Source organism: Drancourtella sp. An12 (assembly GCF_002160935.1).
Taxonomy (GTDB): Bacteria; Bacillota; Clostridia; order Lachnospirales; family Lachnospiraceae; genus Sellimonas; species Sellimonas catena.
On sequence record NZ_NFLO01000012.1, the window covers coordinates 1 to 94,402 of the forward strand.

Below are 94,402 nucleotides of genomic sequence, written 5' to 3' on the forward strand. Positions count from 1 at the left end.
CCACTCACTCCCTTTGTTTGGCTCTCTGTAAGGTTGTTTATAGTAGTTTGGTTAGGGGACGGTTTTCCGACCATCATAAGGTCGGTTTTCTGACCATCAGTAGGACGGTTTTCCGGCTCTATGAGGGTCGGATTTCCGGCCATCAGTTGGTCGGAAAACTGTACCTGTGACACTCGCGGCACTTTGACATAAAGCCGGTTCGGTGCGGAGAAGCCGCCCCGTTCCCGTTCCAGCAGCCCCGCCATGTCCAGTTCATTAAGCGCCCCCTTTATGGTGGTGCTGCCCTTATCCAGTATTTCGGCTATCTCCGCGATTGGATAGATAATATATATCCTGCCCTCGTCGTCCTGCCACTTGTTCTTCTGGGAGAGTGTGGAACGGTCTAACAGCAGCGAATACAGCAGCTTGGCGGTCTGGGAAATCTCCATTTTCAGCAGGAAACGGGGGTAGGGCAGATAGATAGGCAGCGGCGTGTCTGCCATGATATAATCAGCGATAGTATCACCTCCCTGTGTTCGGGTTGATTGTGGTGTTTTGTCACGCCTTAGAACGGCGTTTCCGGGGGAAAAGGATAAATGTATCGCGTACCCTTTGACACTCACGAAAAAAACCTTGATTCATGCGGGTTTGAAAGGCTCTAAAGCGTGACATTTCTGCCTTTGTTTCCGCTTTCTCTCGGCGGCTTTGAGTTTCTTCATGCGTCCGGCGCAGTCGGGGCAGTATTTTCCCCGGTTGGATTTGGGGACAAATGCCGCCCCGCAGACCTCACACCGTTTCCGGCTCCCCCGGTACAAGAGGGCTGCGGCCAGTTCCCCGTCAAGGGGCAGGACAGCCACACGGAACCAGCGGCACATGAGGGAAAGGGAAATGCTTTGGACGCACACGCAAGGCTCCCCGTCGTCTAACAGCAGGCAGTTTCCCTCGTCGTAGTTACAGCACTCATGTACCAGCCGCCGCGCCCGCCGGTGCTGGCGGTAGTCCATGCGGGGCAGGTTATCGCTCATGGCTCTGCTCCTTTCTGCGGTGGGGTTCCTCCCGGCGCAAAATCTGGTCGATGTTCCGCTTGACGGTCTGCAACTCCTTGAACCGCTGTTTCTGTTCGTGGTAGGTGTTATACAGGCCGTCTTTCTCGGAGATAAGCTGCTCGATCTCGGCCTGCAACGCTTTCCGGGCGGGCAGCTTGGTGATGCCATGCGCCTTGAAATACCGGGCGGCGGCTTCGGCTATGATAAAATCGCTCTCGTTTGCCTGCCGGTAGGCGGCGCGGGCTTTCTCGGATTTCTGCGCTTTCAGCCCGTCGCGGGTGGGCTTGGTCTTGGCATAGGCAAGTACCTGTTGCTGCAACTCCTTTTTCCCTTGTAGCTTCGTTTCCAGTGCTTTCAGTTCGCCGCTGGTCTGGCGCATTTCCTGATAGGCGGTATCAACGGCGGCTTCTAACTGCTCCGGGGAAGTAAAGCCGTATTCCTGATACACATTCAGCGTCGCGGCCATTTGTTTGAGGTTGTGCATGGTCGCCCAGCGTTCATAGCCCCGGCCTTTGCCCTCGGCCATTTTCTGCTCAATGTCCACAAGCCGCTGCACACCGTCCTGCTTCGGGGCGGTTTGTGGGGCTTTTGTGTTCCCATGCCGGGGGTATTCGAGTATGGCTGCGGCCTTTTCTGTGGCTCTGGCGGCGTTCTGCTCCAAAACGGAAAGGACAGCGGTGCGGTCAAAGTCGTCGCCCAGCTTCCGGGCGGTAATGGGCTTTGTCCTGTCCGGCGTGAGATAGGACAGCCGCCCCCGGCTCTCCTTGACGGTCACGCCCTCCCGCAGCAGCAGAGAGGAAAATTCGTCAAAGCTGGCGGCGGTGGCAAGGGCTTTCCGTATGGTCTGCCGCAGCTTCTCCTTGTTCGTTTCAAACTTGGTCTGCCGGGGCGTGATACCGCCTGCAATCATGGGGGCGTTCTGCTTGTCCAGCGCAGCCTGTCCCTTTTTCTGCGCCCAATACTCCCGGTCGGTCACGCGGTTCTTGCTGCCGTTCAAGAGGTCGATTTGGTAAAGCCCCTCCCGGTGGCACATCTCCATGACTTCGGATTTGAAGTAGCGCAAGGCAGCGTCGGTACAGCGGTGCTTGCAGCCGGCTTTCGTGTCGGCTGGCCTGTCCATGTAGGGCAGGAACGGTACTTCCTCTATCCGCAGGCTGTTAATGACGATATGCACATGGATATTGCCGCTGTGGTTGTGGCCGTCCGGGTGGGTGCATACAAGGGCTTGGTGGCCGGGGAAATGCTCGGCGCAAAACTTCTCGCCCAATGCCTGCGCCCGGTCTACGGTCAAGCCGTTGTCCGGCCCGTCCCGTGGGTCAAAGCTGATGATATAGTGGTGGCTTTTCACATCTTCCCGCCTCTGGTTCTTCCCATAGCGGAGATTTGCCCGCATACAGGCAACGGCAAAATCCTCCCCGCCGCAGTTCAGCGTTGACAGCCGGTAGTCCTCGCGGGGGATAAGCCTGCCGGTTTCATCAAGGACGGGCTTCATGGTAAACTCGTCATGCTCAAAGAGAAGATATTGTTCGGCGGCTCCGTAGTCGGCGTTTTTAGAGTTGATATGCTTGAGTGTTGCCAACTGCGTCACCTACTTTCTTGAGGACTTCATACTTGAGGGCGGCAAGGTCGGCTATGGCGGCGCGTACCTCGCCGGACAGCGCATTGTAGGGTGAGCCGTACTCGTTCAGATACCGGGCAATCTGATTGAGGTTGCCGCCGATCCTGCCGTACTCGGCGGCCAGCTTCCCGACAGCGGAGAGCAGTTCATCATTGACCGCCGATACATGGACAACGGGGCGTATGGTCGTGCGCCGTATCGCCTGCCGGAGAAATTCCGACTGGCTGATACCATAGGGCGCAAGCCGCGCTGTGAAGTCGGCGTATTCATCTTCGGACAGCCGGGTTTTCACAACGCGGCTGCGGTGGGGCGTGTTGTATTTCTTTCGCATAGGCTGAAAACCTCCTCTCACTATTCTTATTGCTGACTTTTTTCGGATTTTGGGCGGAGAAAATTTCCTCTCACTCCTCCCATTGCTTAACTTTTCGGGAAATTACAAAAACTTTTTTTTGCATTTCGGCAGAAAAATCCCTCTATACCTCCCATTGGGCAACTTTTTGGAAAATAACAAAAACTGTTTTCAGCTTTTTCGCCCGTAAGGGCGTATAGCAGGGTTTGGGGAAGGCACTCCCCAACAAGTTTCCCGCGAGGGGCAAAACCGCAGAATTGCGGATTTTGGCACCGTGGTAGAAACTTGCTCTTAGTAAGCCGCAGACTGCCCCTGTCCGGGCTTTTCCGTACATAGAGCGAACGGGGCGGGGCTTTCAGCCCGCTGTGCGCGGTCTTTTTTTTCTTTCGCCAAAGATACATTCAAAAGGCCGCCAGCTACCCGCTGTCCGGGGATTTTTCAAATTTTCTTTTGCCTTAGTAATCCGGGAAACAGGATTTTGGCAACCTACGGGGCAGAGAATTTTTCCTTTCACTCCCTACAACACTGCGTTTTGAAATTTGCCAAACGGAGCAGGCAGCTTTTTCTGGCTTCACCTACCTACTACGGGTGACTTTGCGATTTTGCCAAATGGACAACAAAAAAAGCAGCAAATCTTTTTCAGACTTACTGCTTTCACTGGCCGCTGGTGGGCGGCTGGTATTCAGTTTTGGGGCTTATCGGTCAAAGCGAAACTTGAATAGTGCGGAGATTAGCTGCTGCTTCACATATTCCTCAACCTCGGCGTTAACCTGACCGTGTACTTTGGAAAAGTAGCGGATATATCCGGCATAGTGGGAAAGGACGGTGTCGATTGCGTCCGGGTCGCCCTCATGGGCTTTGACGATTGTTTCATAGGGGAGAAGTTTACTCATGGTCTTTTCCCTCCATGAGCCGCCGTAGCCGCTGCAAGGCAAGCTGGATATGCCGCCCCGCTGTGCTGCGTGTCCGGCCAATATGTACGCCGATCACTCGCTGCGGCTGGCGCAGGAAATAGTAACGGAAAATCTCTTCCTGTGTCTGCTCCGGCAAGAGGGCAAGGGCGGCGGCAAGTTCCGCATGGTACAGAACGGCGGTCTGGCCGCAGGCGGTAAAAAGATATTCTTCAAGCTGCTCCGGTTCGGCAAGCTGGACAAACTTCTCATTCATCAGATAGTCAAGAGAAACTTCCCGTTCCCACCTCCGGCGCAGCTTTAAGATTATATCTATGGCTGCGTGACGAATGACAATCTTGCAAAAGGCATTGAATGTGTACTGGATATGCACTTTGTAGGCTTCATCTTCGGTCATGGAAATTCCCCCTCTCTGAATAATAGTGCGGGGCGGCAGCACTCCTTGCTGTCGCCCCTTGATTGCCTATCTGCAAAGGCGGGCGGGGCTGTCAACGGCGGCGCATATGCGCCGTTCATCTTGACTGTTGACTGGCTCGGCTGGCTTTGCCATTTGAGTGTAATTGCTTATTCTTTTTTTATTTGCAGACTTTTGAGGTAGAACGCCTGCTCCTCCCTTTTCTCTGGCTCACTCTCAAAAGGGTTATGCTGTCTAATTCATTCGTTGTCTTACTATTTCATACATCATTATAGATGCAGCACAACTGACATTGAAAGAACTGGCATAGGAATCTTCAGCCATAGGAATCGTACATAAAACATCACAATATTCCTTAAATGCCTTATTTAATCCCATGGTTTCATTTCCCATCATTAACATAACCGGGGTTTTCAAGTCCTCATGATAGATAGGCTTTTCGTGGTGGGCTGTTGTGCCTATGATCTTAAAGCCAGGGTATTTTATTCTAAGGCTTTCAACGAATTTATATAAATCCTCATTGTGAATGATTCGAATCACCGGAAGATTGAAAAAAGAACCCATCGCCGAAACAATTACATCAGGCTCATACAAATCAACCGCATGTCCAGTAATTATCAACATATCTACTCCCAACGCATCACATGAACGTATCATCGTACCTAAATTTCCTTTATTAGAGGGCCTGTCAAATAACACAATAAATGGATTGGAAGATAACGCAACATTTTCTAACCTGTCTTCCCTCATTTCAATAATAGCCAATAATTCAGAAGTTTCTTCTTTTCCACTTAATTCCTTTAGCAACTGTGCCGTAAGAGTATAATTGACTTCTGTTTTTACTGTTTCTATCATATGTTTTGCCCAGCCTGACAGATTATTCTTGTCATAAATAAAAGAAATAATCTTCCAGTTATTTTTAACCGCTTCATTTAAACTTCTTACGCCTTCAACAATAAATTGATTATATTTATATCTTTTATTTCGATTATGCTTCAATACTTCAAATCTCTGGTAATCATTATTTTTATTTAATATAGAAACAACTTTCATTTCAATACCTGCCTCATCATACTTTGGTTTTCGAATTTTTCACCCATTGTAAGCCCATTTTTGAAAAAATAAGGGAAAATGATTTCCCGGTTTTTCTGTGGCAGGGATAACAGGACGGCGGCAAGTTTTCCATTGGTGAGGATAACTGCCTGACCGCATATCGTTATAGGGTGTTCTTCATGGGGTGCTTCAAAATATTCGTCTGTTGTGCCTAAAGGGTAAAACTTTTCTTCTGTGAGGTATTCAAGGGATATTTCTTTTTGCCGCCGTCTGCTCCTGTCACGCCATGCGTTGATAGCCGCATAGTGTATGACGGTCTTGCAAAGCCATTGAACGTGTACATGATGTGTTCTTTGTATGCTTCTGTGCAAGGCATAGATGATTCCCCCTTTCTCCCACATAGGGCGTTGTATGGTTGACGGGTTTCATTTATAATATCAGAGGGCGGCAGCACCCCTTGCTGTCGCCCCTTGATTGCCTACCAGCAAAGGCGGGCGGGGCTGTCAACAGCGGCGCATATGCGCCGTTTATCTTGACTGCCCGCTGGCTCGGCTGGCTTTCCTATTTGAGTGTAATTGCTTATTCTTTTTTTGTTACTGGAATCCAAATTTCACTGTATGCGTAGTTGGGCTTTTTGTCGTCCATTTTTGTAAAAGAGAAAGAAAACGGCTCTGCCAGTTCATAATCTGCCGTCATAAACCATTCGGAGTAGATTCTTGCCATTGTATCCTGCAAAGTAAACGGGAAGATTCCTTCATTTGGAAAAACTGCCCACGTATGAGCTTTAACAGGAAATGTGTCCAGATTACTGCTAATGTCATTTTTAGTTGTTAAAACTCCAATTAAATGCGTTAATTCACCAGCTTCTTCAAGAAAGTTCGTATCTGATTCATAGGAAACATTTACAGTTTCATATGGCTCAATGTTTTGCAACCGGTGCATTTCTTCTTTCTGTTCCTGTGTTATGCTTTGTGCCAGTTCCAAAATAGCGTTGTTTACTCCCTCATATTGTAACGGCACTCGTTTACTTACACCTGCAAACGTAAAAGCAGGTTTTTCAACAATTTTATATTCCATTAAAGTTCCTCCCTTCATAGTTACAACAAATTGTAACTTTTGGCATGATTTACATTGTTTCAACTTTGCGACTTGTGACGGTAAGATACCGCTCCATTTTTTAAAGGCACGTGTAAATCCGTCTACGGATTGATACCCATATTGATAAGCGACATCTGTTACCTGCGCCCCCTGCAACAATTCTTTGTTAGCTTCTGAAAGTCGTCTGTTTTTTACATACTCATTCAGCGTCATATTGGTAAGCGCAAAAAATATTTTTCTAAAATGATAATCTGAAACATTTATATGCTCAGAAATCTTCTCAAGTAAAAACTCGTCCTCCAGGTGCGCTTCAATATAGTCCATCGCGTCATTCAATTTCTTTAACACATTGCCCCTCCTTCCGAATAAGAATATCACAATTTAGAAAGATATGCTCGACATTAGCATACAAAATTAGTCGGGTTATAAATAAAGGCCGTTTGCTCAATATAAGTTTACACAAAACCGACTTGAAAACAAAACTAACATAGACTCTCCTTATATTCAAAGATTTTTATCCGTGATAACGCACAAAATATTACGTTATTTTCTGAAACATATGCCGAACCTTATCTAAACGGCTGTTAGGACGGCGTGGCTGCAATACAGGCTCCCCGGAAATTTCTTGGTACCCTTTTAATTCGGTAAGGCAGACGCTTCTCCCATTTGTATAAAAATTTAAATCATTCCTATATTCGCCGATGCAGCGGGCGGGGATTTCTCCCGTAAAAATAACTTCATCATTTTTAAGCAAGGTTGATTCAATCACTGCACAATACTTCGGTGCGTCATTATAAGCCCGTGAAATATATTCCTGCGGTGCAAAAAGGGTAAAGGAAAGGTATGGTTCCAATAATTGTGTTCCTGCTCTTTTCAATGCCTGTTCTAACACGATAGGAGCAAGGGAACGAAAATCTGCGGGGGTACTAACTGGACTGTAATAAACTCCATAGTCAAAACAAATTTCACAATCTGTCACTTCCCAACCGTATAAGCCTTGCTCCATTCCATAACGCACCCCTTCCATAACGGCATTTTGAAAACTTTGGTTTAAATAGCCGAGAGATACTTTGCTTTTAAACCGGGTTCCACTTCCGGCAGGAAGTGGCGTTACAGTTAAGCCAATGGATGCCCAAAACGGATTCGGCGGCACTTCAATATGAATCGTGTAACTGGCTGTTTTTAATGGCCTTTCCAGATAAATGACCGTAGGTTCTTTCACATTTATGTTCACATGGTATCGCTCTACTAACAGAGAGCATACAACCTCTAACTGGACTTTTCCTAAAAAAGAAATGATGATTTCATGCGTTATCGTATCCACATAGTAATGCAACAGCGGATCTGTATCTGCAATTTCCGTCAGGGCATTCAGCAGGAGGTCTCTTTGTTCCTGATTTTGCGGCTCCACCGTCGTCCGAAGCAAAGGAATCGGATTTTTTTCCCATGCCTTGCGCGGCAAAAGTTCTACATTTCCGAGAGTATCATTCAGCTTCAGAGTGTCATTGGTCAAAATAACAATTTCTCCGCAACAGGCTGTGTCCGCCGGTATAATCTCTCCGTTTGACGGAATCCTCATTTCTGTGATTTTTAGTTTTTGATTTTGGGGCAGGAGAATCGTATCCCGTAAATGAAGTGTCCCGCTGTATAACCGCAAATAAACGAGCCGCTTTTTCTGGTCTGTGTACTCGATTTTAAAAACGCTTCCGCATAGCTCGGATTGATCGTTGTCCGCACCAGAAGTAAATGTTTCTGCAATCACTTCAATCAGCTTTTCAGTTCCGATATTGTTCTTTGCACTCCCATGATAAATAGGAAACAGGGAACCGTTTTGCATTCTTCTGCATTTCTCCCTCTGTAAATCTTGTATTTTCAAAGGTTCCCCCGCAATATATTTTTCCAAAAGTTCATCATTTCCAGCAATAATAGAATCCCATTTTTCTATATCCTCAATGTCTGTCAGAGACACTTCCGGAGTGAGCGAAACATCTTGCATAACCATGACATCATCAGAAAGTTTTTCTCTGATATTTTGATAAACGCTCTGTAAGTCAATGCCCTCCTGGTCTATCTTATTTACAAAAATAATCGTTGGGATTTTCATTTTCTGGAGCGCATGGAACAGTACCCGTGTTTGTGCCTGCACGCCGTCCTTTGCGGAAACTACTAAAATTGCTCCGTCAAGAACAGCAAGTGAGCGATATACTTCCGCCAAAAAGTCCATATGGCCGGGGGTATCGACAATATTGATCTTATAATTCTTCCAGCCGAAAGAAGTGACGGCCGTTTGAATGGTAATCCCACGCTGGCGTTCCAACAGCATGGTGTCTGTCCGCGTTGTTCCCTTATCTACACTCCCTAATTCCGGAACGGCTCCGCTGGTATAGAGCAGGCTTTCTGTCAAAGTCGTTTTTCCTGCGTCTACATGAGCAAGAATGCCGATATTGATTATTTTCATGTGTTTGTCCTCCATTCAGCCCCCAAAGGGCATAAAAATCCCCAGCAGCAAAATACTTTTACCGCTGGGGATATAGCGAATAGACATACACATACATACAACGCACTGCAAGCAGCGGTCGCTCTTTTGATATGTCAAATATATAAGGCAAAAGTATTCTTAAAAAGGGTACAAAAAACTAAGCCCCTTGCAAGGGACGGTTACAATTCTTTGTTCCCACTATTTGATTATAGTTAATTAAGAATACCTTGCCGCATATTTTTAACTCCTTACTTGGAATAGAAATATTATAGCATATCGGCATTGAAAAAGAAAGTCCTGAAACAAAATTTACGGAATAGTAGGCTGCTGTCTATCAATCTCTTGTGTGTTTCTTTATGACACATGAGCATTTACACTGGTAATGAAGTGCTTCCAGAGATTCGTTGGCTGCTGTCCGGTCGATAATGGATTTTACAAGACGATCCAGCTCTGAATTTTCTGTGTAATCCGCCGGAGCGAAATATCGAATCCTTCCGTCACGCATCATTTTATATACTTTGGCTTTATCCTCTGTCTGTGCGTCATACACACCGATCGAGTGCCCGCCGTATGTCGTAACCAGTTTCATGCATGGAATATCCGTATCACTATCTCCGATATAAACAATGTTTCTGAATGGTACACGGATTTCTTCCGGTGAAAAAGATTCATTCACTGCCGGATCGTTAATGTCCAGCACTCCTTTCTCAATTCGGAACAAAAACTGTGTTTTACTTGTATAATTGATCACCTGGGCAGGCCAGACCGCTACGTCATGATCATTAAAGTAAAAGGAACTTGCATATATTTTTTCAAATGCTCCTTACCTGGCAACGGAAGTGCCTTCAATCATTTCTTTAAGTCCGGAAGAAATAATATAGTGTTCCACAATCACACCCTGTTCTTTCCCGTACTTGCGGATGCGCTCAAACCATTGTTCTACACCCGGGAACAGCTTTACATTGGCACCGTATTCTGCCAGCTTCCTGCGGGTGAAAAGCACTTTCCCTTCCGCCTCCTGTTTCATCAGATACATATATGCGAGATTCTGATCCATCTCATTTTCCGCAGCAAGGATATTGGATTTTTTCCAGAATTCCGGAATATCATAACCAACCGATTGGATATATCCCTGCGCCTGCATATCATCCGGCGACAATGTCTTGTCAAAGTCATAACAGATCGCAACAACCGGCCTGTCTTCTTTTTGTTTTCTTACATATTCTTTTTCTGACAAAAGTCCTTTCCTCCTCCTTTCATCAATTCCACCAGATATCTCTGCGCTTTTTCAGTATAGAAAAAGATCTCATACGGATTCCCTTTTTCACTGATCCGTTCTTCCGGCTCAATTCCGGCCTTTCTTCCTTTTTCTGTCAATACTGTTCTGGCATATCCGTTATAAAACTGTTGTTTCAGACAGCCTTCTTCCAGAAGTCTTTCTGTAAGCCATTTATTTGTCAAACGTTTCATCTGTTTTTCATCTCTTAATTCATTCACCTGCGAAACAAATTCGCTTAATGTCATTCTTGGCGTATACTGAATGCCAAAAAGAATCTCTTTCGTCAGCCGAAAGTCTTCTTTTCGCCCTTTTCCCCGCCTTTCCGTCAATGGAATTTCATCTTCCGGACCTGAATTTTGATTTTCTGCTGTATCCCGCTGCCCTCCGGTTACGCTTTGAATTTTTTGTAAAATGGCTTCTCCGTACTGCTCTGCTTTCCGTTCACCCATGCCATTTACTTTCAGAAGTTCTTCTTTTGTAAACGGCATGCGTACGCACAGATCACGAAGCGTTTTATCCGAAGCCACCATATATGGAGGTATCGACCGTCTTCTTGCAAGTTCTGCGCGAAGTTCCCGCAGTGATTCAAACAACTCTTTCCCCTTTTCCGACAAATCCATCACGAGAACAGATTTTTTACTGTCCCGCTTTTTCTCTTCTTCTTTTTTATATGCGATGATAAAAGGAGTATTTTGCTCCATCAATTCTCCAGAAGTTCCCGTCAGATGGAGGATGGCATACTTATCCTCCGTCTGTCTCAGATATCCTCGCTCCACCATTGTACGGATAATTTCCTTGATCCTCGTCTGTCCAAGCTTACTCTGTTTTCCATAAGCAGGGTTTTCTTCCATTCTGTAATTACGTATTTTTGCCGTGTTTTCTCCCAGAAGAGTCCCGGCGATCATGTTCATTCCAAACCTCTGTCCGGATGTCCTGACACATAGGATGACATCGGCTGCCGCTTCGGAAGCATCCATTTCTTCAAACTCTTCCTGACAGTTGGAACAGTTCCGGCACTGCTCTTTTGCCTTTTCTCCAAAATAATGAAGAATATATGCCCTGAGACATTTCGTCGTTGTGCAGTACATCTCCATCTTTCGCAGGCGGTCCATGTCCTGTGCCTGAATCGTCCTCAGTTCCTCTTCCGTATATTCTCTGTCCTGTTCCTTACTCTCCAGAAGGAATCGGTTAATGACCGTATCCTGCGGCGAATAATACAAAATACATTCTGCCGGTTCGCCGTCACGTCCTGCTCTTCCGGCCTCCTGATAGTAATTTTCCATACTCTGGGGCATATTGAAGTGAAGGACAAACCGTACATTGGATTTGTCAATCCCCATCCCAAACGCATTGGTGGCAATCATTACCTTTGTCCGGTCATAAATGAAGTCCTCCTGACTGATTCTTCTTGCCTCCGTGCTCATTCCTGCATGATAACGCCCGACAGAAAATCCAGCGTTCTCCAGTTCCAGATATAATTCATCCACGCCCTTTCTGGTAGCACAGTAAATGATCCCGCTCTCTTCTATGTGATCTTCCAGATAACGGCGGATCCTCTCCTTTTTCTGCTTTGTTCTCCGTACTTCAAAGTACAGATTTTCTCTGTCGAATCCGGTTACCGTCTCATAAGGATGTTCCAGCTCCAAAGAAACGCGGATGTCAGTTCTGACCCGCTCGGTTGCAGTAGCTGTAAATGCCGAAACAACCGGGCGGACCGGAAGCATATGTACAAAAGACAGAATTCGAAGATAGCTTGGTCTGAAATCCTGACCCCACTGAGAGATACAGTGGGCTTCATCCACCGTAATCATGGAAATCTCCGCGTGACAGGCAAAATCCAAAAACCGGGGCGTCTCAAGACGCTCCGGCGCCACATAGATAATCTTATACTGTCCGGTCTTTGCAAGTTCCATCGCCTTTGCAATCTGGTTTTCCGTCAATGCACTGTTAATATAGGCCGCATGTACACCAGCTTCATTCAACGCCTTCACCTGATCGATCATCAGGGAAATCAAAGGGGAAACGACAATTGTAATTCCAGGAAGCATCAGTGCAGGAAGCTGATAGCAAAGAGATTTCCCTGCTCCGGTGGGCATGACTGCAAATACATCTCTTCCAGAAAGGATCTGTCTGATGACCGTCTCCTGTTCTGGTCGAAATGTGTCATAACCAAAGTAGGTTTTGAGGGTGGTATACAGCTGTTGGTCAAGTTCATTTCTAAATTGTACTTCATCTATGGTTTTATTTTGGTTCATCAGCAATATTTAAGATCTATCCTTTCTTTCCATAAATTATTCTATAAAAAATATATACCTAATTTATATTATAGCATATTAAAAATCAAATAAAGAATTCTCTTTATCTTTTTAAAATACTTTCATAAAATATTGTCTAGCGTAAACAGAGTTAGGTAGTCATATACTATATGCTAATATTTAAATCATATGTGATCTATATTACATTTCTCTATCTATACAAATCACTCTGTTCAATACTATGAAACCGTTTAAATCGTTCGTTTGATTTTGATCCGTGTTCCCACGTAGGGAACAACACAGATCGTAAAACGATAATAACATGTCATTCATATTTCAATCCACGTTCCCGCGTGGGGAACGACGAGTTTGCCGAACTGGGAAGAAGCCAGCTGGAAATTTCAATCCACGTTCCCGCGTGGGGAACGACGGGAAAAAGCAGTTCCTTGTAGATACTAACATTGATTTCAATCCACGTTCCCGCGTGGGGAACGACATGGTAGGCCGATATTTTACGAGCCGGATGAATTATTTCAATCCACGTTCCCGCGTGGGGAACGACCCAAGCTGCAGAAACAAGTATCTCCGTTGTGCAGGATTTCAATCCACGTTCCCGCGTGGGGAACGACGGTGACACTTGGGATCCCGGGCATGGCCAGAGCAAAATTTCAATCCACGTTCCCGCGTGGGGAACGACTCAGAAGACGGCAGCGGAAACCATGACTCTGGAAATTTCAATCCACGTTCCCGCGTGGGGAACGACTTAGACTGGTGTTGTGTTGAGGGCTACATCAACAATTTCAATCCACGTTCCCGCGTGGGGAACGACGTCAAGAAACCTATCTTTTACACAGGGGAGGTAGATTTCAATCCACGTTCCCGCGTGGGGAACGACTGACAACTACTGCAAATACCGGGACACTGTGGATGATTTCAATCCACGTTCCCGCGTGGGGAACGACCTTTCCTGTCATAAGATAATCAATCGAAACTCCATTTCAATCCACGTTCCCGCGTGGGGAACGACACAAAGTACGGGGAAGCAATCCGGACTGGCCGTATATTTCAATCCACGTTCCCGCGTGGGGAACGACACTGAAGGTATATCCTTTCCGAGTCGGATTTTTATTTCAATCCACGTTCCCGCGTGGGGAACGACCGGCATGGTACGAAGAGACCCGTAGCACGTCGTAAATTTCAATCCACGTTCCCGCGTGGGGAACGACGGCATGGTACGAAGAGACCCGTAGCACGTCGTAAATTTCAATCCACGTTCCCGCGTGGGGAACGACGTAATGAGGATGTTTGGCTATACGACATTAAAATTTCAATCCACGTTCCCGCGTGGGGAACGACGCACTGAGAAAACAGTATTCTACACTTTTGGATATTTCAATCCACGTTCCCGCGTGGGGAACGACGATATTGGCCAGCTGTGCAGTTTGGAAGAAGTAGAAATTTCAATCCACGTTCCCGCGTGGGGAACGACTATACTACCACAGTAGTACAAAATCTATAGGAAATTTCAATCCACGTTCCCGCGTGGGGAACGACGGAGATTGGATGGACGATGACAAGAGATCAACAGAATTTCAATCCACGTTCCCGCGTGGGGAACGACGAAAGAATCTGTAGAAGATCGTATCGTTAAGGATATTTCAATCCACGTTCCCGCGTGGGGAACGACAACGCAGGGAACGGTACAGAGACTGTTACAGGATATTTCAATCCACGTTCCCGCGTGGGGAACGACGATCATGGGCTGGAATGGCGCAGATATTGAGGCGATTTCAATCCACGTTCCCGCGTGGGGAACGACGCTGATTGACCAGCAGATCAAGGAAGTTGAGGAGCATTTCAATCCACGTTCCCGCGTGGGGAACGACAACGCCAGTATATTTTCTTGACACTATACTGGATATTTCAATCCACGTTCCCGCGTGGGGAACGACCGCAGCTGTTTCAGATGGACTTCCGGATCTGGGATTTCAATCCACGTTCCCGCGTGGGGAACGACCAGGAGACAGAGTGACATTGCGACAGAGGTCAGGAATTTCAATCCACGTTCCCGCGTGGGGAACGACGCCATAACTCAGTTCTGTACCATATTCTGTAAATTTCAATCCACGTTCCCGCGTGGGGAACGACGCATCCCAGGATTCCGTAAAGGAAAAGTGCCGCGCCAAAATTTCAATCCACGTTCCCGCGTGGGGAACGACTGGGAATCATTCAGTCTATCCCCACGATCGTTGCATTTCAATCCACGTTCCCGCGTGGGGAACGACCATTTCTGAGCGAAATTGGACAGATAAGTGGCTAATTTCAATCCACGTTCCCGCGTGGGGAACGACGCTGACTGGCAAATCAATCGACTGCGGATCCTTGATTTCAATCCACGTTCCCGCGTGGGGAACGACATGCACAGATTTCCGGCGTGACCACAGTTAAGGCATTTCAATCCACGTTCCCGCGTGGGGAACGACTCCTCTGTCACAAAAGCGATCACAGCGACAAAAGCAATTTCAATCCACGTTCCCGCGTGGGGAACGACGAAATTCAAGATAGGAGTGGATGCCGATGGACAAATTTCAATCCACGTTCCCGCGTGGGGAACGACCATGTTGACGAACACTGACATCACAATCTTTAACCATTTCAATCCACGTTCCCGCGTGGGGAACGACTGTACATGTTATCCGTGATGGCACAGAGACATTATTTCAATCCACGTTCCCGCGTGGGGAACGACCGAGATTGTAGATCAGATCGACCAGGCTGCAGAATTTCAATCCACGTTCCCGCGTGGGGAACGACCATTTTCGACAATCCATATCTGGATCCGGAGTTCGTATTTCAATCCACGTTCCCGCGTGGGGAACGACGGGCATTGAATCAGGATAAAAAGACAGGACGCATGGATTTCAATCCACGTTCCCGCGTGGGGAACGACGACGGCAGCACTTGGTGCTGGTGCAGTAGCCGGAATATTTCAATCCACGTTCCCGCGTGGGGAACGACTGCTGGCGTCCAAGCGGATTAAGGCCGAAGATATTTCAATCCACGTTCCCGCGTGGGGAACGACAGTAATGAGGATGTTTGGCTATACGACATTAAAATTTCAATCCACGTTCCCGCGTGGGGAACGACTGTATACAAAAAACTTACAAATACTTGCCATACGATTTCAATCCACGTTCCCGCGTGGGGAACGACAACTTCAGACGATCAATGCATCCAGCCGGTATGGATTTCAATCCACGTTCCCGCGTGGGGAACGACTTGATCCGGCGTACGATGTCTTCCATGATCCGCATATTTCAATCCACGTTCCCGCGTGGGGAACGACAGGGATTCCAGTTTATACACTTCATCCAAAAGTGTAATTTCAATCCACGTTCCCGCGTGGGGAACGACCAGATGGACTTCGGGTATTACCGAAACCCGATCAAATTTCAATCCACGTTCCCGCGTGGGGAACGACGAGTAATGAGGATGTTTGGCTATACGACATTAAAATTTCAATCCACGTTCCCGCGTGGGGAACGACAGTTTTCCAGGATGGAACGAATCTCATTGATAATCAATATTTCAATCCACGTTCCCGCGTGGGGAACGACTGGCACACCAACGATATCGGAAATTTTAGCCTTATTTCAATCCACGTTCCCGCGTGGGGAACGACAGGGATTGCACTACCAGTGTTTGTATCATCAACAGATATTTCAATCCACGTTCCCGCGTGGGGAACGACTTTGACAAAAACCTATATTCGGATGACAAGGGTATTTCAATCCACGTTCCCGCGTGGGGAACGACAGCAAAAGGATACGCAGATGCGGCAGAAGATGCCGCATTTCAATCCACGTTCCCGCGTGGGGAACGACTATTTAATACAAATTCATTATTTCGTGGTATACTATTTCAATCCACGTTCCCGCGTGGGGAACGACTAGGACTGAAGGAATTGTAATTATCAACAATAAGATTTCAATCCACGTTCCCGCGTGGGGAACGACGTCTCTTGGCGGGAAAGAAAGCAATGCATACCGGATTTCAATCCACGTTCCCGCGTGGGGAACGACGGATATTTACGATCTTGCGTGAGGACAATCATATATTTCAATCCACGTTCCCGCGTGGGGAACGACGGCACACACAGCAAGTTCGCAGACCAGATGGCAAAATTTCAATCCACGTTCCCGCGTGGGGAACGACGGAAATTGACGGAAAACCCGTTACAGTCACAAAATTTCAATCCACGTTCCCGCGTGGGGAACGACAAGGGTGTCTTAAATAGACACTGGAACGGAGGTATTTCAATCCACGTTCCCGCGTGGGGAACGACCTTGTAGAACTGGATTTGTGCCGCGGATTGCAGATTTCAATCCACGTTCCCGCGTGGGGAACGACGATATCATTTGCATATGGGACTAAAATTTGAGTTATTTCAATCCACGTTCCCGCGTGGGGAACGACGTGACAAATGGGACAGCGGATCAGGAGGAAGAAATTTCAATCCACGTTCCCGCGTGGGGAACGACCAATTCCGAAGCGGTAAATGCAGACAGATTGCCGATTTCAATCCACGTTCCCGCGTGGGGAACGACAATACCTGATGACAGGTGGTTTCGTGCAGAGTGGAATTTCAATCCACGTTCCCGCGTGGGGAACGACATGGGAGTAATTATTGCGGCAACGCATGTTACAGCATTTCAATCCACGTTCCCGCGTGGGGAACGACTGAAAGGATCATGAATGGGGAACAGAACTGGTACGGAATTTCAATCCACGTTCCCGCGTGGGGAACGACGGAAAAGGTGGCGTTTGAGGATTACAAGGATAAGATTTCAATCCACGTTCCCGCGTGGGGAACGACCATAATCGCAAGTGTTACCGGGCCTCCTAAAAAAAATTTCAATCCACGTTCCCGCGTGGGGAACGACGGAAAAGGTGGCGTTTGAGGATTACAAGGATAAGATTTCAATCCACGTTCCCGCGTGGGGAACGACGCAAATGCTCTGATGGATATGTGCGTACTTGGATTATTTCAATCCACGTTCCCGCGTGGGGAACGACTGCTTATGCTGTGGTTATCATGCAGGACGGAACGAATTTCAATCCACGTTCCCGCGTGGGGAACGACGACTCCCAAAGCGCAGTACAGTTTGTTGTAGCACATTTCAATCCACGTTCCCGCGTGGGGAACGACTGACCTTGTGTGCGGTTTACAGAAATTAAATAATTTATTTCAATCCACGTTCCCGCGTGGGGAACGACATGGCAAACGCAATAAAGGATATTATCCGCAAGCACATATTTCAATCCACGTTCCCGCGTGGGGAACGACTCCCTCATCTGAAAGCATCTGGGCAAATTCTTTTTCATTTCAATCCACGTTCCCGCGTGGGGAACGACTCACGCAGATATAACAGCCCGCAGGCAACGAACTATTTCAATCCACGTTCCCGCGTGGGGAACGACAGTGCTTCCATTATGCATACGCTCAAGGATATATCATTTCAATCCACGTTCCCGCGTGGGGAACGACTGGGTACTTGTACTCATCATTTTTCATTTCGATATTTCAATCCACGTTCCCGCGTGGGGAACGACTTGTTTTCGCTTTTTGTTTCTTCTTTTGGTTCAGAAATTTCAATCCACGTTCCCGCGTGGGGAACGACAAAAGGAGCCAGTGTTCTCCTAAAATATAGGAAAATTTCAATCCACGTTCCCGCGTGGGGAACGACAAAAGATGGGGAGAGATGATGGGAGAGTGATCAATTTCAATCCACGTTCCCGCGTGGGGAACGACGGCAGCAGGCGCGCTGAATAAGCCAATGTCAGAAATGATTTCAATCCACGTTCCCGCGTGGGGAACGACCATCCTGTCAGCCAATCTGCCACATTGAGCATCAGATTTCAATCCACGTTCCCGCGTGGGGAACGACCAGGGCATGAGTTGGACTGGAATGATGCAATCGGAATTTCAATCCACGTTCCCGCGTGGGGAACGACGTTAGGTTATATCAAACGCCGCCATTTGGGAGAATTTCAATCCACGTTCCCGCGTGGGGAACGACCTTTTCCGGGATAATTTAATAACATCCCCGGCGGCTATTTCAATCCACGTTCCCGCGTGGGGAACGACAATAACCTACTTGTAACTTCTGATATATTCCCACATATTTCAATCCACGTTCCCGCGTGGGGAACGACAGCCTCCGCGCTCCCATCTGCTACGGTTCTTTAAAATTTCAATCCACGTTCCCGCGTGGGGAACGACGGGGTCGGAAATTCCTGAATAATTTCATCCAGTTTATTTCAATCCACGTTCCCGCGTGGGGAACGACCCGAATTTCATTCGGTACATACGCGGGATGGCCGCTATTTCAATCCACGTTCCCGCGTGGGGAACGACTGCGTCTGAGGTTTTGGGAGTTTCCACCAAGATCAATTTCAATCCACGTTCCCGCGTGGGGAACGACGGAGTTCCTTTAAAGCTATGGTTGCCGGAGATAAATTTCAATCCACGTTCCCGCGTGGGGAACGACCACACCCGCTGCCCCGAAGGAATCCGTCTCCACGATTTCAATCCACGTTCCCGCGTGGGGAACGACGCCATAGCCATTGTCCCGAAAACCGGGGTGCAATTTCAATCCACGTTCCCGCGTGGGGAACGACGGGATGACTTTCCCGGATCGCTTACGTTCCTTATTTCAATCCACGTTCCCGCGTGGGGAACGACCCTGATACATCCAGATCCGATCAGAAAACGTGGCATTTCAATCCACGTTCCCGCGTGGGGAACGACGGCATGTGATCAGATCCTCGATGCTGCCGGACCGAATTTCAATCCACGTTCCCGCGTGGGGAACGACGCCAATATCACCTACGATGACGGGCGGTATTACAGCCCATTTCAATCCACGTTCCCGCGTGGGGAACGACAGCAATTATTTCCAAAATATTCTCTTATATTTTAGGAATAATCACTAAAAACATTACATAGTAATTATCTTTTGTCTTTCTTTTTCTAAATTTCCTTTTAGCCCTTCTTTCATATTTGTGCACATTTTCAGGTGCGAACCTCCCAGTTAATTTATGTATGCTTGTTATTCGCACTTCAATTACAAGATCAAAGTTTGATCTACCGCCATCCCTTTATCTACGCCTAGATGTTCAACTTTCGTCTGATATTTGTTTCCTAAATAATAGAATCTCAGACTATCAACTTCTTCGTCTATGATTTCTGATAAACTTGCTTTTAACTTGATGCACTGTGCATTATCCAATATACATTCAAACACAGAATTCTGCACTCTTCTTCCATAATTAGTACATTGCTTAGCCACTTTTCTAAGTCTTTTTTGTCCTGCTGCAGTTTCTGTATTGACATCATAAGTTATTAAAACAAGCATCCTTCCACCTCACTTCCACAAGAAAACCGGATACCCATCTAAATCTCCTCTTAAATATCTTGCCAAAAGCATGGCCTGTACATAAGGAACCATTCCCCATTCAATTTTTTCTTTCAAATATGGATGTGTAATGATTTCTTTCTTCTTATTCTGCCATTCTGTTATTACCTTTTTCCTAAGATCATCATTCATCAGAACAGCGCCATTTTCCTTTTTTGAAAACCCTTTGCTGTTAACAATCTTCCTGTTGATTAAAGTAAGAACAAATCGATCTGCCAAAATTGCCCGAAGCTCTTCTATCAGATCTAACGATAAAGAAGCTCTTCCTGGGCGTTCCGTATGCAGATATCCGACATACGGGTCTAATCCCACGCTTTCCAAAGCCGAAGTGATACTATTTGTTAATAATGTATATATAAAGGACAACAGCGCATTTGTATTATCCAGTGGCGGCCTTTTATTTCTTCCATGAAAATAGAAGTCCTTTTTTTGTTGCAGGATAAGCTGATCAAATACACTAAAATAAATACTTGCCGCCTCTCCTTCATAACCTCTTAATTGTTCTTTTGATTGACAGTTCTGGACATTTTTTAATGACTCTTTTAAAAGTGCGGATGCTTTTTTTACATGATCTGTATCAATCTGTAGAGCATGATCTCTTACTGCTCTTTCTAATACCCATCTGGCATTATATATCTTTCCAAGGATACAATTTTTTGCAATTTCAAGACTGATTTGTTCGTTTTTTGCGCTGGCATATTGTTGCTCTCGCAAGATCACATTCCCTTTTACACGTCCAGAAACTCGTGCCAAAAATTTACCCTGCGGAGTGAGGTAACACAGGGAGATATTTTTCTCTGCACATGCTCCCATTAAAGCGGGACTTGTCCCACGGTATCCGAAAGAAATGATTCCTTCCAGGTTGTGAAGCGGTACTCTGCCTTTTTCTTCTTTATCCTCCAGAACAACTACGTTTTCTCCATCCAGAGACAGATAACTGTTTTCAGAAGTAACGTACAATGTATTCAGCAACTTTTTCATTGATCTTCCTCCTTCAAACTCTTTTCTATATACGCTTTTACAGAAACTGTTTTACCCAGTTTCGGAAGACAGATTTCTTTGAGAGAGCAGGCATTGCATGCTTTGCTGTATCGGACTTTTGGTGTGTATTGTCTCCTATAGTAATCGTGCATCTCCTGAAACATGCGAACCACTTCATCTCGCAAATCTTCTGTAATTGCCACTGTTTCACGCCTTCTCGTCTCCCCGTAAAAGATAGCTCCTTCTGGAATTTCCGTACAAAACATTTCTTCCAGACACATGGTTTGCGCCGCAAGCTGCAGTTTGTCTTCTTCTGATAATTTTGGTTTTCCTTTTTTGTACTCCACAGGATATACCGTATACACTCCTCGATGTCCATGCAGTCGTATCCCTTCTTCACTTTTGTGGAACTCTACCAAATCACATTCTCCACTGATTCCCAGCTTTCTCGATGCAACTGGAAGCGCTCTTGCAATGATCATATCCTTTCGTTTCTCTTTCAGGGAAGGATCATGCACTTTTTTATGCATCAATTCCCCTGTAACTGTATGTGCATTTTCCTCCCACTGCTGTTCAATATGAATTAAGGCCCATTGTCTTCTGCAAAACTTAAAATGCTGAATACCTGAAATCATCAGATAGTCATCTTCTGCATATTCCATCAAATCATCCTTTTCACTTCTACTGATTCCGGAATTGTATCATAATGTATATCTACAATGTAATCGTTGTATTTTCTCGGATACTCCACATCTTCTTTTTTCTTTACTTCTACTGCATCAAAAAGCTTATATGCCGGACAATCACCCAGTTCCTTACTATGTTTAAAAACAATCAGCTCACGTACAGACATTTTGCCTCTTGCAGCAGAATGATCAAGTTCAAACATATTTATAATAGCTTCCCACAACAGTTCCAGATCTTCTTCTGAAAATCCAGTTACTCTGCGGGCAAGATTGGCCGACACATATCCTTCTACCCGGTACAAACCATAAGGGACAATACTTTTTCTTCCCATTTCTGTACTTTTATTTTCTGCATCCTTCTCTGTCGTGATTGCAACTCTTGTAATCGTTACTTCCTGGCTGATAACCGGATCGATGCTTCTCGCAAATCCAAGCTGTACCGGTCCTCTTACCTGTCCACAATTTAATGAAGCCTTCACAAAAGTCGTCATGACAGCTCCAAAGGTACGGATATCATAGAAATTCTGGCACATATAATCTCTTAATTTTACATCTGCATCCGGATCACTTCTTTTTAATTTTTTCAAAGCTTCCGTTACCTTCTTTTCATCTGTCTCTTCAATTCCAAGGCTTTCGCATGCTTTTCGGTCACTTCTGTTTAAAGGTACATCTTCTTTGATATAAATCTGATATCCCGGCGCATCTTCTTTTACAGTCTCGACATAATTTCTGATCTTGCGCTTCAGGCATACATCAGTTACAAGGCCAAGACCGCTCTCCGGATCGATTCTTGGCATATTCCCTGCATCTGGGTCTCCATTTGGATTGCCATTTTCCACATCAAACAATACTACAAATTCATATCTGTTTTTGATTGTCTCTCCCATTTACTTATCCTCTCTTTTCTCGTATTTTTTTTGTACCTGATGGTAATATCCTAAAATAAATTTTCCCTGTTCTTCCAGTGAAAGCCTCCTTGGGAATTCTGTCATATTTCCCATAATTTCTGTCAGCAATTTCTCGTAATAGATTTTCGCGCTGCTTTTCTCACGTTCCAGTTTTTTCATATGGCTGTTTTTCAGTTTAATCAGAACCGGAAATACTGATGCCGGTGTGGCACATGCCGAATTAAAATATCTGTCCCGGATTGTGGACTTAATTCCCTGATTGGTATCCATCTGAATGGATTCCAGTACAGAAAACAAACGTCCAAGCTGATATGCCACTTCCTGGCTTTCTGCATTTAATCCCATATACTTCTCTCCTTCCTTCCAACAATAATTTAGTATTAAATATGCCTTAATAATTCCTGCTCTTCCCCATGTCACATTGCCCTGTTCGGCACGGATCCGAATCAGAACATCCGTATAAAGACTCGCCGGATACTTTGTCCCTGCTAAAATAGCCTGCAGCGTCATTGCTGCCATATTCGGCACCGGGGACTTGTCCTTTGATTTTTGATTCACTGTTTCAGCAAGCATATCCCGAATTCCCATATATCCATGAGTTACCCAGGATGGCTTTACCACATTCATTCTCTCATAATGCACGGCAAGATGACTTAAAATCGTTCCGAACGTATTCTCATAGAAAAATCTTACAGACAAACGCGCCGCATTAGGTGCCAGGGCCAAAATATAAAACTTCTGCTCCGGATTCAGCCGAATACCTCCCACATCTACCTGCTTGTTTTCTTTTAGATTTTTAAAAATGTCTCTGATTTCATTCTGATTCTCTGGCTTTTGATCCAGAAGATAGGCAAATGCATCCTGATACTGTTTTTTCCCGCTTTCTGCCCAGTACACAATCATAGAATCTCCAAGCTGAAAGCGACCTTCCCTCTGGCTCAGAAGATAATTCAATGCCGTCGTGTATGCGAACTCAGCATATCTCCCAACCGGGGCATTATAACTTTGTTCCTTACCATAAGATTCAAAAGCCGGCGCATTAAAGGAAACCAGCGCTGCTCCGCTGGACTGAGCTCCCGGCACTCCTTTGATCGTCTTGTGAATTCTGGAAATTCCTGATCTTTTTCCCGTCACAAGGCAGACACCTGTTTCGACATCCTTTGACAATTTCTCTCTTGACTGTTCCCAGGCCTCTGCAATCGCTGGATCATCCTGCGCATGCCGTATTGCTTCCATGCAGAAAATCAGATTCCCTCCATCTGTAATATCTTCCCATCTTTCCTGAACTTCGTTACAGTTTTTGGCTTCTTTGGGATCCCACGTTTCAAAAAATCTCCGTACTGCCTCAGCCATCTCTCCTTCTACGCCTTGAAGCAGGGACAGATGACGTTCTTTAGCTGCTTCGAAACAATCCTCTATTCTTTGATTCGTTCCTTCGGCGTCAATTCCCAAAAGATACTTGGAATTATCGCATAAAAAATTTGCTGAAATGCCGGATGACCGTGTGACCATCTCCGGTACTTTGATCATAATTGGTGCTAAAACGGTCTTTTTACCTCTCGGTTCCTCTTTCTTCAAAGTAAGGATTCCCGTAATTTTCCCTTCTTTCGACAAATTTATTGCATAGGAAACCTTTGCTTTGCACCATCCCTCCTGGTCTACCTTGCCCTGTTCCAGAAGGTCTTCGTAATAATTTACCAGTGCCTGCAAAATCATCGTACCACCTCGCAGTCTGTTAAGTCCAAAATACCACGTTTCATAACAGCTCTGAAAAACATAGGCTCAATATGATTAAGATCTGAATAATCCATATCGTAAAGCATAAAGCCCAGATCCTTCTCTTCTACAGTATCATAGGCAGTCCTGATTTCTTCGTCCCCGCACAGGCAGAAATGCGCCGGGAATTCCCTGCATCCAAAATATGGCATATGAAAGCACTCTCCTCTTTTCAAGCGTCTCATAATTATATCTTTGAATTTACCTGGATTATCGGATGCATTCGCCCGATCTGTCATTTCAAAATGGGCTTCAATCACATACTCTACATCCCGGAGAATCAGCGATGCTCTTTGAACTATATCTGCTTTACTGCTGATATACAGAGGCTTATCCGATCCATTATACGCCTGAAGAACACTGCTGGCTAAAATTTTACTCTTTACTTCATTACGACGTACGCTGGTAAATTGAATAGGATTAACCACATGGATCTTATCAATTACCCACCGCATTCCAGGATGCCAGTAGATTGCTTCCAGAATTCCTCTTGCTGCAGACGGTGTCATAACATCATAAGAGCAACGTTCTACTTTCATTTCGGGTCTCGAAAAAAGGGCATAGTCTCCCCAGACCTTCACTTTTACGCCTACCCCCATAGTCGGTCCTCCTTTCGTTTCATCTACAAAACCACTCCTTCCTCATAGCATGCCGCTATATAATCTCTTGGTTGATAATAAAAATCAGTATTATAATCTGAAATTTGTGCATCGATCCATGAATGATAGACTTCCCATAGTCCTTTCATCAGCTCTGAATCTTCATAGGCATCTTCAATCAATCTTTCGTACACTTCCCCGATATCCCAATAATCGGGGACAGTGTAATGACACATTTTCACGTTATCAAAATCGCCTCCTGTAATCCCTGCTTCCTCTATAAATTCATCCGCTGTTTTCTCGATCGGCTCACAGTGAAATACATCCGCATACTCGTAAATTCTTTTGATTCGCTCTTTTCCCAGATAATCTGTTACTTCTTCCCTTTTCCTCTTTACTGTCCTTCCGATAAATTCAATCAAACTGCATGTATAAAAAAGAGCATTATTATTTTTGCTTCCCATATACAACCTCACTTCCAATGAAATCTGTATCTTTATAGTCACTATAGCACTTCTAATCCAAAAAATCAACCGCAATTTATTTTATGTTGCGTAAATTTTATTGAAATCAATTTTAATTCTCCAACTTTTTTATAATGAAATTCTCACATATATTTGGTATACTATTTTCGTCAGGGAATTCCTGTGGATTGAAATAATAATATTTGCCGCAAGAAGCAAAGTAGCGGTGTAAAAGTCTGGAAATCTTCGGATTCCACTTTTACACCGCTGCCTCTTTTTCTCCATCATTTACATCCAGACTGCTGTCCCGGATTCTATCCCCAGATCCAGTCCCATGTCTTCCGTATATTGTTCCTCTGATACAAGCTCCACGAAATCATTAATATCTCCCGAAATTTCTCGAAGCATTCCTGCTCCTCGAAGTTTCTCTATATCATTGGCATACAACTGAACACAATATTGCCCTGCTCTTCGCATGGTTCTCTTTGTATATCCCTGGTTTTTGATCTGTTGAAGAATTTCTTTTGCTTCCGGCTCTCTACTGATAAAAATTGTCGTTGTATCTTCTTCGATCAGTTTAAATTTTTTAGCTGCTGTTGCGAACTGATAATTTTTATTTTGAAAGAGCCCAAGAATGTTCTTTTTATCAAGGTTCGTCCCCTCAAGATGATAAAGGGAATGAAAATACTGCTGAATTCCATCCAGGGACGAAATATCTTTTCCATCTGCAATCAGCACTTTTGATATATCTATCTGCCGCTGTTGTCCCGGAACATTTTCTTTTTGATCGAATTGAAAAATAGAGACAATGCTGTCTTCCACATCTCGTTTTCCTTCTCGATTGCATCGTCCTGCTGCCTGTATCATAGAGTCAACTCCTGACAGCTGCCTGTATACAGAGCGAAAATCAAGATCCACCCCTGCTTCCACAAGACTGGTAGAAATCAAAATACAGCGTTTCCCTTCTTTCAAACATTTTCTGATTGTTTCCAGTATCTGCCTCCTGTGCTTTGGATACATAGTTGTGGACAAATGGAAGACCCCATCTCCTTCCATTTTCTTATATAAACTCTGCGCCCTCTTTTTTGTATTTACAATGCATAGAGCCTGATATTCTTCCTTTAATTTTTCTATCAGCTCTTCTTCTCTTATCTTTCCAAGATTCTCAAAAGATGCTCTTTTAAAAAAGCGAAATTGCTCCTGTACTCTCGGACAGAGTTCTGTCATTTTTATATTCGTCCGAAGCAGGGATTGCAGAGCCGGCTGCGTGGCCGTACAGAGTACGATGCTTGATCGAAATTGATTTACCAGTTCTTCCATCACTGCAAGACAAGGCTTTAAGTAGTCTGTTGGCAGCATCTGCGCTTCATCAAAAATGATGACACTATTAGCGATGTTATGCAATTTCCGACACTTCGAAGATCTATTCGAAAATAAAGATTCAAAAAACTGTACATTAGTCGTAACAACAACCGGCTTGTCCCAGTTTTCTGCCGCAAGCTGCATCATCTTTAATTCCTCTGTACTCTCATAATCGACATTGTAGTGATTTTCCAATACATTCTGTTCCCCAAGAATTTTCCGAAACACTTCTGCATTTTGTTCGATAATGCTTGTATAAGGAATAACATAGATCACTCGATCCATCTTATTTTTCACAGCATGCTTTAATGCAAAAGCCAACGATGCAATCGTCTTTCCACCCCCTGTAGGTACAGTGAGTTGAAACACCCCTCTTTCCTTTTTTCCACAAGAAAGGCAATGTTTCAAAATCTCCGTTCTTCTGCCATTTACAGACTCTAATTCCTTATTCCCCAGCCAGTCTGTAATATATGTTTCCAGCCTTTCTAAAAGGATCTCCATCTTTTCTCCAGAATCTCTCTGTACCTCGCCATTCGACATGAAACTTTCGGTATCAAGAAAATCTGCATCTACAAGGCAGGAATAAATCATTCGAAGCAGCATACTAATAGAAAAATCTGGATCTGACGTCTTTTGCGGATCAAAAGGAAGTTCACTCAATTCCGGAATTTCAATTTCACTTTTGTATGCATCGTAGATTTCGATTTTTTTCTTCTTTCTCCCCTCTAATGTAGGTGCCGATCCAGTGTCGGATGAACCCCCGCAGTCCGGCATTCCGGCATGATGTCCTGCAATGCAGTATCCCAGGAACGGATACCATCGACCTTCTTCAAAACAAGTTTTCATCCCAGCTGTAGAATGATCTACTTGTTTTCCAGTATTGTTTTTAATTTTGTCCTGGAACGCATCCGAATATTTTCCAATATCATGAAGCAAACCACAGGCATACCCCCACTCTCTCTTCCCGAAATGGTCTGCATAATCACCTGCAATTGTTGCGGTCTGCTCTAAATGTTCTTTGACAGTTTGCTTTCTTTCTCCATCAACATGTGCCAAATATTCCATAGGCCTCTCCTTACTCTGTCTTTGTATCAGCCAGATCATTTATGATCTCCCGATACCCCGGATATCCATACGCGCTTTCAGCGCTCTTCACAGCATTAATGATTGCTTCGCTCATGACTTCCGCCGCGAGTGTTCCGACCAGATCCTGATCTGCCAGGATTTCTCCTGTGGATACCGCATAGATGCTGTCTCCATCTGCTGTCGTATGAACCGGCCGGATGGATCTTGCGTATCCGTCATGGGCCATTCCGGCAATCTTGCAGAGCGCAGACTTCTCAAACTTTGCGTTGGTGATAATTACTCCGATTGTAGTATTTCCTGTGAATTTATTCTCCACCACTTCTGTGCTGGCATACATTAACTCTTCTGTCACACGGAACGACCGATGATCTTCCGAGAGAAGCCCTGCCAGTTTCATTCCGGTTTTCCAGTCATAGATATCTCCAAGGGCATTCACTGCAACAATGGCACCGACCTGTAATGTCCCGATCTGAACGGCATAGCTTCCGATTCCGGACTTCATGCAGCAATCCATTCCTGCAAATTTGCCAACGGTTGCACCGCATCCTGCTCCGAAATTTCCATCCTGATAATTTCCCCGTTCTGCATTCAGGCACGCTTTATATCCCATCTCTGCATCCGGGCGGATCGAAGCATCTCCCGCGGTCAGATCAAACAGATCCGCCTGACAGACCAGCGGTACTTTCGTAACTCCGACATCAAATCCAATATCGTGTTCTTCCAGATAGCGCATCACTCCATCAGCCGCGCCAAGGCCAAAAGCGCTGCCGCCTGCAAGGACGATACCGTGAATCGCGTTTGCTGCCGCAAGCGGTTTCAGAAGCTCAGATTCTCTTGATGCCGGTCCTCCTCCCCGCACATCCAGTCCTGCACACATTCCCTGCCCGGACTCTGACAGAATGACCGTACATCCGGTTCCTGCTTCTTTGTTTTCCGTCTGTCCAATCCGGATTCCTTTGATATCTGTAATTGTTATTTCCTTTTTCATCATCTTCTCCTTTTACTGCGATTCCTGCTCCAGACCTGCCATAAACAGCTCGTAAAAATCGTCTTCACCCGCCAGCATCGGGGAATTTTCCCCTCCGCCGTTGGTACTTCGCTTCATTGCCGCATGGAATTCTTCTCCCGCACATATCAGATCCATCTCATAAATTTCATATCCCAGTTCCCGGCAGGTTCTACAGAACGCGCCAAAGGGATCTTTCTCCTGTCTCGTTGCGAGAAGCTGCCTCCGGACTTTAGGATCATGAAATGCCCGGTGCTGGAGTGCATCCAACAATTCAACACAACTTGCCATTTTATCTTTTCTCCGCCTTTATTTAGTACTGTCCCATCCAGCTTTCCAGATCAGACTGGTTTAAACGACCGTTCAGCAGTCTACCGTCTTCTACCTCGACATCTGGAACTGCTTTTCGTATCGCTTCTGCTGCTTTTTTAATTCCGCTTCCGCCGGATGTTGCAAATGGAACGATCATTTTCCCTCCGAAATCATAGGTCTCCAGAAACGTATTGATAATGGTCGGTGCCGTATACCACCAGATCGGAAATCCGATAAAAATCACGTCATAATCAGAAACTTTCGCCTCCTTGTCCGCCAAAGCCGGACGGAAAGAAGAATCCTGCATTTCAATCGTGCTTCTGCTGTTCTTGTCTGTCCAGTCCAAATCTGCTCTTGTATACGGAACTTCCGGTCTGATTTCATAGAGATCGGCATTTCCTGCTTCTGCCAGTTTTCTTGCTACTGCTTCTGTGACTCCGCTTGCGCTGAAATAGGTTACTAACTTTTTACTCATACTGATTTCCTCCTTAATATATATCCTGTCATTCACTGGACACCGGGCCTTTGCTACAGAAAAGCTCCGGTCCGGCTGTCCGGATTGGTCTTTACATTTTCCGGTGTTCCGGCCGCTACAACCGTACCGCCGTCTTTGCCGCCTCCCGGCCCCATATCAATGATATAATCCGCACATCGGATCACATCCAGATCATGTTCAATAACTACGACAGTCGCTCCATGATCGATCAGGGTCTGAAACAGGTTAATTGAAAAATTAATTGCAACATAGGTTGTTGCAGTTAGAATTACAAGGCATATGGGCCATGAAGTTGCAGTTGTAACTTCATGGTTTCTTTTTGCCTTTTTTCCAGTATACTATCCTTGTCCTGTCTTCGGATTGGAGGTAACCATGAGTAATAAACACCTTACATATGATGACAGGCTTACTATCCAGGCAGGTCTGCAGCAGGGATTGAAGATCGCACAGATCGCCAAAAACATTGGAAAGGATCGGTCTACTGTTGGCAGAGAGATCAAAGCACACAGGAGACTGGTCTCCACTTCCAAAGGTAACAACTGTGCCCATCATCGTACCTGTACCAGAATCCCGAACTGTCGTTCAGGCTGTTTTCGTGGAAAGAAACAGTGCCAGACAGCATGTGGACGATGCCAGGAAGGATGCCCTGATTATCAGGAAGAATTCTGTACAGACTATGAAAAGTCACCGTTTGTATGTAATGCCTGTGACCACCGGCTTCGCTGCCGTCTGCGCAGGATGCTCTATGATGCCAAGTATGCTCAGCAGCAGTATGAACAGATGCTCTCGGAGTCCCGGAAAGGAATCTCCCTCACAGAGCAGGAATTAAATCGGATCAATGATACGATTACACCGCTGCTAAAAAAAGGACAGTCACTTCCTGTTATCTGTGAACATTACAGAGATGAGCTGCCAGTATCGGACCGGACAATCTATTCCTATATTGACGCAGGTCTTCTGGATGCCAGAAATATAGACCTGAGAAGGAAACTACGCAGGCCGGAACGTAAAAAGAGCGGTCCGGTTCTCAGGGTAGATCGAAAATGCCATATCGGACGCAGCTATGAAGAATGCGAAGAATATATGCGCCAGAATCCAGATGCCATAGTCAGCCAGATGGACAGTGTGGTTATACACAAAGGCGGCCAGACACTGCTGACAATCTTGTTTACCAACTGTGACGTACAGCTCATGTTCCTAAGAGAGCGCAACACAGCGGGATCAGTAACAGAAATATTCTGCCGGCTGAGGGAAGCACTTGGAGATGAGAAGTTCCGGATGCTTTTTCAGGTTATTATTACCGATCGGGGAAGCGAATTCAGCGATCCTGAAAAAATCGAAGCAGATATGGAGACCGGAGAGATCCAGTGCCGCGTATTCTATTGTGACCCGATGAATACAAATCAGAAGAGCAACTGTGAACGGAACCATGAATTGATCCGTTATATCATACCTAAAAATCATGCAAAGGATGAATATACGGAAGAAGAGATCAGGGAAATGATGAACCACATCAATTCCTATCCGCGAAAAAAGTGGAACGGACAGGCTCCTATAGATCTTTTTATCAAGATCTACGGCCAGGAGACTGCGAACCTCCTGGGCCTTGAAAAGATCCCATCCGATTCCATAACCCTTACACCGGCTTTGTTTAAGAAGTAAACCGGAATTTTAGAGAAGACAGGACACGGTAAAAAAGGTAACACAAACAGGGTGCATTTACAACTTCTGCGAAAAGTAAAAAATGCAGTCTGTGTTTTGTCATGTCTTCCTTTAAGAAATTTTACAAGGAAAATCGAAAAAAGGCAATCCAAAGCCAGAAAAACAGCTTAAAACTGTTGCAATTACTCATGATATTATGCAGTTACAACTTCATAAAGTTTTCAATGTGCAGTTACAACTTCAATGTTGCAGTAAGGATTTCAATTAACCAGGGTCTGAAACACATCCATCAAAGTATTTACATCCAGCGGGTGAAGCCCGATCGTCGGCTCATCGAAAATAAAAACCGAATCCGACTGGGCTCTTCCCATCTCACTTGCCAGTTTCAGGCGCTGCGCCTCCCCTCCGGAAAGTCCGGGTGTTTCCTCTCCAAGCGTCAGATATCCAAGGCCCAGATCTTCCAGTATCTGAAGGCGCTGATGGACCAGCTTCAAATCTTTGCAGGCTGTGAGAGCGGTATGAACATCCATCGCCATCAGTTCCGGCAACGAATAGGATTCTCCGGTCTTTGTCTGATAGTGAATGGTTTCCGCCTCTTTTGCATATCGTGTGCCCCGGCAGTCCGGACATGGGATATCTACATCCGGAAGGAACTGTACATCCAGGCTGATGACTCCGGTTCCATCGCAGACAGGGCAGCGCAGCTTTCCTGTATTGTAGGAAAAATCTCCCGCCTTATACCCTTTCTCCTTCGCGTCCGGAGTTTTTGCAAAAATCTTCCTGAGTTCGTCATGCACATTGGCATACGTTGCAACAGTGGAACGTACATTGATTCCGATCGGAGCCGCATCAATCAGCTTGACATGACTAATCCCTTCTGCCCGGATTTTCTTCACATGTTCCGGCAGCTTTCTCCCCTGAATATTGGCCGAAAGTGCGGGAACAAGACTTTCCAGTATCAATGTTGTTTTTCCGGATCCGGATACTCCGGTGACTACCGAGAGTTTTCCTTTTGGAATATCCACTTCCAATGGCTTGACTGTATGAATAGCATCCGTTGAAAGATGAATGAGTCCCTGATCAAACAGTTCTGTTTCCGAACATTTTTTGGATCTACGGATTCCAGAACGGCCGGATAAAAACGGACCAATCTGAGATTTTGGATGATTCATCAGTGTGTCCGGTGTTCCCTGCGCCAGAATTTCTCCGCCTTTTGCTCCCGCCTCCGGACCCATCTCGATCAACCAGTCAGCCTGCTTCAAAATCTGAGTATCGTGATCTACAAAAACTACGGAGTTACCGTCCTCAATCAGATCGTGCATGACACCAGTCAGCCCGGCAATATTTACCGGATGCAGACCGATGGATGGCTCATCCAGTACATACAGAACACCTGTCGTCCGGTTTCGAACCGCTCTTGCAAGCTGCATTCTCTGCCGTTCTCCTGTCGATAAAGTGGAAGAAGCCCGGTCCAGAGACAGGTACCCAAGCCCCAGATCCAGAAGACGTCTTGCGGAAGTCTGGAACGATTCACAGATGCTCACCGCCATCGGACGCATGGATTCAGGCAGCGAATCCGGCACCTGCTCTACCCATTTCACTGCTTCATTCAGTGTCATGGTACAGACTTCATCGAGAGAATATCCATTCAGTTTTGGCATTCTTGCCCTTTCCGAAAGTCTGGTTCCATGGCAGTCGGGACAGATATCTCTTTTTAGAAATTTTTCCACCCGCTTCATACCTTTTTCATCTTTTACCTTCGCGAGGGCATTTTCTACCGTATAAACAGCATTAAAATAAGTGAAGTCCAGTTCACCGCCCTGATCGGAGCTCTTGGGCTTATAAAAAATATGCTTTTTCACCGCCGGGCCATGATAAACGATCTCCTTTTCTTCTTCGGTCAGCTCCCGAAACGGGAGGTCTGTCCGGACGCCCATAGCACGGCAGACGTCTGTCATCAGTGACCACATCAGAGATTTCCAGGGCGCCACAGCACCTTCATCTATCGAAAGAGATTCATCCGGAATCAGCGTAGATTCATCTACTGTCCAGACCACACCTGTTCCGTCACATTTCGGGCATGCTCCCTGGCTGTTGAAAGCCAGTTCCTCCGCAGAAGGAGCATAAAACCTTGTATTGCAGACCGGACAGGTCAGTTCATGTCCTGCTGCGACTTCCAGCGTTGGCTCCAGATAATGCCCGTTGGGACAACAGTGTCTGGCCAGCCTGGAAAACATCAAACGCAGACTGTTCAGAAGCTCTGTTCCGGTTCCAAACGTGCTTCTGATTCCCGGGACTGACGGTCTTTGATGCAGCGCAAGAGCTGCAGGCACATACAGTACTTCATCCACCTGAGCCCTGGATGCCTGAGTCATCCTCCGTCTTGTATAGGTGGATAGTGCTTCCAGATATCTTCGGGAACCTTCCGCATAGAGAACCCCCAGCGCAAGGGAGGATTTTCCGGATCCGGAGACACCAGCAATTCCTACAATCTGATTCAACGGAACATTTACATCAATATTCTTTAAATTGTGCACTCTGGCCCCACGTATTTCTATATTCTGAATCATATACCGCTCCTTTCTGACATTTACGTTATCACCATTTTACTTTACCGTCAAGCGCATCAAAAAGGCTTTCTTTTCTTTCATCATCAAAAAAATTTCTGCCGGAACTGCTCTTGACAAATCCGGACATAGGATACTATTATAAAGAAACTCATGATACCAAGGAGGGAAAGAGCATGACAGAAAAAGAACTGATGCTGTCAGAACATTTATACATTGCAAAGGATATAGAACTGGCAAAGGACAATAAAAAAGCCCGGAAACTGACCAGGCTCATCAATGCATCAACAGAAGAAGATACTGATGAACGGCTGACGCTCTTCCGGGAGCTTTTTGGGAGTGTCGGCGATCATTTCTGGGTGGAGCCACCGTTTCACACGGATTATGGCTGCCATACCTACATTGGAGAAAACTTTTATGCAAATTATGACTGCATCATTATTGATGTGGCCGAGGTCCATATCGGGGACAATGTATTCTTCGGTCCAAGAGTCGGCATTTACACAGCCGGTCATCCGATTGATCCAGTCATCCGCAATAAGCAGCTGGAATACGGAAAAGAGATTCATATCGGAGACAATGTCTGGGTCGGCGGCAACACGGTGATCAATCCAGGCGTCACCATTGGAAACAACGTGGTAATCGGTTCCGGTTCCGTTGTAACAAAAGACATTCCTGACAATGTCGTCGCCGCAGGCGTTCCATGCCGGGTAATTCGGGAAATCACCGAGAAAGATACTGCCTATTGGAAGGAACAGGAAGCTTTTTACTACGAACATATTGACAAGAAGCAGAAAGAAAGGGACTGACAAACAGTCCCTTTCTCTTAGCAGTCCAATATGGCCTTGGCTATGGATCCATGGCCGTTTGCACTGGTATCAAGCATGCACACACCAGACCGGCTGATCGGTTATTCCAGTGCAGAATGATGCGGCAGATTACGGCCTGCATCTTCCGCAGGGATCGTATCCCATTTGGATCACATCTTCCCTGCTTCCGCTGTACTCCCTCGTATTAGAGGCTTTCATATCCCCGACACTTGCACAGTCCGGATCATGAAACTTCATTGTATTTGTATTGAGTATATAAGTTTCCTCTGCTGCCTGACCGTTTTCTGTCCCTGCCTCTGTCTGTGTATCCTCCGCTTCACGGCTTTCTCCCGTGACATAGTCTATCTCAATTCCCGGCTGTACATTATACACATAGACGTAGAAAGAAATGCCTGCCCCGTCATCCTCCACAGACTCTGCTTCCATCAGAACACCGGACGCCACCAGATTGTCATCTTCAAAAACCGGTGTCACTTCGTACAGAACATGGTTATCCGTCTCTTTGATATAATCTGCTACCATATTTTCAAACGGAAGCATTCCTTCCGTATTCATATATCTGGTACCGGTAATCAGATTCTCTTCGTTTGCATTCTCCGCGGTCAGCTGAAAACCAATCAGATGGCAGCGGTTATAAAGATACCCTCCGTCCACATCATCGTATTCCTTATTGATCCATCCCGACGGTTTGATCTCCGAAATACTTTCCCGGTCTTCTGTCGGCATCAATTCCTCTCCGATATTGGCCTTTGCTGTCCCGCACCGGCCAAGCTCATCCAGTTCACTGTATTCTTCGTAAGCTTCCGTCTGAAGTTCCGAATCTGAAAAATCCGGTTCATTGTCTGCCACAACAGTATAGGGCTCGCCGCTGTATTCCGGCAATTCTTCAACAAGCGCTTCCGCTTCTTCCCGGACGGCAGTATCGATCTGCTCTGTTTTGTTTTCCAGACCGCCGGCAGATTCCCCGTGGGAATTTTCTGAAATACTTCCACAGGATGAAACCGTCAAAAGAAATATCAGCCAGAAGACCGGAAGAAAAATCTGTTTTAGTCGCTTCATGACTTCTGCTCCGGACAGGAAAGAACTGCAATCTGTTTTTCCATATCAGGACAGACGATCAGCGTATTGGTATCGTATGTTACCACCGGGTCTTCCGCTTTTAAAAATCCATCCAGTGTCCCAATTACATCGTAACCGAATGTCTCACTTCTGTAGTGCATCGGAATGATGACTTTCGGATCCAACTCTTTTAAAAGTTCTCTGATTTCATCCGGCTCCATCGTATAAAAGCCTCCCACAGGTACCATTACTGCATCCAGACCTGTAAGTACTTCCATCTGCTCCGGGGATGGCATACATCCGATATCTCCCAGATGAGCGATCCGGATTCCTTCCGATTCCAGAACAGTCATGATGTTGAACCCTCTTTTCTCTCCGCGGCAGTCGTCATGGAAACTTTCCAGACGGATCATCTGAAACGGGCTGTCTTTCTTCTCTCTCCGGAGCTCCACCTTTTTCCTTGCATTGTGGTCACCATGTTCATGGCTTGCGATGACTTCATCTGCCTGCAATGTTTCCAGTGTCAGACCCGGTACATTGTTATCCTCGTATGGATCAAAAACAATTGCATATCCATCCTTTGTAATTCTGAAGCAGGAATGTCCAAACCACTCTACTTTTATTTCACGCATGCTTCTTTTCTCCCTTCTGTCATCTCCCGGAACATCTGATCCAGTTCCGGAAAGCTTTTCTTCATCCGGATCGGTCTGCCGTCATGATCCAGGAAACAGTGTCCGGAATGTCCGACAGCAACCTGCTCTCCCCGGCAGCTCATCTCGTAGGCGATCTTCATTTTCACACCATTATACTCTTCAATGTGTACCATAATTTCGACTACATCCTGAAATGTCGTTGTTTTCTTGAAATCACAGTCCACGTGAATAACAGGAGATACAATGCCTTCTTCCTCCATCCGGTCAAATCCCCATCCCGCCTGGTCAAGAAAATCCACTCTGGCTTCCTCCATCCAGCGGATATAATTGGAATGGTGCGTGATCCCCATCCGGTCAGTTTCATAATAATGAACTTTGTGTACATATGCATTCATAATAATCCCTCCTGTTTCTAAACAATTCCAGTCTTTTTATGCTTGTAATAATAATACCCGATAAAAAACACAGCGGTCAGGATCCAGGTCACCGGATAGCTGAAAATAATTGCCGAAATCGTCGGACTGATTTTCAGTGCAACCGCAAGCCAGACGATACGAAGCACACAGATTCCTCCCAGCGTAATGATAACCGGAACAATCACATCTCCGATTCCCCTGAGTGCTCCTGCAAGAATCTCAATAAAAACATAGACAATATACCATGGCGCAATCAAAACAAGCATGTCGCTTCCAATCTGAATGACATTGGCATCTGATGTAAACATACGGAACAGAAATCCTCTTGTAGCAATCAAAAACACGACCATCACGAAAGCTGTTACAAGTTCCATTCCAAGGCAGACTTTTACACTTTTTTTAATGCGGTCTGTCTTTCCTGCTCCATAGTTCTGACCGACAAATGTTGTAATGGAAATTCCAAACGCTGTATTAATCATCCAGAAAATAGCATCCAGCTTTCCATATGCCGACCACGCCGCCGTTGTATCTGTCCCGAAGGAATTCAGAGACGCCTGAATCGCGATATTGGTAATCGCAAACAGAATCGATTCTATTCCGGTCGGAATACCAAGTTTAATCTGTCCGATAAACGCGGTACGGTAAAAACGGATTTTGGAAAGCTTCAGCTGTAACATTCCCTCTGAGCGCATCAGCTTCAGTGTTACAAGCACAGCGCTGAATGCCTGTGCCAGCAAAGTTGCAAGGGCAACGCCAAATACACCTTCATGAAAAACGATCACAAAGACGAGGTCCAGAACAATATTTACAATACAGCAGGCAATCAGAATATAAAGCGGTGTTCTGGAATCCCCCACTGCCCGCAGAATACTGGAACCAATATTGTAAACAAAAGTAAAAACAAGTCCTGAAAAATAAACCCGGAGGTAGACAGTCGAGTCATGTACAATCTCGGACGGTGTATTCATCATGCTGAGCATGGACGGCGCCAGCACAATTCCCAGAATACTGAGTCCGATTCCCCCGACTATAGCGATAGCGTAGGCGTTATGGATTCCCTGCCGTACAAATTTTGCATCTCTGGCCCCATAATACTGGGCAATAATGACCGATGCTCCGGAAGAAAGCCCTGTAAAGAAACCGACAACAAGGTTAATCATCTGGGCTGAGGATCCTCCTACACTTGCAAGTGCCCTGGTCCCTACAAACTGTCCGACTACCACCGTATCGATGGTATTGTAAAGCTGCTGAAAAAAGGTTCCGATCATAATCGGAAAAAAGAATACTAAAAGCTGTTTCCAGATCACTCCCTCTGTGATCTGATTTTTCATCTGAACTGTGTTTTCCATTTCAATCCTCTCTTCCTTCCACACCATTTCATTCCACTAAAAAGGTCCGTATCCGATCTGATTGGCAATCACTACCAGAAGAAATGCTGCTGCCATCATAGACACGTAAATTTTCCAACAGAACTTCATCCAGGCGCCATATCCTACTTTACAAAGTGAAAGCTGCACAAGACTTCCTCCCGGCCAGAAGCTGTTGGTAATCCCGTCACCGTACTGGTAGGTCAATACAAGCACCTGTTGATTAATATGAAGAATCTTTCCAAGCGGCTGAAGAATCGGCATAACCATAACTGCTTTACCGCTTCCGGATACCACAAAAAAATTAAATAGCGTAACAAATACAAAGATGGTAAGCAGTGCAAAAAACGGGCCTTTGTTTTCCAGAAAAACAGACATCCCATGGACAATCGTATCCATAATGCATGCCTGATTCATCAGTACCATAACTGCCTGTGCAAGTCCTACCGCAAATGCAGCGCCAAACACACGGACAGCCCCCTGACAGAACAGGTCACATGCCTTACTTGGATTCATTCGGAAGATAATCACGAGCGCAACACCAAGTATAAGATAAACTGCCGCGACCTGAGGGAATGACCACCCAAACCGGGTACATCCGATCCCCTGAACAACAATGACAATTCCAAACGCAAGAAGTCCAAGAACTCTCGGAACAGTCATTTTCTCTTTGATTTCCTCTCTGTCTTTTCCGGACCGGCTAAGGTATTCTTCTTTTAAAATACTGGTGTTCGGATTCTTCTTGATCTTTCTGCAGTACCGGTAAAGACCGGTCAGACCGATCAGATAAAACACAAGAAGTCCCGCACACCGGTAGGCCATTCCGGAAAAAATCGGCAGTCCTACGATCTGCTGTGCGACTCCGGTCGTAAACATATTCATCAGACCGGCCGTAAATCCTACTGTACTTCCGACAATCGCAAGACCGGCTCCTACCATCCGGTCATATCCCAGAGCAAATCCGATTGTGATGGCAAGCGGATAAAACGGATATGCCGCCTCTCCATAACCCAGAACCCCGAAGATTACAAAAATTGTATAAAAAATGAAAACGACAGAAAACTCTTTTCCTTTAGTCTTTTGCAGAATCTTTTCGATGCCGGCCGCAAATGCGCCGCTCACTTCAAGAAAGTAAATCACCCCGGAACAGATAAAAAGTGTTCCCATAATCGACGCACCGTTTACAAATCCATTATAGACAGCCTCGAAATAGTTCATAAACGTAATCGGATTCTCATTTTCCACATATCGGAAAGTATCCGGATCAATGATGTTCATGCCGGAGAGTGTATCCTCAACTCTCTCGTAGCTTCCGCTTGGTATCATATAAGAAAGCGCTGTAATCATCAGCATAATAAAAAGTAAAATAATAAAGACATGAGGCATATGAAAGCCTCTTGATCCTTTTCTGGTCTGATTCATGTTTTACTCCTCGTTCCTTTTTTTCTTCAGCCATGACACGGCCGCATCCGCGTAGATGGCTGCCCCGATCGGTAAAACCTCCTCGTCAAGTACCATGTGTGCATTGTGAAGCGGGGCATTCCCCTCTTTTCCCGCCCCGATAAACACAAACATTCCCGGTACTTCTCTTGTGACATATCCAAAATCTTCTGTCCCGCTCATCGGCGGAATTTCCTCTACATTTTCTCTGCCTGCAGTCTCTTCTAGAAAAGGCAGCATTTCTTTTACAAATTTTCTGTCGCTGTATGTACACGGCGTCTGAAATGCTGTCATTTCATAATCCCCGTTCCAGGCCCGTACATAATGGTCAATGACCTCCGGAATCCGTCTGCGTAGATGCTCCGATGCTCCTAAATCCAGAGTACGGACTCCAATATGGAGTTCTGCTGTATCAGGAATGATATTGACAGCTGTTCCTCCCTTTACGACTCCGCAGGTCAGAGTTGCCATGGCAGCCGGATCCACCTCTCTTGTCACAAGCAGGTTGACCGCCTGATATACCTGATTCAAAATCATCAACGGGTCCACGCAGATCTGAGGCTGGGAACTGTGTCCGCCTTTTCCTTTGATTTTTACAATAAAGGTATCAAGCGATGCAGAATTTACCCCTCTGCAGTAACCGACCCGCCCTGTTTCCTGAAGAGGCTGCACATGCAGTCCGAAAGCCGCATCAACATCCGGATTTCTCAAGGCGCCTCCCGCGACCATCATCTTTGCCCCCGCGCCCGTCTCTTCTCCCGGCTGAAATAAAAGCTTGACGGATCCGCAAAGTTCACTCTCCATTTCTTTCAAAATTCCTGCGGCCCCAAGAAGCATGGCTGCATGACTGTCATGTCCGCACATGTGTCCGTATCCATTCGTAGAACAATACGGAAGGCCCGTCTCCTCACGGATCGGAAGTGCGTCCATATCCGCCCTTAAAAGAATACACGGACTTCCCTGTCCGATCACTGCCGTAATTCCTACTGCTTTTTTCATCTCCGGAAATCCTGCTTCCATATAATCTGCAGTCATTTTTTCCGAAAGTTCTCCTCCACAGAAGTTCCATTTAATTCCCATCTCTGAGAGACGTTCACCGATATAGGAAACCGTCCCGGGAAGATCCATTCCGATTTCCGGATTCTGATGCAGGTATCTTCTGTCCCTGCAGATCTCTTCCCTCTTCTCTTGTGCACGCTTTCTAATCTGATTCATTCTTTCACTACTCCTTTTTTCTGGCGTTTCCCATATCTCCCATACATCCATCTTTTATTCTACACGATCCGGGCAAAATGTAAAATGTTTTTTTCTTCCGAAGACCATACTCAGAACAGAAGATCTCATATTGTACTTTTCTTTGGTCCATGTTATAGTAAAACAAAAAAGGAGCATATACGGTATGAAAGTCATTATTTATGGTTCTGATATTTGCGGAGACTGCCTTGATACAAAAGCATACTTAAAAGAGCATGCAGATGACAGTATCCAGTACAATTATTTTGATATTACAAAGTCAACAGCAAATCTGAAACGGTTTCTGAAGCTTCGCGACACAATGGATCTTTTTGAAGAAGTCCGGAACGGACATACGATCGGGATTCCTCTCTTTCAGTTCGAAGATGGAACCTACACATTGGATCCTGAAGAGGCTTATAAGAAAATGGAGATCTGATTTTCTTTCGCTGCGATTGTAAAGACAAACAAAACAGACTGCCCCGCAGTCTGTTTTTTATCGTTACGAACAGGAAACGGAATCCTGCTCCCGTGTATATGCTTTTCCCCTCACATCCTGAATCACAAGGAGCACTGCCCCTGCCAGAAGAGGAATGCTCCCGAACCAGACACTGTGAATTCCATACTGCAGCCATATCAGATAACAAAACCCGACACCAATATGAAAACTGAGAAGCGTACCTCCAAAAACAAGAGCCTTTTCCGCTTTCTCTTTACGGACTTTCTCTTCTTTTCTATATAGGAAGTATTCTGTTATGGCAAAGACGGTCTGTTTTAGATTATTTGTAGAAAAAATCGTGGAGCTTGTATATCCTTTTGCTCCCTGAAACACACACCACTGAAAAGCCGTGACAAAAAAAACCGGATAAAGCGCCATCACCGGATCCATATTCTCCGGAAAATATCCTACTGCCAGAATTGCAGAAGCGTCCAGAAAAATTGCCAGATACTTCAGATTCCATTGTACTTTTTTTGCGAGAACCGCCGCAACGACCATTGCGCTCATGTATACCAACAGTGCCGCCACCCTGGTCAGCACCTCCTCCGGATTCCTTCCCAGAACACTGCACACCAGCTCAATCAAGTTTGCTGTCTGCGCAGATCCGAACACCTTCATCCTTGCAAGTATGGCATATGCACCTACAAATCCTCCGAATACCGCCATGATAAAATGTACCGGCAACTCAAACTCATTTGCTCTTTCCACAAAACCGCCCCCTGACTTCCACCTATTATAATCATCTTTTTTCTATTTGTAAAGCGTCCACCCTCCATTTAGAATAATTTTGGGGACGTGTACCGTTACACCGGAACACGTCCCCAAAAATGATGTATGCGATTCTTTTAGTCCTTATCCCTCATCAGCTATGAGTTTTGATGTAGAAGGCGAACATGTCTATAAACTCTGCATTTGTTGGAATTCTTGTTATTTTACAGCCCGCAATTTTGCTGAAGCCTTCCGGCCCGCTCTGCCTCCAGCATACTTCTATCGCTGTCCGGATATTCCGCTCTACACTCTGCGAAGTCACCTTCAGCCTGAATGCCACCTCCGGATAAATATTCTTCGTTACATTCAGCATGAAGTTGTCGTTTTCCAGTACGATCTTTGTTGCCTCGGCCAGCTGCTGATATCCCTGATATTTTGAAGTCAAACCCAAACTTCTCAATGTTTCGTAAATCAGCTGCATGTTTTCCTCCTTCCAACCTCCGCTACTATCATAACGACTTTCTTTGAAAATAACAGGAAAAACTACACTTATCGACAAAATGCTGCTGAAAAACGACAAAAAGCTACATTCCTTTTTCCATCGCTTCAATAGTCCGGTACCAAGAGGATATGGTCCGGTATGTACACCAATGGTGGCACCGATCTGAATATCTTCCCACTGTGCCACATGAAAACCGGCTTCTTCCAGTCTTTCCGCCAGCTGGTTTTTAAACTGCTCATACTCTTCCACCCACAGCCCGACTCCGGTCACAATATAATAATCCTCCGGATGAATGTCATGCTCTTCCATATATGTCTCCATTTTTTCGATGAGCTTTAAAATTGACTTCTTCCTCCCCCGGCAAAGCTCTGCCGGTCCGAGCTCTCCGTCATAAAACTGCAGAAGAGGCTTGATCTTCAGCACGCTTCCTGCGACAGAAGCAGCTTTTCCGATTCTTCCACCATGTTCCAGATATTTTAAATCATCTGTTGTAAAGAAAATATGACCGCTTTTACGAATTTCCCCCAGACATCTGACTGCCTCATCGAGGGATTCTCCCGCATTACGGATTTCCACAGCTGCTTTTACAAGCATTCCCTGTAATGCAGTTGCAAGGGCCGAATCCAGAATCTCAATTCTTGCCCCCTCATACTGCTCTTCCACTACCTGTTTCGCATTGATGGCGGCCTGCATGGAGCCGCTCAGCTTCTTGGAAAGGCAGATACATAGTACCGGCATTCCGTCTTTGACAAATGGGACAAATGCATCCACATAGTCCTGAACAGATGGCATGGATGTCTTTGGAAAGCAGTCCGGATTGTCTGCCATCTTCTGATAAAAATCCGGAATAGAGATCTGCTTTCCCTCCTGATAATAATTTTCTCCGTCAAAAGAAATATAAAATGATACTATCTGTACCTGTTCCGCCTGCAAATATGCCTCAGGCAGATCACAGGAACTGTCACTTACAATACCAAACTGCATGATCCATCCTCCCGTATCTCTTGCTTTTCCCCAGTTTTTCTGCTAAACTACTGGCATATTACTAAATGTTACAATTGTAACATTTGCTTTTAGGGAAAGCAAGATACTTTTACATTTTTGTTACAAATCAGGAGGTTTTGTTCATGAATTCATCCAGCCGGGTACGCAAAGGCCCTTCTTTTACAAAACGCTGCATCATGGATGCGCTTTTGCAGCTGATGCACACAAAGGATTATGACGACATCACCATTACCGATATTACTGAAAGAGCCGGTGTATCCCGGATGTCCTATTACCGCAATTATCATTCCAAAGATGAGATTCTGATGGACTATATGTTTCGCATCATTAAAGAATATGCTTTGTCGCTTGCCAATGATTTTCCAGAACTTCAGAACGGCTTTCAGACTTATGATCACATTCTCCACGGTCTGCGCTATCTTCAGAAATATGCAGACTATGCGCTTTGCCTGAAAAAATCAAACCGCTCCGAAATCATCCTGCACGGTCTGGACTTTTATATGCTGACCATTGCGGGTATGGCAGATTCGGATTCCCCGAGGAAATACGAGCTCTACTACTATTCCGGAGCGCTTTATAATATTTTTCTGCACTGGATTGAGGATGGTATGAAGGAGGATATCGAAGTTATTGCTTCACTGATTTACCGTCATATTCAGAAAAACCCGTTTCTCTCCTCAGCTAATCAAGATTCTTCAGGACATCCTTCAGATCAACCGAAATAATCCGGTCGACACAGTTGACCGGGATGCCGCGGTAAACATAGGCACCGGATTCAAACAGCATATAGAGCCGTCCATCCTGAATACAGATCTGTTCCATACGGTTGGGAAGCGAAAAGCTTTTAATCTCTTCTTTCTTCTTCAGACTGTATTTCTCTGATTCAATGACAGATCTTTCATAAATACGGAGTTTGGAATCTGAAAATCCGTAGGACTGGGAAAGGAACAGATAGTTTCCGAACACCTCCAGTCCCTGAACCTGAGAAAGAATATCCGCCCATTCCTGGTCAATTGCAACATTGCTGAACAGTTCCCTCTCCCTGTTCAGCTCCTCATATTCCTCCTTATTCTGTTCATTGATTTCAAAATCCACCGAATACCGATTGATGATGCTGTCCCCGGAAAGAGAAAAATATCCAGCATAAAGGCTCCCTCCCCGAAATGCCATGAAAGAATTTCTTGCAAGCCCCTCCAACGCATGGGTTTCCAAAAATGGAAGGGGCTTTTTTGTCTTGTCATACTGATAGTTTTCCAGAGCTTCCATTGTATACAAGCTTACCGCTGCCTCCCCGTTCAGCATATCTGAAACCCACAGCACCTGATTCAGGTTGTCATACGCAATGCCGCCGGCATGAGTCCTGTTTGGCATAATAATTTCTTTTACAAACCGCCCGGATTTTTTGTCAATCTGATACAGTACGGAATTGTGTTTTTTAGTATGGCAGTACGCGCTTACAAAAATAGAGTCTTCCGTCACATCCATTCCCTGCGGCGTCATGGAAGTGCAGATGTCTGACTGACCTGTTTTACTGTTTACCGTTCTGGTGGATTTCAGGCCAGGAATAATATAAGTACCAAAATTCTGTTCGAGAGAGAGGTGTTCCACCATCTCTTCTGTAAAGAAATCATCATATTGCATAAGAATTTCGGTCACTTCTGATAATGTATGAACGGCGGGAGCCGCATTGGTCCGATCCAGTACGGCAACCGGTTCATTCGCCTTGCGGTAAACACCAAAATAAAACACGACACAGCCAATCAGAAGAACAGCCGCTATCAGCAGGCTTTTCCAGGTGACTCCTTTCGCTTCTTGTGGTTTCATTCTTTTCACTTCTTTATTTTATCCACCATTCCAGAATCGTCTGAATCTGCTCATCCCAGTATTTCCACTGGTGGTCTCCGCTGGAACTTGTGGTTGTAACTTCATATCCGAGCCGCTTCATTTCTTCCCACATATCCAGATTGTTCTGATACAGGAAATCCTCCGTCCCGCACCAGGCAAACAGCCTTGGCTCCGGTTTCTGTTCTTCTTTCAGTTTCTTTGCCAGATATTTCAGATCATTTGACGATCCGGCAATCCTGTCCGGATTTCCAAAGATTCCTTCCCAGAAACCGGACGGTTTTCTCGCAATGTCCGCAGCCTCTTCTTTTACCCTTCTTGCTACATCCAGTACTCCGGACATAGATGCCGCTGCACCGAATGTCTCCGGTGCTCCAAGGCCAAGTTTCCACGCTCCGTATCCTCCCATGGAAAGTCCGGCTGCCAGCGTATCCTCCCTCTTTTCCGACAACTGTGGAAAAAATTCACGGCAGATTTTTGGAAGCTCCTGTGAAAAAAAAGTCCAGTAAGGAAGTCCGTATTTCGTATCTGTATAAAATCCAAGCCCTGCATCCGGCATAACTACCGCAATCCCGTATTCACTGACATATCGTTCAATGGACGTCCTCCGCTGCCAGGTTGTATGATCATCACTCATTCCATGGAGCAGATAGACTGTTTTGTATTTTCCAGCCTTTGCATTTCCTTTCATTCCAATCTGACTGGTCGTATTCTGCGGAAGGATCACATCCATATTCATACACTTTTCCAGAACTTCCGAGAAAAAATCCACATGTAATAATGCCATTTCCTTCTTCCTCCTTTTCCTCGCTTTTCTTACTTTTAATTATAGCTTAAAAACAAGAGCAGGGACACAGTAAAATACTGCATCCCTGAACTCTTCTCCTTCATCCTTAACAGGTTGCTCCGCCTTTCAAATGTTTCTGTGCAGCCAGATTTTCCTGCTTTCTTTCAAAAAGTTCATCAGAAAGAAGCTGACTCTGTACGTTTTCAAATCCGAGACGTTCAATCGTATCGGCAAAACGCTCTCCGGTAATTCCCTGTTCACGGAAGAGAAGAATTGCCTTTTCTACAACATCCAGTACTTCTTCTTCACTTGTAAATACCCTTTCCAGAGCACGTCCGTGAGCCACTTTCTTACCCCATCTTCCTCCGATGTAAACTCTGTATCCTTCCGTCTCCGTATTCACCGCGCCAAATGGGCATTTCCCCACACAACGTCCGCAGTGATTACACTGACTTCCATCGATCCGGATCTTTCCATCCTCCATCCTTGCCACATGGATCGGGCAGTTGTTTTCCACCTGGCAGACTTTACAGCCGCGGCACCTGGAGAGATCCACAGCCGGAACTCTCTGCCCGATAATTCCAAGATCATTAAGATCCGGTTTCACACAGTTATTCGGACATCCGCCTACCGCAATCTTGAACTTGTGCGGAAGCTTCACCTGATTGTAGCCGTGATAAAACCGCTCATGGATCACTTCCGACAGATGGAAGGTATCAATCAGTCCATACTGGCAGGTCGTTCCTTTACAGGATACCACCGGACGTACCTTCGATCCGGTACCGCCCGTTTCCAGTCCTGCATCCGCCAGGAATTCCCGCAGCGGTTCGATATTCGCATATGGTACTTTCTGAATCTCAATGGTAAGCCGGGAGGTCATGGTGATTTCCCCGCTTCCGAACTTCTCTGCCGCCTCGGCAATTACACGGCTTTCCTCCGCGGTAATCTTTCCGTTTCGTGTGATGACGCGGGCGTTAAAGCAGTCCTCGGTCCGCTTATCCTGAAGAAATCCCAGAGCCTTTACTCTCGTAATATCTTCCGGGGAAACCTTGAATTTTACCCCTTCTACTTTGACATCATTAAAGTACCGGGCACCTTCAAGCACGACTGTGTTTGTATATCCATATGCCTTTAACCGGTTCTGAAGGAAATAGCTTCTTTTGCCTTTCAGGCAGACAAGCAGCAGCTTTTCGTCTTTGTCAAGCCCGTCAATCGGTCCGTTCACTGAGGAAAGATTCACATAAAATGCTCCTGCAATCTGCGGATTCGGGCAGACGTCTACCACCTTATAGCCTTTTGCTTTTCCTTCGGCATACTCCGCCGGAGTCATGCTGACCATTTCTCCGCTGATTTTGTTTTCCAGAATATACGCTGCCTGTACAAGCGGATGGATCGCCGTGGAAAACGGCGGCGCATAGGCCAGATCCAGATTCTCCAGATCTTCCAGCCGGGCATCCATCGCAATTGCCGTTGCGGCAATATCTGTCATCTTATCTGCTGCTCCGGCCCCAAGCACCTGGATTCCAAGAAGTTTGTGGGTTGTACGGTCTGCAATCATCTTTGTCGCAAAGGAATCTGCATCCGGATAATAATGGGCTTTATCATCTGTCACGGCAAGAACCGTTTCTACATCATACCCTGCTTCCTTTGCCTGCACCTCGGTAAGGCCGGTTCTTCCTACATTCATTCCCGGGAGCTTTACGACGCCTGTCCCAAGTACGCCCGGATAGTTCTTTTCTTTTCCGGCAAGAATCTGTGCCAGTGTTCTTCCTTCATAGTTTGCGGAAGATCCCATGGCTGACCACTGCGGTTTCCCGGTAATCCGGTTCTTTACGACAACGCAGTCTCCTGCCGCGTACACGTCCGGAAGGTTCGTCCTCATCTGTCCGTCCACTACAATGGTTCCTCTGTCCATCTTAATTCCGCTGTCCTTCAAAAATGCAGTATTCGGACGGATTCCGATTGAAACAACGACCATATCTGACTGAATCGTTCCCTGATCCGTCTGAATACCGGACGCCTTTTCCCCGCCAAGTACTGCTTTCAACGCAGTGCCTGTCTGAATCCGGATTCCCTTCTTCTGAAGATGGCGCTTCGCATAGGCCGCCATTTCCGGGTCAAGAACATTTGGCATGATCTGAGGCGCCATATCAATGACCGTCACTGCAATTCCTTTGGCATGCAGGTTTTCCGCAATTTCCAGTCCGATGAAACCGCCTCCTGCCACCACCGCACGTCTGACTTCATGCTCCTCCATATAGGACCGCATATTTTGGGCATCCTCCGGTGTCCGCATCTGAAATACCCCCGGAAGGCGGATTCCCGGCACATCCGGGACAATGGCAGACGCTCCGACAGCAAGAATCAGGTTGTCGTAGGTATACTCCTCTTCCGTGCCGTCATCCAGATTTTTTACATGTACGGATTTCCGTTCCGGATCAAGACCAACCGCCTCTCTCCCGGTCAGCACCTGCACACCTGTCAGACCTGCAAATTTTTCCGGTGTATTAACAATCAGCTCCTCTTCTGTTTCAATCAGTCCTCCTACATAATATGGAAGACCACAGCCTGCATAGGAGATCTCTCTGCTTTTTGTAAGCAGGGTCACCTCTGCGCTGCGGTCTTCTCTTTTCAGTTTTGCAACAGCCTTAGTTCCGGCCGCGACACCTCCGATCACGAGTGTTTTCATTTCTTCTTTTCCTCCTGTGGATGAATCTCTTTCTTTTCCAGTGTTACATCCATTATATACCCGAATCACACTCGTGACATATTATGATTTTTAATTATATTATAAGTATTTTTTATGATCTTCCTTCTATCAGACACTCAGCTTCTCATCTGCAATCCATCCGGTCAGGAAAAATGCCAGGACTGTCATGACAATATAGAAAATGTAGTCAAAGAGGCTGACTCCGCCCATCCCGCCAAGCGGTGCCATATCAATGAGGGAATCGAAAAGTACATAGATCCTCTCAATCCCGATGTTGATCAGGAAAAATACGATCACTGCAATCACTCCTCCAAATCTTGCATTCAGCAGCACCGTTCTTGTCAGAATGATTGCGAGAAAACCTACCATCATTACATTAATCCAGGAGATCAGAAGAAGCAGGCAGACTCCGAAAAAAGCCCCCCAGTCAACATTACTGTTTGTGACTTCCTTAAAGAGCCGTCCCAAAGATCTCAAAAGATCTCCCAGAGATCCTTCACTTGCCGCTGTCACAGTAACGGTTACCACTCCTGCAGCAAAAAATGCAAGAAAGACAAATACCATCTGAAGAATTCCTGCAATCAGTTTTGCTCCAAGAATCTCGTATGTGGAATGCGGTACCATCCAGAGCATATAACTCTGCTTTGTCTTCAGGTCCCTGTTTAAAATCACCAGATTTTCAATTCCTACGTAAAAGATGCCAAACATCCCTGCGAATGTGATAATTAAAATACTGACCGCAACTATGGTTTCATTTTTGATCAGACCGCCGATTAAAAAAAGTACAATAAAAGCCAGAAGGCAGGCCAAGATCAAAATTCTAGTCAGTCTTTGCTTTCTCCATTCATACTTAATCAGATTTCCCATTTTCCTTCCCCCTTTACATCAGTTCCCTGTACAGATCAGCCGCGCTTCTTCCGGAACGCATTCGTTCTTCTTCTACGTCACATTCATAAATCACACTGCCGTCTTTCATAAAGATGGCGTGGTCGATAAAGGACTCAATCTCCTCAATCAGATGTGTAGAAATGATCACTGCATTTTTCTCGCTGACTGTTGTCAGAATGACATCAATAATCTCTTCTCTTGCCTTCAGATCGATACCATTTAGCGGTTCATCCAGCATGTACAGCATCGCTTTTCTCGAAAGCGTTGCGATCACCTTCAGCTTTGCCATCATACCGGTGGAAATCTCCCGCATTTTCATTTCTTCCGAGAGACCTACTTTAGCAATCAGATCGTGGAACTTTTTCTGATCAAATTCTTCAAAAAAGTCGCTGTAGTATTTTCCTACCATGCCGATATTCATAAAATCGTAGTAAAACGGCTCTGTTGACATGTAGGCAACCTGATTCTTCGCCCGGTAATTCCATGGAGCCCCGTCAAAAACAACTTCCCCCTGTGTCGGCTTGATAAATCCTGTCATCATCTTCATCCAGGTTGTTTTCCCGCTTCCATTCGGTCCAAGAAGCCCGTAAATTGATCCACTTCGTATCTTCAGCGAAACATCCTTTACCGCTTTCTTTCCCATAAATGCCTTGGTCAGTCTTCTGCTTTCTGCAATCATAACTCTTCCTCCTCATCAAATGCTTCTATCCGGGTAATGATTTCGTTTTTACTAAATCCAAGATCCAGCATTTCTTTTATAAATCCACTTAATAGTGCCTCTGCCATCTCTTTCCTTAACTCTTCCTGCATCTTTTCGTCCTCCGTAATGAAAGTTCCAAGTCCCCGCTTTGTATAACAATATCCTTCCGCTTCCATCTCTTTATAGATTCTTGCCGCCGTATTCGGATTCACCTTATAAAGAACGGCAAGCTCTCTGTTGGACGGAAGCTTTTCTCCGGGAAGCAGCTGTCTGCGGACGATCCGCTTTTTAATATCTCTGATAACCTGCATGTAGATCGGTGCTTCAACACGATATTCCATTTTTGTCCTCCTTTCCGTATCAGTGAACTAGTTAAATAGTACACTAGGATATTATGTTTGTCAATCTGCTTCGACCAATCTTTCGTTTTTCTTAATAATCTTCATAAATGCGCAAAAAAGCTCCGGTCTGAATGTCCTGTGTATCGGACAGTTCAATACCGAAGCTCTCTTTGTCTTAAAAGGCATACAGCCAGTTTGCCTTTTTATAGTAGATAAAAAATGCGACAGAACTCAAAGTCCATGTCAGCGGATAGATCCAGTAAACTACCGCAATGGACGAAATCAAAATCGACACGCCTGTCAGCACCGCCACACGGATCACGCACCAGAAAATCATCATGACAATCATAGGTATAACTGATTTGCCGGCTCCTCTCAGTACCGCCGCTATAGAGTGCGAATACGCCAGCAGGAAGTAGAACAGCGCAGATGTCCGTGCCCTCTCGGTTCCAAATACAATCACCTCCGGTGTCCGGTCAAATGCCCCAACAAAAACAGGGGCAGCAAGAAAGATCACGATTCCTACTATTTCCGCAAGGATCATGGCACAGGCAATACCGAATCTTGCACCCTTTTTCGTGCGCTCATAATTCTTCGCTCCCAGATTCTGACTGACAAATGTGGTAAGTGCCATTGTGAAGCTGGTGATCGGCAGGAATCCGAACCCCTCGATTTTGGAGTATGCTCCGCATCCTGCCATGGCCATTTCGCCAAAGGAATTGATATTGGACTGTACTACAACATTTGCAATGGCGATGATGGAATTCTGAAATCCGGATGGAAGACCGAACTGAATCACCTGTTTAAAGATATCCCATTCAAACCGGATTTTCCGCAGGTTCAGCCGGTATTCCGCTTTGGACCGCATCAACTGGATCATACAGAGTACAGCGCTGACCACCTGAGAAATATCGGTAGCAAAGGCAGCTCCGCCCACTCCCATATCAAATACCGTAATAAACACAATATCCAGAACTACATTAATTATGGATGAAAGAATCAGATAATACAATGGATGTTTGCTGTCTCCCACTGCCTGCAGGATTCCTACGAACATATTGTACATGACAAATCCCGCGGATCCCATAAAGTAGACCCGGAAATATTCCGTTGACTCCGGCATGACATTAGCCGGCGTCTGCATCCAGACAAGAATCTGAGGGGCAAAGAATACTCCGACAATCGTCAGGACAATACTCGCCACGATTCCGAAAGCTACCGTTGTATGTACTGCCTTCTCCACGTTCTCCTGGTCTCTTGCCCCAAAATATCGCGCAATCACAACTCCTGCTCCAAGTGCGATTCCATTGAAAAATCCGATCATCAGATAGATCAGATTTCCTGACGAGCTGACCGCAGCCAGCGCATTGCTTCCAAGAAAATTACCGACTATCAGCGAATCCGCTGTATTATACATCTGTTGAAACAGATTGCCCAGAAAAATGGGCACTGCAAAAAAAGTAATCTTCTTCCAAATTGATCCCTCAGTCATTAGTGTGGCGGAATCACTCTCTCTCATACCATCATTCCCCTTTCTCTTTCCATATTCTTTCGTATGCCTGATACTTCTCTTCCATCTCAGCACGTCTTGCTTTCGGCATGTGAGGAATTGCCTCTTTCAGTTTTCCAAGCGTCTCTTTCAGGGCACCCCAGTCCTCTTTTGCCTTCAGCGCTTCTGCCTCCCATACAAGATAATACGCCTCTTCCTCCGGCCGTTTCTTCATACACGCAAGCAGGTCCAGCGCTTTATCGTATTCCGAGCTCTGGCAGAGTGCAATCGGAAGATAGATCTGCAGTGTCGGAATCATGCTTTCCCACCGTCTTTTGGCCCTGCTGTAGTAGCACAGGAAAAAAATAATCATCTCTCTGCTCTGCTGCCTTTCCACAAATTCTGACAGAATTCTTGCCGTGTGGATACTGTCTCTTCCGCAAAGCCACGCAAATCCCACTGCAATGACCAGTCCAAGGAACCAGATCTGCCAGTTCCCTCTAATATTCGCCGCCAGGCCTGCAATCAGTCCCACGGCCAGAAGTCCAATACACCATCTGAGCTCCCAGATCTGCATTTTTACCAGAAGAGTCTTCTGCACCTGCTCATCAATCCGGGGGGCTTCTGTAAGCTGAGTCTGATCGCGGCATTCAGGGAACAGCCCCATCAGTGTCTTTTTCATCTTTTCTTCCTGCAACCGTCTGCTTTTTCTGCTGAACAGGCTCTGCCAGATAAAAACCAGAGCCGCACACAGTACAATTCCGGCAGTCCTGAACTGAAAACCCAACGGCTGATACCGGAATACATAAAGGGCCGCCCCTGTGGAGACAAGTGCAGCACTCCCTTCCGCAAGAGCCATCTTCCAGGTTTTGTATTCTTTCTGTCCTTCTTCTCCAAAGCTTCTCACAAATGCAGTCAGGAAAAACAGTGCGGCACATCCTCCTGCAAAAGCGGAGTAAAGGCCTTCCCGTCTTGCCCCATACTGAAAAAACAGGATTCCTCCTTCAAATAAAAGCATTCCCGCAAGAAACAGCGAAAGAATGCAAAGTAATCTCCAAATTTTCTTCGTCATCTTGTCCTCCTATCCTGCTTCCTGCAAAGAATCTGTGATTTCTTTTTCAAATGTAAACTGTTCTCCATCCTCGGACCGGAACAATGCTTTGATCAGATTTCCCTGATCCGTATAATCTCCATCGTCCCCCTGCCCAACGACCATATAATAAACACCGTTTTCCAGATAGAACTGCTCCACCTGGTCAAATGGATTGTATCCCATCTTTTCGATAACCGCATCCGCCTGAGGAAGCGTGATTTCCTGCCAGGTCTGTCCCTGATCGACAGTCCAATAAAATACACTCTGCTCCTGTCCGGATGCATAATATCCTGTCTGAGCATCGACCCAGAACGCGGCACTTACATTGGTCATCATGCTCTCGCCAGTGGAAATCTGTCTCCATGTTTTCATATCGTCCGTCATCCAGATCCCATAATAATCCGTTCCGAGCGACCGGTCCATAGCAAAAACCGCTACACAGCCATCTCCGATTCTTGACAGGTACGTACCCGCTTTATATCCCAGATCTGTGATCCTGCTCTCCTGCCAGACTGCTCCCTGATCGGTACTGTAAATCATAACAGTCCCCTCACTGTCAAATCCGAGAAATGCGGTAAACTCCGGAGATATCAGATAACTTCCATCCTCCAGGTTTTCATCATACAGGCCGTTTGTCTCCCGGCAGACTCTTTCATAGCCATCCGGTACCTCTGCAAAGGTCCCTCCGCCGTCATAGGTAACATAAAGCACTCCGTCATCAATATAATAGGTCTCTTCTCTGTCTGTCCGCATCGCATAATGCTGGGTTTGAGGTGTCCGGATCTCCTCCTGAAATTCCGGAGACTGAATCTGATAATCCACCGGACGCATTTTTTCCGTAATCTTATAGATTCCGTTTTCCTCCTCCAGTCTTACTACCATCTGTCCCCGGTAAAGATATCTTGAATCAATACCGGACAGGGCGTGGTCCGCTCCCTGACCGCCCAGATACACCAGTTCCAGATTCTGAATAATTTCACTGTTCACAGCGGCCGGTACCATGGTGTAATCCAGCTGCACATAACCATTGCCGTCCAGCACTTCCACCTGATTCAGAACGGCATCGTAAATCCGGTATTCGTACGGCACATTCATTCCCTGAAGCGCATCTGTATAATCTGAAAACCACTCCCGGCATGCTTCATCCTCGGATTTTCCAACACCGGCAATTTCCGAACCAATAATCTCAGGTATCTCAAACTGATTCCAGCGAAATTGCGTCCAGGCTCCACAAAGGAGCACCGCTCCTGCAAGGCAGAGAATCCCCGCAGCCAATCGTTTCATCCTTCATCTCCTTTTTACTTTAAGTCACTGTCTTGGAACATTATATCACCTTTTGTTGTGTTATAAAAGCGGTCAATTTTATTCGATACAAAAAAGCCCTTGAAAATCCCGCAAAACGGGTATCTTCAAGGGCCTTAATACTTTTTAAAAATTACATACCAGCCTGAGCTGCTACTTTCCTTCTCATAAGCTATGTATTTTCCTTTATTTTCAAGATTTTTGCCAAAATCTGTTCCTGCCGTTCTCCGGCTTTCCCCCAAATTTTCATTTGGGGAACTGAAATTTTTCTTTTAATAACGATTTCACTTCTCTGCCCTCAGTTTGGGGGATTCCGCTTTAGGACTTGGGGGGGGGAAGAATCATCCCCCAAATGCCATACCATATTAGCAATAACTTTACACAAAATTCTTCATACAAAAGCAACGCCCTTGTTTCTATACAATAATAATTAAATACATAAGCAGAGCTTTTAAAATTATCTCCTAATACATTGTTTCTCTAAAAAACAGACAGCAGAAAAAATTTAGTTATCCCTTTCATCACTAAATGTTTTATATTTCTCCTGTAATTTTTTCTGTTCTTCAAGAATCATACTTAACTGCTTTCTGTATAAATCCGTTTGTCTATATTGACTTTTTCTCTCTTTAACATTTTCCAAAGTCGAATATAACACAAATGCACAGCAAAACAATATACAGACTAATAAACAGATTAATAATAAGAAGTTTTCTGTTTCGGAATTTAAAAAAATCTTGTTATCTATCATTGTAAAAAAGGAACTACAAAGCGCTATAACACTAGTAGTAATACCTAATGTTAAAACTAATCTACTCTTTTTTTTGTATGATTTATTCGTTTCCTCCTTCAATTTACTAATCTTATTTTCTAGCAGTTTCTCTTCTTCCAAATTTTTGTTTATTTCAATAACTACCTGATATTTATTTAATCTGGATTGAATGCTTTCTTCTTTGAAAAGTATTTTACAAATATTATATATTTGTATACCATAATTTGCACTTGTTATTTCCATATCTGGAATTTCAGCTACTGAAAATGCTTTCCGTATCTTCCAGTCAAACTTTACAGTTTCTATATTTGTGAACACTGTTCCACCTGATATTTTAGAATAAATTTGATATTCCTCATCTGTAGCTTTATTAAATATCTGATATACTTTTCGATCATTCAGGAAATCACCAATTTTTAAATACAAACTTCTTATAGCAGATGAACTAATTGCATCTGCTTCCATCACTACCAAATTTATATCAACTATAGGTAGTATTAATTTTAAACTATCTGTGTACCCTGCCTGACAATCAAATATAATTATATCATACTTTTCATCATAATTTGCCTTCATGTTTTTCAAAATTTTTTCATCATTTTCTCGATACGAATACGTCTCTGTATTCTGTTTTGTAATTTGAGTAATTGATGGGATAAAATCCATATTTTTGTCAATATTAATTGCCCCTTCCTGATCTCCAATTCCAAATATTATATTATAAAAAGAAATCGTATTTCTATTGTGTTCAGGAAGTCGATCTTCATAGAAATATGTAGCTCCATTTGTACTCAAATCACAGTCTACTAATAAAACTCTAATTCCACATTTCGACAACATTGAAGACATGCTAAGAGCCAAAGTAGTCTTTCCACTTCCACCTTTTCCGCTTAATAATGCCAAAATTTTACTCATTACTTCCTGCTCCTTTGTCTATATTCCCTAAGTTTCCTTTCAATAATCGTTCAGAAAATTCTAGCTCTTCATTTTCCAAATTATTATCACTATTACTATTTTCTATGTTAGCTAAGTTATTTGCAGGTTCTAACCATAATATAAAAGAGTCTATCGACATATAGGCTATCACTATGATTGTTAATACTGACATTAGTGTATATCCAAAATCAGGCAATGACACTCCGAATAATATACTGACAGATAGCAAACAGACTATTGACATAATAAAACATAATAGTGTATGTAAAAATTTACTCCAAAATTGTGTCTTATCATATATTTTAGGAACGAACTCCATTAGCAATGATAACATATAAATAAAATAAGCACTGCCTAATACTTCTTTGTTTTCGTCCCCTAGCAGAACTAATATACCACCTATCCACGATATAATCCAAATCACTACTTTTATAAGTGACTCGATCTTATTTTCATATAAATGTATTTCTGAAACTGTCTTCTTCAACTTTTCCATCTATGATACTCCTAAATAACTAGTAAATGTTGTAATTCTATCTCTTACTCTTTATCCTCCTTACCATTTTTATTATATTCCAAACCTTTCCTAGCTACAAGTACCTGCCTATGACTCTATATAAAAGTCTTTGGAAAGAATCCTATAATTCTCTTTTGCAGATAATCCCCAAAATAGGGAGGGAGTCAAAATTTTTCTTATATTACTAATCAGCGCTCCAAACTCAATTTTTTTTGGGGGGGAGAATCATCCCCCCAAAAAATCCAGATTAGCAATGGCTCATAGCTGTAATCGTTCTTTTCGGAATATCCAGATCAGCATATGGGGTTGTCTGCTCTGTATTAGCAGAACCAAATTTCTGAATCTCTTCATTCATTTTATTCTCCAGAACGTGGGTATAAATATTCATCGTAATACTGATACTGGAATGCCCCATCAATTTCTGCACCACTTTCGGCTCCATTTTCTTCTCAAAACATCTGGTTGCGAAAGTATGTCGTATTGTATGTGGATGGAAGTCACGGATGATCTTCGGCTCTCTGTGTTCCTGAACCGCAAGTACAGCTTCTTTCTCCCTCATCCGCTTTATCACTTTCTTAATTTCCTTTTCCACGATATATCTGCTGCACGTACTTCCCATACTTGTAGTGAATACCAAGTCTCCCAGTTCTTCTTTCCCTCGCCACCGGTTTCCCAGCTCCTTTTTCAGTCTTACTTGTTTTTCACGCTGAGATTTTAATATCTCTTCTATTTCTCCCATAAACGGAATCTGCCGGGTGGAATTTACAGTCTTTGGAGTAACTAATATTTCTCGTTTTTCTCCATTATAATAGCTGCAGCTCAGTGAGCGGTTAATTTCCGTAATCTTTCTTGTAAAATTTATATCCGGCCACTGGAGCCCGCCCAGTTCTCCAACACGCACTCCTGTCAGAAACATAAAATAGAACATTTCTTTATACCAACTATCTTCTACCTCATTTAAAAATTCATTCTGTTCTTCCTGTGTCAATGCAATTTCCTCTTTCGCTTTTTTATATGTCCACGGTACTTCAACAATCATGCACGGGTTCACTGAGATCATTTGACTTCCTAAAGCAAAATCCATGCACTCTCTTAGTCTGCCCAGCGCCTCCCTCATAGCGCTGTTGGAAATACCGTCTTTTTCCATTGTATTCAAAGCCTGCTGTACATCCATAGGCTTTATATCTCTTATCTTCTTAGAGCCTATATAAAAACCAAAAGTTCTTTTAAAATTGTTCTTCATAGGATTGATACTTGTTTCTTTTACCCTATGAGCCTTAACAGTTGAAAACCATTCTTCAAACCATTCGTTCAACGTAATTCTGTTTTTTCTGTAATCCTGGCTGCTTTTCGCCTTTTCCTTCGCTTTTGTGAACTCTTCAATAAGCGCATTTAAATCTGATCCGTACAAAGTAATTTTGATCCCGTTGATCATTGCCCTTGCTTCATAGGTTCCTTTATTCTCCCTTATTCCTCTTGGTAATTTTTTTGCCATAAGATATGCCTCCTTCAAAACATCGTTATCAAGTACATGACCAAAATATCAGTTACTCAGAAATAAAACAAAGGTGCGAAAAATTTCTCCACACCCTTGACTTATTTCCTTACCTGTGCAAGCAGCCATTTGTCCAACAATATCTTATGTGCATAATTGCGGTTGCCAATTTTCACAACAAAAATTTTCTCATTCTCCTTCATCAGTTCTCTTGTTTTAGTTTTTCCAAGATTCAAATAATTCGCTGTTTCTTCCACATTTAGTAATATCTTTTCATTTTCCACTTTTACCTTTCTCCTGTATTTGAAAACTCTCAATAATATTTCTTCCTTATTAAATAATCGTATCCCTGTCGTACATTACAGAACATACACGTTTCTTTTATTGTCTGATCCTGATCCGCCCGAATGATAAAGTGTTCCTTTGAATTGTAAAATGGCTTTGCACACACCGGGCATAAGCACATCAGAATCGGTTTATCCAGTTTTTTGATTTCCATGCTGGTACGCAGTGCCTTATCCACTTTTATCATCTGCTCTCGGTTCAGCCTGCCAACATAATCGTCCAGACGCCCCTTGTCCAGTGTCCGGATCTGCTCCAACAGCACAAAAGAATTCTTCTCCAGTCCTTTGATTCCACTGATCGGTACATGTGTCGGCAGTTTTGTCTTTGGCTGACTTGTGATAGCTGCAACAATAACCGTTGGACTGTGCTGATTTCCCCGGTTGTTCTGGATGATCAGCACTGGGCGGTATCCGCCCTGTTCACTCCCGATAACAGGATTTAGATCTGCATGGTAAATCTCTCCACGCCGCATTTCTTGTTCTTCCACAATTATATCTCCTTCCTCTATACGCCTTAGAACCCTCTTTGTTCTGGAAAGGCTCTCCCCCCGCTCTTTTGAAACTATTATTCATAGCGGGTATGTATCAGCCGGACACAAAGCATTTCTCTGTATCCGGCTACCATAAATGCCTGTTTCAGCCTATTTGTCCTCGACGCCCCGGCTATTATCGCATGTAATTCATGCAGGGAAATCATCAAGCGGCTGACTGCTGATCAGCTCCACGGGCCTGTGCCCCTCTGAGGTTCTCCCAAAGCTGCCCTCACTTGTTGCGACATCCTCGGAGCTGATTTCGCTATGCTCGCCTCACCGCAAGCGGCAAAGCTCTATCGCTGCATAGCTCCTCGTCTTCCCCGAAAAGATTCCTTCTTTCCGGGGGGCCCTTATATGCTCGACTTTATGACCGGACAGGAGTATCATGATACCTGTTGCCTGTTATCGCCTTATCAGTAACAATCTGACAGTTATAGCCGGGTATTTCCCGCTCCCCGGACAGATAAAACAGCCGCAAACCGATTCTTCTATAATAGGTGGGATTTCGCTGCCTTTACCCGTCCGGATCATGGCGTACCCGCTAACGTGGCTTACGCTCATCACGATAACAACAGGAACGTACTTGATGAATGAATATGTATTTGTCAAGGAACGGAAGGCCAAAAAAGACCTCTCACTTTATTTGCCGTTAAGTGAGAGGTCTGCTCCGCTATTTCAAATATTTTTTCAGTTTTTTTATAATTTCTTCTTTTCTTCTATGGACAGTACTCGGAGAAACACCTATTTGCTTTGCATATGCTCGTTCCGTTTTTTCTTCGTAGAACAGTGCATAAATCAATTCCTGATCCTTCTTTGGCAACCTTAAGAGCGCCATATGTAATTTTTCTGTAGAAATTTTTTGAATTACAATATCCTCCACACTCTCATGGCTATCAGGAAACTGCTGTGCGTTATCTTCCATAAGCCTGTCCAAAGAATCTTCTCGGCTTGGAAGGATTTGTTTTATGTTTCCATCCTTATCTTTAACCGTCCGTCCTGTTTTCAGATCATTTTCAAAATATCTTATTTTTCTATCGTCTTTCATATAGGCTGTATATACCTCATCTGTTACCTCTATGAATTGACCATGAATCCATATTTTCTTCTTATCAGCACCCACGCTGTTACCTCCATTCGTCTGAATTTTTTGAAAATCCAGATCGAATGGCGGTGAGCGACACCCAACAAAAGCAGAAGAATTTTTCTTTTTTCTGCTGTAAGATAAATTAAAAACCGCAAAGGCGATCACGCCCTCACGGCTATAGGATTTTTTATATCTTTTAATAAGAAATATTACTTCCTTTTTTACAACGCAGAAGATCCATACGATAGCATGAATTTTTTTAACAATTTATTCCTGCCTTTGAATAGAACTTTATAGATAACTTCCGCTTAATTAACAGCGACGTGGCTGATTCAGACCAACACAAAAAAAATCCCTCCAAACCCAAAACAGAATTTGGTGGGAATCAGAAGAAGTAGAGACATGGAAAATAAGCCCGCCCAAAACACTGTTTTTTTATTTGGCGGACTACCTAAATTAATAGAAAAGAGCCAGTACATTTTAAGAGTATCTCTCAATGTATCGGCTCTGCGTCTAAGCGTCTGGCTCTGTTATGACAAATAATTTACTTTTGATTATATTGATCAATGTTTCCTGTTTACATTTCGGACAGAACAGAGGTAAATTTCTAACAATTGTATCTTCACGAATTTTTATCCGGGTTTTGTTTCTGCACACGGGGCAGTATATCCATTCTTTATGTCGCATTATTCCCTTTCTCAAATTATTTTACTTGTATATTATTCTACCATTTTTATACTCTAAGCTCTGCACTTGCGTCGTATCAGAAACTACTACTGTTTCATAACTTGTCGGACGAAAAATCTTGTAAAGGCGTTCTCCTTGAATGTAATAAATATTATTTCCATCTACTACAAAAGAAGTAATAGATCCTTCATCGGAAAGCAATTCATCCACTGTCTGCTCACGCTCAAGCAGTCCCCAAAAGGTTGCTGTATTATCAGATCCACTTCTGAAGTACATCTGAGTAGAAAAATTTTTTAAATTAATTTTATAAATCTCAAATCCGTCTCCAACATTCCCTTGAGTTGTATAATAGCAAGCATTTTCATCTACATAAATGCTGGAGATAGAACCATATTGATCAAAGGGATCACGAGTTAACAATATAGTTTTCCCCGTTACTTTATTAGTAGCAGTAATAGTATTTTCTACCATATCCAGTTCTACTGTATAGTTGCTATTTTCCCCCTGTGACGTATCTCCCAATAAATTATAAGAAAATTCATTCGATTCACTTTGACTGCAACCAGTTAATGAAAACATTGAAAGAAAAAAAGCAGATAACACGAAGAGTGAGCGAACTGGTTTTATTTTCTTTCTTCCAACATAGCTTCTACAGCATAACCAGAGCAATAAACAAATAATAAATAGAAAAAACATCAACAAAACTCCTAATTGTACTGGCGAAATTCCCTGGAATGTCACAATATCAATTAAATTCCATTCTTCATCATAACCTACTTCCGTCAGTTTTCCCCACAAATAGCCGGTTCCAGCCAACAAGCCTGCAGGAAGCGGCAGGATATATTTAAGGAAGCTGCTTCCAATCAGATGAGGCAAAACTGAAATCGCTATACCCGAAAATGTCGTTAATATTGTCTGCTGAAACAAAACGGAAAACAGGGCAATCAAAACCGCAAGCCATGCAGCCCCTAAACATCTGCAAATAATTACTATCACATAAGCCTGACCAATTGAAATAAAATAAGGAGAATTTTCAAAAAAGGACAAACTTTGCAAAGGATAAGATACTCCATCTACCCCAACAGATAACGCCACGACAGAAAATTGAATTAGCTGAAACAACATCGTAGTTCCAATAGCCAGTGTTATCATTGTAAAAAGCTTTATTCCGGCTAATGTAGTTCGACCGTTTCGGCATGAACGGAGGATCTGCGCCATACCACATTGATATTCTCCACAAAAAACCGGAACACAAAGAGCCAAAAGGCATAGAATCAAAATTGCATTTACTCCATCATGTGTCAACAGAGTATTCCAGCCTCGTTCATCCATGATATAACGATGCGTAGTATCTTCTTTCGCATAATAATATTGATTATAAACAGTTAGGAAAACATTCTTTTTGGCATCATTGTTCTGTATGACTTCTTCATATTCTGACTCCATCTCCTTTGACTTCTCCTCTGTAACTTTCCCCTGCCAGCGGTTGATATATGCCTGATAAGTATCTTCATTCCGATCAATTACATAACTGCTGTCATATCCTCCAACTGTACAAAGCACTGCATAAAAAGCTAAAGAAAGCAGAAGAAGTAAGAGCCATTTTTGATGAAATACAATTTTTTTTATTTCCACTTGCAGCATAATTTCCTCCTAATTGCCATAATCAGTAGATATGCCATTACCATTTGAACGATCAATACAATAAAAATCTGAAGAACGTATATTCCTCCAAAGCTGACGCCCAAAAGTCTTTCTAATAGTAAATTTCCGTTTGTTAGGGTAAATGGGCTAATGCAGGCAAGGACTTGTTTCCACCATACGGAAGAAAGCGCCCATCCAGAACAGTAGTTTAATATAATACATAATCCCATTCCTGCCAGGCATGGATACATTGACTTTTTAAAACAAGCTGACAGAAAAATTAGTAAAAGCACTGTCACGCTGAATCCGATAGCCTTAGCTCCACAAATCAATACATAAAACATCAAAACTGATCCGGAAAAGGGAGTATTTCTGTAACTTTCAATAGCATAAAGGGGACTATTCCATCCTTCGAACCCGCACAAAAGTCCAAATACCAGCAAGTTAAACAAAGCAAATAAAGCTGTGATTAACCATGAAAATATTACTGCTGAACCGCATTTGGAAAAAAGCATTGGCCACCTGCCCCGCTTGCAAGAAGATAAAATTAAAATCATTCCATTTTCTTTTTCACATGTAAAGGCAGGGGCTACTGCTAAAACGAGCAAAAGAAGTATCAGCAAATCTGAAAAATCATAGGACAGCAATGACTCCCATCCATCATATAAATAAAACTCTGAAATGCTACGTCCATTATAGTGATCCAGAATATAAGCATTTTTTGTTGTTTCTGCTTTATTTTTATTTTCTTGATAAAATTTCAGATTTTCTTCTGCCTGAGTCAGAACTTTTTCCATTTCAGAGGAATATTTAACACTGTACTCCATATATGGATAGAAATAACTATGGAATAAGTAATAGTCTCCAAAAATATATCCACTGTAAGTTCCTTCCTGCGGTTTACGGCTGTATGTTCCATCTGCCGTTAGTTTATCCAGTCTTTGATATTCAGACGTTACAAAGCTAACCGTTTTTTCTGTAATTTCACCCTTAACTTTCTCATAAATTTCATTGTATCCCGCCTGCATACCGCTTGTATTAGCCGCTACAGGTTTAATCTCTCCAGATTTGTAATCTGTAATGATTTTGACTGTATTTAGGCATAAAAACAGTATCAGCGCAATTATCGTATAACGTCGCAGAATATTTTTTCTGGCTTCCAAATAGAAAAAATTCATACTTGTCCCTCACTAGACTGAAAAAATGTATACAAAAATAAATCATCTAAGTTTGGAGCAACCGGCTTCGCATTTTCAAACGGCTTGTCATTATTCACAACCCGGAGTAAATATGACGTTCCCTGTTGTTTAATATTACTTACACAATAAGTATCTACCATTAAGGCCATATCCTTCTCGTTGGCAAATATTTCCCATACCTTTCCTTTGATACTCTTCTCTAGTTCACTAGGTGTTCCCTGCATGACAAGTGTTCCTTTCTGCAGCAGCAAAATTTCTTTGGCAATGTATTCTACGTCGGAAACGATATGAGTAGCCAAAAGAATTATCCGTTCATTTGCCAGACGTGAAATAAGATTACGAAACCGAATACGCTCCCCAGGATCAAGCCCCGCCGTAGGTTCATCCAACACCAATAACTTCGGATTATTTAAAATTGCTTGTGCGATTCCCAGCCGTTGGCGCATTCCGCCAGACAGCGATCCAATTTTTCTGCTGTAATGTTCTTCTAAATTGACAAACTTCAGTGCTGAGCCAATACTCTCATTAGCCTTATCTACGCCCTTAAGCTGACACATATATGTTAAAAATTCCCGTACTGTAAAATTTGCATAAAATTGCGGATACTGAGGCATATATCCAATTTTATCAAAGTAGCGCCTTCCCATTTTAGCAGTATTTTTTCCATCCAAACAAATCGTTCCGCCATTGGCAGATAAGATTCCAATTAAAATGTTAATAAGTGTTGTCTTCCCGGCTCCATTCGGTCCCAGCAAGCCGTATACTCCCTCTGTCAAAATGGCAGAAACATTTTTAAGTGCCGGGTATTTTCCGTAATATTTTGTAATATTTTGAAGTTCCAGTTTCATAAAGTATACCTCACGAAATATCTACCGCTTGTGAAAGGGTATTACCGTTATCCGTTCCCAAAGCGGCATAAGCAGAATGACCAATTACTAAAATTTCATATGGTTTACAATTTGTGTCCATCGTATAATTCTGTTCTGCCACTTTTGTACCATCACTGACCTTATAACTCCGCACAAAACCGCTTGGACTGTCACCACCAGCACAAGTTACAATGTACTGACCATCTTTAGATACTGCAGCCAGACCGCTTTCTTCGCCACTCTCCACTCGTATCTCTTTTCCCTGTTGCTTCCCTAAATCTATAAAGAGAATAGAACCAGTTTTTGCCGGACCGCCCATACTATCAGGCAAAACAGTGTCAGAAACAGCCGCATACTCTCCATTCACAGTAAGAGCAGAACCAGAAAAGTCACTGGCTGTAAAAACAGCGACAGTATCATTCTTCAAATCCACACTGCCATATGCCGTATCCTTTTCCTGGCCCGTAATACTTCCATAAAACGCAAGATAATTACCACTATCGCTGTATCCAATTGCCTCATAATAAACCTCTTCATTCATAGAAACAGATATTTTCTCCTGCTTCTGAGTAGCAAAAGTATATTGATATAAGCTGGAACCCTCCGCATATATAAGAGTTTTCCCATCAGGTGCGACAGAAAAGACTTGTCCCATTATTCCATTGACAAGAGTCTCATCAGATAATTCATATTGTTCTATCAGATTAAGTTTCTCGTCAAATAACCAGTAACTCAATGTTTCCGCAGAATCATTGCCCGAAATTATTGTAATACCGTCCGTTTTCTTTACATCTGCCGCCGTTGGACTGGACAGCATTACAATATATCCTTGACTGGTTCTGTCCGTCAGCAATACTGTCTGCGCATTTTCAAAAGAGTGAGAAGCAATTACTGTCCCGGTAGATAAGTCAGTTAAATTCAGTTTGTTAGCATCGTAATCATATTCCGGGGATAGAAAATCGTTACGGTCATCTGTACTCTGATTCAATGATTCGCTATCAGTCTCCTGCGAAGCTTTAGCGTTATCACTTAACTGATTACTCATACTTTTTTCTGTTTCATTATTACTGCAGGCAGTAAACAGAGATAAACTAATTATTAGAGTAAGTAAGATCTTTATTCTTCTCATACCTCATTCAGCCTCCTCGTTAACCAAAAGAACAGATTGTGTTTTAATAGGATTATTTATTTCAATGTTTTCCGGGGTAACGGCAATAGCATAAATCGTATTTAGTTTTCCTAATTCTGAAGTATCAATTTGAAATGTAGCCTCTACCATCTCATTTTTCACTGTACGCACAGAAAGGTAGTCTGTTCCGTCAAGTTCAACTGGATGATGATTAACGAATAAAGTAATATTAAAGTCCGCCTCCGGGCCACCATAAAGCTGCACCTTAACTGTTGCCGTTTTACCGTCAGTCTGAATGTAATTGTCATCTTCCACTCCCAGAGACAAGGTTGCCGTTGTGTCCAAAGTATCTATAGCGTTCCATGCTTTCAAAGTATCTAATACGTCCTGTGGCACATCCGTTACAGAATAGTTTGTATCCGCAACTTTTAAAGTCTGCTTAGGTGGATCTGTCTCAAAAGAAATATAGCGAGAAGTGGTAGCAGACTCTTGATGATAAAATCCGTATCGTGGATTATCTGTTCCTTCTGCCACAAAACTCGGCTTCAAAATGGTAACAGCCATAATAGGAACTGATTCTCCAACCGCACCTGTCACGGGCTGAAATACCATGTCAAAATTCTCTTGCTGCTCATAATCCAGATTAAAAACCTGCATATAATTTTCTTCTAGCACTGTACCGTCCTCATAAACTGCTGAGTAGGGTTGCGCCACGCCGTCCACAAACAAAAGCACTCCAATCTCTGTAGTCATACCAGCAGACGCTCCAGTAATAGAAAATGGAATTTCTAACGGTTCTCCTTGATACTCATAGACTGCATCCATTGCGTCCTGAAAACCAAACTCAGCAGATCCAACTTCATTATCTGCTGGTTCTTCTTCAAAATAAGCGTCTAAATTTTCTGTGTCATCTGTAGACTGTTCCTTTGTCTGAGATGTACTGCATCCTGTCAGCAAACAGGAAAAAGTCAAAAAAAGAAAAAGAAATTTACGCATAAAAAACTCTCCTTACTTATGTTGATAAGGAGAGCATAAAGAAAAAAAGTCTATGTTTGGTCAATCAATTTAAATTTTTTCTGCACTTATTTTCATTTGAACGCAAGCCCCACCCATGTTACTTAACTGCAATTCGCCGCCAAGTTTGTGACAAAGTGTATTACAAATGGAAAGACCTAATCCAAAGTGATCATTTTCCGTATTTTCTTTAAAAAAAGGTGTAGCCGCAGAGCAGAGTGCTTCTTCTGAAAATCCAGCACCATCATCATATATTCGTATAGTGAGCAAGTTCTTCTTCCAATCAGCCTCCATAACAATCTGATGACGAGCAAAACGTATCGCATTGGTAATTACATTATCAATCATGCGGTGTGCCAAAATCACATCCAGCATAACCTGATATTCGGGAATTTTTTCAATATTCATAGAAAAATGGAGATGATTCCGCTGCGCTAAAATAATATATTCATCTTTCTGTTCCTCAAAAAATTTTCTCAACGAACAGGCAATTGGTTTCACAGGAAGAATATCCAGAGCCTGCACTTCCCGTATCTCGTTTACATATTGCTCCAGCCGATCCGTTGCGAGAGAAAGATTGTGTATTGTGTTCAGCAATTTCTTTTCACTTATGCGCCCTAACGGAACGTTACGTGACAAATATTCTGTATAACCTTTCATAACAGTGATCGGGGTCCGTAAATCATGAGCAATAGATGCACTTAATTTGCGCCTCTCCTCCATCATGCTCCATGTTTCCTTGTTGCTCTTTAGCAGGGCCTCACGCATTATATTCATTGCCCTGCAAAGTTCTCCCATTTCATCGGTGGCCGGATACTCCATACAAAAATCCAAATCATTTTGAGAAATACGGTCAGCACTTTGCAAGAGCAGAAACAGTGGCCGCTTTATTTTCACTGAGTAGAACATCCATGCGCAGAAAATTGTACCAAGAACAAAAAGTAAAGTAGGTACAATAATCATAGCTGCCTTTGCCACATAATAAGCTACACGCTGAACATTGTTTAAATTGGCAATTTGATATTCAGTGGATAATATCACTAACTGTCCATTTTCTCCGGGAACAATTTGCTCATCATCTGCAATAATCCAGTTATATTCGTCCTCACTCTGCTGAGGGGATGTGATTTGATAATCTGTCACACTTGCCAAAATCTTATTTTGTATTTTAACGCAGGTAAAAATAGTCAATGCTGAAAGTCCTGCAACAAATACTGCCATAACAAGTACAAGAGAGATAAAAGCTTTGCGAAGTGGCATGGAACGTAACCATTTTTTTATTTTATCCATTTATATCCGCACCCCCAAACAGTTTCAATATACTGTGTTCCAATCTTGTTCCGAATACGGCGGATATGTTCTTTTACTACTGCATTATCAGCATTACCTTCAAAGCCACGGACTCGTTCATAAATCACTTCACGGCTAAAGACTTGACCGGGATGTAGAGAAAGTAATTCCACAATATCAAACTCAACTTTAGAGAGTTCGATTATCTTATCTTTTCGCAAAATAGCTCTTGCTGCGTAATCCACCATAATGTCATCAAAAACCCGTACACTGATTTTTTGCTGGATACGGCTTTCACGACGCAGATGTGCTTCTACTCGTGCTGTTAGTTCCGCCAAACTGAAAGGTTTCATAATATAATCATCACCTCCGGCCTGTAGCCCTGCCACACGGTCTGCCTCTTCAATACGTGCCGTCAAAAATAAAATCGGACAGGTTACATGATCCCGGATAGCTCGACACAAATCAAGTCCATTCATGCCAGGCATATTAATATCCAACAAGATAATATCGGGCTGTTGAGCCAGTTTATGTAGGGCTTCTTCACTATTCTTCGCTGTAATTACCCGGTAATTTTCTAGTTCAAATTGATCGCAAAGCATATCCAGTATCATTTGCTCATCATCTATAATCATAATTGTATAACCCATAATTATCACCTCTTTGGCATTATAATAGGGAAATGTCTATAATCCGTCAAGTTTACTTATTTTTTATTACTTATTTCTCTCTACATTACACTGTAACATACTCAACTTAAAAGCAGCCAATTCTATTTCCAGCGTATATCAAAAACCTTAAACAGTATCTCTTATATTTCACTATATAAGCATTATATTTTCTCTAAATAAGATATTAAATCTCCTGTATTAAGAGATGTTACTTTCTTTTATAGGAGATGTAATTTCCGTAAAATAACTTATAGAATTATGGAAAATGAGGTGGTGAAAAGTGGACGATAAAAAACTATTTAGAGAAAACCACTATGGAATAAATTTTGCTCCCATTGGCAAGGCAATTGAAAAAGCACGGGTTGAAAAACGTATTACCAGAGAGAGCATAGCTGAAACTGTTGATTATTCTGTCCGCCAAATTCAGGCGATTGAAAGAGAAAACCAGCTTCCCAGTGTCCCTCTACTTTTATATTTGTGTAAAATTTTCCATGTTTCTCTGGATCATTTTATTTTTGACACAGAACCTATATCCAAAAGTTCTATCCGCAGGCAATTAGATTCTGTTCTAGATACTCTGGATGACAGAGATCTGTTGGTTATTAAAGCGACAGCAGAAAGCCTATGTAAAGCAAAAGAAACAGCAGAGGATTGACCTCTGTTTTTCTTTTGCCATTTTAGATCAATAGGCAGGCACTCCATATCCTTCAATCTGCTCATAACCTATCGGGTAACTCCGTCTGGCCACTTTATCCCCGCTGTTTCCTTCTATTGTATAAATGGTTCCGTCTACCACGCTTTCCACAATCCCTACATGGTCGATACTCCCGTCATTTTTCCAGTCAAAGAAAACAAGATCTCCAGAGGCGGGAACATAGCTGCCATCCATGAACTGGCCCCGGCTCTCAAACCATTCCATACCTGCGGAACAAAGAGAAAATCTGGGTATTACACCACTTTCGATATAACCGCACTGATCAGCGCACCAACTTACAAAGCAGGCGCACCATTCCTCCCGTTGTGCAAATCCGTACCAGCTCCAGTAGGTGTCTCCTCCGTTGCCTTCCTGCGTCAACGCCACCTGCACAATCGCCTGACTTCCGGTTCCTGTGGGGATACGTCCAAATACATAGTATCGCAGTACGTGGGATACATACTCCGTATCCCCGTAACCGCTCCACCCGTTCCGCTCTGCCATCATTGTAGAAAACTCCACCGCATTGGCATAGGTATATCCTCCATAATTCTCTTTCGCCCATGAGATATACCCGTTTCCATAGTTATAGCCCTGCAGTGCCAGTTTAATATTATTCATATCCACCGGACTTTCCACGCCTGCCTCCCGCAGACAGGCCGCAAGGTTCTGAATACCAACATCAATGGAATACTCCGGATCTGTGATCCCGTTTGGTGTATTGGGATAACGGGTATTGTATCCACACTCAGACGCCTGCATGGGATCGGTTCCCTGTCCGCCGCTCTCCTGCATCATAACCGCTTTGATCAGTTCTACATATTCCTCAATTCCGTACTGTCTGGCGTACTGCCGGATCAGTGGCTCATATGCCTCCACCTCGGCGCTGACAGGGGTAACGGTACTGGAATTACTTCCTCCCACCATGCTGAACAGCGCTCCAAATAGAACGATAATTACAAGTATCAGCACCACGATCCAACCGCCTGCAAGGATAGCAGAGACAAGAGCCTTTGTAGCCGCAATAACAGCCTTCACTGCGGCTGATATAGCTTTCGCCGCTGCTTGTGCAGCCTGTCTTGCTACAACCGCTGTCCTCTGAGTAGTCAAAATCGCTGCTCTCGCTCCCTGGCCTGCAGCTCTGGCAGTAACCTCTGTAGTCCGGACTGCTGTGTATCCCGTTCTCTGTGCTGTTTTGATCGTCCTGCCTGTGCCTTTCACTGCGGCTTTCCCGGAAGTTTTTATAGAATCATGAGCTGTTTTAATTGTTTTCTCTCCCCGGTCAAGCGTCTTGACCGTCTGCTTTGGAAGTTCCCGGATCTGCGCTCCTTTCTTTACCGCCTCCCTTCCACCGGCGCCCTGCCTTCCGGCTGTCCGCCCGGTCTGCGCTCCTGTCCGGTTTTTTATCTGTTCTTTCGGCTGGTAAGTCTTTTCTGTACCGGACGAAAAAGAAGAGGCGGAAGGATCTCCGTTTTTCTCCCGGAAAACCTCTGCCTCTTTTCCTGCCTTGCCCTTTTCCCGGACAGCATGGATTACTTTCTTTCCCTGTTTTCCTGCCTGCTGAACCGTTCCACGGGCGGCTCTCTCCCCCTTTTCCATGACCTGATCTTCGGCATAGCCTACGGGATTTCCCTGTTCCTTGACCTGTGTCTGTTCTGCGCTGTCTCTTGTCCGGATATAGGCCCCTTTCATATGCTCCGCCGCTGTCACTGTTTTATCCAATACCTTGATATCCTTCTGGACGTGGCGGGTTTTGATCGTTCTTCCCATCGCCTGCCCTCCTTTCGGATATGGGATTTTCAGATCTTCTTAGCCACAACCACAAGCCTTCCATTGGTATTGGAATATTCGCAAGTGGACAGAGTAAGCAGCTTGTCTCCATATGTGGCGGTCACTCCCGTATCATAAAGGGCAAGTTCCCTGCACTGCTCCACATAGTTCGTGAACTCTTTCTCCGTCTCTGCATGAGAAAAGAGATAGAACTTGAATCCGGTATCGTCATATACCGTGGTCTTGAATACTGCGATCACTTCGTATTCGGCGGTTTCCGTCAGCGTATCAAAACGGACGGTTTTATGCTGCTCATAGAAATCCCGATCCTCATAGTTCATCAGTCCGGCGAACATGGAGCCATTATTCATGTGGTGTCCGTAGATGATCACATTGTCGCTGGGTTCCATCGGATCACAATGCTCTGCGATATAAGGAACACCATAGGCGCTGGACTCCTTGTAAAAATTGTGTTTCAGATAATAGTCCGGGTTGTCCGGCGTATACATGACCGGATAGTTGATCTGCGTATCCTCAATCCGGATCCATCCGGCCATATCATTATTCATGGCAAACAGCTCGGCATACCGCTCTAAGGGAGAGACAACTTCCTGCTCCTCTCCTGCCGGTTCTTCCTCCGGCGTATCCTCTGTCTGCTCCACGATCTCTGCCAGTTCTGTAAATTCTTCTTCCGCTTTCTGTGCGCCCGCATAATGGTTGATCACTTGAAACAGCGACACGCCAAAAAGCAGGACGCATACCGTCAGTCCTGCCAGATACCATTTCCCTTTGATCTTCTGATGTTTCATTCTGCAATTCTCCTCCTTATTCTCTTGCCTGCTGTTTAACCGGAACCGGCAACTGTGGAACCATTTTCTTCTCCTCTTTCAATTTTTTCAATTCCCCTTTCACGGATGGTTTCTTTTCCTCCTTCTGCACGAACTGTTCCAGACGTTTCCTCACATTGCCCGTGGTCTGCTCCATGCTGGAAAGCCTGCCGCTGATCGTCAAAAATGACTTGCGGATTTTTGCTGTAATCCCCCTGTCTGTGGCCTGTGGTTCTACTTTCTCCCGTTCTTTCCCTCGGAAAATCCTGCCCACGTTTTTGATATGGCCGCCTGCAGCGTGGAGTTCCCCGCTTAAGACTTCCATTTTATCCGCCTGCCGGTTCATACTCTCCATCGCTCCGTGAAGTCTTTCCTGTATCCGGGCAAGAACGGACGGGATCTTCATAGCTGATACTGCTTTTTGCAGATCGTCCTTTCCTTTCTCTTTAAACGTCTGCAAAGCACTTTTTGCGGACTGGATCAGATTTTTCCGCACCGTATGGAACTGTCCTCCAACTTCCTGCACTTTACCCTGTGCCTGTTCAGCGATCCGCAGGACGGACGCTTTCACGCCTCCGTCCTGGATCTTGGATAACTGTTCCTTCACATCCCGCAATTCCTCAAGCACCTGTCCAAACTGGGATTCCATTCCATCCAGATACTTTACAAGGGATTCCACTTCTTTCTGCTCTTTTTTAAGCCCATTTCCTTCCAATACCCGGAACAGTTCCAGGATCTCCGGCTGTTCCATCAAAGCCGTCTGTCTTGCTGTCTCCATCTGCGCTCCCTCCTATCGTTCTCTCTGTGCGTTCTGCGGTTTCATGGCCGGCAGTTCCCGGCAGTAATCCGGATATTTCAACCGGATCGCCTCAAAAAAGTAAGGCGCATACCCGCAGTCAAAAATCTCATACGGAGTGGACATCTGCTCGTCTCCCTTCTCTGTGTAGCCGTTCCAGAGATTGAAGGCAAGCCTTGTCAGACGGATGGAACCGCCTGTCTGCCACCCTTCATGCAGGGCCGATGGTTTTATATGCCCCTGTTTAAAGTCAAAAATCCGCTCCACGTTTCTTCTGGTGGTATCGGAAATCCCCACGCAATAGAAAAACGCCTGATGATAACTGTCTGTGTTCCCGGTTCTCTTGAGCATGGAATAAAAGAAATTTTCGTGTTCCTTTGATTCAAATCTGATTGTTTTCATATGATCCCTCCATATACAAACAGCCTGTGGGAAATTTCTTTCCTCACAGACTGCTATAATTGATTGTATTATGATTCCGGAAGACCGTCTCCCGGACTGCCCCACGTTTTCTCGAAGTCCTCCGGTTTTGTGGACATCAGCTTGTAGATCTCAGAATTTTTACTCATCTGATTATAGAACGGAACCAGGGCGCTGCCGATCCTCGCAAGGCCATTTCCGGCCCTGGCATTTGTAATATACTTCATCTGTTCCCCGGAAATATGGAGAAGTTCTGCCAACTGCTCCCGGTCAGAAGCAGACTGATTCAGCATGACAATAAATTCCGAGTTGGAGAGCATTGTCCTTGCGGTCAGTGAATCCAGCACATACTCCACGTTCTGCGTCAGACTGGTCGTCCATGCGTTTCTCTTACGGAACCGCCGGTAAGCACTGTCGAAAAAATTTGCGCTGTACTTATGCTGCAACAGCGTGTGGAACTCATCCAGAAAGATATGGGTTCTCACACCGTTCTCCCAGTTCTGGGATACCCGGTTGATCATGTGGTCAGTGATCACAAGCTGCCCCAGATCTTTCATATCTTCCACCATGCCCCGTGTATTAAAGCTGATCAGACGGTTTTCCGTCTCAATGTTGGTGGGATGGGAAAAGTTGTTCAGCGTACCGTCCGTGAACAGTTCCAACATCAGAGCCAGATCTTTTGCCTCCGGCTCATCCTGCTCCTGCAGTACCCGGCGCAGCGTGAAAAAGGTCGGGATTTCGTACTGGCGTTTTTTGGAATACACACGCTCCACGCAGCGGTCAAGGATACTCTTTTCCTTCGGCCCGATAATATAGCGGTCATCCGTGATCCGCTCATACAGGGAGAGGACGAACTGGGATTTGTCCACAATCGGGTTTTTATCGCCATAGCCTTTTACCATATCCATAGCATTTAAGTGAATATCACTTCCGGCACAGATCGGCAGGCTCACGCCGCCCAGCGCCTGCACCAGAGGTTCATATTCCCCTTCCGGATCGTAGATCAGCACCTGATCTTTTGACGTTGTGAGAATAATTAACAACACAAATAATTTGGTCAACATGGATTTGCCACTTCCGGGTACGCCTAAGATAAAAGCGGACGGATTGAGCAGCAGACCACGGTTTACTAAGATCAGATTGTGGGAAATCGCATTGATCCCGCAGTAGATCCCGCCTTTGTCCATGACTTCCTGTGTCCGGAAGGGGATCAGACTGCCAAGGCTTTCTGTGGTCAGCGTCCTCATACTGTCAATCTTTCTCACTCCAATCGGGAGCGCAGTATTCATCCCGTCCATCTGCTGAAATTTCAGCACCGCCATCTGGCACATCTTATTTCTGGCCACGGACAGGATCGTGCTGGTATCTGCGTCCAACTGTTTCTTATCTCCGGCCATGTGCATTAAAGTCACGACAGCCACCATCATCCGCTGATCCCTGGTGGTCAGATCCCGCAAAAACTCCCGGCTTTCCTCCTTCTGCAATTCCATATCATAAGGAACTGTAGCGGAAAAGTTCTGGTTGGCGTTCTGCCTCCTCTGCCAGTTCGTGATATTCGTCTCCACACCCAGCAGACGGTTCTGGGCCTCATTGACCGCCTCGTCCGTGGGGATCGGGATAATGTCAATGCTGATCATCATGTTCTGGTTGATGTCGGCAAACTCCGATACCATTGTGTCTGAGATATAAGAGGCATAGTCTTTCAGATACAGAACCCGGCCATACCGCTCCCCTACTTTGAAATAGTCTTTCTCAAACTCCATCGTGTCCGGGCAGATATGGTCTTTAAAGCTGTGTCCCAGTTTTGCTGATGTTTTCATATCAAAAGAGAAATGACTTTCCTCTCCGGTCCGGTAGAAACTGTGCAGCACATGAAGCTTTTCCTGTGCGTCCAGTTCCTCACACTTGGAACCCAGGTTGCTGAAATGAGAAATCAGCCCGTTTCCGGTACGCAGAAAATAGTTCCTTGCATCCTCCACGTTCTTCCGATACACGGAGATCGTCACATACAATTCCCGGATCATGCCATTAGCTCCCACGGTTTTTTCCATGAGCATGTCGTTGACTTCCTTCCGGTACTTGTCCAGTCCGTCCTCCTGCATGGGGATAAAGACCGCCTCCTTCAGTTCCTCTTTGTTCAGTCTGCGGATAATAATCGTCAGCTTGGTCGTGGCTCCGCAGTCAAAAAAGTTCAGAATACTTGTGTAATCCAGAAACATAGCTTTTTTATCTTCCTCGGACGCCACCTCAAAGTTGATGTCTGTAAACCGATACGTCTTCGCATACTTGTTTTTCCCTACCAGAAAGATCCCGTCTTTCCAGATGGTCTGGATCGGGATTGCCTGCTGTACGCTCTTCGGGATTTTAATCTTCTCCTTGTCCTGCCGCATGACGGTTTTTAGTGTTCTTAACATGCTTTCCCATCGCCTCCTTTTCCTGCTTTCTGATTTCATCCTTTGCCAGTTCGTAATACAGGTTTTCCGGATGGAATACCAGATATTTCGGCATGAGGATCTCGCTCTTGATCCATACCCACAAAAATTTCTCTGCGGTCATCCCGTGGTATTTGATAAAACCGATAGCCGCAAAGGGCGCCGCTCCCAACATGCACACCCAACTGACTGTTTCCATTCCCATATGCGGGCGGAGCAAAAAATAAAGGCCCACAGCAACGCCGCAGGCCAGAACCGCACAGATAAACTGGCGGAGTGACAGGCCAAAATACATGGCCTCCGTATATTCCCGGATTTCCCGGTTGATCTTAATCTCCAAATGATGACCTCCTTTGTCTGAAAATTTCCTAATCGCACATTTGTCTCCCCCCTGCTCTTCCTGTTATACTCAAAGAAAAAACTGCAAAGGGGGCTTCGATATGCCATATACTGTTTTTATCTCTCTCGGTATCTCTGCTGTCCTGCTCTTTTTATCTCTGATCTTCCGTCTGGCGGGAAAATTAAGGCTGACTCTGCCACTGCTTTATTTCCTTCTGACCGCTACGGTTCTGAATCCGTGGGCCGCCGCCCATGAAACGCTTGCTTTTGCAATCCTTTATGGACTGCTCTCCTTCTCCGTTTTAAGCTGGCTGTTTTCCTTAAGAAACACCATCCGTGACCGGAGATATTATAAGGCGCTGGAAGAAGATATGAGCTGGCAGGTCAAGCGGGCCAGAAACAAGGGAATTGCAATGGACACCGTGTACTTTGACAGTACCGGGAACATGCGGTACAAAGATACCAATGAAATTGTAGACTAAAGGCACGGGGCTCCGTGTCTTTTTCTTATCCTCCAGCCACAGCCGGATTTCATCTCTCCGGTTCTTTCGACACCCGTTCCGGATGATAGAGAGTCATTACATCCATCATACCAGAAAGCCCTGTCTCTGTTTCGATCTTTTCTTTCGTTATACGGTTCTGCCTGCAATATTTCAGATATTTCTGCATACCTTTCTCTGTCTCGATTTCATCCTGCCATGCTTCAATGGTACTCCACACATCAAAATGACAATCCATACTCATGCCAACGATTTCATAGCCGGATTCCAACAGTTTAAACAGATCCCGTTCGTAATTAAAGCCCCAAAGCTCACAGGGCTCATCTCGTGTATAGGGATAAAACTGATAACAAATACATTGCATACCCGCAACCGCAATAATCTGATCCGGATTCGGGTACTTTCCTTTTGCAAGTACATACATCAGATCATAATTATCTGTCTCTCCCCACTCCCTGTTTTCCTGGTAGAACTCTTCCCGTTTCAAAGCACGGTTAGCTGCCCGCCATATTTTTTCTCTGTTGACTGTCATCGGCTCTCCTCCTTTCTTACAGCCCCATCATCTCCCGTACCACACGGTCTGCCATCTTCACAGCGCCTACCAGAACCAGCATGTTAAAGATCAGTTCCGCTATATAGCTCCACACCATTGTGACTGCCACTGCCTCTGGATCAACCACTGGCGGGGATGACGCAAACACGGAGAAGATAATGCAGGCCAGTACAATGATGGCTCCCTCCAGACACACTGCAGCATAGGATTTTAAAAAGCTCTTTCCCACGTTCTGTGTCGGCTCCCCGGCAAAGGTGGACAGGGGAACCGGCGCTATTGCGGTATAGAGATACAGCCGGAAAAACCGCCCGTAGACGCTCATGATCATGATAAAACTCAAGACCGTAACAAACAGGCCGCCGATCAGTGTGACCGCCCACAAAGGGATACTCTCAAAAAATCCGCAGTCCTCCACTGCGGTAATGATCTCCTGTGGCAGTACCGTCTCCTGTGCGCTCCCAAATCCGGCAGCGTCCATGATGGTACTGACTATCCCCTGCACGATCTCGAACAGCGCCATCATCAGTTCCAGTCCGTAAGTGACCACGCCTTTCGCCAGCGCAAAGCGGATAAACAGTTTCAGTGCATGTTCCGGCTTTTTCACTTCCGTAAAACTTCCGCAGGTCTTTACCACGCCTACTACGAAAAACAAAACCAGAAGGGCGTACCCGATTGCCTGCAGCGCACCGTGGATACTGACGATCACGTTCCAGATGTCTCCCCCTTTGAAATTTTCCGGAGACTGGGTAATGATCTGCCAGATTTCCGCCAGTTTGCTGTTCCATGTGTCCAGGGCGTTCTGAAGGTTCTGAACCACCCAGTTATCACTCAAAACACATTCCTCCTTTCCGGCAGAAACAGGACAGACCGTTTCCGGCCTGCCCCTCTGCCCGGTTTCTGATTATCTGCTGTCCCGTTCCGGCGGTTTATTTCGGATTACACCGTAAACATCATCCACATAATATCTTCCCACAATAGGGTTGAATATCGCATGGCATTTCACACCGTTGTACTCCGCCAGATAATCATTCTCCCCCAGACGTTCCAGAATGGCTGCCTCCGCAAGCACGTTTTTCCCGTCTGTTTTCAATGAATGGATATAGCATTCACACGTTTTCATTTTCATTACCCCGTAATCAGTGTTAAGATTTCCCTTGCAAACGTGATGATCACACCTCCAGCCAGTGTCAGAAATCCATTCGCCCTCTGTGACGGATCATGGGATTTTAAGGACAGGCCGATCTGCACGATACCAAATCCCAGCAGGATCATTCCAATGGCACGGATCAGCCCAAAGATAAATTCGGAAAGATTATTAATCACGGTCAAAGGATCATTCGATGCAAATACAGTTGTAGCTCCCGCTGTCATCATCAATACCAGCGCCGCATAGATGACCATGAACCGTTTTCCTCTCCGGCTCATGGGAAGTTTCCGGGTTTCTTTTTTCTCATCTCTCTGTTTCATTGTCTGAGTCCTCCTCGTTCTTACTGAATATTTCCTCTAAATCCTCATCGGATAAGAGTTCATAGCCTTCTATGTCCGGCGGTGCCTCTGCGATCTCGCCCTCCAGACTGTCTCCCAGCGTAATGCTCGCCACCGCCTGCGTCACTTCTCCGTGCAGGTAGGGTTTTCCTTTCCCGTCCGTGGTCAGAGCAATGTTCGGGTGTTTTAAAATATCAAATTTCTCGTCCATGACCGGGCGTTCTCCCCGGATAAAAAGAAGTGCGTAGCGGTTGTCCAGCATACGCACTTCATCCGGTGTCATCAGCTCCCGGCCCGTGATCTGATAGTTGGTGGAATAGTTCCCGGAGTGTCCGGTAGACTTTCCATAGGTGTTCGTATCTATGGTGGCTTTCCCAAGCAGTTCACTGACGTACTTGTGGGTTCCCTGCTCATTGCCGCCTAAATATAGAAATTCGTCAGCATTTCCCATAATGCTTTCCCACTGCTTTTCAAACAATGCCTTTAACTGGGCCAGATTTTGCAGGATAATGGACACGCTGACCTCTCTGGATCGCATGACAGAAAGGATCTTGTCGAAGTCATCGGGCAGGCTGAATAGCGATAGGTAAGCCTCTGGTGTTTCCACCTCGGGCTTTTCCCCCGCTCCACACCGTGCGTGATAGTTTCCCATCACACGGCGTTCCACCGACTAAGATTACTTTTTAGTGCCTATATAGTCCTCGAATTGTATTTCTTCCAACTCTCTATGTTTTCGGAGTTTATTGATTTTTTCTTTCATCTCCTCGGTCAAATGCAGGTCTGCAAGCAGCTTTCCGATTTTTACAGGATTCGTCGCTCTGACCACTTCCGACACATCTTTTGATAAAATTATCAGATTTCTATATGTGTCGTTCCGCTCTCCCTTGCATGGCTTGATGTGTACACACACCATGGCTGAAACAGACAGAGCCGTATGTGTTACCGCACATTTTCCTTTCTGAGCTATATATCTTGAAAGAGCGTTGTCCGCCATCTCCAGTGTAGGATAGAGATGTGCATTTTCCATCATATATTTCATGACATCGAAACTGATACAGTTTTCGATATCTGAATACTTCCTCACATATTTATTGACTTCACGCCTCTTATATTTAGGATATTCATATGAAACGTAGCCGACAGGAATAATCATTCTTCCTTTTATCCATCGGAACTGCTTCGATTTTCCATACTTTTCCATGATAAACTTGCTGTTTATCTCGCCTTGTCGCTCAATAGGAAAGCACCGGTTATTATGATTCATCCCGTTACTTTTCCCGGTGACTTTAAAGGCGATTTCTGCAAAGTCTGCCGAAACCATAGTTGCCATACAGTAGTAATTGTGCATTCCCATGACCATTGCATTATAAAGACTTATATTTCGGTCTATTTCGCTTTGTTTGCTCGGATTTTTAATGTCTTTCCAAACATCACTTAGCTTTTTAATAACCTTTGCTTTACTCTTATCTGCCATGTGTGAACGTATTATCCACTTACTGCCTTTTGGTACAACCTTAAATTTGATACCAAGAAAAGTAGTATAATTCTTCCGCAGATTTGTAATGCCCGATTTTTCTTCACTGGTCTGTAAATGCAGATTCTCTGCCAACCAGAGTTTTGTGGCACACATTACCTTTTTCGCCGTTGCATAATCCCGACAGAATAGCTTAAAATCATCTGCATACCTTACGATATACATTTCTTTCAAATCGGTTTTTGCTCTCAGCTTATTCCATTTCTGCGTTCTGTCTACTGTGAGGACGTTTCCCTCTTTATCAGTCTTGTTAAACTCTAAACCTGTTTTACCCTCTTTGATTTTGAACATTTCCCACTGACTGGCAATCCACCAGTCCAGTTCATTCAATACTACATTTGCAAGAAGTGGGGATAGTATCCCCCCTGTGGTGTACCTGTCTCTGGAGAGATTATAATGTCATTGAACAGGATTTCTGCTTTCAGCATCTGCTTGATTATCATAATCAGCTTTCTGTCCTGTATGCCGATTCCCCACAACTGCCGAATCAACTTACTGTGGTTGATATTGTCAAAGAAGCCAACAATGTCTACATCTACTACAAAATGCAGGTTCTGCAACTGTGCCATTTTATAGCACTGTGCGATTGCATTCTGCGTTGACCGATATGGTCTGAAACCATTGTTCCGCTCATGAAATTTTGCTTCACAAATCGGCTCCAGTATCTGTAAGATACACTGTTGTATCAGGCGATCCCAAATACTCGGAATCCCTAATGGGCGGGTTTTTCCGTTGTCTTTCGGGATGTCAACTCGTCTAACCTTTTTTGGCTGATAATAGTTCAACTTGTTTCTGACGGTTCTAATGACCGATTCGATAGGTAGCGACTGTATTGCTACAATCGTTTTCCCATCTGTACCGGGAGTTTTGCTCCCACTGTTTTTGCAGATATTTCGATATGCGAGTATGATATTCTGCTCCGACACAATCAATGGCATAAGCCTGTCAAATGTCTTTCCATTCTGGCTGTCCTCAAATAATCGGTAGCCTGTTTCTTTAGCGTCATACCTCTCTGCATTCCGCTCTGCTTTGTTTACAATTCGTTTCGCCATAGTAACCAACTCCTTATTGGAGAATGATTTTTTCTTAGTCGCACCACGACAGCTATGAAAATCTCCTTATTGGTGATTACTATATAGGCATGAAAGAAAATCTTAGTATCGGCTTGAGGCTATCCCTCCACCGCTTATTATCACGGCTTCACAGGTACTGTGCCTCTACTCTCACAGCCACTAATGCACTTATTGTAGAAAGGTTCTTTCAACTCCTTTCCTTTTCGATACAACTACGGTACTTTGCCGCTGATACAGTCAGCTCCCGTATTGGCTGCTTTCCACGTTCCGCATAACTTAGGATTGTTGCCACTTAGGTTGTTCCTTTAGCCCTGCAAGCATTATCTTCAAGAGAACTTCTCAAGATACCTGTGTCCTATAAACACAGAGGGCATTTCATACTAACAACTTTTACTTTGCCCCGCTTGCGTACCATTGGTACACTTGCATTTCTACAAGCCATTCGTTTAGAGCCGTACATTCGGAATCTTTGTCAGACCGCCTTTTTGGTCATTCTAACCATATGGCAACCCCACCCGCACTGTCACACACAACCCGTACCTCTACGAATCTTTCCTCGCCTTTCAGCGTTAGGGTGTGCTTCGCACGACTTCCCCGAGCTTATAACCCCAACCGTCTGTATCCGGCTGACGCTATTCGGAGTATTAGTGAATCCCCTTCAGGGCGTTACCCCATCATTTGAGATTTCAGTTACGCAGTTCTCTAAAACCACATCATTTATTCAATTATTTGTGACTTTAGGCTACGCTTTTGTCGGTTATTCCCACCGTTTTAAGCGTAGAACGTGTCACACCGTTTGCGAACTCGTCCATCAGGAAATGAACGTGGACGGGCAGCCTGCCGCCATACTTGTGGTCTGCCAGATAGAAAAGCTGTTGGAATAACTGGGTATACAAAATCGACACCAGAAAGTTATAGCTGGTGTCATTGTCCGGGATCAGCGCAAAGAGCGCCACTTTCTTCTCTCCCAGGGATGGAAGATCCAAGTCGTCCGTGGCGGTCAGTGCCGCAAGGCTTGACAGGTTGAATTTCTCCAGTCTGGCCGCCAGTGTGATCTGGATGGATTTCAGCGTTTTCGCACTTCCGGAGTGGTAATCCTTGTAATACTTCACTGCGATATGCTCCGGCTCCCGCATTTCCAGACGCTCGAACAGCTCGTCCAGAGGGGATTGGTATTCGTCATTGTCCTCCCGCACTTCCCCGGCCCGCAGAAGTTCCATGACCATCGGGAAGTTCTGCTCCTCCTCCGGTGCCTCGTATTTCAGATAGAAGATCAGCGCCAGAAGAAGCATGGAAGCCGCTGTATCCCAGAAAGGATCGTTGCTCTGGCTCCCCTTTGGCGTGGTCGCTTTAAACAGGTTCGTCACAAGCCGCTGTACGTCATTATCATCCTTCAGATAGACAAAAGGATTGTAACAGTAGCTTTTCTCCATGTTGATCAGATCCAGCACACGCACGTCATATCCTTTTGCCTCCAGTAAATACCCGGTATCCCGGAGATTTTCCCCTTTGGGATCAAGCACCACAAAAGAAGTGTTCGCCTGCATAAGATTCGGTTTCGCATAAAACCTCGTCTTGCCCGCCCCGCTTCCTCCAATGATGATCGTCAGCAGATTCCGGCGGTGTTTCCGGCTGTCATAACTGATCCGCACATTCTGCGTCATCAGTTTATTCGCCAGGAAATTTTTCTCACTGTATTTCCGATTGATCTCCTGCGGATTTCCCCACACAGCGGAACCGTGTTCCTCTCCCCTCCGGTACTTTCTCCGGGTGGACAGATAAATCCCGATCCCCAGTCCATAGGCAAGCAGAAAAAGAAGGACAGTTTTTACACTGTCCTTGCAGATTTCAATGGAAAACGGATGGTTCATGGCCTCCGGCAGACCTGTTAAGATTTCCATAAGGCCGCCGGACAAGTAAGGCGCTGTCAACAGGGCAAACCAAACCACTGGTACGATACCAAAGGCAGCGAAGATCCATGTGCTTTGCCTGTTACCGCTCTTCATGACGTCTGTGCCCCCTTCGTGGTTTCTCCGGCGGCACCTCCAGCTTTGCGATCACTTTTAGGAGAACGTCATCCACTGCGTCCGTGGGCCGTTCCTCCTTTAACATCTGGTTCCGTTTGTCTTTCAGCGAATGGAAGATCACACCGCATTCATATTTATCCAGTTCCAGAGTAACTCTGTCCTCACTCAACGTTCACACCTCCTATCGCTCCTGCACGCTCTCCCGGCGCTGCCAGTTTCCCCGTGGCTGTCCGGATTCCCGGTCCGGCCCATACATCCGGTCCTGGCCTCCTTCCCGTTCCGGCCTGTTTTCCTGGCGTTTTCCTTCTTCCCGGTTCTGGCCTGTCTGTTCCTGCTGTCTCTGATTCATGCGGTTCTGCTCAAACACTTTTGCCATACGGGAAGAAATGGTATTGGCAGCTTCACGGGCCTTTGACAGTTCGGCCCGCACTTCCTGCGGCTCCATTCCCTCCAGAAATGCCGGAGCATAACTGAAATCATATGCCTGCGTGTCGATCCCATACTTTTTGCAGAGCATATAGGACGCACAATAGGCATGGAAAGCGTCCTCGTTCCGATCATACTCCGGATCTCCGTCCGCAAACCCGGCAAGTGCCAGTTCCGGCGTCAGACACTGGAAGATCTCCTGTGCGTTCATGCCTTTCCGCACATAGATACAGTTTTCCTCCGGTTCAAAGATTGCCCCTTTATCCTCCGACATTTGATCCGGCTCCGCTGTCACAATACTGGCCGGAGGATTGTTAATCAGCGCCCGGATCAAAAGCCTCTCATCCATTGCTGTCTGCGGCTGCGGACGCTCACTCATGGTAGTCTGGGAAATATCATACAGTTTTTTTGCATTGTAATAGGTGCCGATACTCCCGTCCTCCCGCTCATATTCCTTTCCCGGTTCCATGATCAGAACCGGATTCTGCCGCTCTGCACGTTTCACGAATACTCCCTGTTCTCTCCAGTAACCATAATCTCCAAGGCGTTCTGCGTCCGGCCTCTGGGCTAATATGAGCAGGGCATTGTTAGCGGTATAACGGTCAAACCGTGCCTGTACATCCAGATACTGCTGAAATTTCCCGCTGTCAGCAGCCACTTCATTTGTGATCAGTTCGGACAGCTCATAGCAGCGGCTCCGGTTATTCTTGCTTTCTGCAATAAAAGCAGCCTTTTTATCGTCCTGTGGCACTGCCGATACATTCAACATGGAATCAAAGTTGTTCTCCATACTCTCTACCTCTCTTTCGATTTTCTCTGTTTTTTCCGGTTCTGCGGCTGTGTATGCTGCGTCTGCCTTGTCCGGCTGGGCTTCTCTTTTGAAACCGTTTCCTGTGCCTTACCTTCCGCCTCTTTCTTCCTCGCTGCCTTTATCTCATTAAGTTCTTTCCGTACAGACGGCTTTTTCGGTACGGATGGGGTATACAGCTTAGAAGTACCCTCGGCGGTTTTGTCTGGCCTCACGGAGATAGGCTCGGACAGACGGGATTTCTCTGTCTTTGCCAAAGAGGGGTTTTGCTGTTTTCCCTCGTTTTTTACTGGCTCCCCAAACAATTCGTCCATGATCCGATCCTCTTGTGATTTTTCCGGATGTTCCTGCCGTGGAACTTCTGGAGATTTCCCAGATACCACCTTCTGCTCCTGCAGGTGTTCCTCTTTCTGATTTGTCTTTCCGGTATCCGGTCGTGTTTTTCCGGAGGACGTCTCCCGGCTCTTCCCCTTGGATTTATCCGCTCTGCTCTTTTCAATCTCATCCTTAATTTCTGCTGCTTCCGAAACAGAAGCAAACTTGAACCGCTCCACGATCCGGTTAATCCGGGGAGCATCCTCCTCTTTGACCACCACATCGACCATCCCATCCTTACTCCCTCTCGGATTCCGCACCGCACAGTATAGGATCCCATATCGTTTTGCTCTTGCGACAAACTGTTTCAAATCGTTTTCTTTCACAGGATACACAGTCAGCGGTTTGCCGGAGCGGACAAGGGTTTCCAGCCTTGCCCGCCCTTTGGTCTTTTTCTGTTCTTTCATTATCGCATACAGAAGCACTGCAAGCTGTTTCGCTCCGACTCCTGTGAGCTTTAGGGCAGCCTCACCTACTTCCAGTGACATCCTTACTACCTGGTCAGCGGCTTCGCCTGATGTGTTCATGGCTTACTTCCTCCTTTCCCTGTTTCTTTTCCTGCCGCACAATCTGTATTTTCTGCCGGATCAAACCGGAACGTGCGGCAATCCCGTCACAAAGCACCACCTCCTCTCGGAGTTCCCCGATTCGGGCAGTCAGTCTGGAAATTTCTGCTTTTACTTCCGCCAGACGTTCCTCCTCCCGGATACTGCGGCACTGATATCGTAGCCTCTGACGTTCCTTAGATAACTGCGTCATCTGTTCCTGCAGAGATCCTTTATAAGAAAATAGCTGCTCGTCCGTGTCAATGTGACATCGGCAAAGCAGCCTTGTCTCTCTGGAGATCTGTTCCAGTTTCGCCAGATCTTCCCGCAGGAGAAAATGAAGTTGTTTCGGGGACACGGAAGGGCGCTTTTTCGGCAGGATTCCTAAAAGGAAGCAGTAGTGCAGGTACAGTCCCCGCAGTCCTCCGATTTTTCTTTTCGGCAGGTTTCCCCTCACATGCACCACATACCGCTTTTTCTCCGGCAGTCGTTCTTCCTGCGGGATAGCAGACGGTTTTTCCTCCAGTATTCTTCTCCGGATCGACTCCAGAGAATAGTCCTCTCCAAAATTCCGCTCCAGTTTCAATCCCCGATCCCGTTCTTCCGGACGGATAGTGATGTCTTTCCCAAACTTGATGGAATAGCCTTTCGCCTTTAGGATATAGAAAAACTGTTTTTCCGTCCTCGCCTGTAAAATCGCCTCATCCACGTCCTCCCGGACAATACTGTGATAAGTGGGCCTCCCTTCCTGCTCTGCCCGCCACTCGCCATAATGCCTGGACTTTCCCGGTTTCGGATGTTCGATCACGGACAGGCCATACTCCCGGCAAAGACGGTCAGAGGCAGCTCGCATATCTCGGTAGTCTTGATTGGTTCTGTGATACCGTTTCCCGTCTGCATAAGATACAGAATTGACCACAAAATGGTTGTGAAGATGATGGGCCTTGTCCAGATGAGTGGCAACCAACACCTGGAAACGCTCGCCCCACAGCTCTTGTGCCAGGCGGACACCGATCTCATGGGCCAATGCCGGGGTACACTCTCCCGGAGCAAAGGACTGATACCCATGAAATGCCATAATCCCTTCATCCTTTCCATACCGCTTTTTAACCGCCATCATTTCATTACGTGCGGTGGCGGGCGTACAGTTGATACCGGAAACATACTGCTGCATAACCGGTTCCGTCTCACTGGTAATCTCCTCCTCTCCCTTCTTCCCTTTCCGTCTGGTCTTTTCCTCGTTGACTGCATAGGCGATCACATCAGAAAGGCTCTGCATTTTCTCCTCACTCTGTACCGCCTCTTCTTTTTTATATCCCGGAAGTTTTGCGATCTCCGGAGCGGTGGTCTTTTCCGGGTTCTCTACATAGATCACGACTTTCCCCAGCCAACCTTTCACACTCCAGATGGATGTGGTAGCCACCTTACACTCCCCTCCGGTTTTCATTTTTCATCGGTTCCGGCAGGATCACTGCCTCCGTAATCTTCTTTATGGTATCCTCAAACATCCGCATATCCCGGTCATATCGCTGCACATCCAGCACATTTAGAGTGTGGGCTTTCTGTGCAATCTGATTTAAGTTATTCCCGATCCGGTGGAGTTCCCTCATCATGGAATAATAGTCCGGTGGCGGAGCGTCTCTCGGAACCACACCGCTGATCAGATGGCGGAGATACGCCTCACGACTCAGTCCGCTCTTCTTCACTTTCTTATCCAGCGCCTCCGCCTCTTTCCGGTTTAGTCGGAACAGGATCGCCACATTTCGTTTTCTCATCGCTCCATCTCCTTTGCTTTTTCCATGGATTCCGGTATCTGACGCAACTGTCGTTTCTCTTTGTCAAACTCATATACCCGGTCTGACAAGATTTCATCACGGGCTACTTCTTTCTGATTCACGTCACGCACCATCTCTCCCATTTCTTTCGGTGTTATACCGAGATCTTTAGGAATGATAATCATCTCATGCAGAGACGAGGGAAGGAGATAACAGCCCTGTGGGAATACGGACTCCAACTGCTCCTGCAGATTTGGATACGCAAGAACAGAGGCTCCATTTAATCTCATCGGGTTACTCAGAACGTACATGCCCTCTCTAGGGAACTCCTCCCCTTCTTTTAACTGAAACAGATTTTGGGCCTCAAAGGGAAGTCCACTCATTTCCATCATCAGATCATCCATGCTCATCAGTACAGCCGGACTTCCCTTGACTGAATTTTCCACCGCCTTCTGGTAAACTTCCTCCGGGCGTACTCCCCACTGACTCAGCATTTCATGGGTTACTTTGACACTCCCAACTCCCTCCCCGGCGGGCGAAGGAAATTCAATCCTACAGATCACAGACAGGTCTTCCATTTGCTTATGCGGGACTTTGGATAACATCCGCTGATTCGCTTTTGTATTGATGACCTGCACGGTTAAATAATCTTTCACGGAATCATAATCCGTAAAATCCAGACTTTCCGGCAGTTCCCGCACAGACAGCGACTGTCTGCACACATCGGCAATACGGTTCATGATCCGATCCATCGGCTCTCCCTTTCGGACCTGGTCATAAAAAGGTTCCATATAGACAACCGGAGCGATCTGCTGTCCCGGCATACTGAGAACAATTCCTGTCAGCACTACGCCATTATTCTTCTGCTGTTCAGAAACTTCACACTGCATGTCCTGATATTCTTCCGGCAGATAATCTTTAATCTGCTGTGTCACACCTTCCGCGAACACTTTTACCGCAACTGTGCTGTTCATTCCGTCTGCCCTCCTTTTCTCTTAATGCCTGCTGATATTTTTTCAGTCTGTTTTCCGCAGTCTCTTTTCCTGTTCTGATCATTTCCATGCGTATCATTCGTCCACCTCCCGGTCATGTCTGTAAAGGCGATTGATCTGCATAAGACACATCATAGCCACACCGATCATACCGCCTACGATTGTTCCAACGATAAACTGAATCATCTTCATTCTTACCTCCGTTTCTTGTAAAAGGGTTTCAGGGATTTTCCCTGACAAGCTGCCGGATGGTTGCCAGAGAAGCGCTGGCAATCCAAAGGCGTTGCTTGCTGGTATTGTGTATCACACTCTGCCTGCGCTCCGTTCCCGCCTCCGGCGGTTCATTACCTGCCGACAAGAACATCTGTCATGGCTGTTTCTCCCCTTCCGGATGAGTACATCCGCCACATTCCGGGCAACGCCAGTGGCAATTTTCACACTCCTCATCTCCGCAGACGCCATAGTCAATCAGACTGCAAAGGCCGCATTTCTCGCAGCCATACTCGCAGGTATGACATCTCTCCTTCCGGTCATTTACAATACATTCTCCACTTTCCGGGCAAAGATAGGAGCAATGATCACAGTCTCCCGGACAATCCCGCTCCTCTTTTTCTTCAACTACAATGCCGACTACTTCGCCTCTCTCCACATTCAAAGCCTCTCCGGATGTAATCAGATCTCGCAGAATCCGGTCAATTTCCTTCTGGTTGGACGCACCTATTGCAATCTTTTTTCTGTGAATGATCCGCAGATCATAGTGAATTATTTTCATAAAATCCTCTCTTTCTATCGTTCCAGACTTCTTTCTCTGTGCCGTTTTTCCCGCTTTGTCTGCCGGATTCCCAGCCGGATACAGAGGTTGTCATTACAGTCTTTTCCCTGCCTTGGCGGCTCATCTTTTGTCTGATATTTCTCTGGAAGAACCGTCCGGATGGCCTGTGTCGCAAGTCTTCCCGTCCGGTCATTGTCCAGATGAAAGACCACCCTATCCACCTCCGGATGTTCGTTTAAAAAGCGTGTCAGTGCCGCCGGCACCTTACTTTTCTCGATTTCCTTGGCTGGCTGATACACACCTGCAAGAGATAACAAGTGTTCCTCTCTCCAGTTATTCCCGTCCAGTTTTTGCTCCGTGGCGTAAGATAGCAGGTCAATCGCTGACTCAAACAGATGGACTTCGCAGCATTTTTCTTCTGCTGGGATACAGAAAGAATAGTTTTTGTCACTCCCGGGCGCCTCTCCGACAAAGTCTGTATCAATCCCGCGCAGAGCCGCATAACGAGGTATTCCGCACTGATCCTTCCCCACAAAAACCACGTTGTGATAATTCGCACTCTCATAAACTTGTCCGGTTTTCAGACAAAACTGAATAATCTCCATGTCAATCCCACGGTTCTGCAGGTAAGAAACTTCGTATATCTGATAGCGGTATGGTTTTGGAAGGATCAGCTTTTTCTCTATTTTCTTTTCGGCTGGTATGGAAACAGGCGGCTGGATCGCCGCCTGTTCCGCTATGGTCTGTACCGCCTGCACGAAGTCATATCCTCTCACTTTGATCAGATAATCCAGTGCGCTCCTGCCCCCAATCCCTCGGCTCCACCACATCCATTTCCCATTGGAAATCTTCAAACTGTCGTGAGTTCTGGTGGTATAAGTGTTCCCTGAGAAATGCACCAGCTCATAAGGTTCATAGGTTTTCAGATAGGTCAGCAGGTCAATCTGCTTCACTCTCTGCACCACTTCCGGCGCAACATAAGGCATAAATATCATCTCCTTTCCTGCCCGTGATTGGATATTTCATAGCTGATTTCGTATATCCGGGCACAAAAATAGCCGGATGATCTTCTTTTTTTGAAAACCATCCGGCTATGTAATTATATATCACAATATGAGTTTGGTTATTTCAGCAAATTAGGATTTATCGTTTCTTCACAAGCCAATTATCATTTTGCGTTTTTCTTTCGGCATAGTAACCACATGGCATATCTTTAAGAACACCAACAGAATTGTCTAAATCGAACGCTTCTTTTAGAGATACTAGCCTCGCTTCATCCGTATCATGTGTTGAACCACACAAAAATTGCCACATTCCATCATCTTCATCATGAGATACATATAAAATAGGTTTGCCATCATCTATAATATGGCAACAGACTATTGTGGCTGTATTAGGTGCATCATAAAAAGGGAAATCCATGTGCAACGCTCCTTCCAAATTCCAATTTATCTTTATCCCAACTTTACCACGCTTCTTTCTATCTGTAAACTCACTCTACTTTTAATCCTAAGATTTTTATATTAGACAGATCAACAGATTAATCAATTTCACTCTGCATCACTTCCGTCGCAACATAAGACATAAATATCATATTCTTTCCTGCCCGTGATTAGATATTTCATAGCTGATTTTGTATATCCGGGCACAAAAATAGCCGGATGATCTTCTTTTCTTGAAAACCATCCGGCTATGTAATTCCTTTCTTGATAATCAAATTATAACGTAGAAGATATATTATGTTCTCTTTCCCACCTATCGCACTCTATTTCTAATTTTTTAAAATCACAGCATGTCTTATTAAAAAAATAATAATTTCTTGATTCTTTATCGTATCTCTCCCGATAAACTGCAATAGACTTAGTATTGATTTCAACCCATTTCTTTCTTATCTGTCGCTCTTCATTTGCCAGATATGTATCAATTTTTGGATCGATCTGTATGGGTTTTATCTGGCTGTCTGGTACTGGAAACATGTTATTGTGCAATAAATTCGCTATCTCCTCGCCCGCCACCTTAAGAAAGGTAGTAATGACAGCGCTTCTTTTCTTCTTTCCTCTTGCAATTCTTTCTTTTGTTGTTTGCGATGTTAATGGAACTACAAACATTCTACCATTAATTTGTACTGCTAAACCCACAAATTTTCTGTTGTTATATTTGACGCTGACACGCCAGTCTGCATCGTGCATATATTTTATATAATCCCGTTGAATCTCACATAAAATAGGTGTGGTTTTTCTTATATCCTCTTCTAATAATCTCATTTGTCTCCTTTGAAAATAGCCGCTTTTCAGCGGCTATCTTTTTCCCACTAAGTAGGGAAACACTCATTTTGAATCGTCCACTAAGCAGGACCACGCTCATTTTGAATCGTCCACTAAGCAGGACCACGCTCATTTTGAATCGTCCACTAAGCAGGACCACGCTCATTACTTCTTTATCGTCTCCCATTTCATAATCTCAAAGATTACTCAGGCAGGGAATCGCCTTTCTTTAATTATAATTATACACGCTTTCATATTGATGTCAAGATACCCTCGCTGCTCTTACTCATGTCTGCGTGTATATAATAGTATATGCGATAATTTAAAAATTACAAGACTTTTTTTAGATTGCCCCAATCTTTTTCAGATACGCATATCCGTCCGTATGCCCCCGGAAATAAATCTGACAGCGTTCTATCGTCTCTTTCTCAAACATCCTGCTCATGTATTGCCTCACAATCTCATGTTCCTTGGCTGTAAGGCTGATAGCTCCGCTCCCTTCTGTCACTTCCAGAATAAACGGATACCTGCTTTCCATCTCTCCCAGTTCCTGGCACATATCGGCATACTCTTCATCCTGTTTTTTCAAATCCACCATGATCTCGCTGTCGATCTCCATAAAACTGTCTTTAATCCGCTCCACCAAATCATAAAAGTCTGTCTTCTCCAAACTGTTCATCCTTTCTGCTCTGCTAATCTGCTTTCTTATCTTACTATATCCAGTTTTCTATCTTTCTACAATCCAGTCCGCTGTTTCCTATAAAAGTTCCAGTAGCTGCAGCACTTCTATGGTATGCTGACATCCCATAAGATAAAGCTGTATTCGTTCATAATCTTCCCTGTCTGCGTCCAGCGCAAGGAATTTTGACAGTGCCTTTGCCTTTTTCACGGAAAGTTTCATCGGCTCTTCGATCTTATCCCGGTCAATCAACTTAGAGATAAACGGATATTTAAATAGTAGTTCGTCACTCTCTTTTAAAATCCGGCTGTATTCCGGAGACAACTTCAACCGATTCTTGCAGGTTTCGCTGATCTCGTCCACCACAGCGCAGGCCCAGATCGGTAGATCGTAAATATCCACATTCTCTATCTTCATAGCCTTCTTTTCCTCCTTTCCCGCCCACTATATCAGAAGTTCTGACCGCTGGCGATTGTGCGTTTTCATTGTTTACACATTTGTATCTAAGGCTATGTATTACGGTATCAGTTCCCCGATACCGCATTTCTTACCGCACCCAGGCGGCTTTTTCCCGCTCCGGTTCGATTTCCTCTTCTTCCGGTTCTTCTTCCATAACGATGTGGTCTTTCTTGTCCATATCCAGAAGAGCGTTCAGTTCCCCCAGTCTTGCCACCTTTTCTGCCAGTTCCTTTTCCTGCGGGAACTCCTTTTGTGCCTCCACCTTTGCAGTTTCCAACTGAGATTTTACGGTCTCAAGAACTTCCCGGCAGCGTGAGAGATTGTCCGGCAGCTCATTGATCTTGTTATCCAGTCTTGTGATATTTCCATGAATATCCGTTCCCAGTGGCACTTTATAGGTTCCTTTCCCATGTAAAGCAATGACAAATTCCTTGCTGGCAGAGGAATAGGACAGCTCCATCGAAAGTCCACGATAAGCCCCCAGTGGCACAGGCTCCGGAGATTTCATGGCTTTACAGGCGTCAATGATTGCCTGTCCTGCCTCCTTTTTCTCCGTGTAAGAGTAATCCCCGATCTGCATGACTGGAAAAGTTTCCCGATCCGGCGGCGTATGTGCTTTAACCTGGGCAATATCTGCCTCATACTGTGTGATCCATGTCTCCTGTTCTTTGATCCGTGCCGGAAGATGTTTTGCCACCTGATCCTCCATCTCATATTTCTGGTTCAGAAAGCTCTGCTTTAAAAGCCGCAGCTTGGATACCTGTATATCCAGATCCATCTTTTCCTTAATATAAGGGTTTCCTGTGGCCAGAGCCTTGATCTCCGCATAGGACAAAGCCACTTCATCTATGTCCTCCACGCTCCGGGCCGGGTTCTTGGATGTCATGATCTGGCTGATATATTTCTGCTTGTTCTCAATGGTCTGATAGAGATAAGCGTCAAAAGTTCCCTCTGTCACATACCGGATGATCTCAACTTTCGGGTTTTGATTGCCCTGCCGGATGGTTCTTCCTGCCCTCTGCTCCAGATCACGGGGACGCCAGGGGCAGTCCAGATCGTGGCTGGCTATGATCCGATCCTGCACATTCGTTCCGGCTCCCATCTTAAACGTACTTCCCATAAGGATACGGACAGCCCCACGCCTGACCTTGGAAAAGAGTGTTTTTTTCCGCACATCCGTATTGGCGTCATGGATAAAGGCAATCTCCTCCGGTGGGATTCCCCTCGCAATCAGCTTATCCCGGATGTCGTTATACACACTGAAAGTACCGTCTGTTTTCGGTGTGGACTGATCACAGAATACCAACTGCGTCAGCTTTTTCTCCTTTCCCTCCTCCCAGTGACGATAGATCTCCTCCACGCAGGCATTGATTTTACTTCCCGGATCATCCGGCAGAAGCGGATTCGTAAGCCTTTGGTCAAGAGCCAGTTTCCTTCCGTCATTGGTAATCTTAAGCATGTTATCTTCTCTTGGGTTTACTTGGTGGGTCCGTACCTTTTCCGCCCGGTTTCCCAGTTCCTCCACCATATCCCGTTGTAAATCGCTAGCTTCCACCTTTACTACCCGGTACACCGTTTCCGGAACAGGAAGATTCAGCATATCCGCTGTTTGGATATCTGCCACCTCCCGGAACATTTGCAGAAGTTCCGGCAGGTTATAGAACCGTGCAAACCGTGTCTTTAGGCGGTATCCGTTCCCTTCCGGCGCAATCTCCAATGCGGTCACAGTTTCTCCAAAGGTGGACGCCCATGCGTCAAAGTGCTGTAAGTGTTTCTCCCCTAACGTTCCATACTGAAGGTAACGCTGCATGGTGTAGAGTTCATAAGGTAGGAAACGCCACGCCATACTTCCTTTCGTCCGTGGTCTTGGCGTAACCCCCTCCAGAACCGTGCTTACACCTCTCGATGTACACGGCTCGCCATCTTTCATAGTTTAAGTGATTTTGT

Annotated in this window: 88 protein-coding genes, 3 pseudogenes and 1 CRISPR repeat array; of the genes and pseudogenes, 6 read left to right on the forward strand and 85 right to left on the reverse strand. The window is 45.0% G+C overall.

All coding sequences use genetic code 11. The annotated features are described in order from the left end of the window. The 25 genes and pseudogenes from B5E64_RS10940 to B5E64_RS18645 all read right to left on the reverse strand — a co-directional run. On the reverse strand, positions 1 to 482 hold a 482-nt coding region (locus B5E64_RS10940; RefSeq protein WP_242960150.1), incomplete at its 3' end, for a replication initiator protein A. 135 nt (positions 483 to 617) lie between these two features. Then, the gene (locus B5E64_RS10945; RefSeq protein ID WP_070087578.1) at positions 618 to 1,004 is read right to left on the reverse strand and encodes a cysteine-rich VLP domain-containing protein; all 387 of its coding nucleotides are present in this window, start codon (positions 1,002 to 1,004) and stop codon (positions 618 to 620) included. Further along, positions 994 to 2,604 carry a relaxase/mobilization nuclease domain-containing protein gene (locus B5E64_RS10950; protein ID WP_070087579.1) on the reverse strand — a complete coding sequence of 537 codons (1,611 nt, stop codon included), beginning with the start codon at positions 2,602 to 2,604 and terminating at the stop codon, positions 994 to 996. Before B5E64_RS10950 ends, B5E64_RS10945 begins: the two co-directional genes overlap by 11 nt. Beyond that, positions 2,576 to 2,974, reverse strand: a complete 399-nt coding sequence (gene mobC, locus B5E64_RS10955) for a plasmid mobilization relaxosome protein MobC (protein WP_070087580.1) — start codon at positions 2,972 to 2,974, stop codon at positions 2,576 to 2,578. The genes B5E64_RS10950 and mobC (B5E64_RS10955) overlap by 29 nt, the downstream gene beginning before the upstream one ends. Before the next feature lie 713 nt (positions 2,975 to 3,687). Continuing rightward, positions 3,688 to 3,885, reverse strand: a complete 198-nt coding sequence (locus B5E64_RS10960; RefSeq protein WP_070087581.1) for a helix-turn-helix domain-containing protein — start codon at positions 3,883 to 3,885, stop codon at positions 3,688 to 3,690. Further along, positions 3,878 to 4,300 (reverse strand): sigma-70 family RNA polymerase sigma factor, encoded by a 423-nt coding sequence (locus B5E64_RS10965; protein WP_070087582.1) that lies wholly within the window; start codon positions 4,298 to 4,300, stop codon positions 3,878 to 3,880. Before B5E64_RS10965 ends, B5E64_RS10960 begins: the two co-directional genes overlap by 8 nt. Positions 4,301 to 4,552: 252 nt before the next feature. Next, positions 4,553 to 5,371 (reverse strand): TrmH family RNA methyltransferase, encoded by an 819-nt coding sequence (locus B5E64_RS10975; RefSeq protein WP_070087583.1) that lies wholly within the window; start codon positions 5,369 to 5,371, stop codon positions 4,553 to 4,555. Between the two features lie 62 nt (positions 5,372 to 5,433). Next, positions 5,434 to 5,747, reverse strand: a pseudogene (locus B5E64_RS10980) (sigma-70 family RNA polymerase sigma factor); the annotation flags it as partial. Positions 5,748 to 5,950: 203 nt separating this feature from the next. Further along, positions 5,951 to 6,817: an AraC family transcriptional regulator gene (locus B5E64_RS10990; RefSeq protein WP_070087584.1), complete on the reverse strand. Its 867-nt coding sequence runs from the start codon at positions 6,815 to 6,817 to the stop codon at positions 5,951 to 5,953. Between the two features lie 190 nt (positions 6,818 to 7,007). Next, a complete protein-coding gene (tet, locus tag B5E64_RS10995) occupies positions 7,008 to 8,927 on the reverse strand; it encodes a TetM/TetW/TetO/TetS family tetracycline resistance ribosomal protection protein (RefSeq protein ID WP_070087585.1) in 1,920 nt (639 codons plus the stop codon). Between the two features lie 355 nt (positions 8,928 to 9,282). Beyond that, positions 9,283 to 9,699 (reverse strand): HAD family hydrolase, encoded by a 417-nt coding sequence (locus tag B5E64_RS18420; protein ID WP_242960151.1) that lies wholly within the window; start codon positions 9,697 to 9,699, stop codon positions 9,283 to 9,285. A gap of 72 nt (positions 9,700 to 9,771) precedes the next feature. Beyond that, positions 9,772 to 10,185, reverse strand: coding sequence for a haloacid dehalogenase-like hydrolase (locus tag B5E64_RS18425; RefSeq protein WP_242960153.1), 414 nt, complete (start codon positions 10,183 to 10,185; stop codon positions 9,772 to 9,774). Continuing rightward, complete coding sequence (recQ, locus tag B5E64_RS11005; RefSeq protein ID WP_087168627.1) at positions 10,164 to 12,482, reverse strand: DNA helicase RecQ; 2,319 nt, start codon at positions 12,480 to 12,482, stop codon at positions 10,164 to 10,166. Before recQ ends, B5E64_RS18425 begins: the two co-directional genes overlap by 22 nt. A 267-nt stretch (positions 12,483 to 12,749) precedes the next feature. Further along, positions 12,750 to 19,430: direct repeats of the CRISPR family, unit length 32 nt; unit sequence ATTTCAATCCACGTTCCCGCGTGGGGAACGAC. A 179-nt stretch (positions 19,431 to 19,609) separates the two neighbouring features. After that, the gene (gene cas2, locus B5E64_RS11010) at positions 19,610 to 19,900 is read right to left on the reverse strand and encodes a CRISPR-associated endonuclease Cas2 (RefSeq protein WP_087168559.1); all 291 of its coding nucleotides are present in this window, start codon (positions 19,898 to 19,900) and stop codon (positions 19,610 to 19,612) included. 9 nt (positions 19,901 to 19,909) lie between these two features. Next, on the reverse strand, positions 19,910 to 20,941 hold the full coding sequence (gene cas1c, locus B5E64_RS11015) for a type I-C CRISPR-associated endonuclease Cas1c (RefSeq protein WP_087168560.1): 1,032 nt from the start codon (positions 20,939 to 20,941) through the stop codon (positions 19,910 to 19,912). Next, the gene (gene cas4, locus B5E64_RS11020; protein WP_087168561.1) at positions 20,938 to 21,603 is read right to left on the reverse strand and encodes a CRISPR-associated protein Cas4; all 666 of its coding nucleotides are present in this window, start codon (positions 21,601 to 21,603) and stop codon (positions 20,938 to 20,940) included. Before cas4 ends, cas1c begins: the two co-directional genes overlap by 4 nt. After that, positions 21,603 to 22,514 carry a type I-C CRISPR-associated protein Cas7/Csd2 gene (gene cas7c, locus B5E64_RS11025; RefSeq protein WP_087168562.1) on the reverse strand — a complete coding sequence of 304 codons (912 nt, stop codon included), beginning with the start codon at positions 22,512 to 22,514 and terminating at the stop codon, positions 21,603 to 21,605. The genes cas4 and cas7c overlap by 1 nt, the downstream gene beginning before the upstream one ends. Beyond that, positions 22,515 to 24,251, reverse strand: coding sequence for a type I-C CRISPR-associated protein Cas8c/Csd1 (cas8c, locus tag B5E64_RS11030; RefSeq protein ID WP_087168563.1), 1,737 nt, complete (start codon positions 24,249 to 24,251; stop codon positions 22,515 to 22,517). It abuts the gene before it with no gap. Beyond that, positions 24,248 to 24,910, reverse strand: coding sequence for a type I-C CRISPR-associated protein Cas5c (cas5c, locus tag B5E64_RS11035; RefSeq protein WP_087168564.1), 663 nt, complete (start codon positions 24,908 to 24,910; stop codon positions 24,248 to 24,250). The genes cas8c and cas5c overlap by 4 nt, the downstream gene beginning before the upstream one ends. Positions 24,911 to 24,933: 23 nt before the next feature. Then, positions 24,934 to 25,374 carry a hypothetical protein gene (locus tag B5E64_RS11040; protein ID WP_087168565.1) on the reverse strand — a complete coding sequence of 147 codons (441 nt, stop codon included), beginning with the start codon at positions 25,372 to 25,374 and terminating at the stop codon, positions 24,934 to 24,936. 288 nt (positions 25,375 to 25,662) lie between these two features. Beyond that, the gene (locus tag B5E64_RS11045; RefSeq protein ID WP_087168566.1) at positions 25,663 to 27,801 is read right to left on the reverse strand and encodes a CRISPR-associated helicase/endonuclease Cas3; all 2,139 of its coding nucleotides are present in this window, start codon (positions 27,799 to 27,801) and stop codon (positions 25,663 to 25,665) included. A gap of 10 nt (positions 27,802 to 27,811) precedes the next feature. Further along, entirely contained in the window at positions 27,812 to 28,810 is a 999-nt protein-coding gene (locus tag B5E64_RS11050) for a P1 family peptidase (protein WP_087168567.1), read from the reverse strand. Positions 28,811 to 28,822: 12 nt separating this feature from the next. Continuing rightward, positions 28,823 to 29,119: a hypothetical protein gene (locus B5E64_RS11055; RefSeq protein WP_087168568.1), complete on the reverse strand. Its 297-nt coding sequence runs from the start codon at positions 29,117 to 29,119 to the stop codon at positions 28,823 to 28,825. A 22-nt stretch (positions 29,120 to 29,141) separates the two neighbouring features. Next, positions 29,142 to 29,615: a flavodoxin gene (locus B5E64_RS11060; protein WP_087168569.1), complete on the reverse strand. Its 474-nt coding sequence runs from the start codon at positions 29,613 to 29,615 to the stop codon at positions 29,142 to 29,144. Between the two features lie 53 nt (positions 29,616 to 29,668). Then, entirely contained in the window at positions 29,669 to 29,800 is a 132-nt protein-coding gene (locus B5E64_RS18645) for a hypothetical protein (protein ID WP_275532807.1), read from the reverse strand. 208 nt (positions 29,801 to 30,008) lie between these two features. Here B5E64_RS18645 and B5E64_RS11065 point away from each other — a divergent pair, with 208 nt between their 5' ends. Then, the gene (locus tag B5E64_RS11065) at positions 30,009 to 31,298 is read left to right on the forward strand and encodes an IS30 family transposase (RefSeq protein ID WP_087168570.1); all 1,290 of its coding nucleotides are present in this window, start codon (positions 30,009 to 30,011) and stop codon (positions 31,296 to 31,298) included. A gap of 260 nt (positions 31,299 to 31,558) precedes the next feature. Here the strand turns inward: B5E64_RS11065 and B5E64_RS11070 are convergent, their stop codons facing one another. After that, positions 31,559 to 33,868, reverse strand: a complete 2,310-nt coding sequence (locus tag B5E64_RS11070; RefSeq protein WP_162610179.1) for an excinuclease ABC subunit UvrA — start codon at positions 33,866 to 33,868, stop codon at positions 31,559 to 31,561. 173 nt (positions 33,869 to 34,041) lie between these two features. Here B5E64_RS11070 and B5E64_RS11075 point away from each other — a divergent pair, with 173 nt between their 5' ends. Further along, positions 34,042 to 34,674, forward strand: a complete 633-nt coding sequence (locus B5E64_RS11075; RefSeq protein ID WP_087168571.1) for a sugar O-acetyltransferase — start codon at positions 34,042 to 34,044, stop codon at positions 34,672 to 34,674. Between the two features lie 129 nt (positions 34,675 to 34,803). Here the strand turns inward: B5E64_RS11075 and B5E64_RS11080 are convergent, their stop codons facing one another. From B5E64_RS11080 to B5E64_RS11105, 6 genes are read right to left on the reverse strand one after another with little or no spacing between them, the layout of a single operon-like run. Then, positions 34,804 to 35,754: a DNA/RNA non-specific endonuclease gene (locus B5E64_RS11080; protein WP_087168572.1), complete on the reverse strand. Its 951-nt coding sequence runs from the start codon at positions 35,752 to 35,754 to the stop codon at positions 34,804 to 34,806. Beyond that, the gene (locus tag B5E64_RS11085) at positions 35,751 to 36,386 is read right to left on the reverse strand and encodes an MBL fold metallo-hydrolase (RefSeq protein ID WP_087168573.1); all 636 of its coding nucleotides are present in this window, start codon (positions 36,384 to 36,386) and stop codon (positions 35,751 to 35,753) included. Before B5E64_RS11085 ends, B5E64_RS11080 begins: the two co-directional genes overlap by 4 nt. Beyond that, on the reverse strand, positions 36,374 to 36,802 hold the full coding sequence (locus B5E64_RS11090; RefSeq protein ID WP_087168574.1) for a thioesterase family protein: 429 nt from the start codon (positions 36,800 to 36,802) through the stop codon (positions 36,374 to 36,376). Before B5E64_RS11090 ends, B5E64_RS11085 begins: the two co-directional genes overlap by 13 nt. Before the next feature lie 17 nt (positions 36,803 to 36,819). Further along, a complete protein-coding gene (locus B5E64_RS11095) occupies positions 36,820 to 38,172 on the reverse strand; it encodes an MATE family efflux transporter (protein ID WP_087168575.1) in 1,353 nt (450 codons plus the stop codon). 36 nt (positions 38,173 to 38,208) lie between these two features. Then, the gene (locus tag B5E64_RS11100) at positions 38,209 to 39,612 is read right to left on the reverse strand and encodes a TIGR00366 family protein (RefSeq protein ID WP_087168576.1); all 1,404 of its coding nucleotides are present in this window, start codon (positions 39,610 to 39,612) and stop codon (positions 38,209 to 38,211) included. A 3-nt stretch (positions 39,613 to 39,615) separates the two neighbouring features. Beyond that, positions 39,616 to 40,845, reverse strand: a complete 1,230-nt coding sequence (locus B5E64_RS11105; RefSeq protein WP_087168577.1) for a M20 family metallopeptidase — start codon at positions 40,843 to 40,845, stop codon at positions 39,616 to 39,618. Between the two features lie 184 nt (positions 40,846 to 41,029). Between B5E64_RS11105 and B5E64_RS11110 the strand changes: the two genes are divergently transcribed. Beyond that, positions 41,030 to 41,302: a hypothetical protein gene (locus B5E64_RS11110; RefSeq protein WP_087168578.1), complete on the forward strand. Its 273-nt coding sequence runs from the start codon at positions 41,030 to 41,032 to the stop codon at positions 41,300 to 41,302. 63 nt (positions 41,303 to 41,365) lie between these two features. On the opposite strand, the gene B5E64_RS11115 is transcribed toward B5E64_RS11110, so the two are convergent. Next, positions 41,366 to 42,070, reverse strand: a complete 705-nt coding sequence (locus B5E64_RS11115) for a YoaK family protein (protein ID WP_087168579.1) — start codon at positions 42,068 to 42,070, stop codon at positions 41,366 to 41,368. Between the two features lie 154 nt (positions 42,071 to 42,224). Further along, on the reverse strand, positions 42,225 to 43,556 hold the full coding sequence (locus tag B5E64_RS11120; RefSeq protein WP_087168580.1) for a DegV family protein: 1,332 nt from the start codon (positions 43,554 to 43,556) through the stop codon (positions 42,225 to 42,227). Between the two features lie 143 nt (positions 43,557 to 43,699). Between B5E64_RS11120 and B5E64_RS11125 the strand changes: the two genes are divergently transcribed. Beyond that, complete coding sequence (locus tag B5E64_RS11125; protein ID WP_087168581.1) at positions 43,700 to 44,302, forward strand: TetR/AcrR family transcriptional regulator; 603 nt, start codon at positions 43,700 to 43,702, stop codon at positions 44,300 to 44,302. Here the strand turns inward: B5E64_RS11125 and B5E64_RS11130 are convergent. The 23 genes from B5E64_RS11130 to B5E64_RS11240 all read right to left on the reverse strand — a co-directional run bounded on the left by B5E64_RS11130 (position 44,259) and on the right by B5E64_RS11240 (position 68,889). Beyond that, positions 44,259 to 45,401 carry a hypothetical protein gene (locus B5E64_RS11130; RefSeq protein ID WP_087168582.1) on the reverse strand — a complete coding sequence of 381 codons (1,143 nt, stop codon included), beginning with the start codon at positions 45,399 to 45,401 and terminating at the stop codon, positions 44,259 to 44,261. The genes B5E64_RS11125 and B5E64_RS11130 overlap by 44 nt on opposite strands. A 13-nt stretch (positions 45,402 to 45,414) precedes the next feature. Continuing rightward, a complete protein-coding gene (locus B5E64_RS11135; RefSeq protein WP_087168583.1) occupies positions 45,415 to 46,206 on the reverse strand; it encodes an alpha/beta hydrolase family protein in 792 nt (263 codons plus the stop codon). Between the two features lie 106 nt (positions 46,207 to 46,312). Continuing rightward, positions 46,313 to 48,895: an FAD-dependent oxidoreductase gene (locus tag B5E64_RS11140; protein ID WP_087168584.1), complete on the reverse strand. Its 2,583-nt coding sequence runs from the start codon at positions 48,893 to 48,895 to the stop codon at positions 46,313 to 46,315. Positions 48,896 to 49,024: 129 nt separating this feature from the next. After that, positions 49,025 to 49,783 carry a hypothetical protein gene (locus B5E64_RS11145; protein ID WP_087168585.1) on the reverse strand — a complete coding sequence of 253 codons (759 nt, stop codon included), beginning with the start codon at positions 49,781 to 49,783 and terminating at the stop codon, positions 49,025 to 49,027. Between the two features lie 13 nt (positions 49,784 to 49,796). Further along, on the reverse strand, positions 49,797 to 50,483 hold the full coding sequence (locus B5E64_RS11150; protein WP_087168586.1) for an ABC transporter ATP-binding protein: 687 nt from the start codon (positions 50,481 to 50,483) through the stop codon (positions 49,797 to 49,799). Continuing rightward, entirely contained in the window at positions 50,480 to 50,845 is a 366-nt protein-coding gene (locus B5E64_RS11155; RefSeq protein WP_087168587.1) for a GntR family transcriptional regulator, read from the reverse strand. The genes B5E64_RS11150 and B5E64_RS11155 overlap by 4 nt, the downstream gene beginning before the upstream one ends. Before the next feature lie 175 nt (positions 50,846 to 51,020). Further along, positions 51,021 to 52,364 (reverse strand): MATE family efflux transporter, encoded by a 1,344-nt coding sequence (locus B5E64_RS11160; RefSeq protein WP_087168588.1) that lies wholly within the window; start codon positions 52,362 to 52,364, stop codon positions 51,021 to 51,023. A gap of 4 nt (positions 52,365 to 52,368) precedes the next feature. Next, on the reverse strand, positions 52,369 to 53,406 hold the full coding sequence (locus B5E64_RS11165) for a hypothetical protein (protein ID WP_087168589.1): 1,038 nt from the start codon (positions 53,404 to 53,406) through the stop codon (positions 52,369 to 52,371). Between the two features lie 9 nt (positions 53,407 to 53,415). Then, positions 53,416 to 54,711, reverse strand: coding sequence for a hypothetical protein (locus B5E64_RS11170; RefSeq protein ID WP_087168590.1), 1,296 nt, complete (start codon positions 54,709 to 54,711; stop codon positions 53,416 to 53,418). A 523-nt stretch (positions 54,712 to 55,234) separates the two neighbouring features. Next, positions 55,235 to 56,413 (reverse strand): ParA family protein, encoded by a 1,179-nt coding sequence (locus B5E64_RS11175; RefSeq protein ID WP_087168591.1) that lies wholly within the window; start codon positions 56,411 to 56,413, stop codon positions 55,235 to 55,237. Next, positions 56,406 to 56,930: a hypothetical protein gene (locus tag B5E64_RS11180; RefSeq protein WP_087168592.1), complete on the reverse strand. Its 525-nt coding sequence runs from the start codon at positions 56,928 to 56,930 to the stop codon at positions 56,406 to 56,408. The genes B5E64_RS11175 and B5E64_RS11180 overlap by 8 nt, the downstream gene beginning before the upstream one ends. 268 nt (positions 56,931 to 57,198) lie before the next feature. Next, positions 57,199 to 58,446, reverse strand: a complete 1,248-nt coding sequence (locus tag B5E64_RS11185; protein ID WP_087168593.1) for a site-specific integrase — start codon at positions 58,444 to 58,446, stop codon at positions 57,199 to 57,201. Between the two features lie 101 nt (positions 58,447 to 58,547). Further along, entirely contained in the window at positions 58,548 to 58,730 is a 183-nt protein-coding gene (locus tag B5E64_RS11190) for an excisionase (RefSeq protein ID WP_087168628.1), read from the reverse strand. 29 nt (positions 58,731 to 58,759) lie between these two features. Then, positions 58,760 to 59,278, reverse strand: coding sequence for a type II toxin-antitoxin system PemK/MazF family toxin (locus B5E64_RS11195; RefSeq protein WP_087168594.1), 519 nt, complete (start codon positions 59,276 to 59,278; stop codon positions 58,760 to 58,762). A gap of 715 nt (positions 59,279 to 59,993) precedes the next feature. Beyond that, positions 59,994 to 60,572, reverse strand: a complete 579-nt coding sequence (locus B5E64_RS11200; RefSeq protein ID WP_242960155.1) for a sigma-70 family RNA polymerase sigma factor — start codon at positions 60,570 to 60,572, stop codon at positions 59,994 to 59,996. A 348-nt stretch (positions 60,573 to 60,920) separates the two neighbouring features. After that, positions 60,921 to 61,094, reverse strand: a complete 174-nt coding sequence (locus B5E64_RS11205; RefSeq protein ID WP_087168596.1) for a cysteine-rich KTR domain-containing protein — start codon at positions 61,092 to 61,094, stop codon at positions 60,921 to 60,923. Between the two features lie 21 nt (positions 61,095 to 61,115). Further along, positions 61,116 to 62,738 carry a hypothetical protein gene (locus tag B5E64_RS11210; protein WP_087168597.1) on the reverse strand — a complete coding sequence of 541 codons (1,623 nt, stop codon included), beginning with the start codon at positions 62,736 to 62,738 and terminating at the stop codon, positions 61,116 to 61,118. Beyond that, positions 62,720 to 63,916 (reverse strand): hypothetical protein, encoded by a 1,197-nt coding sequence (locus B5E64_RS11215; protein WP_087168598.1) that lies wholly within the window; start codon positions 63,914 to 63,916, stop codon positions 62,720 to 62,722. The genes B5E64_RS11210 and B5E64_RS11215 overlap by 19 nt, the downstream gene beginning before the upstream one ends. Continuing rightward, positions 63,913 to 64,785, reverse strand: coding sequence for an ABC transporter ATP-binding protein (locus B5E64_RS11220; RefSeq protein WP_087168599.1), 873 nt, complete (start codon positions 64,783 to 64,785; stop codon positions 63,913 to 63,915). The genes B5E64_RS11215 and B5E64_RS11220 overlap by 4 nt, the downstream gene beginning before the upstream one ends. Positions 64,786 to 64,795: 10 nt before the next feature. Beyond that, the gene (locus B5E64_RS11225) at positions 64,796 to 65,935 is read right to left on the reverse strand and encodes a hypothetical protein (RefSeq protein WP_087168600.1); all 1,140 of its coding nucleotides are present in this window, start codon (positions 65,933 to 65,935) and stop codon (positions 64,796 to 64,798) included. Positions 65,936 to 65,938: 3 nt separating this feature from the next. Further along, positions 65,939 to 66,931, reverse strand: coding sequence for a hypothetical protein (locus tag B5E64_RS11230; RefSeq protein WP_087168601.1), 993 nt, complete (start codon positions 66,929 to 66,931; stop codon positions 65,939 to 65,941). Between the two features lie 69 nt (positions 66,932 to 67,000). Continuing rightward, positions 67,001 to 68,239: a HAMP domain-containing sensor histidine kinase gene (locus B5E64_RS11235; RefSeq protein WP_087168602.1), complete on the reverse strand. Its 1,239-nt coding sequence runs from the start codon at positions 68,237 to 68,239 to the stop codon at positions 67,001 to 67,003. Further along, positions 68,227 to 68,889, reverse strand: a complete 663-nt coding sequence (locus B5E64_RS11240; RefSeq protein WP_087168603.1) for a response regulator transcription factor — start codon at positions 68,887 to 68,889, stop codon at positions 68,227 to 68,229. Before B5E64_RS11240 ends, B5E64_RS11235 begins: the two co-directional genes overlap by 13 nt. A 301-nt stretch (positions 68,890 to 69,190) precedes the next feature. Here B5E64_RS11240 and B5E64_RS11245 point away from each other — a divergent pair, with 301 nt between their 5' ends. Next, the gene (locus B5E64_RS11245) at positions 69,191 to 69,565 is read left to right on the forward strand and encodes a helix-turn-helix transcriptional regulator (protein ID WP_138373276.1); all 375 of its coding nucleotides are present in this window, start codon (positions 69,191 to 69,193) and stop codon (positions 69,563 to 69,565) included. Between the two features lie 27 nt (positions 69,566 to 69,592). On the opposite strand, the gene B5E64_RS11250 is transcribed toward B5E64_RS11245, so the two are convergent. The 6 genes from B5E64_RS11250 to B5E64_RS11275 form a co-directional block, all read right to left on the reverse strand. Beyond that, complete coding sequence (locus B5E64_RS11250; RefSeq protein WP_087168604.1) at positions 69,593 to 71,374, reverse strand: lysozyme family protein; 1,782 nt, start codon at positions 71,372 to 71,374, stop codon at positions 69,593 to 69,595. Positions 71,375 to 71,403: 29 nt separating this feature from the next. Continuing rightward, entirely contained in the window at positions 71,404 to 72,183 is a 780-nt protein-coding gene (srtB, locus tag B5E64_RS11255) for a class B sortase (protein WP_204247062.1), read from the reverse strand. 16 nt (positions 72,184 to 72,199) lie between these two features. Continuing rightward, positions 72,200 to 72,979 (reverse strand): DUF6674 family protein, encoded by a 780-nt coding sequence (locus B5E64_RS11260; RefSeq protein ID WP_087168605.1) that lies wholly within the window; start codon positions 72,977 to 72,979, stop codon positions 72,200 to 72,202. A gap of 12 nt (positions 72,980 to 72,991) precedes the next feature. After that, a complete protein-coding gene (locus B5E64_RS11265; RefSeq protein WP_087168606.1) occupies positions 72,992 to 73,399 on the reverse strand; it encodes a DUF6075 family protein in 408 nt (135 codons plus the stop codon). A 68-nt stretch (positions 73,400 to 73,467) separates the two neighbouring features. Then, positions 73,468 to 75,831 carry an ATP-binding protein gene (locus B5E64_RS11270; protein ID WP_087168607.1) on the reverse strand — a complete coding sequence of 788 codons (2,364 nt, stop codon included), beginning with the start codon at positions 75,829 to 75,831 and terminating at the stop codon, positions 73,468 to 73,470. After that, entirely contained in the window at positions 75,782 to 76,189 is a 408-nt protein-coding gene (locus tag B5E64_RS11275; RefSeq protein WP_087168608.1) for a PrgI family protein, read from the reverse strand. The genes B5E64_RS11270 and B5E64_RS11275 overlap by 50 nt, the downstream gene beginning before the upstream one ends. Positions 76,190 to 76,289: 100 nt before the next feature. On the opposite strand from B5E64_RS11275, the gene B5E64_RS11280 reads away from it, so the two are divergent. Further along, positions 76,290 to 76,670 carry a hypothetical protein gene (locus B5E64_RS11280; protein ID WP_087168609.1) on the forward strand — a complete coding sequence of 127 codons (381 nt, stop codon included), beginning with the start codon at positions 76,290 to 76,292 and terminating at the stop codon, positions 76,668 to 76,670. 49 nt (positions 76,671 to 76,719) lie between these two features. Here B5E64_RS11280 and B5E64_RS11285 read toward each other — a convergent pair whose 3' ends face one another. The 22 genes and pseudogenes from B5E64_RS11285 to B5E64_RS11385 all read right to left on the reverse strand — a co-directional run bounded on the left by B5E64_RS11285 (position 76,720) and on the right by B5E64_RS11385 (position 94,385). Next, entirely contained in the window at positions 76,720 to 77,220 is a 501-nt protein-coding gene (locus B5E64_RS11285; RefSeq protein ID WP_087168610.1) for a hypothetical protein, read from the reverse strand. A gap of 16 nt (positions 77,221 to 77,236) precedes the next feature. Next, on the reverse strand, positions 77,237 to 78,073 hold the full coding sequence (locus B5E64_RS11290) for a hypothetical protein (RefSeq protein WP_087168611.1): 837 nt from the start codon (positions 78,071 to 78,073) through the stop codon (positions 77,237 to 77,239). Positions 78,074 to 78,142: 69 nt separating this feature from the next. After that, a complete protein-coding gene (locus B5E64_RS11295; RefSeq protein ID WP_087162026.1) occupies positions 78,143 to 78,361 on the reverse strand; it encodes a hypothetical protein in 219 nt (72 codons plus the stop codon). Between the two features lie 5 nt (positions 78,362 to 78,366). Further along, positions 78,367 to 78,708: a glutamyl-tRNA amidotransferase gene (locus tag B5E64_RS11300; protein ID WP_087168612.1), complete on the reverse strand. Its 342-nt coding sequence runs from the start codon at positions 78,706 to 78,708 to the stop codon at positions 78,367 to 78,369. Continuing rightward, a pseudogene (locus B5E64_RS11305) lies at positions 78,692 to 79,309 on the reverse strand (TraG/TraD/VirD4 family protein); the annotation flags it as partial. The gene B5E64_RS11300 and the pseudogene B5E64_RS11305, both read right to left, overlap by 17 nt. A gap of 93 nt (positions 79,310 to 79,402) precedes the next feature. Further along, positions 79,403 to 80,590: a hypothetical protein gene (locus B5E64_RS18430; RefSeq protein ID WP_242960170.1), complete on the reverse strand. Its 1,188-nt coding sequence runs from the start codon at positions 80,588 to 80,590 to the stop codon at positions 79,403 to 79,405. 2 nt (positions 80,591 to 80,592) lie between these two features. After that, the gene (locus B5E64_RS18185; RefSeq protein ID WP_204247063.1) at positions 80,593 to 81,312 is read right to left on the reverse strand and encodes a reverse transcriptase domain-containing protein; all 720 of its coding nucleotides are present in this window, start codon (positions 81,310 to 81,312) and stop codon (positions 80,593 to 80,595) included. Positions 81,313 to 82,127: 815 nt separating this feature from the next. Then, positions 82,128 to 83,339, reverse strand: a pseudogene (locus B5E64_RS11315) (type IV secretory system conjugative DNA transfer family protein); the annotation flags it as partial. Beyond that, positions 83,326 to 83,529: a hypothetical protein gene (locus B5E64_RS11320; RefSeq protein WP_087168614.1), complete on the reverse strand. Its 204-nt coding sequence runs from the start codon at positions 83,527 to 83,529 to the stop codon at positions 83,326 to 83,328. The pseudogene B5E64_RS11315 and the gene B5E64_RS11320, both read right to left, overlap by 14 nt. Before the next feature lie 12 nt (positions 83,530 to 83,541). Further along, positions 83,542 to 84,576: a hypothetical protein gene (locus B5E64_RS11325; RefSeq protein ID WP_242960171.1), complete on the reverse strand. Its 1,035-nt coding sequence runs from the start codon at positions 84,574 to 84,576 to the stop codon at positions 83,542 to 83,544. 5 nt (positions 84,577 to 84,581) lie between these two features. Continuing rightward, on the reverse strand, positions 84,582 to 85,496 hold the full coding sequence (locus tag B5E64_RS11330) for a PcfB family protein (protein ID WP_087168615.1): 915 nt from the start codon (positions 85,494 to 85,496) through the stop codon (positions 84,582 to 84,584). After that, positions 85,471 to 86,937 carry a relaxase/mobilization nuclease domain-containing protein gene (locus tag B5E64_RS11335; protein ID WP_087168631.1) on the reverse strand — a complete coding sequence of 489 codons (1,467 nt, stop codon included), beginning with the start codon at positions 86,935 to 86,937 and terminating at the stop codon, positions 85,471 to 85,473. Before B5E64_RS11335 ends, B5E64_RS11330 begins: the two co-directional genes overlap by 26 nt. 1 nt (position 86,938) lies before the next feature. Then, positions 86,939 to 87,289, reverse strand: a complete 351-nt coding sequence (gene mobC / locus B5E64_RS11340; protein WP_087168616.1) for a plasmid mobilization relaxosome protein MobC — start codon at positions 87,287 to 87,289, stop codon at positions 86,939 to 86,941. Next, positions 87,286 to 88,263, reverse strand: coding sequence for a DUF5688 family protein (locus tag B5E64_RS11345; protein ID WP_140398856.1), 978 nt, complete (start codon positions 88,261 to 88,263; stop codon positions 87,286 to 87,288). Before B5E64_RS11345 ends, mobC (B5E64_RS11340) begins: the two co-directional genes overlap by 4 nt. A gap of 93 nt (positions 88,264 to 88,356) precedes the next feature. Further along, positions 88,357 to 88,473, reverse strand: coding sequence for a DUF3789 domain-containing protein (locus tag B5E64_RS11350; RefSeq protein WP_087168618.1), 117 nt, complete (start codon positions 88,471 to 88,473; stop codon positions 88,357 to 88,359). 175 nt (positions 88,474 to 88,648) lie between these two features. Then, positions 88,649 to 89,053: a hypothetical protein gene (locus B5E64_RS11355; RefSeq protein WP_087168619.1), complete on the reverse strand. Its 405-nt coding sequence runs from the start codon at positions 89,051 to 89,053 to the stop codon at positions 88,649 to 88,651. Between the two features lie 14 nt (positions 89,054 to 89,067). Continuing rightward, a complete protein-coding gene (locus tag B5E64_RS11360; RefSeq protein WP_087168620.1) occupies positions 89,068 to 90,039 on the reverse strand; it encodes a DUF3991 domain-containing protein in 972 nt (323 codons plus the stop codon). Between the two features lie 157 nt (positions 90,040 to 90,196). Continuing rightward, positions 90,197 to 90,493, reverse strand: coding sequence for a hypothetical protein (locus tag B5E64_RS11365; protein ID WP_242960172.1), 297 nt, complete (start codon positions 90,491 to 90,493; stop codon positions 90,197 to 90,199). A 278-nt stretch (positions 90,494 to 90,771) separates the two neighbouring features. Then, positions 90,772 to 91,317, reverse strand: a complete 546-nt coding sequence (locus B5E64_RS11370) for a type III toxin-antitoxin system ToxN/AbiQ family toxin (RefSeq protein WP_087168622.1) — start codon at positions 91,315 to 91,317, stop codon at positions 90,772 to 90,774. Between the two features lie 343 nt (positions 91,318 to 91,660). Then, the gene (locus B5E64_RS11375; RefSeq protein ID WP_087168623.1) at positions 91,661 to 91,996 is read right to left on the reverse strand and encodes a hypothetical protein; all 336 of its coding nucleotides are present in this window, start codon (positions 91,994 to 91,996) and stop codon (positions 91,661 to 91,663) included. A gap of 78 nt (positions 91,997 to 92,074) precedes the next feature. Beyond that, positions 92,075 to 92,413, reverse strand: a complete 339-nt coding sequence (locus B5E64_RS11380) for a hypothetical protein (protein WP_087168624.1) — start codon at positions 92,411 to 92,413, stop codon at positions 92,075 to 92,077. A 130-nt stretch (positions 92,414 to 92,543) separates the two neighbouring features. After that, on the reverse strand, positions 92,544 to 94,385 hold the full coding sequence (locus tag B5E64_RS11385) for a helicase C-terminal domain-containing protein (protein ID WP_087168625.1): 1,842 nt from the start codon (positions 94,383 to 94,385) through the stop codon (positions 92,544 to 92,546). Between the last annotated feature and the right edge of the window lie 17 nt (positions 94,386 to 94,402).

Bases quoted from the DNA above. Each gene is read 5' to 3' on its own strand.
- tet (WP_070087585.1), bottom strand. From the start codon at position 8,927: ATGAAAATAATCAATATCGGCATTCTTGCTCATGTAGACGCAGGAAAA.
- B5E64_RS11045 (WP_087168566.1), bottom strand. From the start codon at position 27,801: ATGGAATATTTGGCACATGTTGATGGAGAAAGAAAGCAAACTGTCAAA.
- B5E64_RS11185 (WP_087168593.1), bottom strand. From the start codon at position 58,446: ATGGCAAAAAAATTACCAAGAGGAATAAGGGAGAATAAAGGAACCTAT.
- B5E64_RS10975 (WP_070087583.1), bottom strand. From the start codon at position 5,371: ATGAAAGTTGTTTCTATATTAAATAAAAATAATGATTACCAGAGATTT.
- B5E64_RS11095 (WP_087168575.1), bottom strand. From the start codon at position 38,172: ATGGAAAACACAGTTCAGATGAAAAATCAGATCACAGAGGGAGTGATC.
- mobC (WP_087168616.1), bottom strand. From the start codon at position 87,289: ATGAGAAAACGAAATGTGGCGATCCTGTTCCGACTAAACCGGAAAGAG.
- B5E64_RS11385 (WP_087168625.1), bottom strand. From the start codon at position 94,385: ATGAAAGATGGCGAGCCGTGTACATCGAGAGGTGTAAGCACGGTTCTG.
- B5E64_RS11355 (WP_087168619.1), bottom strand. From the start codon at position 89,053: ATGAAAATAATTCACTATGATCTGCGGATCATTCACAGAAAAAAGATT.
- B5E64_RS11240 (WP_087168603.1), bottom strand. From the start codon at position 68,889: ATGGGTTATACAATTATGATTATAGATGATGAGCAAATGATACTGGAT.
- B5E64_RS11110 (WP_087168578.1), top strand. From the start codon at position 41,030: ATGAAAGTCATTATTTATGGTTCTGATATTTGCGGAGACTGCCTTGAT.
- B5E64_RS11050 (WP_087168567.1), bottom strand. From the start codon at position 28,810: ATGAAAAAGGAAATAACAATTACAGATATCAAAGGAATCCGGATTGGA.
- B5E64_RS11350 (WP_087168618.1), bottom strand. From the start codon at position 88,473: ATGAAGATGATTCAGTTTATCGTTGGAACAATCGTAGGCGGTATGATC.
- B5E64_RS11065 (WP_087168570.1), top strand. From the start codon at position 30,009: ATGAGTAATAAACACCTTACATATGATGACAGGCTTACTATCCAGGCA.
- mobC (WP_070087580.1), bottom strand. From the start codon at position 2,974: ATGCGAAAGAAATACAACACGCCCCACCGCAGCCGCGTTGTGAAAACC.
- B5E64_RS18185 (WP_204247063.1), bottom strand. From the start codon at position 81,312: ATGGCGAAACGAATTGTAAACAAAGCAGAGCGGAATGCAGAGAGGTAT.
- cas7c (WP_087168562.1), bottom strand. From the start codon at position 22,514: ATGGGAGAGACAATCAAAAACAGATATGAATTTGTAGTATTGTTTGAT.
- B5E64_RS11165 (WP_087168589.1), bottom strand. From the start codon at position 53,406: ATGACGAAGAAAATTTGGAGATTACTTTGCATTCTTTCGCTGTTTCTT.
- srtB (WP_204247062.1), bottom strand. From the start codon at position 72,183: ATGAAACATCAGAAGATCAAAGGGAAATGGTATCTGGCAGGACTGACG.
- B5E64_RS11370 (WP_087168622.1), bottom strand. From the start codon at position 91,317: ATGAGATTATTAGAAGAGGATATAAGAAAAACCACACCTATTTTATGT.
- B5E64_RS11380 (WP_087168624.1), bottom strand. From the start codon at position 92,413: ATGAAGATAGAGAATGTGGATATTTACGATCTACCGATCTGGGCCTGC.
- B5E64_RS11230 (WP_087168601.1), bottom strand. From the start codon at position 66,931: ATGCGTAAATTTCTTTTTCTTTTTTTGACTTTTTCCTGTTTGCTGACA.
- B5E64_RS11070 (WP_162610179.1), bottom strand. From the start codon at position 33,868: ATGATTCAGAATATAGAAATACGTGGGGCCAGAGTGCACAATTTAAAG.
- B5E64_RS11295 (WP_087162026.1), bottom strand. From the start codon at position 78,361: ATGAAAACGTGTGAATGCTATATCCATTCATTGAAAACAGACGGGAAA.
- B5E64_RS11300 (WP_087168612.1), bottom strand. From the start codon at position 78,708: ATGAAACAGAGAGATGAGAAAAAAGAAACCCGGAAACTTCCCATGAGC.
- B5E64_RS10960 (WP_070087581.1), bottom strand. From the start codon at position 3,885: ATGAGTAAACTTCTCCCCTATGAAACAATCGTCAAAGCCCATGAGGGC.
- B5E64_RS11080 (WP_087168572.1), bottom strand. From the start codon at position 35,754: ATGAAGCGACTAAAACAGATTTTTCTTCCGGTCTTCTGGCTGATATTT.
- B5E64_RS11375 (WP_087168623.1), bottom strand. From the start codon at position 91,996: ATGAACAGTTTGGAGAAGACAGACTTTTATGATTTGGTGGAGCGGATT.
- B5E64_RS11180 (WP_087168592.1), bottom strand. From the start codon at position 56,930: ATGGAAAAGTTGAAGAAGACAGTTTCAGAAATACATTTATATGAAAAT.
- B5E64_RS11330 (WP_087168615.1), bottom strand. From the start codon at position 85,496: ATGAACACATCAGGCGAAGCCGCTGACCAGGTAGTAAGGATGTCACTG.
- B5E64_RS11130 (WP_087168582.1), bottom strand. From the start codon at position 45,401: ATGAAACCACAAGAAGCGAAAGGAGTCACCTGGAAAAGCCTGCTGATA.
- recQ (WP_087168627.1), bottom strand. From the start codon at position 12,482: ATGAACCAAAATAAAACCATAGATGAAGTACAATTTAGAAATGAACTT.
- B5E64_RS11170 (WP_087168590.1), bottom strand. From the start codon at position 54,711: ATGAAACGATTGGCTGCGGGGATTCTCTGCCTTGCAGGAGCGGTGCTC.
- B5E64_RS11140 (WP_087168584.1), bottom strand. From the start codon at position 48,895: ATGAAAACACTCGTGATCGGAGGTGTCGCGGCCGGAACTAAGGCTGTT.
- B5E64_RS11235 (WP_087168602.1), bottom strand. From the start codon at position 68,239: ATGGATAAAATAAAAAAATGGTTACGTTCCATGCCACTTCGCAAAGCT.
- cas4 (WP_087168561.1), bottom strand. From the start codon at position 21,603: ATGGAATATGCAGAAGATGACTATCTGATGATTTCAGGTATTCAGCAT.
- cas1c (WP_087168560.1), bottom strand. From the start codon at position 20,941: ATGAAAAAGTTGCTGAATACATTGTACGTTACTTCTGAAAACAGTTAT.
- B5E64_RS11040 (WP_087168565.1), bottom strand. From the start codon at position 25,374: ATGGGAAGCAAAAATAATAATGCTCTTTTTTATACATGCAGTTTGATT.
- B5E64_RS11260 (WP_087168605.1), bottom strand. From the start codon at position 72,979: ATGGAGACAGCAAGACAGACGGCTTTGATGGAACAGCCGGAGATCCTG.
- B5E64_RS11210 (WP_087168597.1), bottom strand. From the start codon at position 62,738: ATGCTGCAAGTGGAAATAAAAAAAATTGTATTTCATCAAAAATGGCTC.
- B5E64_RS11145 (WP_087168585.1), bottom strand. From the start codon at position 49,783: ATGGGAAATCTGATTAAGTATGAATGGAGAAAGCAAAGACTGACTAGA.
- B5E64_RS11360 (WP_087168620.1), bottom strand. From the start codon at position 90,039: ATGCCTTATGTTGCGCCGGAAGTGGTGCAGAGAGTGAAGCAGATTGAC.
- B5E64_RS11345 (WP_140398856.1), bottom strand. From the start codon at position 88,263: ATGAACAGCACAGTTGCGGTAAAAGTGTTCGCGGAAGGTGTGACACAG.
- B5E64_RS11090 (WP_087168574.1), bottom strand. From the start codon at position 36,802: ATGAATGCATATGTACACAAAGTTCATTATTATGAAACTGACCGGATG.
- B5E64_RS11060 (WP_087168569.1), bottom strand. From the start codon at position 29,615: ATGAGTAAAAAGTTAGTAACCTATTTCAGCGCAAGCGGAGTCACAGAA.
- B5E64_RS11225 (WP_087168600.1), bottom strand. From the start codon at position 65,935: ATGAGAAGAATAAAGATCTTACTTACTCTAATAATTAGTTTATCTCTG.
- B5E64_RS11085 (WP_087168573.1), bottom strand. From the start codon at position 36,386: ATGCGTGAAATAAAAGTAGAGTGGTTTGGACATTCCTGCTTCAGAATT.
- cas2 (WP_087168559.1), bottom strand. From the start codon at position 19,900: ATGCTTGTTTTAATAACTTATGATGTCAATACAGAAACTGCAGCAGGA.
- B5E64_RS10945 (WP_070087578.1), bottom strand. From the start codon at position 1,004: ATGAGCGATAACCTGCCCCGCATGGACTACCGCCAGCACCGGCGGGCG.
- B5E64_RS10965 (WP_070087582.1), bottom strand. From the start codon at position 4,300: ATGACCGAAGATGAAGCCTACAAAGTGCATATCCAGTACACATTCAAT.
- B5E64_RS11125 (WP_087168581.1), top strand. From the start codon at position 43,700: ATGAATTCATCCAGCCGGGTACGCAAAGGCCCTTCTTTTACAAAACGC.
- B5E64_RS11215 (WP_087168598.1), bottom strand. From the start codon at position 63,916: ATGAATTTTTTCTATTTGGAAGCCAGAAAAAATATTCTGCGACGTTAT.
- B5E64_RS11055 (WP_087168568.1), bottom strand. From the start codon at position 29,119: ATGGCAAGTTGTGTTGAATTGTTGGATGCACTCCAGCACCGGGCATTT.
- B5E64_RS11105 (WP_087168577.1), bottom strand. From the start codon at position 40,845: ATGAATCAGATTAGAAAGCGTGCACAAGAGAAGAGGGAAGAGATCTGC.
- B5E64_RS11270 (WP_087168607.1), bottom strand. From the start codon at position 75,831: ATGTTAAGAACACTAAAAACCGTCATGCGGCAGGACAAGGAGAAGATT.
- B5E64_RS11250 (WP_087168604.1), bottom strand. From the start codon at position 71,374: ATGGGAAGAACGATCAAAACCCGCCACGTCCAGAAGGATATCAAGGTA.
- B5E64_RS11075 (WP_087168571.1), top strand. From the start codon at position 34,042: ATGACAGAAAAAGAACTGATGCTGTCAGAACATTTATACATTGCAAAG.
- B5E64_RS11325 (WP_242960171.1), bottom strand. From the start codon at position 84,576: ATGGAGAACAACTTTGATTCCATGTTGAATGTATCGGCAGTGCCACAG.
- B5E64_RS11100 (WP_087168576.1), bottom strand. From the start codon at position 39,612: ATGAATCAGACCAGAAAAGGATCAAGAGGCTTTCATATGCCTCATGTC.
- B5E64_RS11280 (WP_087168609.1), top strand. From the start codon at position 76,290: ATGCCATATACTGTTTTTATCTCTCTCGGTATCTCTGCTGTCCTGCTC.
- B5E64_RS11120 (WP_087168580.1), bottom strand. From the start codon at position 43,556: ATGCAGTTTGGTATTGTAAGTGACAGTTCCTGTGATCTGCCTGAGGCA.
- B5E64_RS11220 (WP_087168599.1), bottom strand. From the start codon at position 64,785: ATGAAACTGGAACTTCAAAATATTACAAAATATTACGGAAAATACCCG.
- B5E64_RS11265 (WP_087168606.1), bottom strand. From the start codon at position 73,399: ATGAAAACAATCAGATTTGAATCAAAGGAACACGAAAATTTCTTTTAT.
- cas5c (WP_087168564.1), bottom strand. From the start codon at position 24,910: ATGGGGGTAGGCGTAAAAGTGAAGGTCTGGGGAGACTATGCCCTTTTT.
- B5E64_RS11160 (WP_087168588.1), bottom strand. From the start codon at position 52,364: ATGAGAGAGAGTGATTCCGCCACACTAATGACTGAGGGATCAATTTGG.
- cas8c (WP_087168563.1), bottom strand. From the start codon at position 24,251: ATGATTTTGCAGGCACTGGTAAATTATTACGAAGACCTTCTGGAACAG.
- B5E64_RS11285 (WP_087168610.1), bottom strand. From the start codon at position 77,220: ATGACAGTCAACAGAGAAAAAATATGGCGGGCAGCTAACCGTGCTTTG.
- B5E64_RS11205 (WP_087168596.1), bottom strand. From the start codon at position 61,094: ATGCGACATAAAGAATGGATATACTGCCCCGTGTGCAGAAACAAAACC.
- B5E64_RS11135 (WP_087168583.1), bottom strand. From the start codon at position 46,206: ATGGCATTATTACATGTGGATTTTTTCTCGGAAGTTCTGGAAAAGTGT.
- B5E64_RS11155 (WP_087168587.1), bottom strand. From the start codon at position 50,845: ATGGAATATCGTGTTGAAGCACCGATCTACATGCAGGTTATCAGAGAT.
- B5E64_RS11175 (WP_087168591.1), bottom strand. From the start codon at position 56,413: ATGAGTAAAATTTTGGCATTATTAAGCGGAAAAGGTGGAAGTGGAAAG.
- B5E64_RS11150 (WP_087168586.1), bottom strand. From the start codon at position 50,483: ATGATTGCAGAAAGCAGAAGACTGACCAAGGCATTTATGGGAAAGAAA.